The 115343-nt window shown below is 62.5% G+C and carries 100 protein-coding genes and 2 pseudogenes (1 of these 102 running past the window's edge); 32 read left to right on the top strand and 70 right to left on the bottom strand.

Going from position 1 to position 115343, the window contains the following annotated elements:
* Positions 1–790, top strand: the 3' portion of a protein-coding gene (locus tag QQL87_RS10180) for a hypothetical protein (RefSeq protein ID WP_284417378.1). The gene continues 38 nt to the left of window position 1, outside the view; the window shows 790 of its 828 coding nt (coding positions 39–828); its start codon lies off the left edge, out of view; its stop codon occupies positions 788–790.
* Between the two features lie 33 nt (positions 791–823).
* Positions 824–1075 carry a hypothetical protein gene (locus QQL87_RS10175; RefSeq protein ID WP_284417377.1) on the top strand — a complete coding sequence of 84 codons (252 nt, stop codon included), beginning with the start codon at positions 824–826 and terminating at the stop codon, positions 1073–1075.
* A gap of 1072 nt (positions 1076–2147) precedes the next feature.
* On the opposite strand, the gene QQL87_RS10170 is transcribed toward QQL87_RS10175, so the two are convergent.
* The 4 genes from QQL87_RS10170 to QQL87_RS10155 are packed head-to-tail and all read right to left on the bottom strand — an operon-like array spanning position 2148 to position 7473.
* Positions 2148–3860 (bottom strand): FAD-binding oxidoreductase, encoded by a 1713-nt coding sequence (locus tag QQL87_RS10170; protein WP_284417376.1) that lies wholly within the window; start codon positions 3858–3860, stop codon positions 2148–2150.
* Positions 3857–4168, bottom strand: a complete 312-nt coding sequence (locus QQL87_RS10165) for an EthD family reductase (RefSeq protein ID WP_284417375.1) — start codon at positions 4166–4168, stop codon at positions 3857–3859. The genes QQL87_RS10170 and QQL87_RS10165 overlap by 4 nt, the downstream gene beginning before the upstream one ends.
* Positions 4165–5868, bottom strand: a complete 1704-nt coding sequence (locus QQL87_RS10160; RefSeq protein ID WP_284417374.1) for an AMP-binding protein — start codon at positions 5866–5868, stop codon at positions 4165–4167. The genes QQL87_RS10165 and QQL87_RS10160 overlap by 4 nt, the downstream gene beginning before the upstream one ends.
* Before the next feature lie 3 nt (positions 5869–5871).
* Positions 5872–7473: a phytoene desaturase family protein gene (locus QQL87_RS10155; protein WP_284417373.1), complete on the bottom strand. Its 1602-nt coding sequence runs from the start codon at positions 7471–7473 to the stop codon at positions 5872–5874.
* Between the two features lie 150 nt (positions 7474–7623).
* Here QQL87_RS10155 and QQL87_RS10150 point away from each other — a divergent pair, with 150 nt between their 5' ends.
* Positions 7624–8625 (top strand): AraC family transcriptional regulator, encoded by a 1002-nt coding sequence (locus QQL87_RS10150; RefSeq protein ID WP_284417372.1) that lies wholly within the window; start codon positions 7624–7626, stop codon positions 8623–8625.
* A gap of 46 nt (positions 8626–8671) precedes the next feature.
* On the opposite strand, the gene QQL87_RS10145 is transcribed toward QQL87_RS10150, so the two are convergent.
* Positions 8672–9661 (bottom strand): AraC-like ligand-binding domain-containing protein, encoded by a 990-nt coding sequence (locus tag QQL87_RS10145; RefSeq protein WP_284417371.1) that lies wholly within the window; start codon positions 9659–9661, stop codon positions 8672–8674.
* A gap of 217 nt (positions 9662–9878) precedes the next feature.
* Here QQL87_RS10145 and QQL87_RS10140 point away from each other — a divergent pair, with 217 nt between their 5' ends.
* From QQL87_RS10140 to QQL87_RS10115, 6 genes are read left to right on the top strand one after another with little or no spacing between them, the layout of a single operon-like run.
* Positions 9879–11183: an ABC transporter substrate-binding protein gene (locus QQL87_RS10140; protein ID WP_284417370.1), complete on the top strand. Its 1305-nt coding sequence runs from the start codon at positions 9879–9881 to the stop codon at positions 11181–11183.
* Positions 11184–11200: 17 nt separating this feature from the next.
* Complete coding sequence (locus tag QQL87_RS10135; RefSeq protein WP_284417369.1) at positions 11201–11944, top strand: ABC transporter ATP-binding protein; 744 nt, start codon at positions 11201–11203, stop codon at positions 11942–11944.
* A complete protein-coding gene (locus tag QQL87_RS10130; RefSeq protein WP_284417368.1) occupies positions 11931–12623 on the top strand; it encodes an ABC transporter ATP-binding protein in 693 nt (230 codons plus the stop codon). Before QQL87_RS10135 ends, QQL87_RS10130 begins: the two co-directional genes overlap by 14 nt.
* A gap of 1 nt (position 12624) precedes the next feature.
* Positions 12625–13491: a branched-chain amino acid ABC transporter permease gene (locus QQL87_RS10125; RefSeq protein WP_284417367.1), complete on the top strand. Its 867-nt coding sequence runs from the start codon at positions 12625–12627 to the stop codon at positions 13489–13491.
* Positions 13488–14492: a branched-chain amino acid ABC transporter permease gene (locus QQL87_RS10120; RefSeq protein WP_284417366.1), complete on the top strand. Its 1005-nt coding sequence runs from the start codon at positions 13488–13490 to the stop codon at positions 14490–14492. The genes QQL87_RS10125 and QQL87_RS10120 overlap by 4 nt, the downstream gene beginning before the upstream one ends.
* A gap of 42 nt (positions 14493–14534) precedes the next feature.
* Positions 14535–15551 (top strand): nitrilase, encoded by a 1017-nt coding sequence (locus QQL87_RS10115; protein WP_284417365.1) that lies wholly within the window; start codon positions 14535–14537, stop codon positions 15549–15551.
* Between the two features lie 267 nt (positions 15552–15818).
* Here the strand turns inward: QQL87_RS10115 and QQL87_RS10110 are convergent, their stop codons facing one another.
* From QQL87_RS10110 to mdlC, 3 genes are read right to left on the bottom strand one after another with little or no spacing between them, the layout of a single operon-like run.
* Positions 15819–16778: a ketopantoate reductase family protein gene (locus QQL87_RS10110; RefSeq protein ID WP_284417364.1), complete on the bottom strand. Its 960-nt coding sequence runs from the start codon at positions 16776–16778 to the stop codon at positions 15819–15821.
* 24 nt (positions 16779–16802) lie between these two features.
* Complete coding sequence (locus tag QQL87_RS10105; protein WP_284417363.1) at positions 16803–18254, bottom strand: aldehyde dehydrogenase; 1452 nt, start codon at positions 18252–18254, stop codon at positions 16803–16805.
* 36 nt (positions 18255–18290) lie between these two features.
* A complete protein-coding gene (gene mdlC / locus QQL87_RS10100; protein ID WP_284417362.1) occupies positions 18291–19886 on the bottom strand; it encodes a benzoylformate decarboxylase in 1596 nt (531 codons plus the stop codon).
* 115 nt (positions 19887–20001) lie between these two features.
* Here mdlC and QQL87_RS10095 point away from each other — a divergent pair, with 115 nt between their 5' ends.
* Positions 20002–20928 (top strand): LysR family transcriptional regulator, encoded by a 927-nt coding sequence (locus QQL87_RS10095; protein ID WP_284417361.1) that lies wholly within the window; start codon positions 20002–20004, stop codon positions 20926–20928.
* Positions 20929–21019: 91 nt separating this feature from the next.
* Here the strand turns inward: QQL87_RS10095 and QQL87_RS10090 are convergent, their stop codons facing one another.
* The 8 genes from QQL87_RS10090 to QQL87_RS10055 are packed head-to-tail and all read right to left on the bottom strand — an operon-like array spanning position 21020 to position 27914.
* Positions 21020–22312, bottom strand: a complete 1293-nt coding sequence (locus QQL87_RS10090; RefSeq protein WP_284417360.1) for an MSMEG_0569 family flavin-dependent oxidoreductase — start codon at positions 22310–22312, stop codon at positions 21020–21022.
* Positions 22313–22327: 15 nt separating this feature from the next.
* Positions 22328–22615 (bottom strand): MSMEG_0570 family nitrogen starvation response protein, encoded by a 288-nt coding sequence (locus QQL87_RS10085; protein ID WP_284417359.1) that lies wholly within the window; start codon positions 22613–22615, stop codon positions 22328–22330.
* Positions 22608–23765, bottom strand: a complete 1158-nt coding sequence (locus QQL87_RS10080) for an MSMEG_0565 family glycosyltransferase (protein ID WP_284417358.1) — start codon at positions 23763–23765, stop codon at positions 22608–22610. Before QQL87_RS10080 ends, QQL87_RS10085 begins: the two co-directional genes overlap by 8 nt.
* Positions 23762–24751 carry a sll0787 family AIR synthase-like protein gene (locus QQL87_RS10075; RefSeq protein WP_502871151.1) on the bottom strand — a complete coding sequence of 330 codons (990 nt, stop codon included), beginning with the start codon at positions 24749–24751 and terminating at the stop codon, positions 23762–23764. The genes QQL87_RS10080 and QQL87_RS10075 overlap by 4 nt, the downstream gene beginning before the upstream one ends.
* Position 24752: 1 nt before the next feature.
* The gene (locus QQL87_RS10070) at positions 24753–25301 is read right to left on the bottom strand and encodes an MSMEG_0567/Sll0786 family nitrogen starvation N-acetyltransferase (RefSeq protein ID WP_284417356.1); all 549 of its coding nucleotides are present in this window, start codon (positions 25299–25301) and stop codon (positions 24753–24755) included.
* Complete coding sequence (locus QQL87_RS10065) at positions 25298–26401, bottom strand: MSMEG_0568 family radical SAM protein (RefSeq protein WP_284417606.1); 1104 nt, start codon at positions 26399–26401, stop codon at positions 25298–25300. The genes QQL87_RS10070 and QQL87_RS10065 overlap by 4 nt, the downstream gene beginning before the upstream one ends.
* On the bottom strand, positions 26343–27401 hold the full coding sequence (locus QQL87_RS10060) for a Nit6803 family nitrilase (protein ID WP_284417354.1): 1059 nt from the start codon (positions 27399–27401) through the stop codon (positions 26343–26345). Before QQL87_RS10060 ends, QQL87_RS10065 begins: the two co-directional genes overlap by 59 nt.
* A 30-nt stretch (positions 27402–27431) precedes the next feature.
* Complete coding sequence (locus tag QQL87_RS10055; protein WP_250171422.1) at positions 27432–27914, bottom strand: MSMEG_0572/Sll0783 family nitrogen starvation response protein; 483 nt, start codon at positions 27912–27914, stop codon at positions 27432–27434.
* Positions 27915–28225: 311 nt separating this feature from the next.
* Between QQL87_RS10055 and QQL87_RS10050 the strand changes: the two genes are divergently transcribed.
* Entirely contained in the window at positions 28226–29614 is a 1389-nt protein-coding gene (locus QQL87_RS10050) for an aminotransferase-like domain-containing protein (protein WP_284417353.1), read from the top strand.
* 43 nt (positions 29615–29657) lie between these two features.
* Here QQL87_RS10050 and QQL87_RS10045 read toward each other — a convergent pair whose 3' ends face one another.
* The 28 genes and pseudogenes from QQL87_RS10045 to QQL87_RS09915 all read right to left on the bottom strand — a co-directional run bounded on the left by QQL87_RS10045 (position 29658) and on the right by QQL87_RS09915 (position 66264).
* The gene (locus QQL87_RS10045) at positions 29658–29876 is read right to left on the bottom strand and encodes a DUF2274 domain-containing protein (RefSeq protein WP_284417352.1); all 219 of its coding nucleotides are present in this window, start codon (positions 29874–29876) and stop codon (positions 29658–29660) included.
* Between the two features lie 6 nt (positions 29877–29882).
* Positions 29883–31088 (bottom strand): TraB/TrbI/VirB10 family type IV secretion system protein, encoded by a 1206-nt coding sequence (locus QQL87_RS10040; RefSeq protein WP_502871150.1) that lies wholly within the window; start codon positions 31086–31088, stop codon positions 29883–29885.
* Positions 31085–32032 (bottom strand): P-type conjugative transfer protein TrbG, encoded by a 948-nt coding sequence (gene trbG, locus QQL87_RS10035; protein ID WP_502871154.1) that lies wholly within the window; start codon positions 32030–32032, stop codon positions 31085–31087. Before trbG ends, QQL87_RS10040 begins: the two co-directional genes overlap by 4 nt.
* 17 nt (positions 32033–32049) lie before the next feature.
* Complete coding sequence (gene trbF / locus QQL87_RS10030; RefSeq protein ID WP_284417350.1) at positions 32050–32733, bottom strand: conjugal transfer protein TrbF; 684 nt, start codon at positions 32731–32733, stop codon at positions 32050–32052.
* A 1-nt stretch (position 32734) separates the two neighbouring features.
* Complete coding sequence (gene trbL, locus QQL87_RS10025) at positions 32735–33955, bottom strand: P-type conjugative transfer protein TrbL (RefSeq protein WP_284417349.1); 1221 nt, start codon at positions 33953–33955, stop codon at positions 32735–32737.
* A gap of 73 nt (positions 33956–34028) precedes the next feature.
* Positions 34029–34757: a P-type conjugative transfer protein TrbJ gene (gene trbJ, locus QQL87_RS10020; protein WP_284417348.1), complete on the bottom strand. Its 729-nt coding sequence runs from the start codon at positions 34755–34757 to the stop codon at positions 34029–34031.
* Positions 34754–37195 (bottom strand): conjugal transfer protein TrbE, encoded by a 2442-nt coding sequence (gene trbE / locus QQL87_RS10015; protein ID WP_284417346.1) that lies wholly within the window; start codon positions 37193–37195, stop codon positions 34754–34756. The genes trbJ and trbE overlap by 4 nt, the downstream gene beginning before the upstream one ends.
* Before the next feature lie 8 nt (positions 37196–37203).
* Positions 37204–37467, bottom strand: coding sequence for a VirB3 family type IV secretion system protein (locus tag QQL87_RS10010; RefSeq protein WP_284417345.1), 264 nt, complete (start codon positions 37465–37467; stop codon positions 37204–37206).
* Positions 37467–37790, bottom strand: a complete 324-nt coding sequence (locus tag QQL87_RS10005; protein WP_284417603.1) for a TrbC/VirB2 family type IV secretion system protein — start codon at positions 37788–37790, stop codon at positions 37467–37469. Before QQL87_RS10005 ends, QQL87_RS10010 begins: the two co-directional genes overlap by 1 nt.
* Positions 37790–38707, bottom strand: coding sequence for a P-type conjugative transfer ATPase TrbB (gene trbB, locus QQL87_RS10000; protein ID WP_502871153.1), 918 nt, complete (start codon positions 38705–38707; stop codon positions 37790–37792). Before trbB ends, QQL87_RS10005 begins: the two co-directional genes overlap by 1 nt.
* Positions 38708–39432: 725 nt before the next feature.
* The gene (locus QQL87_RS09995; RefSeq protein ID WP_284417343.1) at positions 39433–40827 is read right to left on the bottom strand and encodes a tetratricopeptide repeat-containing glycosyltransferase family protein; all 1395 of its coding nucleotides are present in this window, start codon (positions 40825–40827) and stop codon (positions 39433–39435) included.
* A gap of 62 nt (positions 40828–40889) precedes the next feature.
* The gene (locus tag QQL87_RS09990) at positions 40890–48365 is read right to left on the bottom strand and encodes a calcium-binding protein (RefSeq protein ID WP_284417342.1); all 7476 of its coding nucleotides are present in this window, start codon (positions 48363–48365) and stop codon (positions 40890–40892) included.
* A gap of 9 nt (positions 48366–48374) precedes the next feature.
* Complete coding sequence (locus tag QQL87_RS09985; protein WP_284417340.1) at positions 48375–49202, bottom strand: hypothetical protein; 828 nt, start codon at positions 49200–49202, stop codon at positions 48375–48377.
* Between the two features lie 71 nt (positions 49203–49273).
* Positions 49274–50728 carry an HlyD family type I secretion periplasmic adaptor subunit gene (locus tag QQL87_RS09980; RefSeq protein WP_284417339.1) on the bottom strand — a complete coding sequence of 485 codons (1455 nt, stop codon included), beginning with the start codon at positions 50726–50728 and terminating at the stop codon, positions 49274–49276.
* Positions 50715–52841, bottom strand: coding sequence for a type I secretion system permease/ATPase (locus QQL87_RS09975; RefSeq protein WP_284417338.1), 2127 nt, complete (start codon positions 52839–52841; stop codon positions 50715–50717). Before QQL87_RS09975 ends, QQL87_RS09980 begins: the two co-directional genes overlap by 14 nt.
* Before the next feature lie 233 nt (positions 52842–53074).
* A complete protein-coding gene (locus QQL87_RS09970) occupies positions 53075–54433 on the bottom strand; it encodes an MFS transporter (protein WP_284417337.1) in 1359 nt (452 codons plus the stop codon).
* Between the two features lie 43 nt (positions 54434–54476).
* On the bottom strand, positions 54477–55001 hold the full coding sequence (locus QQL87_RS09965) for a ribbon-helix-helix domain-containing protein (protein ID WP_284417336.1): 525 nt from the start codon (positions 54999–55001) through the stop codon (positions 54477–54479).
* 249 nt (positions 55002–55250) lie between these two features.
* Positions 55251–57227, bottom strand: a complete 1977-nt coding sequence (locus QQL87_RS09960; protein WP_284417335.1) for a cache domain-containing protein — start codon at positions 57225–57227, stop codon at positions 55251–55253.
* 191 nt (positions 57228–57418) lie between these two features.
* Positions 57419–57847 (bottom strand): annotated as a pseudogene (locus tag QQL87_RS09955) (ribbon-helix-helix domain-containing protein).
* An 11-nt stretch (positions 57848–57858) separates the two neighbouring features.
* Positions 57859–59847: a conjugal transfer protein TraG gene (locus QQL87_RS09950; protein ID WP_284417334.1), complete on the bottom strand. Its 1989-nt coding sequence runs from the start codon at positions 59845–59847 to the stop codon at positions 57859–57861.
* 18 nt (positions 59848–59865) lie between these two features.
* A complete protein-coding gene (locus QQL87_RS09945; RefSeq protein WP_284417333.1) occupies positions 59866–61626 on the bottom strand; it encodes a relaxase/mobilization nuclease domain-containing protein in 1761 nt (586 codons plus the stop codon).
* An 835-nt stretch (positions 61627–62461) separates the two neighbouring features.
* Positions 62462–62974 carry a S26 family signal peptidase gene (locus tag QQL87_RS09940; RefSeq protein WP_284417332.1) on the bottom strand — a complete coding sequence of 171 codons (513 nt, stop codon included), beginning with the start codon at positions 62972–62974 and terminating at the stop codon, positions 62462–62464.
* Complete coding sequence (locus tag QQL87_RS09935) at positions 62971–63435, bottom strand: DUF2840 domain-containing protein (protein ID WP_284417331.1); 465 nt, start codon at positions 63433–63435, stop codon at positions 62971–62973. The genes QQL87_RS09940 and QQL87_RS09935 overlap by 4 nt, the downstream gene beginning before the upstream one ends.
* 289 nt (positions 63436–63724) lie before the next feature.
* Complete coding sequence (locus tag QQL87_RS09930; protein WP_284417330.1) at positions 63725–64606, bottom strand: replication initiator protein A; 882 nt, start codon at positions 64604–64606, stop codon at positions 63725–63727.
* A gap of 2 nt (positions 64607–64608) precedes the next feature.
* Entirely contained in the window at positions 64609–64911 is a 303-nt protein-coding gene (locus tag QQL87_RS09925; protein WP_284417329.1) for a helix-turn-helix transcriptional regulator, read from the bottom strand.
* 136 nt (positions 64912–65047) lie between these two features.
* Complete coding sequence (locus QQL87_RS09920) at positions 65048–65569, bottom strand: DUF2285 domain-containing protein (RefSeq protein WP_284417601.1); 522 nt, start codon at positions 65567–65569, stop codon at positions 65048–65050.
* 58 nt (positions 65570–65627) lie between these two features.
* Positions 65628–65816, bottom strand: coding sequence for a transcriptional regulator domain-containing protein (locus tag QQL87_RS37245; protein ID WP_502871149.1), 189 nt, complete (start codon positions 65814–65816; stop codon positions 65628–65630).
* Positions 65817–65985: 169 nt separating this feature from the next.
* Complete coding sequence (locus tag QQL87_RS09915) at positions 65986–66264, bottom strand: DNA -binding domain-containing protein (protein ID WP_284417328.1); 279 nt, start codon at positions 66262–66264, stop codon at positions 65986–65988.
* Positions 66265–66442: 178 nt separating this feature from the next.
* Here QQL87_RS09915 and QQL87_RS09910 point away from each other — a divergent pair, with 178 nt between their 5' ends.
* Both QQL87_RS09910 and QQL87_RS09905 read left to right on the top strand, forming a co-directional pair.
* Entirely contained in the window at positions 66443–66700 is a 258-nt protein-coding gene (locus QQL87_RS09910; RefSeq protein WP_284417599.1) for a helix-turn-helix domain-containing protein, read from the top strand.
* 737 nt (positions 66701–67437) lie between these two features.
* Positions 67438–69588: a methyl-accepting chemotaxis protein gene (locus tag QQL87_RS09905; RefSeq protein ID WP_284417327.1), complete on the top strand. Its 2151-nt coding sequence runs from the start codon at positions 67438–67440 to the stop codon at positions 69586–69588.
* A gap of 282 nt (positions 69589–69870) precedes the next feature.
* Here the strand turns inward: QQL87_RS09905 and QQL87_RS09900 are convergent, their stop codons facing one another.
* From QQL87_RS09900 to QQL87_RS09860, 9 genes are all read right to left on the bottom strand, one after another.
* A complete protein-coding gene (locus tag QQL87_RS09900; protein ID WP_006611602.1) occupies positions 69871–70191 on the bottom strand; it encodes a DUF736 domain-containing protein in 321 nt (106 codons plus the stop codon).
* A gap of 473 nt (positions 70192–70664) precedes the next feature.
* On the bottom strand, positions 70665–71684 hold the full coding sequence (locus tag QQL87_RS09895; protein WP_284417326.1) for an FAD-binding oxidoreductase: 1020 nt from the start codon (positions 71682–71684) through the stop codon (positions 70665–70667).
* A 27-nt stretch (positions 71685–71711) separates the two neighbouring features.
* On the bottom strand, positions 71712–72851 hold the full coding sequence (locus QQL87_RS09890) for an ABC transporter substrate-binding protein (RefSeq protein WP_284417325.1): 1140 nt from the start codon (positions 72849–72851) through the stop codon (positions 71712–71714).
* A gap of 2 nt (positions 72852–72853) precedes the next feature.
* A complete protein-coding gene (locus QQL87_RS09885) occupies positions 72854–74071 on the bottom strand; it encodes a YlbE family protein (protein ID WP_284417324.1) in 1218 nt (405 codons plus the stop codon).
* 1 nt (position 74072) lies between these two features.
* Positions 74073–75689 carry an ATP-binding cassette domain-containing protein gene (locus QQL87_RS09880; RefSeq protein ID WP_284417323.1) on the bottom strand — a complete coding sequence of 539 codons (1617 nt, stop codon included), beginning with the start codon at positions 75687–75689 and terminating at the stop codon, positions 74073–74075.
* On the bottom strand, positions 75686–76636 hold the full coding sequence (locus QQL87_RS09875; protein ID WP_284417322.1) for a branched-chain amino acid ABC transporter permease: 951 nt from the start codon (positions 76634–76636) through the stop codon (positions 75686–75688). The genes QQL87_RS09880 and QQL87_RS09875 overlap by 4 nt, the downstream gene beginning before the upstream one ends.
* The gene (locus QQL87_RS09870; protein ID WP_284417321.1) at positions 76633–77502 is read right to left on the bottom strand and encodes a branched-chain amino acid ABC transporter permease; all 870 of its coding nucleotides are present in this window, start codon (positions 77500–77502) and stop codon (positions 76633–76635) included. The genes QQL87_RS09875 and QQL87_RS09870 overlap by 4 nt, the downstream gene beginning before the upstream one ends.
* Before the next feature lie 17 nt (positions 77503–77519).
* Positions 77520–78134, bottom strand: coding sequence for a hypothetical protein (locus QQL87_RS09865; protein WP_284417320.1), 615 nt, complete (start codon positions 78132–78134; stop codon positions 77520–77522).
* A gap of 26 nt (positions 78135–78160) precedes the next feature.
* The gene (locus QQL87_RS09860) at positions 78161–79525 is read right to left on the bottom strand and encodes an aromatic ring-hydroxylating dioxygenase subunit alpha (RefSeq protein ID WP_284417318.1); all 1365 of its coding nucleotides are present in this window, start codon (positions 79523–79525) and stop codon (positions 78161–78163) included.
* Positions 79526–79722: 197 nt separating this feature from the next.
* Between QQL87_RS09860 and QQL87_RS09855 the strand changes: the two genes are divergently transcribed.
* Positions 79723–80679 (top strand): LysR substrate-binding domain-containing protein, encoded by a 957-nt coding sequence (locus QQL87_RS09855; RefSeq protein WP_284417317.1) that lies wholly within the window; start codon positions 79723–79725, stop codon positions 80677–80679.
* Here QQL87_RS09855 and QQL87_RS37310 read toward each other — a convergent pair.
* The 7 genes and pseudogenes from QQL87_RS37310 to QQL87_RS09825 all read right to left on the bottom strand — a co-directional run.
* Entirely contained in the window at positions 80669–80992 is a 324-nt protein-coding gene (locus tag QQL87_RS37310; protein ID WP_502871148.1) for a phage integrase central domain-containing protein, read from the bottom strand. The genes QQL87_RS09855 and QQL87_RS37310 overlap by 11 nt on opposite strands.
* Positions 80895–81359, bottom strand: coding sequence for a hypothetical protein (locus QQL87_RS09850; RefSeq protein ID WP_284417316.1), 465 nt, complete (start codon positions 81357–81359; stop codon positions 80895–80897). Before QQL87_RS09850 ends, QQL87_RS37310 begins: the two co-directional genes overlap by 98 nt.
* Before the next feature lie 170 nt (positions 81360–81529).
* Positions 81530–82465 (bottom strand): DUF2493 domain-containing protein, encoded by a 936-nt coding sequence (locus QQL87_RS09845; RefSeq protein WP_284417598.1) that lies wholly within the window; start codon positions 82463–82465, stop codon positions 81530–81532.
* Between the two features lie 338 nt (positions 82466–82803).
* Complete coding sequence (locus tag QQL87_RS09840) at positions 82804–83856, bottom strand: DUF7146 domain-containing protein (protein ID WP_284417315.1); 1053 nt, start codon at positions 83854–83856, stop codon at positions 82804–82806.
* Complete coding sequence (locus QQL87_RS09835; protein WP_284417314.1) at positions 83856–88169, bottom strand: strawberry notch family protein; 4314 nt, start codon at positions 88167–88169, stop codon at positions 83856–83858. Before QQL87_RS09835 ends, QQL87_RS09840 begins: the two co-directional genes overlap by 1 nt.
* Before the next feature lie 206 nt (positions 88170–88375).
* Positions 88376–90502, bottom strand: a complete 2127-nt coding sequence (locus tag QQL87_RS09830; protein WP_284417313.1) for a ParB/RepB/Spo0J family partition protein — start codon at positions 90500–90502, stop codon at positions 88376–88378.
* 110 nt (positions 90503–90612) lie between these two features.
* Positions 90613–91152: pseudogene (locus QQL87_RS09825) on the bottom strand (ArdC family protein); the annotation flags it as partial.
* Between QQL87_RS09825 and ku the strand changes: the two are divergent.
* The 3 genes from ku to QQL87_RS09810 are packed head-to-tail and all read left to right on the top strand — an operon-like array spanning position 91141 to position 92981.
* The gene (gene ku / locus QQL87_RS09820; RefSeq protein WP_284417597.1) at positions 91141–92085 is read left to right on the top strand and encodes a non-homologous end joining protein Ku; all 945 of its coding nucleotides are present in this window, start codon (positions 91141–91143) and stop codon (positions 92083–92085) included. The pseudogene QQL87_RS09825 and the gene ku sit on opposite strands and share 12 nt — an antisense overlap.
* Entirely contained in the window at positions 92082–92408 is a 327-nt protein-coding gene (locus QQL87_RS09815; RefSeq protein ID WP_284417312.1) for a hypothetical protein, read from the top strand. The genes ku and QQL87_RS09815 overlap by 4 nt, the downstream gene beginning before the upstream one ends.
* 6 nt (positions 92409–92414) lie before the next feature.
* Positions 92415–92981, top strand: a complete 567-nt coding sequence (locus tag QQL87_RS09810) for a cell envelope biogenesis protein TolA (RefSeq protein ID WP_284417311.1) — start codon at positions 92415–92417, stop codon at positions 92979–92981.
* Between the two features lie 15 nt (positions 92982–92996).
* Here the strand turns inward: QQL87_RS09810 and QQL87_RS09805 are convergent, their stop codons facing one another.
* A complete protein-coding gene (locus tag QQL87_RS09805) occupies positions 92997–93248 on the bottom strand; it encodes a hypothetical protein (protein ID WP_284417596.1) in 252 nt (83 codons plus the stop codon).
* Positions 93249–93547: 299 nt separating this feature from the next.
* Here QQL87_RS09805 and QQL87_RS09800 point away from each other — a divergent pair, with 299 nt between their 5' ends.
* Complete coding sequence (locus QQL87_RS09800) at positions 93548–94339, top strand: GIY-YIG nuclease family protein (RefSeq protein WP_284417310.1); 792 nt, start codon at positions 93548–93550, stop codon at positions 94337–94339.
* Between the two features lie 142 nt (positions 94340–94481).
* On the opposite strand, the gene QQL87_RS09795 is transcribed toward QQL87_RS09800, so the two are convergent.
* Entirely contained in the window at positions 94482–96944 is a 2463-nt protein-coding gene (locus QQL87_RS09795; RefSeq protein ID WP_284417308.1) for an ATP-binding protein, read from the bottom strand.
* A 2-nt stretch (positions 96945–96946) separates the two neighbouring features.
* The gene (locus tag QQL87_RS09790) at positions 96947–97135 is read right to left on the bottom strand and encodes a hypothetical protein (protein WP_284417305.1); all 189 of its coding nucleotides are present in this window, start codon (positions 97133–97135) and stop codon (positions 96947–96949) included.
* Between the two features lie 373 nt (positions 97136–97508).
* On the opposite strand from QQL87_RS09790, the gene QQL87_RS09785 reads away from it, so the two are divergent.
* Entirely contained in the window at positions 97509–98210 is a 702-nt protein-coding gene (locus QQL87_RS09785) for a hypothetical protein (protein ID WP_284417302.1), read from the top strand.
* Between the two features lie 26 nt (positions 98211–98236).
* Here QQL87_RS09785 and QQL87_RS09780 read toward each other — a convergent pair whose 3' ends face one another.
* Genes QQL87_RS09780 through QQL87_RS09765 form a run of 4 tightly spaced genes read right to left on the bottom strand, consistent with a single transcriptional unit; the run spans position 98237 to position 100710 of the window.
* Positions 98237–98461 carry a hypothetical protein gene (locus QQL87_RS09780; RefSeq protein ID WP_284417300.1) on the bottom strand — a complete coding sequence of 75 codons (225 nt, stop codon included), beginning with the start codon at positions 98459–98461 and terminating at the stop codon, positions 98237–98239.
* Between the two features lie 12 nt (positions 98462–98473).
* Positions 98474–99598, bottom strand: a complete 1125-nt coding sequence (locus QQL87_RS09775) for an anti-phage END nuclease (RefSeq protein WP_284417298.1) — start codon at positions 99596–99598, stop codon at positions 98474–98476.
* A gap of 21 nt (positions 99599–99619) precedes the next feature.
* Positions 99620–100183 (bottom strand): hypothetical protein, encoded by a 564-nt coding sequence (locus QQL87_RS09770; RefSeq protein ID WP_284417296.1) that lies wholly within the window; start codon positions 100181–100183, stop codon positions 99620–99622.
* Positions 100180–100710 (bottom strand): DUF6998 domain-containing protein, encoded by a 531-nt coding sequence (locus tag QQL87_RS09765; protein ID WP_284417294.1) that lies wholly within the window; start codon positions 100708–100710, stop codon positions 100180–100182. The genes QQL87_RS09770 and QQL87_RS09765 overlap by 4 nt, the downstream gene beginning before the upstream one ends.
* A gap of 625 nt (positions 100711–101335) precedes the next feature.
* On the opposite strand from QQL87_RS09765, the gene QQL87_RS09760 reads away from it, so the two are divergent.
* From QQL87_RS09760 to QQL87_RS09725, 8 genes are all read left to right on the top strand, one after another.
* Positions 101336–102727: a hypothetical protein gene (locus QQL87_RS09760; protein ID WP_284424108.1), complete on the top strand. Its 1392-nt coding sequence runs from the start codon at positions 101336–101338 to the stop codon at positions 102725–102727.
* Between the two features lie 783 nt (positions 102728–103510).
* Positions 103511–103990 carry a DUF4407 domain-containing protein gene (locus QQL87_RS09755; RefSeq protein WP_284417594.1) on the top strand — a complete coding sequence of 160 codons (480 nt, stop codon included), beginning with the start codon at positions 103511–103513 and terminating at the stop codon, positions 103988–103990.
* 297 nt (positions 103991–104287) lie between these two features.
* Positions 104288–104743 carry a hypothetical protein gene (locus tag QQL87_RS09750; protein WP_284417291.1) on the top strand — a complete coding sequence of 152 codons (456 nt, stop codon included), beginning with the start codon at positions 104288–104290 and terminating at the stop codon, positions 104741–104743.
* Positions 104744–104812: 69 nt separating this feature from the next.
* Positions 104813–105127, top strand: coding sequence for a hypothetical protein (locus tag QQL87_RS09745; protein WP_284417289.1), 315 nt, complete (start codon positions 104813–104815; stop codon positions 105125–105127).
* A gap of 325 nt (positions 105128–105452) precedes the next feature.
* Positions 105453–105737 carry a hypothetical protein gene (locus QQL87_RS09740; RefSeq protein WP_284417286.1) on the top strand — a complete coding sequence of 95 codons (285 nt, stop codon included), beginning with the start codon at positions 105453–105455 and terminating at the stop codon, positions 105735–105737.
* A 210-nt stretch (positions 105738–105947) separates the two neighbouring features.
* The gene (locus tag QQL87_RS09735) at positions 105948–106541 is read left to right on the top strand and encodes a DUF6088 family protein (RefSeq protein ID WP_284417284.1); all 594 of its coding nucleotides are present in this window, start codon (positions 105948–105950) and stop codon (positions 106539–106541) included.
* Positions 106531–107481, top strand: coding sequence for a nucleotidyl transferase AbiEii/AbiGii toxin family protein (locus tag QQL87_RS09730; RefSeq protein ID WP_284417281.1), 951 nt, complete (start codon positions 106531–106533; stop codon positions 107479–107481). The genes QQL87_RS09735 and QQL87_RS09730 overlap by 11 nt, the downstream gene beginning before the upstream one ends.
* 208 nt (positions 107482–107689) lie before the next feature.
* Positions 107690–108703: a hypothetical protein gene (locus tag QQL87_RS09725; RefSeq protein ID WP_284417279.1), complete on the top strand. Its 1014-nt coding sequence runs from the start codon at positions 107690–107692 to the stop codon at positions 108701–108703.
* A 12-nt stretch (positions 108704–108715) separates the two neighbouring features.
* Here QQL87_RS09725 and QQL87_RS09720 read toward each other — a convergent pair whose 3' ends face one another.
* The 3 genes from QQL87_RS09720 to QQL87_RS09710 form a co-directional block, all read right to left on the bottom strand.
* Positions 108716–109375, bottom strand: coding sequence for an SOS response-associated peptidase (locus QQL87_RS09720; protein WP_284417277.1), 660 nt, complete (start codon positions 109373–109375; stop codon positions 108716–108718).
* 88 nt (positions 109376–109463) lie between these two features.
* The gene (locus QQL87_RS09715) at positions 109464–110069 is read right to left on the bottom strand and encodes an RES domain-containing protein (RefSeq protein WP_284417274.1); all 606 of its coding nucleotides are present in this window, start codon (positions 110067–110069) and stop codon (positions 109464–109466) included.
* 35 nt (positions 110070–110104) lie between these two features.
* Positions 110105–110329, bottom strand: coding sequence for a hypothetical protein (locus QQL87_RS09710; protein ID WP_284417271.1), 225 nt, complete (start codon positions 110327–110329; stop codon positions 110105–110107).
* Between the two features lie 570 nt (positions 110330–110899).
* Here QQL87_RS09710 and tnpA point away from each other — a divergent pair.
* The 5 genes from tnpA to QQL87_RS09685 form a co-directional block, all read left to right on the top strand.
* Positions 110900–111373, top strand: a complete 474-nt coding sequence (gene tnpA / locus QQL87_RS09705) for an IS66-like element accessory protein TnpA (RefSeq protein ID WP_284417270.1) — start codon at positions 110900–110902, stop codon at positions 111371–111373.
* Positions 111370–111723, top strand: coding sequence for an IS66 family insertion sequence element accessory protein TnpB (tnpB, locus tag QQL87_RS09700; protein ID WP_284417267.1), 354 nt, complete (start codon positions 111370–111372; stop codon positions 111721–111723). The genes tnpA and tnpB overlap by 4 nt, the downstream gene beginning before the upstream one ends.
* 50 nt (positions 111724–111773) lie before the next feature.
* Positions 111774–113333, top strand: a complete 1560-nt coding sequence (tnpC, locus tag QQL87_RS09695) for an IS66 family transposase (protein WP_284417265.1) — start codon at positions 111774–111776, stop codon at positions 113331–113333.
* Entirely contained in the window at positions 113330–113962 is a 633-nt protein-coding gene (locus QQL87_RS09690) for a YecA/YgfB family protein (RefSeq protein WP_284417263.1), read from the top strand. The genes tnpC and QQL87_RS09690 overlap by 4 nt, the downstream gene beginning before the upstream one ends.
* 545 nt (positions 113963–114507) lie before the next feature.
* Positions 114508–115343, top strand: an 836-nt coding sequence (locus tag QQL87_RS09685) for a site-specific integrase (protein ID WP_284417261.1), incomplete at its 3' end; no start/stop codon positions are given.

Below are 115343 nucleotides of genomic sequence, written 5' to 3'. Positions count from 1 at the left end.
GGGCATTGCGTTAGCATTCTCGGGCTGCGGTCTTCGCACCCCGGAAGTTGTACTAGGAAGCGACCCGAACGCAGCCTCATTCTTCGTGAATGCCGTCGTCAATCACGTCAGATGCGAGCTCCGGTACGCGATCCGCTACGCTGTCTGGTACGACACGGAAAACGCGCGCATCCAGAGGGATCATCTGCGTCGCATTCCCTGGATCGAAAAGTGGGGAGCCAAGCTTGCCCTCAAGTTGCTGGTCAAGGAGAACGGCTCCGTCAACCCGACCGTTTCGCTCATCTCTCCTCTGCCGCTTGACCAGAGCTACACCACGGTCTTGGGGGGATCGGCATCTTCGCAGGCGACGAGAACCGTCAATTTGGAATTCTACTTCGACTTTGCCAGCGAATTCCTCGGAGCTGATTTTGATCGCAGACAGCCACCGGAAAAGTGCGTTCCGCTCGGGACTTTCCAAATTGAAGGCGATTTAAAAATCGCCCAATTCATCGACATGGCGACGTTCCCGTTCTTCCTACCCGGCAACATCAGCGCGAAGAAACCCGAAGCGACATCGCAAGAAATCGAATTCGTCACATCCGTCGACGGCAACATCTCACCAACGTGGAAGCTCATACGCGTCGGCGCTGGCGGCAGCTCGCCCGGGATGTTGGACGGCGCGCGTAGCAATACCAACGACATCATCGTCAGCATCGGTCCCACCTTCGGAGGCGAGCCCTCCGAGGAGCTCGACAAGACGCACTTCCTGGCAAGGCAACAATCGAACTTGTTCTCTTCCTCTCGACGCTAATTATGGACTCAGTTGATTTTCCGGAGTACCCGCATGCCAAAAAATAGGCATATTCCAAAGACTGCAAGCGAAGCCCGACGACGGCGGTTCAAGGTGGTCGACACGGTCGACGTGAAGGCGATCGAACGCGGCCTCATGATCAAGCACGACACCGAAGCGACAGACCCGTTAGTTTGGTGCGGCCCGTGCGAGCCCAACGGCTATCGCCGCTGCTGCTACAAGGACCCCCAGGGCAACTGGATCTGCCATAGCGTGCCATGCGGGCTTTCGCTCGCCACCGACTGAGCTCCCTACATGACGGCGCCTACGCTGCCGCTACAGGGCGACTTCGGGACTGGCGATGTCGGGTTCTGTCGAGACGATTTCTCACCTGAATGGGCGCGGAGGAAATCCCCGCGACCTGCAGGAGGTTCGGCAAATGTGAGTGATCGAACGAACTTTTTCGTCGCAAAATGCGGCCCGTAGTGGCAGGAAGACACCATGTGAGTGCTCCACCGGGGTGCTCCACCGTAAAAGGTCGGCGGTTCTGGAAGCGGCTGATTTTGAAGGACTTTTCCGCTGCTGAAGATCGGTGGCGGAGAGAGTGTCCGGCACAACGAGATAACTAAGCTAAGGATATCCTTAGGTAAAGCTTCATAGCCAGTCCAAAAGATACCCGTCTTTCTACCCGGCGCCAAAGAGCTGTCGGCGCCTCGCGTACCAGCTCTCATGATGGAACCGATTGAGCGGACTTGGCAGGAAAACCCGATCCGAAATGACGCCGGGGCACCCAGTTAGCAACCCCAACTTCAGCCTCCTTCAGCGAAGCAGGTCGATTATGGACTGAATACGCTCGTATTCCGCGCGATTGGCGATGGGGCGATTGCCGGCTCGATCCGGGCTGGCGGGCTTGTGGCCCAGGCTGCGGCCCCATCCCCCGGCAAACGAGCTGCCCAAGAGCACGGCGGCAGGTTCCCAATGTCGTCCGACCGGATGCTGTAGATGAGTGACGCCAAAAAAGGCGGAGCTCTTCGCCGCGCCCCTTCATCCGCCGCCACAAAATATACAGCCGCGATCGCTGATCAGGCTGCCCGCACAGTGTCGAGGAAGCGATCCACTTCCATCTCAAGAAGATTGCTGTCGCCGGACAGCATCTGCTGCCGTCGAGAGCACCGGCACTAAGGCATCCATACTTACGTACTCTTGAGACAAAATATGGCTTTCGCCATCGCGCTCCCAGCGCGCAATAGCCAAGCACCAGCGAGATTCGGGCCCCTCGCCAAATCGCTCCAAGACGTTCGACGCCGAGCCCTCATCGCTTCTCCGGTACGATGCGAGTTGCTGCTCCGCTTCGGTCTGCACCTTGATCTGGAACCGCTCATGTAGCCAATGGCGAACCAATTCCAGCGCGCGTCGCGCCGGTGATGCCGACGGTCCTCCCTTGGGGATCGATGAGCACGCCTGGATTCATGATGCCGCTCGGATCGAGGACGCTCTTGGCCCCGGCGAACGCCTGTCGGACCAGGTCCGGCACCTCTTTCTCGTAACCGCTCCGATGATCCCGCCCAACAGCGTGATGGTGCGTGCTGGTGCCGCCATGCCGGATGACCGCTTCGTTACAGGCTGCCTTGATGTCGCGCCAGCGCGCCAACGCATTCCCGATCTTTCCGTCACTGTCGCCCTGCGCCATGAAGGTGAAATAGGGAGCTGGGCCGTCGGGGTAGACATGGGTGAAGCGGCAGGACAGGCTGGTCCTCGCGCCCGTCACCCGTTCGATGGCATCGGCGACGTCGGTGCGAACGCCGTCGTAGAACGCGTCGAAACCGCTCCAGGTCACGGCGCTCTCGAATGTGTCCAGGATGGCGCCAAGCCTGGTCGTCTCGTCACGCCAATACGGCATGCGCAGAAAGGCGTTGCGCCATTCGCCGGCCGAACCTTCCCGCTGGGCGCTGCTGCCGTCATCGGCGCGCAGCGAGCGCTCCAGCTCGGCCGCATCCCATGCACCGTCGTGATCGGCGGCAAGCTCCAGCGCCCTGGCGATCCAGGCGTCGAGCGGATGATCCGAGGATTCGAACCCAAGAATGAGGGTCGGCGTCTTGCCGTCCCCGACCCTCGCAAACGCGACTTCCGCGGCGTCGAGCAGCCGGCAGTTGGTCGGCTGCAATCCGGACTGCGACAGCGCGCGGATGCAGGACACCGCCTTGGCGACCGTCGCGAACCGCACCGACGCCGACGCTCGGAAACGCGGCCGGTCCTGCAGGCGCATCCAGGCTTCGGTGATCACGCCGAAGATGCCTTCCGAACCGATCAGCAGCCGATCGGGAGCCGGACCTGCGCCGGAGCCCGGCAGGCGCCTCGTCTCGAATACACCGGCGGGCGTTATGACCCGGGTGTTCTCCACGAAGTCGTCGATATGGGTGTACAGGGTCGCGAAATGGCCGCCGGCTCTGGTCGCGATCCAGCCGCCCACCGTGCTGAACTGGAAGCTCTGCGGAAAATGCCTGAGCGTCAGGCCGTGCGGGCGCAGCGCCGCCTCCAGCGCCGGGCCGAGCATGCCAGCGCCGATGCGCGCGGCGCGGCTCGTGCGGTCGATCTCCCGGATATCGTTGAAGCGCTCCATGTCGAGCGACACGGTGGCATCGTAGCTGGCGCCGACGTCCGGCTCGACGCCGCCGACGACACTGGTTCCGCCGCCGAACGGAACGACGGCGACGTTGGCGCCCGCGGCCCATTCGAGAATGCGCGCGATGTCCTCCTCGCTGCGGGGATAGGCAACCCAATCTGGCGCGTGCGGGGCGTGCCGCATCCACATCCGGGCGACGTCCGCAAAGCTCTTGCCGTAGGCATGCGTCAGGCGGTCGTAAGGCGTCGCCGAGAGAATGTCCCGCAAAGCTTCGGGAGCCGGCTTGCGCGGCGCGCGCAGCGCGAACTCCTCGAGCCGCGGGGCCACGAGATCGGGACCCGGCCGGCCGAACGCCTGGACCAGCCGCCGCGCGGCGACGGTTTCGGCGGCGGTGAGACCGTCGTCGAGATAGCCCCAGCCCCAGAAGCGCTTCTCGGGCAACAATGACAGCGTCGCAGGCCTCGTCATCGCACGACCTCACTGATCAGCACCACCGGGGTGATATCCGTATAGCGCGCAACGTCCGCCATGATGTCCTTGCCATGGACAGCCATTCCGGCCTGAAAGCTTTCGAGGCTATCGAACACCATATGCGCCGCGGCCACCACAGGCGGCGACCCGCCGGCGCCGTCCGACAGACATCTGTCGATCTCGACATAGGCCAGCCCATGCGCCTTCAGGCGCTCGCGCAGCAGCGCCCGATGCGTGTCTTGATAGTAGCCATGATCGAAGCGGGCGTTCGCCTTCGCAGGATAAGTGACCGTGACGCGGATCATTGGGAGGTCTCCTCTAGAGTTGCTGCAGCCATGTCCCGAAGCTTTACCTTGTCGATCTTGCCGACGGCGGTCAGCGGAAGCGCGCCGACGATCCGCAGATCGACCGGCGCGGAAATCGGATCGTTGACGATGCGGCGGCACTCGGCCAGCAACGTCGGCTGATCGCTCGCGGCGTTGTCCCGCAGTGTGACGAACGCGAAGGGCACCTCGCCCGCGCGCGGGTCCGGCCGCGCAACGACGGCCGCGGCTGCAACGGCGGGATGGCCGAGCAGGCTCTCTTCCACGGCCCTGGGATCCACGCTGTGGCCGCTGCGCTTGATGAGATCCTTGCTGCGGCCGGAAATCCAGAAGAAGCCCTCGGCGTCGACATGGCCGAGATCGCCGGTGGCGAGCCAGCCCGGAGCCGCAAACGCTTTTTGCGTCAGATCAGGATCGGTGTAGCCCCTGAAGACGTTCGGCCCGCTGATCAGGATTTCGCCTGATTCTCCACCGGCGCAATCGCGCAGCCATCGACCCTCGTCGTCGAGCCGCGCGACCTTCATCTGCTGGTAGGGCAAGCGGAGACCGATCGAGCCGATGCGGCGCGGACCGCGCACCGGGTTGAGGCTGCTCACGCAGGTGCCCTCGGTCAGGCCATAGCCTTCGAGAATTGTGAGGCCCGACCGTGCTTCGAAATCGCGCACGAGTCGCTGGGACAGTGGCGCGGAGCCGCAAATGGCGAAACGGAGCGAACTGGTGTCCGCGCCCGCAGGATCGACCGCCAGCAGCGCGGCGTAGACCGTGGGCACGGCGCTGAAGGCGGTGGCGCGGAAGCGCTCGACGATGCGCCAGAAGCCGCCGATGACGTCCGGATGGCGGAAGCCTTGGGCACCCAGCAGCACCAGTTGCGCGCCCTGCAACAGCGGCGCCAGGCTCAGCGGGATCACCGCATGGACGTGAAACAGCGGCAGGCCGACCAGGACGACGTCAGAGGGATTGAAGCCGACGAGATGCGCGACGACCCACGCTTCGTACAGCTGATTACCGTGGCTATGGGTGGCGATCTTGGGCGCCCCGGTGGTGCCGCCGGTGTGAAAGCGCGCAGCCGGACTCGCGTGGGTCAGGTGGGCGCCGAGCGCGGATGGCGCCGATGCCGCCGCGACCACGGCCTCCTGCAGGGTCGTCACCGCAACCCCGTCCGGCATTCCCTCGCCGCCCTCGCCGATGACCAGGACATGGCGCAGGCCAGGACTTACGGCCGCCACGCCGCACGCGGTCTGCCACACAGCAGGATTGCGCGACGGGCCTTCGACCACCAGGGCCCGACAATCCGCTCCCCGGACGATCGCAGCCGCGACGTGCTGGGGAAGTGCGGGGTTGATCGGGCACGGGATCCCGGCGATCTGGCCGCCGAGATAGGCACAGTAGAATTCGGGAACGTTGCCCAGCAACAGTCCGATCGACCGCTCGCCATCGGCAACCGATAGCAGCCATTGCGCGACGGCTTCCGCCTGCCGGTGCAATTCATCGAAGGTCCACGCGTCGATCCTGCCGTCATGGCGGTCCTCGACCAGGACGCTTAGCGCGACCTTGTCGGCATGCCGCCGTGCCGCGGCCTCGAACGCCTGCCAGATGCTGGCATGCTGCAGGCGCGCAGCGAGGGGAGCCTCCTGCTCGATTGCCTCGATCCCTGCGAGATCGGCGACACCTGGATGCTTCATGGCTCACCCCCGCAACGCCTGGAACAGGTCCTTGCCGAGCACCGCCGAGGCGGCGATGAGCCCGCCGACCATGGCGCCGCTGACGCCAGCACCCGCCACATCCTGTCCGCTGAAAAAGAGCCCGCGAACCGGACCCGGCCCGCGCATCCAGCCTTGTGCGAAGCGCTCCGGCGTTTGCGCGTAGGACATGAAGTCGCCATGGCGGCGGCCGAGGAAATGATTGAAGCTCAGCGGCGTCGCCAGCTCCGCATGCACGACCTTGCCGCGCGTCTGCGGATAGAAGCGGTCGATTTCGGCCAGCATCTCTGCGCTAAGCCGCGCCTTCAGCTCCTCATAGTCGGTGCTGCGCCGCTTCCACGCGCTGTCCGCAAATGGCGCAAACAGGTCCCAATGGGTCAGGCTGCAGATGTCGATGGTCGAGCGCCCCGGGTAGCGCTGCGGCCAGCTCGGATCCTTTGCCGACGGCTGCGAGATGAAATGCAGAGGCATCGGCCGGCTCGCCGGCGCTTCCGCAAAGCGCTCCCAGTTCGCGACGAGATCGACACCGGGATGCGCCCACACATTCGCCGGGTCCATGCCGAGTTCGTCGTTCGGCGCCGAAAGGCCGATGTTCAGCATCACGTAGCATTGCGACGGCCGCAGCACCTGCGACTTGGCCTTCAGCCCGGCGAGGCCCGGTGCATCGACGTCGGCAAGCATGCCGAGCGTCTGGTCGATGCCTGCGGCGCTGATGATCGCGGGCGCCTCGATGACCTCGCCGTCGGCCATCTCCACCCCGACCGCCACGTCGTTGCGCACGACGATCCGGCGGACCTCGGCCGCGACGAGAACGCGCCCGCCACCGTCGCGGATCGTCTCCGACATCGTCGCCGCAATTCGCCCCGATCCGCCGACGGGATAGCTCGCGCCCTCGATGTAGTGCTTGATCACCATGGCATGCACCGCAAACGACGCCTTGCTCGGCAGCAGCGCATAGTCGCCGTAATGTCCGCAGAGGACCGCGATGAGCTCATGGTCCGACGTCAGTTCCTTCAAGACCTCGAGCACCGTCCGCCGCGAATAGTCGAGGAATGCGGCGCCTGCGCTCGCGCGCTCGGCACTGATCAGGTCCGGCGGCAGAGCGCGGTTGGCGAAATGCGCCCGGGCCGCACGGTTGGCGCCGACGATCAGGTCGACATAGGCATCGATGGCGCCCGCCTCGCGCGGAAAATAGTCTTTCATGCGCTCCTTGAAGCGCCCCGTGCCGGACACGTAGTCGTAGGAGCGGTCGCCGATGACGATGCGGTTGTAGACATCGGGCATCGGCGCCCAGGCCAGTCGCCCGCCCGTGACACGATCGAACAGCCGCGCCAAACCGCTCGAGGCGCGATGCACCTCGCCCATGTAATGGAGGCCAGCATCCCATTCGAAGCCATTGCGCTTGAACACCTGCGTGCAGCCGCCCGCCACCGCATGCCGTTCGAGCACCAGCGTCCGCTTGCCTTCGGTCGCCAGAAGGGCGGCAGTGGTCAGGCCGCCGGCTCCCGAGCCGATCACGATCGCATCGTAGGCGCCATCGAGCGCGCCGCCGGCGCGTTGACGCTTGTAGCTCGTGTCGGCCGTCATGGTCCCCTCCCGCCTTTTCTTATGGTCGACAACGATGCCGCATGCGGCCGGCACTGGACATGAGACAACGCGCCAATCACTATCGATGACACGCCAACTGCCGCCCCGGACCGCCACATGCAGACCGTCATTTCGTCCTGGATTTCGACGATGCTGCAGGAGCTCAGGCATCAGGGACTCGGCCCGCGGGAACTGGCACCATGGCTCGCCCAGGTCGATCGCACCGCGCCGACCAGGCAGCTGCAGCAGGTGATGGTGCGCCGCATCTGGCGCCACGCCATGATGGTGAGCAAAGATCCGCTGCTCGGCCTCAAGGTTGGAGCAGCCCTACCGCTGCAGGCGATGAACATCCTAGGCCTGATCATCATCCACAGCGCCTCGCTGAGGAAGGCGCTTGCGGCGACGGTCAGATACCAGAGTCTGATCAGCAATTCCGGCCAGTTCTCACTGACCGTTTCAAAACGGACTGCGCAACTGAGCTACACGGTCAACGATGGCCCCGTTTCCATGCATCCTGCTCAGATGGATTCCGTCTTCGCGGGCTATCTCGATGTGCTCTACCGGTCCGCACCGCGCCTGCGCCCGGAGAGTATCGCGCTTCCTGGCGCCGACAAGCGTGCGCAGAAGAGCTACGAGCAGCACTTCGAGTGCCGCGTGATTCTGGGAGCGGGCCAGCCCCGCATCTGCTTCAGGACGCAGGATCTGGACCAGCCGTGGATCGGTGCGGATCAGGACCTGCTGCGAACGCTCGTCAGCCGTGCCGACCTTGCGCTGCAGACACGCGGGCGGGCCGACACGCTGGTCGATCATGTCGTCGCCAACGTCACCGCGAAGGGATTTGACCGGGTCACTTGCGCAGACGTCGCGCGATCGATGGGCTTGAGCACGCGGACGCTGCAACGGCGGCTCACCGACGTCAACACGAGTTTTCGCAAGCTGGTCGAGGCGGCGCGCATGGACGAGGCCCTGCGGCTGATGAATGATCGCGACTTGTCGCTCTCGGAAATCTCGAGGCGCCTCGGCTATTCCGAGCCCAGCGCATTCTCGTTCGCGATCAGGACCCACTTCGGGGCGACACCGCGCGCCTTGCGCGACCAGATTGCGGGGCCGAGCGGCACGAACCATGTTGCCCATACGCTCCTCCCGAAATAGGAGGTGCAACCAGCGCCATGTGCTCGACCAACTCACAACGCAGCCTTCAGCGGCTTCCCTTTGCTCTGGCGCGATAATCTCTTGCAGAGATCCCGAAGCGATCGCGGAACGCGTGGCTGAAATGGCTGAGATCATTGAACCCGTGCCGCATCGCAATGTCGGACACCGTCTCGCCCTTCAAGTGAGGATCGCCGAGCGACGTTGCCGCGCGTTCGATGCGCCGCCGCCAGATGTACCGCGACAGAGAGAGACCTTCGGCCTCCAACAGCTTATTGATGTACCTTGAAGATAAATTCAGTGCGATCGCGACCTGCGACGCGTCGAGCTGGTGATCGTCGGCATGCCGTTCGACGTAGTCCTTGACGCGCAACAGCGCCGCAGCTCGATACTCCGAGAGCGGCAAGGGGACGCCGAGCACGGCTTCGTCGAGGGCCGCGCGAAGCAGATCGCTGAAGTTCTGAAACACCTTCTCCGATGAAGACGCGCCGAGGAGCGAAGCCGTCTCGCTGAAGCTCACGGCGTAGGCAAATAACATCGGACAGAGCTGACTGATCTTCGCAAGACTCAGTGCAGTGACACGATGAATTCGCGTTGCGCTCTGGGCAAAGGTCGAACGGGGGATTCTAATCGACGCTACGTCGAAGGGCTCTTCGAAGCGGATTCCATAGGGGCGTTCTGCGTCGCAGACGGCGCCATCGCCAGCACGCAGATGAACGGTACGTCCATCCTGCTCGACCAGCGCCTCGCCCCGAACAACGAAGTTGAAGATGAGCGTCTCGTCCCCGGAACGGGCGATTGCGGCGGGCAGACGCGCAACGCGGTGAGCCGAAGCGCGAATGCGCGAGATCGCCAAACGGTCCGTGATGACGCTGTTCAGCGACGCATCGAAACGGACACGCCCCACGGGCTGCGGATCGAGATCGACGATCGCCTTGCAGACGACGCCGTGCCAATAATCGAACCTGTCGCGCTCGCACAGTCCTGCAGTCGTCGCGTGGATGACTTCTGGGGCCCGACACTCTTGCTTTGGTTGCATGGCCTGCCAACGCCTATCTGCCTGTGAGCCTGGGTACTCCACCGTCAGGGACAGCTACTCAGCTTAGGCAAGATCCATGCCCGCTTCTAGCGCCATTCGGCCTGCCGGGGACCGATTCAGCCAAGTTTTCAAGCCGAACCAGCCAAGTGAGGCTTCAAGGACCGCTCCATACTGCGCCACCGCCGGGCCTACCGGCCAAAGCATGACGGAGAATCTCATGACAAGGCACACCCAAGGACCTGACGTCGGCTCGCAACCGCTTCCCGACCAGAGCAAGCGTGGGTTCATGAAGGTCGCGGCGGCCGCGGGGGCCATGGCGGCGCTCGGCCGCAACAGCCTCGCCTGGGCGGCGAACAAAGATACCATTCGAATTGGCTACATCAGCCCGAAGACCGGTCCATTCTCTCCGTTTGCAGAAGCCGACGACTTCATCCTGGCCCAGGTCCGCAAGTCGCTGTCGGATGGACTTACCATTGGCGGCAGGACATACGCGGTCGAGATTTTGGCGCGCGACGACCAGAGCAACCCCGATCGACAGTCCAACCTCGCTGCAGAACTGATCAACAAGGACAACGTCGATCTGATGCTGGCGCAAGTCGCCATCGGTCCGAACGCGTCGCAGCAATGCGAGCTCAACGGCGTGCCGTGCATCTCCACGGTCGGCCCCTGGCAGGCCTGGCTATTTCCGCTCAAGGGCGACCCGTCCAAAGGCTTCAAGAACGTCTTCCATTTCTTCTGGGGCCTCGAGGACATCGTCGCCGTGTACCAGGATATTTGGAAGGACGTTCCGACCAACAAGGTGGTCGGCTCGTTGTTCACCAACGACGTCCCGGGCAATTCCATGGGCGACGCCAAGATGGGGATGCCCGCTGCGTTTGCCGCCGCTGGCTACAAGATCGTCGACATCGGCCGCTTTCCAGTCGGCGCGGACGATTTTTCCACCTTCATCCAGGCGTTCAAGAAGGAGAACGTCGAGATCGTGACGGGTCTGTTCAATCCGCCGGAATGGGCGTCCTTCGTCAAGCAATCCGCGCAGATGGGCTTCAAGCCGAAGGTTGCCACGATCGCCAAGGCCCTGCTGTTTCCCGGAGCCGTTGAAGCTCTCGGTCCGAGCGCAAACGGGATGTCGACGGAAATCTGGTGGACGCCGGCCTACCCTTTCAAATCGAGCCTCACCGGCCTGACCGCGCGGCAACTGGCCGATAGCTACGAGGCGGCGACGAAGCGCACCTGGACGCAGCCGATCGGCGTCGTCCACGCGCTGTTCGAAGCGGGCATTCAAGCGCTCAAGGACAGCGGAAATCCGAAGGATCCGACCAAGGTCGCCGATGCAACACGGGCGATGAAGCTCGACACGATCATCGGGCGGCTGGACTTCACTGCCAGCGGCATCAAGAACGTGTCCAAGATCCGCATCGTGGGCGGCCAGTGGCGGGTCGAGAACGGCAAGACCGACATCTACATCACCAACAATGCGACCGCGCCGGAAATCCCGGTTCAGCGAAAGTTCGAGATCCTCTGACATTCGAAGGCGGTCCGATGCTGCTCGAACTTCGTCACGTGAGCAAACGATACGGCGCCATGATGGTGGTGCCGGATCTGAGTCTCTCCGTCGCGGAGGGAGATTTCGTCGGCGTGATCGGGCCCAATGGCGCCGGAAAGACGACGGTGTTCGGGCTCATCTCGGGAGGGCTTCGCTGCGACGCCGGCGCGGTTGTCCTGGGAGGGCTCGACGTCACCGCGCTGGGGGCCGACGAGCGGTGCCGCGCAGGGATCGGGCGCACCTTTCAGATACCCCATCCGTTCCAGGGGATGACGGCCTACGAGAACGCGCTCGTGGCCGCGACTTTCGGCGCCGGGCTGCGCGGGCGCCAGGCGCAAGCCCTGGCGCGCGACGCGATCGAACGCTGCGGCCTCGAAGCCGCAGCCGATATACTCGCGGCAAGGCTGACGCTGTTGCAGAGAAAGCGGCTGGAGCTTGCACGGGCCATTGCTACACGGCCGCGGCTGCTTCTGCTCGACGAAGTCGCCGGCGGGCTCACCGATGGAGAGATGAACCAGCTGCTGCAGCTCGTCGTCTCCATTCATCGGAGCGGAGTCACCGTGCTGTGGATTGAGCACCTCGTCCACGCCCTGGTTTCGGCAGCCGGCAGATTGGTCGTTCTTGCCGACGGCAGGCTTCTGAGTGACGGAGATCCCGGCTCCGTCATGCAGGACCGCGCCGTGCGCGAGACCTATCTCGGCTCTGATATCGACGAGGAGCTGACGCATGCTGAGCATTGAGAGCGTCGACGCCTATTACGGACTCTTCCAGGCGCTGTTCGGTCTGAGCTTCTCGATCTCTCCCGGCGAGACAGTGGCGCTCATCGGCTCCAACGGCGCCGGCAAGTCGACTTTGCTCAAGACGATCGTCGGCGCAGTGCGCGTGCGTCGCGATGGCGTGCGTCTCGACGGTCGCGATGTCGGCGGCGACACCGAGCCGCAGCAACTCGCACGCGGCATCGCCTTGGTCCCGGAGGGCCGCCGTCTCTTCGGAAGCCTGACTGTGCTGGAAAACCTGCAACTCGCCGCGCGAAACGGACGCGCCGGTCCTTGGACGATACCGCGGCTGATGCAGGAATTCCCGGTTATGAAGGAATTCCAGCACCGGCCATCGACAGCGCTGTCAGGCGGTCAACAGCAGCTCGTCGCGATCTCGCGGGCACTGGTCTGCAACCCCAACTATCTGCTTTGCGACGAAATCTCGCTGGGCCTCTCGCCGCTGGCGGTCAACGACGTCTACGGACTTCTGTCCCGGGCACGCGGCGATGGTCTTGCGGTCGTGCTCGTCGAGCAGAACGTGACGCGGGCACTGGCCGAGTCCGGCCGCTTCTACTGCATCCAGAAAGGTCGCGTCGCGCTCTCCGGCAAATCCGCCGATGCCGACCATGCCGCCGTCGCTCAAGCCTACTTTGGAATGTGAGATGCTGATCGCGCTCGAAACACTCATCGGCGGCCTGATGCTCGGCGCGCTCTATGCGCTGTTCGGGCTTGGTCTGAGCCTGAGCCTCGGCGTCATGCGGATGATCAACATTGCGCATGGCGACCTGATCGTCCTTGGCGCGTATCTCTGCAGCGTCGTGATGCAAATGTTTGGAATCGGTCCTTTCCTGTCGCTCATGCTCGTCGTTCCATTGATGTTCGTCATCGGCATGCTGCTTCAAAGCCTCCTCCTCAATCGCGTCGTCGGCCAGGGGACGCTATCTCCACTGCTCCTGACGTTCGGCCTCTCAATCGTGTTGCAAAACTTTCTGCAAGAGACGTTCTCGGCCGACACGCGAAGCCTTCAGGCCGGCGACATCGCTCTCAGGGGATTCGATCTCGGCGGCGTGTCGATCGGGCTGCTGCCCCTGCTCTCGACGGTCGTGAGCGTGATCATATTTGCCGGGACGAGTTGGCTCATCAACGGATCGCATCTCGGGCGGCAGGCCCGCGCCGTGGCGGACGATCCGGCGACGGCAAGGCTGGTCGGGGTCGATGACAGGAATTTCTATGCGCTGATCACGGGCTTCATTCTCGCCGTGATCGCGATGGCCGCGGTGCTCTACGGGATACGCACCCCCTTTGCCCCCACCTCAGGTCCCGAGCGGCTGCTGTATTCCTTCGAGGCCGTCGTGCTCGGGGGCCTCGGCAACATCTGGGGCACCTTCATTGGGGGAGTTGTGATCGGGGTCGCCCAATTGTTCGGCGCCAAGATCTCCTCGGGACTCGGTCCGTTCTTCGGCCATTTGGTGTTTCTCGTGGCCCTGCTGGCGCGTCCGGAAGGCTTGTTTCGGAGGATTCAGCGTTGAGCGATACCCCCACGATCATGCCCGCGGCCCCGAACGTGCTTCGGACTGCGATGCTTCCGCTCACCATGGCTCTGATCGGTTGCGCCGTCCTCGTTGCGCTGCCCTGGTACGCGAGCTTCGCCACCCAGCGTCTCCTCGTAGAAGGCTTCACGGTGTTCGCAATCGCGATGGCCTGGAATCTGCTCGCCGGATACGGCGGCCTGGTCGTGGTCGGACACCAGATGTTCGTCGGCGTCGGCGCCTACGCACTGTTTGCCTCGTCGAACTGGCTCGGCCTCAATCCGTGGCTCTGCCTGCCGGTCGCAGCGCTCGTCTCGGCGCTGTTCTCGCTGATCAGCTCGGTGCCCATGTTCCGCCTCAGCGGCGCGCACTTCGCCGTCGGGACCTGGGTCCTGGCAGAGATGCTCCACATCCTGACACTCAATACGAGTTGGCTGGGCGCCGGAGCCGGAATGCCGCTCGAGGCCCTCGGTGACTTCGACCGCTGGACACGCAACGCCGGCGTCTACTGGGCGGCTCTTGCTGTCGGTCTCGGCGCGCTGGCGATTGCCACGACCGTTCTGCACGGGCCGCTCGGTCTGGCGCTGATGAGCGTGCGGGACAACGAGGCCGCCGCCTTGGCGTCCGGCGTGTCCGTGCGCAGGGCAAAGCTGAGCCTATGGCTGATATCCGGGACCATGACCGGGCTCGCCGGCGCCGTGTCCTACATGAACACCCTGCAGGTGACGCCCGATGCGACCTTTTCGCTCAACTGGACGGCGATCGCGATCTTCACCGCGGTTCTCGGCGGCATCGGCACGCTGGAGGGACCGCTCGTCGGAACAGTGTTGTACTTCCTGTTGCGAGAGGTCTTCGCCGACTACGGCGCCTGGTATCTGATCGGCCTGGGGATGCTGGCGATTGCGACCATGGTCGTGGCGCCCGGCGGTGCCTGGAGCCTCATCGCGCGACGGTGGCCGATCGACCTCCTCGGAGTAAGGCGCAGCATGCCGCCCCTCTGAAGCTCACCTCTGAAACTGAACATTCGATCGAAAGGAAGACCAATGTCTCAGACGGCTTTCAAGGTTGGCGTCGTCCAGGCGGCGCCGGTGTTCATGAATGCGAAGGCAAGCGTCGAGAAGGCAATCGGCTTCATTGAGCAGGCTGGCGCAACCGGAGCCAAGCTCCTCGCTTTCCCCGAAGTCTGGATCCCCGGCTATCCCTGGTGGCTGTGGCTGGGGACGCCAGCGTGGGGCATGCAGTTCGTTCCCCGCTATCACGCGAACTCGCTCAAGGCCGACGGTCCCGAACTCGTCGCGCTGGCCGCGGCTGCGGCCAAGGCGAACATCAACGTCGTCATGGGATTTTCGGAGATCGACGGGGGATCGCTCTACCTCAGCCAGGCCCTCATCAGCGACACCGGTCAAATTCTGTTCAAGCGTCGCAAGCTGAAGCCGACTCATGTCGAGCGGACGCTGTTTGGCGAGGGCGACGGCTCGGATTTCCAGGTCGTCGAGACCAGCATCGGACGGTTGGGCGCGCTCTGCTGCGCCGAGCACATTCAACCGCTGTCGAAATATGCGATGTATTCGATGCACGAACAGATCCACGTCGCATCCTGGCCGTCCTTCACGCTGTACCGCGGCACAGCCTATGCCCTGGGACACGAAGTGAACCTCGCCGCGAGCCAGATCTATGCGCTCGAAGGCGGATGCTTCGTCCTGCATGCGAGCGCCATCACGGGCCAGGACATGTTCGACATGCTGTGCGACACTCCGGAGAAAACGGCATTGCTGAACGCGGACGGCGGAAAACCCGGCGGCGGATATTCGATGATCTTCGGACCGGACGGACAACCCTTGGTCGCGCATCTGCCGCAGGATCAGGAGGGAATTCTCTATGCCGACATCGACCTGTCGATGATCTCGATCGCGAAGGCCGCCTATGATCCGTCCGGTCACTATTCCCGCGGCGACGTCGTTCGCCTCATGGTCAATCGCAATCCGCGCCACACCACCGTCAAGTTCACCGAGGATCCCAAGGAGCGAAGTGCAGAGACGAAGGCGATCGATCTCGCCTGATCGGCTGGACTCTGCCGGCGAAGTCAAGGCGGTGATGCTCGGATGTGCGCTGCCCTACGGATTGGTAGCCACGGATGAAGTGGGCCTTGGCAACGGCATCGACATTGGCAAGCTCAACATCGACCGAAGCCCGGCGCTCATCGGGTGTTGCGACATCGGCAAGCTGGACTCCGGCCATGTCGACATGCAGCATCGTCGACGCCAGACAACCGCTGACGCCGCCCGCAACAATTCTCTCCGGGCATGTTCCGGTTTCGGCTGTCGTGCTCAGGCCGCCGTCGCCTGCGGCCGTTCTACGATGCGAACCAGCTTCAGCAAGGTTTCTGTCACGGGCGCCTGCATCCCAAGCCGAACCGCCTCGGCGACAACAGCCCCATTGATCGACCCGATCTCCGTCGCCCGCCCCGCCAGGACGTCCTGCAGCATCGACGGCTTGTGATGGCGATGGTGATCCAGCGCATGCGCCGTGGAATGATGAATGACCTGGATATCGACGTCGATACCGCCGGCGTGCGCGACGGCGGCCACCTCCTCCACGACCTCGCGAACCAAGGCCCGCCCCTCCGGACTGGCGCCGACCTCGCCGACCGTTCGTCCGGTGGTCGCGCAGATGCTGTTGATCGCCGCGTTGAACGCCACCTTTTCCCAGATCGAGATCATGACGCGGGGGTCCACAGCCGCATCGACGCCCCCCGCCGTGAAAGCGGCCTGCAGTCGTTGAAGCAGCGGATGCCGCTTCCCGTCCGCGGACATGAACCGCACTTTCCCTGGGCCGTGCGAGCCCACGTCACCAGGACCGTGGAAGTCGGCGGGATAGGTGGTCATGCCGACGATCACGCGCTCCGCAGGTGCGAACTCGGTGAGAATGTCCAGATTGCCAAGCCCGTTCTGCATGCTGACCAGGGTCGCTCCCCCCATGATCAGGTTTTGCGAAGCGCTCAGGGCAGCCCTGGTGTGCATGGTCTTGGTGAAAACGAGAACCACGTCGGGGGACCCGAGATTGTCTCCCGGTCGCCCGACGCGAAGACGGACCCGGCGCTCTCCATGGTCCGTCGCAAGCCGCAGGCCATCGCGATGCACCGCATCGAGATGCGCTTGGTTGATATCGACCAGACACACATCGGAGCCGCCTTCGGCCAGCAGGGCGCCGAACAGTGATCCCATCGCGCCGGCCCCGAGAACGGCCACTTTGAGCGCGGGCGAGGTGTTGGTTTGTTGATCTGTCATCGTCGCGCTCCAAGCGTCGGCAGGTCAGAACGGATAGTGCCGAGGGGATGTCTGCATCGTCACCCAGCGCAGATCGGTGAACTCGGCGATGCCAGCTTTGCCGCCGAAGCGTCCGAATCCGCTATCCTTGACACCGCCGAAGGGCATCTGCGCCTCGTCGTGCACGGTAGGGCCGTTGATATGGCAGATGCCTGACTGGATGAGAGCAGCCACCCGCAGCCCGCGCGCGCTGTCACGGGTAAAGACCGCCGAAGACAAGCCATAGGCATTGTCGTTGGCGCAGGCGATGGCGGCTTCCTCGCCGCTCACGCGAACAATCGGCTTCACCGGTCCAAACGATTCCTCGTTGTAGATGGCCATATCTTTGGTGACGAAGTCGAGAAGCGTGGCCGGCATCAGCGTCGTCTCTGCCTTGCCGCCGCAGACGAGCTTGGCGCCTTTGGCGAGGGCATCATCGATCAGGGCATTGCAACGCGTCACCGTGGCCATGTCGACGACGGAGCCGAGAACGACCGGGCCTTTCCGGGGATCGCCGAGCGGAAGCCCGGACACCTTGGACACGAGCTTCTCGACAAAGACGTCGGCGATCGCCTGGTCGACGATGATCCGCTCGGTCGACATGCAGATCTGCCCCGAATTGGCGAACGCGCCAAAGGCTGTGCCGTGCACGGCCGCGTCGAGATCGGCGTCGTCGAGCACGAGCACAGGCGCCTTGCCGCCGAGTTCGAGCACGACGGGCTTGAGATATCTGGCGCAGACAGCGGCGATGATCTTGCCCACACGCGTAGAGCCCGTGAAGTTGACTCGGCGCACCGCCGGATGCGCGATCATCGCTTCGACCACCTCACCGGCGTCGCTCGGCGCGTTGGTGACGTAGTTCACGACGCCATCCGGAAAGCCAGCCTCCTGCAGCGCCTGCGCGATGAGTCCATGCGTTGCCGGACAGAGCTCGGACCCTTTCAGCACGACCGTGTTGCCGCAGGCCAGCGGCGCCGCGACCGCGCGCACGCCGAGAATGACCGGAGCATTCCACGGCGCCATGCCGAGCACGACGCCCGCAGGCTGCCGCACCGCCATCGCCAGCGAGCCGGGCACATCGGAGGGAATGATCTCCCCACTAACCTGCGTCGTCATCGCCGCCGCTTCGATCAGCATTCCCGCGGCCAGATGCACGTTGAAGCCTGCCCACAGGCCCGAGCCGCCCGTTTCGGCCGCGATGGCCGCAGCAAAAGCGGGTGCCTTGGCCTCCAGCGCATGCGCGGCCTTCAGCAGCAGCTCGCGCCGCCGTGACGGGCCGGTCGCCGACCAGGCCGGGAACGCCCGCGCAGCGGCATCGACCGCTGCGATTGCATCGGCAGGGCTCGCTGCAGGCGCTCGCGTGGCGACCGATCCATCGAGCGGATTGCGCCGCTCGAACGTGTGGCCGTCGTGCGCGGGGACGCTTGCGCCGTCGATCAGCATGGATATCGTGTTCATCTGTTCCTCCTTTTTTTGATTTGAATTGTGCAGCGGTCAGGCAACCAGCACCTCGACCAGAGTGGGCGAGCGCGCCGAAAGCGCTCGCGCCAGCACCGCAGGCAACTCGTCGGCCTCGGTCACGCGCACGGCGTCGCAGCCCATGCCGCGCGCGATGGAGACGAAGTCGAGATCCGGCAGATCAGTGCCCTGAACCGCCTCACCCTCGGCGAAGCCGAACACCGGCGCGAACTCCTGCAGAGCGGCGTAGCGCTTGTTGTTGAGGATCACATAGGTGATGGGCAGCTTGAGCTGGGCGGCGCTCCACAGCGCCTGGATCGAATACATGCTGGAGCCGTCGCCGATCAGGCCGATCACGCGGACACCAGGCCGGCCGAGAGCAATGCCGACGGCAGCGGGCATGGAATAGCCGAGGCCGCCACTGTCCATGGTGTAGAAGCCCTCCGCACGCATGATGGGCAGATGGGCCTGCATGACGGGACGTGCGCTCGGCGCCTCCTCCACCACGACGTCACCGGGGTCGCGAACCTCCGCCAGCGTCTGCAGGGCGAAAGCGGCGGACATCGGCGATGAGGGCTCGGCGCGTGGGCTCAGGGCCCGCGGCGGCGGGTTGAGGTGCCGCTCGTGCGACGGGCGGGCGAGCAAATCGGCGACGCCGAGCCGGATGCTTCCGACAACGCTGGTGCCGACCGGGCTCCAGGCCGCCGTATCGGGATCGTCGATCAGCTGGCAGAGCGACGCGCCATCGGGAACATGCCGCCCCGCCCCCTCGACATGGTAGGCGAAGGCCGGTGCTCCGATGACGAAGATCACGTCGTGGCCGGTCAGACGTTCGACAATCCGCTCTCGAACGGCAGGAAGGAAGCCCGCGAACAGCGGATGATCCTCGGGAAAGGCGCAGCGCCCGGTCATCGGCGCGGTCCAGACCCGCGCCTTGAAACGTTCGGCGAGCCGGACGACGTCGCCCCAGGCGCCGTCGCGATCGACCGCGCCGCCAATCACGAAAGCGGGCCGCAGGCTGTTGTCGAGCATCTCGCCGATCTGCCCGAGGACGTCGGGATCGGGGCGGATGTCGCGGCTGACGACCCGGTGCGGCACGAATTCGGCGGGCACGTCCCAGTCGTCGACGGGGATCGAGACGAAGACCGGTCCGCGCGGCGGGGTCATGGCGATGTAGTAGGCCCGGGCGATGGCCTGCGGCACATCCGCGGCCCGCGCCGGCTCCACGCTCCACTTTACGTAAGGCTTCGGCAGCTCGACGGCGTCTCGCGCCGACAGAAACGGCTCGAACGGCAGGATCGAACGCGCCTGCTGGCCGGCCGTCACGACCATTGGCGTACGGTTCTTGAAGGCCGTGAAGATGTTGCCCATCGCATTGCCGACGCCGGCGGCCGAATGCAGATTGACGAAGGCGGCGTTTCGGGTGGCCTGCGCGAAGCCGTCCGCCATGCCGACGACGACAGCCTCTTGCAGACCCAGGACGTAACGGAAATCGTCAGGGAAATGCCGGAACAGCGGCAGTTCGGTCGAGCCGGGATTGGCGAAAATCGACGTCATCCCGAAGCGCCGCAGGAGATCAATGACCAACTCCCGCACCGTCGGTTTTGCCCCGGTCGCACCGTCCCCACCCATGCCCGCCTCCTCGAAAAACCCCGCGCGAAGCGTCGTCGCGCCTGTGGAGCCGTTGATAGGGACGCCGGCGCCTGTCCAAAATTGCCAAACTCGGAAATAGTCATTACATTTTGGCATGACTTTCGACATTCAGCAGCTCGAGGCGTTTACTGCGGTCGTTCGGCACGGCAGCCTCGGACGCGCCGCGGCGGTGCTCAACGTCACGCAGCCTGCGCTGAGCCGCATGATCAGGCGCCTCGAGGACAACGCCGGGGCGCCACTGTTCGAGCGCCATTCCAAGGGCATGAAGCTTACCGACGTCGGCGAGGCGCTGTTGCCTCACGCCACGCTCGTCGAGCGCGAAAGCCGGCAGGCCCGCGAGGACATCGAGGCCCTGCGGGGCCTCGCCAAGGGCACGATCCGCGTCGGCGCCGTCGCCAGCGTCGCCTGCTTCGTGTTGCCGATGGCGATCGGCGGCGTGCTGAAGGCGTGGCCTGGTCTGCGCATCGAAGTTCTTGAGGGCGTATGGGACCGCCTCGCGGAGGCGCTGACGAACTACGACATCGACCTCGCGCTCGGCGTCGATGCGTCCGACACCGACCAGATCGTCGCCATCCGGGATTGCCAATGGCAAGACGACAGCTACGTCGTCGCGTCAGCCGATCACCCGCTGCGCAGGCGGCCAGAGCTTCGCCTGGAGGACACGTCTGCCGAAAAATGGGCGAGCCTGCCCAGAGGCACAGCTCCGCATGCGCATCTCGAACAGGTCTTTGCCGATCACGGATTGGGGCTCCCGAACATCGTCGTCGAGACACGCTCCATCACGGTGCTGAAGAGCCTGGTCACAGACTCCGGTTTCCTGAGCTGGATGGCCGCGCCAATGTATCTCGCCGAGCGACGCGCCGGCCTCGTCGACGCACTCCCGATCCCTGGCGTCAAAGCCATGCGGCGCCTGACGGCATTCCGCCGCCGGCGCGGGATTCTGCCGGGGCCTGCGGCAAAGCTGATCGAGGAGTTGCGCAGGATGGTAAGAGCCGAAGTGCAGATCTCGGCCCTTCGTTAGCTCAATCGCGACAGCGGCGAGCCGCCTGACCGGTCGGACACGGCGGCATCTGCTGCGCGACCGTTCCGATCAGTTCGCCCCGATTTTTCTCCTAGGCGGTCTCCGACTCCGGCTGGCGTGTTTCCACGGGCTTCGCCGAACGGTCCGATAACCGGGCGTTGATTTCAGTCGCAATGAACCGGGCATCGGCATCCACGCCGGAGAAACGGCCTGATCCCCACGTATGCAGCCACGGCAGGCCGAGAAAATACAGGCCGCTCTGGGACGTCACGCCGCGCCGGTGCGACGGCTGGCCGGCCCCGTTGAAGACCGGCGCGTTGAGCCAGCGGAAATCGGGCCGGAAGCCGATGCACCAGATGATGGACGAGATTCCGGCAGCCTTGAGATCGAGCGCAGCAGGCTCCTCCGGCGGTTGCCACAGTGGCTGATAGACGGTCGCCGGCGGGGCATCGATGCCTTTCTCGGCGATGTATTTGTCGATCGACGCATTGATACCGTTATAGACGCGATCGGCCTCGTCGAGCGCTGCCTTCAAGGTCGGCCGGAAGGTCACGCGCTTCGCGTCGACACCGTCGAGCAGACCATAGAGCTGCATGCCTTCCAGCGCGAATTTGCGCAGGTCGATGTCACGGCCGCCGTCGCGGCCGGTCAGATAGTGATTGGTGTTGTCACGGACGCCCTCGCGCAGTGGATGCCTGTCCACCGGCATGTCGTAATAGCCCATGTCGCAGAGCCAGGTCACGACGTCGCGGCCGCGATAGAACCGGGCGCAGCGGGGCGCGTCGCCGACTGCGAGATGCACCTTGCGGCCGGCCAGATGCAGGTCTTCGGCGATCTGCGCCCCGGACTGTCCGGAGCCGACCACCAGCACCGCGCCCTCCGGCAGCGCCCGGGAACTGCGATACTGCTCGGAATGCATCTGCACGATATCAGCCGGCAGCTTCGCCGCGCCATCGGGAATGATCGGAACGCTGTAGCCGCCGGAGGCGACCACGACCTGGTCTGCGGTGTAGTTGCCGTCTGTCGTCGCGACGGCGAAGACGCCATCTGCACGCGCCGACACGCCGGTGACGGCAGTGTTCTCGCGCAGGGGCGGGTCGACCTTGCTGCGGAATTCGGCGAGATAGGCCAGGATCTCGTCCTTCTTCATGAAGCCGTGGGGGTCGCTGCCGCTGTAGGGATGTCCCGGCAGCTGGCACTGCCAATTCGGCGTCACCAGACAGAAATTGTCCCAGCGCTGGTCCCGCCAGGCATGCATGGCCTCGTTCTTCTCGAACACCAGATGCGCAATGTCGCTGCGCTTGAGATAGTAGCTGATCGACAGGCCGGCCTGTCCGCCACCTATGACGAGAACCGGATAATGGGAAACGGCGAAATCGGTCATGCTTGGCTCCTTGTCTCATTCCTCGAATGCAATGATCGCGACGCGCGCCTCCGGCGCCGTCTCGAAGCGGGCGGCCGTGGCCTCGATCTGCGCGAGCTGCCCCATCGCGCGTGAGCAGGCGAAGCCGAACTTCTCGCGCACCCGCTCGCTGGCCAGCGTCAGCGCGGTGCGGCTGCGCGCCAGGAAATCCGGCAGCGCATATCTCTCGCCTTCAGCGAAATGCTCCTTGATCACCAGCGATGGCGAATAGCAGGCCTCTTCGGTGCCGTCGGGCCAACGCACATGGAAGATCATCTCAGGCAAGGTGAGGCTCCCGCATGTCGTTGTAGACCGGCAGGTGGCGGTGCGCGGTGGCGAGCCAGCCATGGCAGCGCGCAACCTTCTGTCCGCTGGCGATCAGGCGCGAGCGGACCGGCTCGCTGATGACGGTTGCCATCGCATTGGCGATCGAGCCCACATTGAGCGGATCGCACCAGACCACGTCGTCCTGTCCGAGATATTCGGTGAAGGGCGCAATATGCGCGGCGACCACCGGGCAGCCGCAGGCCATCGCCTCGAGCACGACGAGACCAAAGCCTTCACGCTGCGACGGGAAGATCAGCGCATCCGCGATCCGGTACAGCGCCGGTATCTCCCGGTCCTGCATCACGCCCGCGATCACCAGCGCATCCGGCGGCAGGCCGGCCTCGTCGCACTGCACCTTGAACCGTTGCTGATAGGCGCCGTGGTCGAGCACAGAGGCGCCGCCGGCGATCACCAGTTGCACATCGGGATGGATCTGGCGCAACTGGCAGAAGGCGGCGAGGATCCGCAGCGAATTCTTGCGCTCCTCAATGCCGCCGACGCTGAGCAGGATCGGTCCGTTGCCGAGATTGAGACGCCGGCGCAACGCCTCGTCCTCTGCGGCGCCTCGCACATTGAAGCGGTCGAGGTCGACCCCGTTGCCGACCTGCGTAGTCGGGCGACCGAACTCATGCGCAATCCGCTCGCTCCACATTCGGCTGACGGTCAGAATGCGGTCCGCATGCGCGATCGAACGATGCTGCAACTCCTGCAGCCGCGGGTCGGCGAAGTCATCCATGTGATGGACGGTGCGGATGAAGCCGCGGATCAGGCCGCACGCCTTCAACACCGCGAGCGCATTCCCGGAGATGCCGTCCTGGGCGTGATAGACGTCGAAACTGCGATGGTCGCTCCGTTCGAAATGCGCGACATAGTCGCGGATGCGCTGCTCGACCATTTCGGTCACGCCGCCTGGCGCGGGCCCGGCTGCGACGGAGACGGTCGGACCGAGGCATCGGCGAAAGAAACCTCTTCCGTCTGGATCCGGCGCATGCACCACCGCGTCATGGCCGAGCCGGTTCAGCGCGCCGGCGAGCTCGAGCGGGTGCACCACGCCGCCGCGCGCATTGACCGAGTGAGTGAGGATCGCAATGCGATGGCGTGGCGTCATCCGGAGGCTCCTGCCATCACGGGCCTGCTGCAGCCGAGCAACGCTCGCTCCGCGAAATCCCAGATCACCTCGCTCGTGCCGCCGTCGGTGATGGAGACCACCGGCCGCTCGACGACGTCGCCGATCACGGCGGCCGCGATGTCGCGACAATGAAAGCGGGCCAGGATGTCTGGCACGTGCGCAGGCGGGGCCGCGAGCAGATAGCCGAAGCTCGGGAAAGTCTGCAGCCAGCGTTCCAGCTCGACACCCGCCGGCTTCGGGATCGCGGCGAGATCGATGGTGATGCCGACCCCGGAGCATTCGGCGAGCATCACCGCAGTGCCGACGATGCCGCCCTGGCTGATGTCCTTGGCCGCCTTGGCGAGCCCCGCTTCGGCGATATCAGGCAGGATCTCGAGGTCGCCGCGCAGCCGCGCGGGCGGCGCATCGGTGGCCGCTTCCCAGTTCGCGAACGGCGCGCGATAGCGGCCGCGCAGATCGATCGCGGCGATCAGCCGGTCGCCGGGGCACGCGTCGAAGCTGGTCAGCAACCGCTTGGCGCGGCCGAGGATCGCGACCGCGAGTTGGCTCTGGTTGCTGCGCACATTGGTGTGGCCACCGACCAGCGGCACCCCGTAGGCCTGCGTAGCCGCCTTCAAGCCCTGCATGACCGGCGCAGCCTGGTCGAAGCCATCGGACCAGATCGCATTGACCACCGCAGTCGGACGCCCGCCCATCGCGACGATGTCAGAGATGTTGACCATCACGCCGCACCAGCCGGCGAACCATGGATCGGCGGCGACGAACTCGTTCATGAAGCCTTCAATCGCGAACAGGCTGTAGCCGTCGCCCTCCGGGATCGCGGCGCAATCGTCACCGACCGGCACGGCCCCCTCCCCGTTGACGCCGAGCGCCGCCGCCACCGCGGCGATGTCGCCCTTGGCGGCGAGCCCGCGTCCCTGCCGCAACCGCTGCGCAAGCTCGGACAATACGACCCCTCCGCTCATGTCAGGCCGCCAGCTTCGGTAACGAGAGGAAGCCGATCTCCGGCGTCCTGCACGGCGGGTAGTGGGCGAGGTCAGCTTCCATGTAGTGGTGCGGCCGGCCGTGGAATTCGACCTCGCCAAGGGAGCGCCAATGCATGCGCTGGAACAGCAGCACGTTCTGGCTCTGCACATGGGCGACGAAGCGGCGGCAGCCCAGGGCGTGAGCCGAGGACACCGCGAGTTGGATGAGGCCGACGCCGACGGCGCCGAGCCGGCGGTAGGTCGGAGCAACGGCCAGGCGCGATCCCCACCACGTGTCGCTCTCAGTCGTGTCCCGATGGATGCGAACCGTACCGACCACGTCTTCCGCGGCGACGCCCATCATCGCCAGCGCCACCAGCGGAACCGCTGATGCGTCGATGCCGTCGCGGTCGTCGCCCTGGAAGATGCCCTGCTCGGTACAGAACACGCTGCGGCGGAGCCTGGCTGCGCCTTGCTGCTCCCACGCCTCGGTCGCACGCTTCACCTGGAATTCGGCGGAGAGATAGGGTTTGAACGGCTCGAAGATCATGCGTTCGTCCTCCGCTCATAGGTCGACAGCGCCGAGCACGCGCCGCATTTGCCGCAGCCGGCCTTGATGTCGGTTGCCCTGAGATCGCCCGCGCGCAGCATCTGCGACAACGGCCCGAGGATACCGTGCATGAACTCCGGCGATGGCGTCGGGTGGCTCTCCAGCGGCGTGCCGGCAATCGGCACGAACGGCACCACGAAGGGATAGACGCCGATCGCAATCAGCTCGCGGCAGACGGCGAGGATGTCGTCGCTTCTGTCGCCGAGGCCGGCGAGGATGTAGGTCGAGACCTGACCACGCCCGAACACCGGCACGGCGGCGCGGAACGCGGCCATGTAGCGCTCGAGCGGCACCTGCGCCTTGCCCGGCATGATCGCGGCACGCACCTCGGGTGTCACCGCCTCCAGATGCATGCCGAGCGTATCGATGCCGGCGTCCTTCATGCGTTGAAACCAGACGTCGTCGTCCGGCGGCTCGCATTGCCCCTGGATCGGCAGGTCGACCGCGGCCTTGATCGCGCGCGCGCTCTCGATGAGTATCGCGGCACCCCGATCATCGCCGGGCGGCGTGCCGGTCGTCAGCACCATGTGCTTGACGCCGTCGAGCGCGACGGCGGCCTTGGCGACTTCAGCGAGTTGCTCCGGTGTCTTGCGCTCGATGGTGCGCCCGGCCGCGAGCGACTGACCGATCGCGCAGAACTGGCAGGTCTTGGTGCGGCTCTGGTAGCGGATGCAGCTCTGCAGCACCGTGGTGGCGAGCACGTCGCGCCCATGCAGCGTCGCGATCTTGGAATAGGCGATGCCGTCGGCCGTCGACAGCTCGTAGAATTTCGGCCGCAGCGGAAACGAGACGTCGCCGAGCACGACTCCGTCGCGCGTGATGCGGCTGTGGCCGGCCGCATCCGGCTTCTCTACCAGATAGGGACTCTCGAACGCCGGCGCGTTGTGCACCGGGATCATCACCGTTGAGCCTTCGATCGTCAGCGGCGTGTGGTCCGAGGGGCCGGCCCCGCCGCGCCGGCTCAGGCCTGGCGCCTTGGGATCAACGAGCCGGACCCCGAACGACTGCAATTCGTTGATCAACTGCTCGGTCGGAAGCATCTGCGGCCTTTCGTGCGAGCTCAGCGGTTTCATCGGGCGTGTCTCCGGGAGTGGATGTGAAATCGGCGGCGCTGGTGTGCATCGTGGCGGTTGGAGTGTCGTTGATCAGCAGCGACAGCAATTCGGGGCGCGCATAGTGACCGACCGAGTCCATCATGCGCTTGCGCTTCACGATCAGGGACATGTCGAGATCGGCGATCAGCAGGCCCTCGCCCTGGGTCAGCGGCGGCACCAGATGGTTGCCTTCGGGCGAGACGATCGCCGTCATGCAGCCGCCACGCAGGCCCTTGCGCAGCCCCTCGTCAGGTGAAATCTGCGCGATCTGCTCTTCGGTGAGCCAGCCCGTGGCGTTGACGACGAAGCAGCCGCTTTCCAGAGCGTGATGCCGGATCGTGACCTCGATCTGATCAGCAAATATCTGCCCGACCAGGGAGCCCGGAAACTGCGCCGCATGGATCTCCTCATGCTGGGCCATCAGGGCAAAGCGCGCGAGCGGATTGTAGTGCTCCCAGCAGGCCAGCGCGCCGACGCGGCCGACCGCGGTCTCCACCACCTTCAGGCCGGCGCCATCGCCCTGCCCCCAGATCATCCGCTCGTGGAAGGTCGGCGTGAGCTTGCGCCGCTTCAACAGGATGCGGCCGTCGGCATCGAAGATGAGTTGTGCGTTGTAGAGTGAGCCGTGATCGCGCTCGTTGATACCGAGTACGACCACCATGCCGTGACGCTTGGCGAGGCGCGCAACCTCTTGCGTCACCGGCCCCGGCACGGTCACCGCATGTTGATAGAGCCGCATGTGGTCCGCGCCACTGAGCACGGGCGGACGGACGAAGGAGAAATAGGGATACCAGGGGACGAACGTTTCCGGGAACACCAGAAACTGAACGCCCTTGCCGGCCGCTTCGGTCATCGCCGCGAGTACGCGATCCAGCGTTCCCGTCGCGGACTCGAGATCAGGTGCGATCTGAACCGCCGCCGCTCGCACGACCTTATTGTCAGGCATTCATTCCTCCTTCGTCCGCACGCCGCACGATCACACCGTCCAGGTATGGATCACGAAGGCATCGTCGCGCCGATGCAGCAGCATCAGGTCGAGCACGTCGAGCGGGTTGATCGGACGAATGCCGGGGATCAGGGACGGCTCGCCATGGCCGTAGAGCGCCTGCAGCGCAAACCGGCAGGCATAGACCTTGCCGCCCTCATCCATGAACTTGGCGAGTTGATTGTTGAAGTTCTGCGCGCCCGGAAACGCCTCGTCGCCGATTTTTGGAAAGCCACGCTGAATGCCGAGGGTGACACCCGGGCCGTAGAGCAGGACGGATGTCTCGAATCCCTTGCGCTGCAGGCGCAGCGCCTGAAGGATATTGACGAGACCGATGGAGCCCTCAAACGCCACTGTGTGGAACGTCACCAGCGCCTTCTCGCCAGGCTTCGCCTTGACGTCCTCAAACACCTTTTCTTCGTAGTCGACGAGAAAATCACCCTTCTGTCGCGCGGGCATCGTCACTGCGGGCATCATCAACTCCATGCTGTGCTCCGGCCTTTCCGGATCGAGCATGAGTTTGCAACGCGTGTGCCAATTGATGCTTTGCCTAGCAGATCATCAGAACAGTCAATATGCATTCAATACTACATTCAATCTTGAATGGAGAATTGACGGACTTTGCTGGCGCCGGCAAATGTGCATGAAATTGGCTGCTTTCTTCTGCTAGGCAATTGCATCCGCTTTGGGCATTGGCCCTCGACGGCCACATTCAATCCTCTTGCGCTCGAACAGATAATGCAACACGATGCAGTCAATTCTGGATTTGATGGGATTGAATGCATATGGCCGACTGGCGCCCCGACCTCTCGCAAAGCGACAAGCCCAGATATCTCGCGATTGCGGACGCGATCGCCGACGACATCAGCGCGGGCAAACTTCTGATCGGCGACCGCCTGCCGCCGCAGCGCAAGCTTGCGAAGCGCCTGTCAATCGATTTCACCACCGTCGCGCGGGGCTATGTGGAGGCGCGCAAACGCGGTCTCGTCGAGTCCAAGGTCGGGCAAGGGACCTTCGTCAGCGACAAGCCGCGGCCGCGACGGTCCGAATCAACCTACCCGGTCCGCCCGGCGGATCTGTCGATGAACCTGCCGCCGGAGCCCGACGATCCGGAACTGATCGCACGCATGCAGGCCGGCGCAGACTACGTGACGCGCGATATCGTGCCACTGCTGCGCTATCAGAGTTTTGGCGGAACCCAGGCCGACAAGGATGCCGCATCGAGCTGGCTCGGCCGGCGCGCACTGGTCCCGGTCCAGGAGCGCATCTTCGTCTCGCCCGGCGCTCACGCAGCCCTGCTCGGAATCGTCTCGATCTTGGCGAAACCCGGCGAGAACCTGGTTTGCGAAGCGGTCACCTATCCCGGTATTCGTTCGATCGCGGCCCAATTGGGCGTCAACCTCATCGGCCTGCCGATGGACGATCAGGGGATCGAGGTCCAGCCCCTGCTCGATGCATGCAAGAAGGCTAAGCCGAAGGCCATCTATCTCAATCCCACCTTGCAAAACCCGACCACGTTGACGGTTCCGGATCCGCGCAGACGCGAGATCGCAGCCGTCGCGCGCCGCTACAACATTCCGATCATCGAGGACGACGCCTATGGCTTCATCCCCGAGCATGGGCACGGACACTCACCGTTTGCGGCCATTGCGCCCGACCTGACCTGGCACGTCGCCGGCCTCGCGAAATGCATCGGCGCCGGCCTGCGGGCTGCCTACGTCATCGTTCCCGACACCCGCTCGACATGGCCGTTCTCCGCGGCCCTGCGCGCCGCCACGGTGATGGCTTCGCCCTTGACCGTCGCCCTCGTGACCCGATGGATCGAGGATGGAACGGCGGACTCGCTGTTGCGCTTCATTCGCGCCGAGACCAGGGCGCGGCAGAAACTGGTCAGCGATATCCTGCCGAAGGATTCCTATCGCCATGATCCACTCAGCTTCAACGTCTGGGTCTCGATTCCGAAGACTTGGACCCGAGCGGCGTTCGTCGATCACATGAAGCCAACCGGCCTCGGCGTCGTGGCGAGCGACGCATTCGTTGCCGGCGGCAAGATACCCGAGGCGGTGCGACTGTGCATCGGCGGCCCCAAGACGCGGATCCAGATCAAGAACGATCTGGAATATCTCGCTCACGCCTTGCTCAAGACACCTGCAATGGCATCGGCCTTCCTATAGTTGCCCGAGTCCTACGACTGATCTTTGACACATCGACTGGCGGTCAGCGGCTTCGCTTCCACTTTACGAATGCCCGATCTGTCAACATGAACCTCGCTACCATGGCCCCAACCAGTCTTGCGATATCAGGCGCTGTTTGGCCAGCCTCCTTCGACAAGATCTGTGCGTAGGACTGAAGATCACGATGAACATTTTCCGGAAACTCTACCGTGAGCTTGACGGGCTTGTCATCAGGCAGTGAGGAAATTTTGAGTTTCGCCATTCTGCGCTATCCTCGATACGGCTCGAGCAGAAGATCGCGGTTAACAATGACTCGAACCGGAAATCCCGGCCGGATCGTCAAGGTCGGCTGGACATTCATCTGCTGACGCACGAGCTGCTGACCGGTCTGGCTCACGGCATTGCCGAAGCCCTGCCGCAGGGCCTGGATGATCGCAGCGTTGTTGGTATTCGGATTGGCACCGGCATTTACCTCGCTGCCGACCGAGAGCAGCGTTGACAACAGGGCTGCGCCTGCAATCTGTTTCCAATGATTGTCGACCTCATCCGATAGCCCAGAATAGCCGCTGGCATCGGCGCCCGGCTGCCGTTCGAGCACGATCGAGCGGCCATTGGGCATGATCAGACGGGTCCAGACCAGAAGCACACGGGACTGCCCGGTTGTCACCTGGCTATCGTAGGTCCCGATCAGCCGTGCGCCCTGAGGCACCAGCAGAAAGCGCCCCGAAGGCGTATCGAAGACATTCTCGGTCACTTGCGCCGTGATTTGCCCCGGCAGGTCGGAGTGAATCCCGGTGATCAGAGCGCCCGGAATCACCGTCCCTGCCTGAACCACATAAGGCGAGGCCGGCCGCGTGATCCGGTCGGGACTCGTGGTGCGACGATCGACCGGCGCATTCACGAATGCGAGCTTTCGGTCTTGCCCGTTCTGCGTGAATGAATCGTCGGCACTGACCGGCAAGCTCCCGCGGTCGCCAGCCTGAACTGTACTCGCGGAGGGCTGCGTCTCGCGCACGTTGGTCGTCGCGAACAGCCGACTGACGCGCGCCGCCTCGCTCTCTTGCTCGCGGCGCTGCTGGTCCTGATCCGGCATGTTCGACGGCGTTTGCCCCTGGGCTGCCATAATAGGTCGGCCAAGATCGCCAGGCAGCGGCGGCCCGAGTGCCTGCACGTCCTTCGGCAGGCTGGCATAGTCGCGGGGCAGCGCAGAAACGCCATCGGCGACGTCGTGGCGGCCCGTGTTGTAGAGCTCATCCGTGCCGGCCTTCCGTGGCTTGGCAGACTGCAGTGCCCAGATGAAGGTCCCACCAATCACCAGGAGCGCCAGGGCACTGCCACCGGCCAGGACCTTGCGCGACAGCCGCGTGATCGGCGGCAAATCACCCTTAAGCCGCATATCCTTCGAACGCTGACCCACTGTGTCCTCAGCCGAGGCCTTTCCAAGGGCCGACGCCTTATCATCGACGCTGGTCACGATGGCGCTCCATCGGTCCTGACGATCCTGACCTTCTGCTGCTGCTCGCCTCCGAGACGCAATTCAGCAGCGGCGAACAACCGGTCGACGATGATCACGTTGCGGAAGGTGCGGTAGTTGACGATCTCCGGAGAGCCGTCCGGACCGACGACGAACAACGGCGGCAGCTCGCCCTGCACGATGCCGCGGGCGAACTCGATGTAGACCTTGCGACCGTCATCGTAAGCCTTCACCGGCCGCCACGGCGGATCGTCGCCTTCGATGCGATACCGGAAGCGACGCTGTGCCGAATCTGGCAGTTCCGGCGTCAAGGCCGCCTGTCGGGCACGGATCTCGGCATTCTGCGGATAATACCAGGCGACAGCCAGCATATACGGCTTCTCGCGCGACCGCAGCTCGATCAGATAGGTCCGCCGATCCGTGTTGACAACGAGATTGGTCTCGATCGCAGGCCGCGTCGGCTTGACCAGGATGTGGACGCGTCGGGCGTCGCCGGAACCGCTCTCGGTGTCGCCGACGACCCAGCGCACGGTGTCACCGGCCGAGACCGGGCCGGATCCCGTGAGTTGCTCTCCCTCCTCGAGCATGATGTCGGTGATCTGCCCGGGCGCGGCATAGACCTGATAGAGCGCGCCCGGACTGTAGGCATAGATCTGCGCCGCGTTAAAATACCCCCGCTTTCGCGGCTCGACACGGGCGGCGCTATTCGCCATCTCCACACGATCGAGCGGCTCCGCCTCCTCCTTCGCACCCGCCTTGCCGCCGAGCGAGACTTTCCACGGCGGCGGCAAATGTAGTGGCCGCGGCTTGTCATCGACAACAGCGGGCGGTGCCGGTAGCGGCGGCACATCGCTGTCGTAGCTGATCTTCGGCGGTGTCGTCGTCGCGCAGCCACCAAGAGAAGCTGCGATTGCAACCGCGGTCATCCAGCGGGCGCGCAACATTCCGGCAATCGGCTTGGTCATTGCGACAGCTCCTTGGACCAGTTGATGGCATGGACGTAGACGCCGAGCGGGTTCTTGCGCAGCCGGTCGGCATTGTCGGGCATCGCGAGCACGATGGTCAGGATCGCGCTCCAGCGCTCGGTGGTGCTCAGCGCGCCGTTCTCGTAGCGTCGCTCCACCCAGGCGATACGAAAGCTGTCGGGCGAGGCACGGATGACGCTGGAGACCTCGACCGAGACCTGGATCTTGCCGAGCCGCGTGAAGGGATCGTTAGACCTGGCGTAGTCATTGAGAGCAGCAGCCCCACGATCGGTCGTGAAATCGTAGGCGCGGAGCCAGTTCTGGCGCAGCACGATGCCGTCGGCCGGTAAGCCGCGGACGTCCTCGATAAAGCGGGCGAGATGGAAGGCCACCTGCGGATCAGTCGGCGTGTAATCGGCAATCGCCGGCGCCACGCGCTGGACTTCGCCGAGATGACCGACCTCGACCACCCAGGGCGTCACCGTCCCGCGCGTCGACTGCCAGATCAGAGCCGACGCAAGACCTGCGGCGAGCCCGAGACACCCGAAGGCCATCAATCGCCAGTTCTTGGCCTGGACACGCGCCGATCCGATGCGCTCGTCCCAGACTTGGGCTGCCTTTTGATACGGCGTGACCGGCTCGGGCGTACGGCCATAATGGACAGATGGACGCTTGAACATGTCAGAACTTCCCCTCGGAAAGATCGACCGCACCGCCCTGCCCGCATTGCTCGGCATTGCGCACGGCCTGCGTGGTCGTGGACGCGCCGCGGTGAATGGCTTGCACCGCCTTCACGCGCTGCGCCCAACCCGGTGATGCGGCCGAACCACCGCCCTCGGCTTGGCCTGGCCCCTCAGCGCCGCCGCCCTGGGCTACTGCCCTCTGGCGCAACGGGCTCGCGACGGAGGCTGCGTCCTCCGCGGAGCTCCCGCCGCCGCGCAAGACGCCGGACACACCAGATCGAAACGAGGCTGCGGCGCGCGTGGAGCGAGAGATGGCGCCACCAGCGAGGCCAGCACCTCCGGCAGCAAGCCCAGCGCCGGCCACGACCAGACCGCCAGCTGCCAGTGACGCGCCTGCAGCGCTTCCTGCACCAAGCTGAGGTCCGCCTGAGACGAGGCCATTGGCAATGCCGGGCCCGAATAATCCAAGACCGAGCAGGGACAACGACGCCAGCACCAGGGCCATCGCACTCTCGATCGTCGGCGGGTCACCGACTGAGGCTTGCGTCATCTGCGCGAACAGCGTCGAGCCAATCCCGGAGATCACCGCGAGAACCAGGACCTTGATGCCTGACGAGATCACGTTGCCGAGCACACGTTCTGCGGCAAAGGCTGTCTTGCCGAACAGGCCGAACGGGATCAGCACAAAGCCTGCAAGCGTCGTCAGCTTGAACTCGATCAGCGTCACGAACAGCTGGACCGCCAGAATGAAGAAGGCGAGCAGCACCACGATCCAAGCAAACAGGAGGACTGTGATCTGGACGAAATTCTCGAAAAAGCTGACATAGCCCATCAGACTCGAGATCGCATGCAACAGCGGCCGTCCGGCATCGAGGCCGACCTGCGCGATCCTGCCGGGCCGCAGGAATTCGCCGGTCGACAGCGCAGATCCGGACGCCTTCAAACCGAGACCTGCAAAGCTCTCGAAGACGATCCGGGCGAGGCTGTTCCAATTGCCGATGAGATAGGCGAACACCCCGACGAACAGTGTCTTCTTGACGAGGCGGGCGATGACGTCGTCCTCGCCGCCCCAGACCCAGAACAGCGCCGCCAAGGTGATATCGATCGCGACTAGTGTCGACGCGATATAGCTGACCTCGCCACCAAGCAGGCCGAAGCCGCTATCAATCGACCGGGTGAAGGTCTCGAGGAATTGGTCGATAATCCCCGTTCCCGTCATTGGGCAAGCTCCTCAGCCGACATCCGAGCAGCCCACCGCTGGGATGGACCCGGTTGCGATCGGACGTTCATCCTCAGTGAAACATCTGCACGTTCGAGGGCTGGTACCCCTGCCCCGGCGCCAGGAAGCGCCGCAGCTGTTCGCGGCCCTGATCCTGGGCCGCGGCCCGCTGCGCTGTGTCCAGGCTCTGCGCCCGCCCCTGAGCGGCAACGGCAGCGGTAAGGTCCGCCAGTTGCTGCGCCTGGAGCGCCAGGATCTGGTTGCCGGCCTGGGTCACCTGCAGCGCGCCGGTGGCGCCTTGGCTTGCCGCAACCAGCGCAGTCGACTGGCTCCTGACGGTGTCGAGATTGCCGACGACGCCGGCCTCGACCTTCAGAGCATCTTGGAGCGCCGCGACCGCGGTCTGCCAGCGCGACTGGGCATTGTTGACGAGATCCTGGGCCGTCGCATTGCTGCTCGCCGGCGCATAGGTCGTCGCAAAGGCCCGATCGATCTGCTGGACATCGTAAGCCAGTCGCTGCGCCTGTTTGAGCAGATCCTGCGTACGCTGGATCGACTGCTGCAGCTGCACCAGTGAGGAATATGGCAGGCTCGCCAAGTTCTTCGCCTGGTTGAGCAGCATCTGCGCCTGGTTCTGCAGTGACAGGATCTGATTGTTGATCTGCTGTAGCTCGCGTGCCGCGGTCAGCACGTTTTGAGCATAATTGTTCGGGTCGAACACAACGAGTTGCGCCCGTAGCGGCGCGGCCGAGACGAGGAGCATCACCGCGGCGGACGCCGCCCATCTGACGGGTCGGATCATGAGCGGGTTTCCAGATTGTCGAGGCTCGGAATGAGGTCGGCTGCCCAGCCAGCATTGCGGTGCCGGAGCCAGGCGGCCGCAAACTCCTCCTTCCCGGCCGTGGCGCAGACCTCCGAAATGGCCGCCTGATCGGCCTTGGCCGACGCAGCCGCGAAGGCGAGCGCGACCTCGCCAAGGCCCAGTTCGAACATGCGGTTGCCGCGGCGTGATTGGCAGTAGTAGTCGCGCTTCGGTACTGCGCGGCTAACGAGCTCGATCTGGCGATCGTTCAGGCCGAAGCGACGATAGATCGCAGTGATCTGCGGCTCTATCGCCCGCTCATTCGGCAACATGATTCGTGTCGGGCAGCTCTCGATGATCGCGGGCGCGATCGGCGAGCCATTGATGTCGGAGAGCGACTGGGTGGCGAAGACGACGGAGGCGTTCTTCTTGCGCAGGGTCTTCAGCCATTCCCGCAACTGCCCGGCGAAGTCGGCATCGTCCAGCGCCAGCCACCCTTCATCGACTATCAAAAGCGTAGGACGGCCATCGAGCCGCTGCGCAATCCGGTGGAACAAATAAGCGAGCACGGCGGGGGCCGCTGCGGTCCCGATCAGCCCCTCGGTCTCAAAGACCTGTACCGATCCGTTACCGAGCGCCTCGTGATCGGCATCCAGCAGGCGCCCATGGGCGCCATCGAGACAATACGGCTTAAGCGCCCGCTTCAGACTGTTCGACTGCAGCAGGACCGACAGACCGGTCAAGGTCCGCTCCATCGCCGGCGCTGACGCCAGCGAGGTCAGAGCAGACCACAGATGCTCCTTCGCTTCCGGCGTGACCACGATCTTCTCGCGCACCAATAGGCTCGCAATCCAGTCGGCCGCCCAGGCGCGCTCTCCAACATCCTCGATGACGGCCAGAGGCTGAAGCGCAACCGAGCTCTCGCCCTCCGCCGACACGGCGCCACCGAGGTCATGCCAATCACCGCCCATGGCGAGCGCAGCAACCCGCATGGAGCCACCGAAATCGAAAGCGAAGATCTGCGCGCTCGGATAGCGACGGAACTGCAGGGCCATCACCGCTAGCAGCACTGACTTGCCGGCGCCAGTCGGCCCGACCACTAGCGTATGGCCGACATCGCCGACATGCAGCGAGAAGCGGAACGGGGTCGCCCCCTCTGTTCGGCCAAACAGCAGCGGTGGTGCTTTCAGATGATGGTCGCGCGTCTCGCCGGCCCAGACCGCCGACAGCGGGATCATATGCGCAAGATTCAGGGTCGAGAGCGGCGGCTGCCGGACATTGGCATAGACATGCCCCGGCAGACCGCCGAGCCACGCTTCGACGGCATTTACGCTCTCCGCCATGCAGGTGAAGTCGCGGCCCTGGATGACCTTCTCGACCAGGCGCAGCTTCTCATCAGATCTTGCCGGGTCGGCGTCCCAGACCGTCAACGTCGCCGTGACGTAGGCCTGACCAATCCCATCCGAGCCGAGGTCCTGTAGCGCCGCATCGGCATCTATGGCCTTGTTGTGGGCGTCAGTATCCACGAGACTTGCAGTCTCGTTGGTCATGACCTCCTTCAGGATCGCGGCCAGCGACTTGCGCTTGGCAAACCATTGCCGGCGGATCCGCGTCACCAGCCTCACCGCATCCTGCTTGTCCAGCATGATGGCGCGGGTCGACCAGCGGTAGGCGACGGCGAGCCGATTCAGATCATCCAGGATTCCCGGCGTGGTCGCGGAGGGAAACCCGATGATCGTCAGCACGCGCAGATGGACCGATCCCAGCATCGGCTCCAGGCCGCAGGTGAGCGGCTGGTCGGCGAGTAGCCCATCCAGATGCATCGGGATTTCGGGGACGCGGACGCGCTGGCGCTGGGTCGAGATGGTCGAATGCAGATAGCTCAGCACGGCCTCGTCGCCGAGCCAGGCGCATTCCGGCATGAAGCCGGCAATCAGCTGCAGGATACGATCGGTCCGATCAAGAAAGCTGCGCAGAATCTCCCGGCCATTGACGCCATCCGATTGCGGCCGTCCTTCGTAGAGCACACGTTCGGAACGGGCGACGTCCTCACGCGGCGGCAGATACAGAAACGTCAGAAAATAGCTCGACTCGTAGTGAGCGCCCTCCTCCTCGAACTGCGCCTTGCGCTCGGCATCGACCAGAGCAGATGCGGCATCCGGGAACACGCAAGGCAGATAAGCTCCCGCCGAATGTCGCTGCGCCTCGAAGAAGATGGCCCAGCCCGATCCCAGCCGACGAAGCGCGTTGTTGAGACGAGCGGCAACGGCCACGAGCTCGGACTCGACCGAGCTTTCCAGATCTGGCCCACGAAACCGCGCCGTCCGCTGCAGCGAACCGTCCTTGTTCAGGACGACGCCCTCATCGACCAACGCCGCCCACGGCAGGAAGTCTGCAAGGCGGATGTTGGTGCGGCTGTATTCGGCAAGATTGAACATGGCGGGCCTCACTGACCGAGATGACCGGGAATGCGCAGGTGACGGCGCACCACTTCGACAAAGGACGGATCGCGCTTGGTCGCCCACACAGCGATCATGTGGCCGACGAACCAGAGCAGCAGGCCGAAGAGCCAGAGCCGCAGACCAAGGCCGAGCGCGGCCGACAGCGTGCCGTTGACGATCGCAACAGAGCGCGGCGCACCACCGAGCAGGATCGGCTCCGTCAGGGAGCGATGGACGGGAGTTGCGAAGCCTTTCACCTCTTCATCCATCAGATCACCACCCCGCCGCCGAAGGAGAAGAACGACAGGAAGAAGCTCGAGGCGGCAAACGCGATCGAGAGCCCGAACACGATCTGGATCAGCCGCCGGAATCCCCCTGACGTTTCACCGAATGCCAACGACAGTCCCGTCGTGATGATGATGATCACAGCAACGATCTTGGCGACCGGCCCCTCAACCGACAGCAGAATCTGGTTGAGCGGCTGCTCCCAGGGCATATTCGATCCCGCCGCACGTGCGGGAGCGCCCATCAGCAGCGTGAGCGCCGCCGCTACAGTCCAACCCGCAGGTCGTCGTCTCATTTGCATCGTCATCAATGATCTCCCAGAGGTGCGAGAATGTAGTCTCCAGATTCCGAGAGCCCCTCGACACGCACGAACTCGCTCAGCCGCCGCACCGGACCGCGGCCTGTCAGCACAGCGACGACATCGATGGTCTCCGCGATCAGAGCACGCGGCACAGTCACCACGGCCTCCTGGATCAATTGCTCCAGCCGCCGGAGCGCGCCAAGCGCAGAGCCTGCGTGAATGGTCCCGATGCCACCGGGATGCCCGGTGCCCCAGGCCTTCAGCAGGTCGAGGGCCTCAGGACCGCGCACCTCGCCTATCGGAATGCGATCAGGGCGCAGGCGCAGCGAAGAACGGACCAGATCGGACAGCGACGCCACGCCGTCCTTGGTCCGAAGCGCAACTAGATTAGGCGCGCGGCACTGGAGCTCACGTGTATCCTCGATCAGCACCACGCGATCGCAGGTTTCGGCAACGACCGCCAGCAGCGCATTCGTCAACGTCGTCTTGCCGGTCGACGTACCACCGGCGACCAGGATGTTGCGGCGGTCGAGAACGGCGTTCCGCAGGCCACGAGCCTGCACCGGGCTGATGATCCCGTCGGCGACGTAATGACCGAGCGTAAAGACCGCGACGGCCGGCTTGCGGATCGCAAATGTCGGGGCGGTGACGACCGGCGGGAGCAGCCCCTCGAATCGTTCGCCCGTCTCTGGCAGTTCCGCAGACAGGCGCGGCGACCCGGCATGGATCTCGAGCCCGACATGGTGAGCCACAAGACGGATGATCCGTTCACCATCGGCAGCAGAAACCGTCTCGCCGGTGTCAGCCAAGCCCGTCGCGAGACGATCGATCCACAGCCGGCCATCCGGATTGAGCATCACCTCGACAACCGACGCATCATCAAGCAGGAGCTCGATTGCAGAGCCCAAGGCTGTCCGCAGCATGCGTGCACTACGGGAGGCCAACTGCGTTAGATTGATCCCGGTCACCCCTGATCTCCGACCAGCCAGCGCGAACGCCGATGCCGCGCGAACAGGATGATCAAAGAATGCAGAAGCTCTGATCGAGCAACGCCACGCCCGTCCTCTGCGCGCTCTGGCGAATAAAAGCGTAGGCGCCTAAGCTGGCTCGCTCCTGGCAGCCCGCCAAGTGATCGGCAGAGCGTCAGGAGACCTCTGCAAGGACAGCCGGTCGCATATCGTCATCAGCGATTAGATCTAAGCTTCAGTGGCGGCTCAACTTGACGAAGGCTAAGGTAGAATTGACAACGTCGGAGCCACCACCGCTGCATCGGTATCAGGCGGAGAAAGCGCGCATCTCGGCGACCGCGCAGCAGAAGGTAGCAGCAATCCTCTTGGCAACGCACGTTCTGGGTGCATTCACTCGATGTGCTTACCAGCGGCTGTGAGGGAAGGGAGCTGGAGTTCCCGTGTTTGTGGCGCTACAATTAATACCGATCCGCAGACGTCAAGGCTCTCCCAAGAGAGCAGATCGAGCCCGAAGCTCGGGATCAAACACCGGTTCGGTACGGCAGCACCACCGCGAGCTTACCTTCCGTCCGCGCCTGCAAAAGCGTTCTTCGGCCTTCCATAAATCTTGCCGAAGAAGTCACAGGTAGAGTAACCAGCAGATTGCGGAACTGTAACTGCCCCGCTGGTCCCAACGAAGGCTACGCTAGTCTCGAGAGCGCCATCAGTTCAAACGAGGCAGAGTCGAAGACATAGTCCCAATCCCCCTCCCCGCGCGGGCGAAACAAGCGCATTGACGGATACCACGGGCAGTCGCTGCGATCCAGCAGCCACAGCCAGTGCGCCCAATGGCCAAGCAGCAACCAAACGGGCTTACCCATGGCCCCGGCAAGATGCGCGACTGCACTGTCTGTCATTATTACCAGATCAAGCTGATCGATTGCGGCCGCGGTGTCGGCAAAGTCGTCGATCAGTGGAGCAAGATCCACGATTGGGCCACCGCGTGGCAACGCGTGTAGCTCCTGTTCGCGCGGGCCTTTCTGTAGTGAGTAAAGCTGCACACCCGGAAGGGCGAACCCCTGAAAGAACCGCAAGAGCGGTTGAGCCCGCTCGTTGTTGCGCTTGAACGTGACGCTTCCCGACCACACGATTCCAACCTTAAGGCGTCCGCGCGCCTCCTCAAAAAGCGGCCTGAATTTCGCGACGCGTTCTCGCGGCGGCTCGAACACTGCCGCGGTCGGAATCGTGGCAAAGTCGATGGTGAACAGCCCTGGCAGGCTACATAGATAGCAATGATAGTCGGCCTCCGGCAATGGTTGATCGCGCGGGATCAGGCGATCGACCACTCCCATTGTGGCGATCAGTGGGATCAGTTCCTTCTGGCATTCCATCACCAGCTCGCCGCCGAGCGCCTTTACCCTCGGCAAATACCGGGCGACCCATAGCGTATCGCCAAACCCTTGCTCGACCACGAGGAGAAGACGTTTGCCAGCGTAAGGCTGCCCTGCCCATGCTTCACCTGGAAGCGTCTTCGGTGGGAGCTGTCCGGTGAAGCGGCGGACCTCGTAGTCGGGCCATGCCTGACGGTAGTTGCCGAGATAAAGATAACTACGCCCGCGATCCCACCGCACGGTCTTGCGACAAGGGTCGAGTTCGAGGGCGCGGGAAAACGCGATCACCGCTTCGCCGTGCTGACCGGCTTCGGCAAGCGCCGAGCCAAGGTTCTGATAAAACAGTGGCTCTTTACCATTCGACAAAGCCAGCGCCCGGCGATGGCACGCGACGGCACTTTTAAGATGCTTAAGCTTGGTTAGCGCGTTGCCGAGATTGGTCCAGATGCCAGCACCGGTCGGGTTACACGCAATGGCGTCGCGATAGCACCATACTGCGTCGAGATCGCGGTCCATCGCAGCGAACATCACACCGCGCGCATTGCGCAGATCCGCGTTGTTCGGATCACGCGAGATGCCATCGCGCAACAGGGCCTCTGCATCGCCATACTTCCCTAAGCGATGAAGCGCCGTTGCTTCGTCGAACACGATCTGGGAAGCGGAACGAGATTTGGCTGGACCGTCTCCGTCACTCGCGGCCGACATCAATCCACTCCGAATGCGCGTTTCTGGAAGATCGACCGCTGTTCCGCCACGGCAAGTTCATCTCAGGCATGCCACGCCGCCGCGATCGCATTCTGTACACCTGCGTCGTTCGGAGCAACTTGCAGAGCAGGACTGGTCGCATCGAAACCAGGGGTACTGGCTGAAAACGTCGCCATAGCCTGCACCAGCTGTGAAACCTGATTATCGATTTTCAGACCCCCGGCAGTGATTTCTTGAAGCTGGCTTTCTCCATCTGAACACCAGTCTTTAATCGTCACACTGGTGCTGGAACCGAGAAGGTCAATTTCTAGGTCATTGCCCGATTGGACAAACCAAAGGTTCTCATTAGTAATTCCGTCGGTGAAATCTAATTCACTATTCGATCCCGGTGCGTCGTTGGCTATAACAGTCGCGTGACCTGTACTCGCGGACGCGACGAACGTGTCCGCTCCTGAACCGGCGATGTAGGTATTGTCTCCACGGTTCATCATCAGCGTATCGGAGCCGGAGCCGGCGATAACCACATCGTTGCTGCCACTCGCACTCAAGGTATTGGTACCTGCATTACCAATCAAGGTATCACCGATCCCAGATACCGTTGCGATGTTGATTCCAACCAGCGTGTCGGCCACGCTAGAACCGACGATCGCGGCTAGACCTTCCGCTAAGTTGACGGTCGCATTATCGACCGCATATGCGGCGATCGTACCAACGCCGTTGCTGCCGTCCAGCGTGCTTCCGAGTGCGTTGCCTATCAGAGTATCGCCAAACCCGAGCGAGACAAGCGAACCAGCGCCACCGCCCGCGATCAGAGTATTCCCGAAGCCGTTCGATAGCAGAAACTCGCCTCCGCTCGCTCCAACTACGATGTCATCGGAACCATAAACCGCAACACTTGAAATTCCGATCAAAGCGTCGCCCGTAGTCGAGCCGTCGACCGTCGCGGACTGGCTAGCGAGATCGACCGTCACGCCGTCCAGCGTATATGCGACGGTCGTTTGTCCGGCTCCCGCTTGCAGCGTGTTTCCGTTGCAGTCGCTAAATAGCGTTGCCGCTTCCGCCCCGCCAATTAGCGTGTCATTAGCACCACCCGCAAAGGCCGTCGTGATTCCGAGCAATATATCCGAGACACCTGAACCGTTGACGGCTGCGGTACCGGACGAAAGATCGACTGTCACGTTATTGATTGCATACTCCGCAACCGCACCAAAGCCACCACGTCCATCTAGCGTGCTTCCAAGTGCGTTGCCGACTAAAACGTCCCCATATCCACTCGACGACAACGTATCAATCGCGCCACCCGCGACAAGCGTGTTGCCTTGTCCACTTGAGGACAAGGTCTCCGGACCGCTACCACCGAGAAGCGTATCGCCAATTCCGCTCGACGTTAGCAATGGCGTTCCTGCTCCCGCGACTAGAGTGTTAAACGATCCTGTTGACGACAACGATACCGCATCCATGCCTCCGATGATCGTATCACCGCTCCCCGATGCCACAATGTTGCTGATTCCAATCAGTACATCGCTCGTGTTCGATCCATCGTTAGCGGCGGCTGTCAGATCGACCATGACGTTATCCAGCTTGTAGACAACAGTTGCCCTCCCGGCGCCTGCAATGAGAGTATTGGCAGCGCCATTGCTGTAGAACGTCGTAGCATTCGTTCCGCCGATCAGGGCGTCATGGCCACCCAACAGCAAGACGGAATTTATTCCAACGAGCGTGTCCGACACAGCCGAACCAGCGACTGTCGCGCGTCCCGTCGTGAGATCGACCGTAACGTTGTTCACCGCGTACGCGGCAACCACGTCAACGCCGCTGGAGCCGTCGAGCGTGCTTCCAAGACCGTTACCGAGCAGCGTGTCTCCGGTCCCGACCGATGATAGCGTATCGACGCCACTCCCAGCGATCAATGTGTTTCCCGTTCCACTCGACCAAATCGTATCCGAACCGCTTCCTCCTAACAGCACATCGCTGGTACCGCTGGAAAACAGAACATCTGTTCCGCTCCCGGCAACCAGAATGTTTTGTGCACCGCTAGAAGATAGAATGTTGTCACCGCCCCCCGCAATCAAGGTGTCACCGTTGCCCGAGGTTGAAAGCGTATCGGCGCCATCTCCGCCTATCAGAGAATTATTGAATCCACTAGACGACAGCACACTCGCACTACTTCCAGCGACAATCGTATCGTGCGCACCCAAGACCACGACATTGGCAATTTCGGTCAACGTGTCGACTATTGCAGAGCCGTTGACGCCAGCTCTACCCGTCTGAAGATCAACCTTGACGTTGTCGATTGCATAGACGGCGACGACACCGCTACCGCCAGTCCCGTTCAGGGTGCTTCCGAGACCGTTCCCCACAAGAGAATCGCCAATGCCAGTTGAGGTCAGCAGATCCGCCGCACCGCCTGCAATCAGCGTATTGCCACCCCCCTGCGAAGCGAGGGACTGCGTGCCACTGCCGGCTACCAGGATGTCCCTGTACCCGCTGGACGACAGAGTGCTAGAACCACTCCCTCCTACCAAGGAGTTGAACGATCCAGTTGAGATTAGAGTATCAGCGCTGGTTCCAGCCAGCAGGGTACCGTATGAGCCTGCAAGTGCAACGGCAGTAAGCCCAATCAACGTATCGCTCGCGCTGCTGAGCGGGCTGGAGGCCACACCGAGGCCGAGGTCGACGGTGACTTCATCAAAGCTGTAGAGCGCCACAGTTCCTGTCGCAGATTGCGCCGCTCGAAGAGTGCTTCCGGCAAGATTTCCGACCAGAGTGTCATGGCTACCGGCAGCAGTCATCTTGACGGCGGCCATCCCACCCGTGATCAAATCATCGGCGCCGAAAACCTCGACATTCCTGATCCCGACCAGTGTGTCCTGGACCGACGCCCCGACTATGCCGGCTGTTCCGGCTCTAAGATCGACCGAGACGTTATCGGCTGCGTAGATGACGAGGTCTGATGCATTTCCGGTGGTCAGGGTATCGCCACTTCCGTCGCCAATTAGCGTGTCATTGACACCCGTAACCGTAGCCGCCCTGACACCGACTAACGTGTCCGACGAACTTGCACCACCAACCGATACAGTTCCTTCAGTCAGGTCCACCGTGACACCATCGAGCTCATAAAGCGCCGTGACATCACTCGCTTGCGCGATAAGCGTGTTGCCGGCGGCATTGCTGATGAGGGTTGAGCCTGACGAGCCGATCAAGGTGTCGTTGCTGCCGAATGCTCCGACTGTATTGATCGCAACCAGAAGATCGCCAACGCCTGCACCGTTGCGCTTCGCCGTTTGCGCAGACAGATCAATGGTTATGTCGTTCGCGGAATAGGCAGCGACCGCACCCTGATGATTGCTATTCTGCGAATAGCTACCCAGCAACGTGCTGCCAAGCAGGTTCCCAACCAGAACATCGCCCGTTCCGGTCGACAGCAGTGTATCTATTCCGGTGCCGGCAACTAGCGTATTTGATGAACCGCTGGAATATAGCAGGTTGTCCCCACTGCCTCCTAACAGAGTTCCGTTCGATCCAGCAAGGATACCGGCCTTGATGCCGATCAGCGTGTCCCTCGCCACGGATCCATTCAAGGAGGCGGTTCCAGCTCCAAGGTCGACTGTCACGTGATCGCCAGCATATGACGCCACAGTTTGACCCGCACCGCCAACCAACGTGTTTCCTGCAGCGCTGCTACAAAGCGTCGAACCGTTGCTGCCGTCGTATAGCGTATCGTTAGTTCCGAGCGCCGCAATCGTCGTGAACCCCAGAAGTGTATCGCTGACGCCAGACCCGCTAACGGTCGCAGTGCCCGCAGCCACGTCAATGGCCACGTTATCCAACAAGTAGGCCGCGACAGCCGAGCGACCAGCACTAGCATCCAGAGTACTTCCTGCACCGTTACCGAATAACGTATCGTTGGAGCCCCGCGTCGAGAGCGAATTGACTCCTGCTCCGGCGATGAGGGTATTTTTTGCCCCTAGGGAGATCAGAGTATTTCCGCTGGCCGCACCTATCAGTGTATCGAAAGACCCTCCAGTCTCCAGAAGGTTAGCGCCAGTTCCTGCGACGAGCGTGTTCCGGGTTGTCCAGGAGAAAAGAGTGTCAGCGCCGTCTCCACCGATCAGGACATCGGCTATCCCGATGGCAGAAAGCGTGTCAGGTCCGACGCCAGCGCGGGCCGTACTATGATTGCCGGAAAGGACCACATTTGTGATGCCTATCAGCGTATCGACGCCATTGGTCGCAGCAGCAGTCCCGGACGCAAGATCGACGGTCACACCGTCCATGGCGTAGAGAGCGACGGTCGAACCGTCGGATCCCAAGAGAGTGTTTGAATGCCCGTTACTGATCAGCGTCGTCGCACCCGTTCCACCAGCCAAAACGTCTGCGCTGCCGAGAGCCGACAATGTCGTAGTGGTCGCTCCACCGAGCAGCGTATCGCCGTTACCATATGCAGAAACAGCGGAAACACCGATAAGTGTATCTCCGCTTACCGAGCCGCCGATGATAGCCGTTCCAGCCTGAAGGTTAACCGTGACCTGGTCACGAATGTATCCAACTGTCGTCAAAGACCCGCTGCTCGTATCGAGGCGGCTCCCGCCCCCATTGCCAATAAGGGTATCGGCGTATCCCGCCGCGATCAGCGTCTCATGCTCGCCACCAGCAATCAGCGTATCGTAGGCGCCAAGCGCGTCGGCTATCGAGATCCCGACGAGAATATCTGTTCCTGAACCGCCGACTTGGGCTAGTCCAGCGGCCAAATCAACGACGACGTTTGCAAGATTGTACGCTGCAACAGTCGTTACGCCGCCACTACCATCCAACGTACTGCCCGCTCCGTTACCGAAGAGCGTGTCGTTCGTCCCAGCCGACACAAGCGTATCGGCTCCGAGCCCGGCCAAAAGGCTATTGAAGGATCCAACCGACTGCAGAGTCTGAATTCCGGTCCCGCCAATCAAAGTGTCGTTGCTGCCAACGGCCACGGCCGCATTGATGGAGACTAGCGTATCACTAGTGTTTGACGAGAGAAGCGTCGCCACGTCCGTGACGCTGGTTGCGCTGAGAGAGACCACTTCACCTGAAGCATTGGCTACAGCGGAGCTACCTCCAGCTGCCTCCACAAAGAGACTTGCCGCCCCGATCGGCGAACTCTGGTACTGTCGCAAGTCGATCTGCGGCGAGGAGGCAACTGAAAAGAACGCTGGTTGAATCGCCTGATAGTCGGAGCTGGGCCAAGGGTACGAGGTCATAAAGGGCCCGTCGCCAGAAATGGTGACGCCAAGGTCACCATTGACGAAACCAATCAAGTTCGCCGAATCGTAACCTGCCTGGGTACCAACGTAGATTTCGTTTTGAAGCTGTGGTGCATACGCGTCGAATGATGGGTAGTAGTTGAGCCCGCCGTTTCGATAGCCGTAGAGCGTATACCCATTGGCGACATCCCCAGCGCTCTGTGGCTGGTAGTTATAGGTATATATTGGAGCGTAACTTGCACCGCCACCCAACACGCCGCCAACATTCAAATGGCCGTTCTTCAACGGGCTGATGATTATCGTAACCGCACTGCCGGGATCAGCACTGATACCCTCCTTTGTCGACACAGCCGACGCAAGTGCGTTAACATCCAAATTCTCGACACTCTGCAGTGTCGCATTCGGATCATCCACCATAAAGACGTAGTTATGTCCCCTGAAGTTGTATGTATCATTGCCGCCATTGGCCCATATGACAGTGACTGCATTTGGATTTTTTTCTGCGTCGATATTGAACGTGGTATCGACTCCGTCGCTGATCATGATGCTGTTGGCTGAACCAGCAACAAGTGTGTTAGAGCCACCTCCCGAGCCATGGTTAGCAACGAGTACACGTGTCCGTGATGAATTTGTTGCTGACTGATCAATCGTATCGCCAGCGCCAACTGCCACCACCATGCCGTCAAAGCTCGACGGAGAATAGTTCTGATTGTCGCCGACCACGAGCAGAGCTTTGTCTCCCGGGGCCGGCTGTGTTCGCATATATCGCCCGGCCGACAGGGAGGTTCCGTTTAGGTTGAGCGTGTCATTGGCATTCGGATTGATAATGATGGTAGCGGATTCTCCGAGAGCTCCCGGAGCAAACCCGGTCAGAGTCGCGAAGAAATTTGAGAAGGCACCTGGGCTGGACGCGTACTGCTGGACGCTTTGGAGGCTTGGGCCAGAAATGTTCACAAGGTAGACAAGATTGTTGCCAACGAAATTGTAGGTATCGAGACCAATGCTATCGCCCCAGATGATATTGTAGCCTTGCGGAAACCGATTCGCGTCAACAGAGAACGTTGCCTCGTTGTCATCTCCGATCAAGACATTAGAGCCGATACCCGCATAGAGCATATCATGCCCAGTTCGTTGCGCCGTAGGTGCTGTCGGATCAAACGCTCCGCCGACTAGCGTGCCAACTTGACCTCCATTGGCTACAACGTTCGCGATAAGGGTGTCATTGCCGCCTCCGCCATAGAGGACATCGTGCCCCTGGCCGGCAGTCAGGGTATCGTTGCCATCCAGACCTATCATAAGATTGTTGGTCGGCCTGCCGACAGGACCACCTAACGCCTGCGAAAGCTGCCGCGCGGTCAGAACACCATCAACACCAGCTCTTCCCACCTCGACATAATCAACTACTTGATTAAGTGTCAGCTCCTGTTGCAATCGCTGGATCAGGGGCTGCATTGCAGCCTGCAGCGGCACCCCGGCTCTTTGCCCAGTTATAGGGCGATCTAGGCCGTTGGCCTTTATGTAGTCGTAGTTCACCGGATCATACACAACTCCAGCGATTTTCTCGATGTCCACCAGACTGGCATTGTCTCCGGCAACGCCAAATTCCGCGGCCTCGATCGCTCGACGATACTGATTCGGAGCATTCAATGTGTAGTATTCAAGGAAAAGCCAAGCCTGAGCTCGTGCTATAGCTGGATCTGCATTTGACAAAGCGGCTGGTAGTGTTGGTCCGTGCGTTGGATTACGAAAGAGTCCTACATACAGTGCATCCAGGAGAGCAACCCGCTCCTTTGACTGAGCAATGTCGCCACCAGCCTTATTCGTTAGGACTCTAGTGAGAGTTGCCTCAAACCCCGAAAATCCTCCAAAACCATCAAGAGTGTCATCCAGAAGAGTTGTGGCTTGACTCTGGGTGAGGGTAAGGCTTTGCACCGCAGTTATCTGAGCCGCCGTGCCGAACGTACCCTGAACCATCTGCATAAAATCGACGGTGGTGAAGAGACCGCTCTTCCACTGTCTGATTATGTCTAAGCCCGCCACTTGGTCGGCAGTCAAGGCCTGCTGCCCGCCGAGCGCGTGTGTCAGATAGGTGCTAATCTCATTGAAGTTATGCTGAGTGAGATCGTAGCCATACCCGATTGTCGGCAACGGCCGCAAAGCCGTGCCTCCGCCGTTGTGAATACCGGCGTTCGTTCCGCGATTGAACAGTGGTGGGTTTTCTTGTCGGGCAATAAATTGGTCACGTTCGGCCACATACTGCTGCCCTGACAGCACGTGCAATTTATCGATCGGCATGACTGAGTCCTATTTGCTGCGAAAATGACATACTGTGCGAACTTGGTCTTCGGAAGCCAGTCGCAGCACGAAAAGATCGACGACTCCTTCGAGGGTCCTCTGTACCGCCGTACCCGCCTGAATCGCGTCCACGACTAAGAGATAGAGATCGCCTCTCACGGACACGACGTTGAAGAGATTTGAGCCGGCTGGCGCCTCACCGAACTTCAGTAATATGTCCGGCCCATCGTCCATGCTCTTCAGCACCTTGGCGTCTAACTGAGCCTCACTCGCGCCAGCGAGCGGCACTTCATCCACCGCAAGCGGACGATCTGACGGCAAGGATAGTCGCAATGCGGAAGAGAGCCACAACCTGCTGATCTCTAACCTCGCCCCCACCTCGGGGACAAATTTCGTAAACCCTCTTCTGATCATGCTCAACGTCCGAGACCCCAAGTGAACCTGCGCGAAGTCCAAAGAAGTCAGATCGTCGCCCCCTCCATCGGGTTGTTGGACCAACTTTCGCTCCCACGGAATCTGAATGTCAGATGAGAGGAGGAGATCTGCTTCCACGCTTGCGCGCGGGTTGGTGTCGAGCGTCTCGTCTTTGATGCGGTATTCTTTGTTTAGCGAGGCCAAAATCGACTCGCATGCAGGGGTATCATGAGCCGAAACAACTGAGTAGAAGTCTGGCGGACGATCGTTGGCCGAATAGGCTTCAATTAGCTTCGTGCCACCCTGCGCGGCGACGCTACCATTCCCAAGCATCGTCCAAGCAACTGCCAACATCGCCGCCGTCCCGATCACGGCTGGTCGCTTCACACAATGGCGGCTTGTGGCGTGATCGATGGTCCGCATTTGGAGGCGGGTCCTGGTGACCCAATGAACTCCAACCGCTCTTGCAGAGAATTTATTTGGGATTTTCAACATCATCTCTCCCTCAAACTTTCCTGCCGATATCGCAACAGCGGCGACATCACGTATTCGATGATCCGCCGCGTGCCGGTCTTGATCTCCACCGTCACCGCCATGCCGGGCGCCAGCGCGACCATCTTGTCCTCGACCTGCATCTGCTTCTCATCGAGCGACACCCGCGCCGAGTAGATGAACTCCTGGCCCGCGGGCTCGCTGGTCTCCGACGGCGCCCCGGCCGTCTTGCCACCATTCTGTTTGTCCGCGGGTTTCTCGCGGACGATGGAATCCTGCGAGACGCTGAGCACCTTGCCGTGGACGAGGCCGTAGCGGGTGAAGTTGAAGGTGTCGATCTTGATCTCGGCTGATTGCCCGACATTGACGAAGCCGATGTCGCGATTGGAGATCATGGCTTCGGCCTCGAGCTGGCTGTCGGCGGGCACGATGAGCATCAGCTGTTGCGCCGGCGTGACGACGCCGCCGACGGTGTGCAGCGCGAGCTGCTGCACGGTGCCGTCGATCGGCGCGCGCAGCACCTGCTCGGCGATCTTGCGTTCGGCCTTGACGAGGTCCTGCGTCAGCTCCTCGGCCTTCTTCTCGGCGTCGGTGAGATCGGCCAGCACCTGGCGCTCGAAGCCGGAGCGGGTCTGCGCGAGCTGTTGCTCTAGCGCCAGCCGCGCGGCCTCGATCTCGACGAGGCGCCGCGTCTGCACGATGCGCTCGCTCTGCTGGTCGATCAGCCGTGACTGCGCGTCGATGAAGGCGATCTGGTTGCCGTACTGGATCTCCTTGGCGTTGCGGCGGATGTCGGCGGTCTCTTGCAGGAACGGCAGCGTCGCGTCGATCTTGGCGATCGCGGCCTCGATCGACTGCGCCTCGGCGCGCTTCTGCGCGATCTGCTGCAGATTGGAGGCGAGCTTCGACTGCTGCTCGGCGGCCTGGGCCTGCAGCGCGGCCCGGGTGCGCGCCACATCGGTCGGCGACGCGCCCTCGGGCACCGCGAGCGGCCGCAGCTCGGCAAGATCAGCAAAGCTGGCGCGAAGCACGCTGAGCCTGGCAACATCGAGCTTCGCCTGCATCAGGCCCTGGGCGACGCGGCGGCGTTCGGCTGCGGTCACCGTGTGGTCGAGCTCGACCAGCAGGTCGCCGTTACGAACCTTGTCGCCGTCCTGGACGTGGATGGCGGCGACCACGCCAGCCTCCAGCGGCTGGATCGTCTTTGTCCGCCCGGTCGGCACGATCTTGCCTTGCGCCGCGGCGATGATGTCGACGTGACCGACGATCGACCAGCCGATTACGATGACGAAGAACAGCATGATGGTGCCGGCGATCGCGCGCCCCGCGCGCGAGGCCGGCGTCTCCACGATCTCCAATGCCGCCGGCAGGAACTCGCGCGCATCGTTGCGGCGACCGCGTCGCGCGTCGAGCGAGATCGGCGCGTTGTCCTGGCGCTTGGCCTCAGCCGACGACATGGAGCCCCGCCTGGATCTGGTGCAGCGACGCATAGCGCCCGGCCCGCTTGATCAGTTCGTCATGGGTGCCGTCCTCGACGAGGCGGCCATTCTCGATGGTGAGGATGCGGTCGGCATTGCGCACCGCTGACAGCCGGTGCGCGATGATGAACACGGTGCGCCCGGCGCAGATCTTGCGCATGTTGCGCTGGATGATGTTCTCGCTCTCATAGTCGAGCGCCGAGGTCGCCTCGTCGAAGATCAGAATGCGCGGATTGGTGACCAGCGCGCGCGCGATCGCGATGCGCTGGCGCTGGCCGCCGGACAGGCTGGCGCCGCGCTCGCCGACCATGGTGTCATAGCCGTCCGGCAGGCCGAGGATGAACTCATGGGCGCCGGCGAGCTCGGCAGCCTGAATCACCCGCTCCATCGCCATGCCGGGATCGGCAAGCGCGATGTTGTCGCGGATCGAGCGGTTGAACAGCACGTTCTCCTGCAGCACCGCGCCGATCTGCCGCCGCAGCCAGGTGACGTCGGCCACCGTGAGATCGACGCCGTCGATCAGGATGCGGCCGCCCTCCGGCACATAGAGCCGCTGGATCAGTTTTGTAAGTGTCGACTTCCCCGACCCCGACGGCCCGACGATGCCGACCACCTGCCCCACCGGCACCTTCAGGCTGACATCGTGCAGCGCCAGCGGCCCGTCGACGCGGTAGCGGAAATGGACGTGATCGAACACGACCTCGCCGCGCACCGGCGGCAGCGCGGCACGGCCGGGATTGAAGGCCGGCTCCGGCGTGGTGTTGAGGATGTCGCCGAGCCGCGCCACCGACAGCCGCGCCTGATGAAAATCCTGCCACAGCTGCGCCAGCCGCAGCACCGGCTGCGCGACGCGCCCCGCGAGCATGTTGAAGGCGATGAGCTCGCCGACCGTGAGGCTGCCCTCGATCACCAGATGCGCCCCGAAATACAATGTCAGCGCGGTGACGATCTTGCTGATGAACTGCACCGACTGGCTGGCCCAATTGCCGAGCGACAGCACGTCGAAGCTGGCGCCGACGTAACCGGCGAGCTGTTCCTCCCAGCGCCGCTGCATCTGCGGCTCGATCGCCATCGCCTTCAGGGTCTGGATCGCGGTGACGGTCTCGACCAGGAAGGCCTGATTCTCGGCGCCGCGGTCGAACTTGACGTCGAGCCGCTTCTTGAAGATGGGCGTCACGCCAGCTGACAGCGCAATGTAGAACGGGAACGAGCCGACCACGATCCAGGAGAGGAACGGCGAGTAGTAAAACATCACCCCGAGGAAGACGAAGGTGAAGGCGAGATCGATCACCAGCGTGAGCGCCGAGCTAGTGATGAAGTTCCGGATGTTCTCGAGCTCGCGTACACGCGCCACAGAATCGCCGGCGCGCCGCGCCTCGAAATAGGCGATCGGCAACGCGATCAGATGCCGGAACAGGCGTGCGCCGAGCTCGACATCGATGCGGTTGGTGGTGTGGGAGAAGACGTAGGTGCGCAAGCCGCCGAGCACGGTCTCGAAGATGGTGACGGTGACGAGACCGAACACCAGCACGTCCAGCGTGGTGTAGCCGCGATGCGTCAGCACCTTGTCGGTGACGACCTGGAAGAACAGCGGCGTCACCAGCCCGAACAGCTGCAGGAAGAACGACGCCAGCAGCACCTCGCCGAGCAGCCGGCGATATTTGTGCATCGCCTGCAGGAACCAGGTGATGTCGAAGCGCCGCGCGAGATCCGTGAGCGAGGCACGGCGCGCCATCAGCACCACCGTGCCGGTCCAGTTGGCTTCGAACTCGGCGCGCTTGAGGCTCTGCGGCCGGTTCACCTGCGGATCCTGGATCAGCGCTGCATCGGCGGCGACCTGACCGAGGATGACGAACGTGCCATCAGCCCGCGCGGCGATGGCCGGCAGCGGCAGCTTGGCGAGGCCATGCCATGTCTGCCTGACCGCGCGCGCCTTCAGCTTCAACTGCTTGGCGCAGCGAAGCATCGCAGTCACATCGACCGGCTCGCCCGCAAGCTGGTGGGCAATCTGCGCCGGATCGACGGCGACCTGATGGAACCGCAGCAGCAATGTCAGGCAGTCGAGCCCCGTGTTCTTTCGCGCTGCGTGCATTATCCACAAAACTACTTATAGTTGTGCGGCAATATGATGCATATTGAGCTATTGACTGACAACGTCCAGCCTCGGGCTCTTTTCCGTAATTTTACGGATGTTTCAATTCAGCAACAATTTTGCGTGCCTGTGATTGCAACAGAGCACGGAAATATCCGAACGCGCGCACCAGCAGTCGGGCCTCAGCTTTCGAGGCCGCCCGTTCGATCAATGATAAAATGGTCCGCACGGTGTCACCAATCGTGACGAACGTGATGAAAGGCAATCTCGACAACGGGCTCTGCAGTGCACGTCGTCCGCTGTTCTTGTCTCATGCCCCTGCCTGACAGCGATGAGGCAATCTCAGCTTGGTGCGGTTTACCGAAAGCGGACCAAATTAATGCGAGTAACTGAAGAGCCACGTTCACGCCGAATACGACTTGATACGCGATGACCGGATAGTGGCCGTCATGCTGAGCCCATTGGGCAAGCAAAAGCCCTGTCCCGTATTGAGCGAGGAAACCCCACCCGAAATGCACGACGTTCAAAACGCCGTTGGCTCGCCCAGCCATCTCCTTCGGAAAATAGTCGGCGATGATCGCGAAGCTCAGCACAGTCGCGGAGCCAACGATCGCGATCATCATCCAGGGACCAATCGACGGCAGAGGTAGTCGGAACACCAGCATCAGTTGGGCCAAGATGAAGAGGACTGCTACGCATGCAAGCAATGTCTCCGGCCTGATGCCCTTCCGGCGCGTCCAACTCGCGACCATGCCAAGCAGCCAGGCCCCGAGACTCAACACGACCGCCGTCGCACAGAGCGCCGTCACCACCTCCGACCGCGTCATGCCCTCCACGTCCTTCAGCCAGGCAGGCGCCCAGAGACCCTGCATCGACCACGCAGATCCGATGCAAGCGCCCGATAGCGGCGCGATCTTCCAGAACCGCCTGTCGGTCAGAATATCTCGTAGACCACCTGTAGCTGTTGCTGACGGACCTTCGGGGCTGCGCTCCGGCACCAGGAAGAAGATCAGGATTGCCGTGCCCGCTGTGGTCACGGCCAGGATATCGAACAGGTCCCGCCATCCAGTCTTGCCCAGTACCGCTTCCGCCGGCAGCGTGGCGGCCACGGCGCCGAGCGCACCGAGCATGACCATGTGTCCGTTTACAAGCGCTACACGCTCACGCGGAAACCAGAGAACGATCGCCTTCAGACCTGCCGTGAGAGCCGCCGCGACCCCCAACCCGATCACGGCGCGGGACATCAGCAGCGACAGTGGTCCGGTCGACCGCGCGAAAGCGGCTGCGCCTAACGCTGCGACCAGAAGCAACGTGCTCTGAACCCGCCGGGGACCGTAGCGATCGAGCATCACTCCGACCGGAATTTGGGCAGCCGCAAGCACCAGGAAGTAGACCGCGGTGACCAGACCGAGGTCGGCCGCATTAAGCCCAAGCTCGGAGGCGAGGCGCTCGGAGACCACGCCATTGATCGTCCGGAACAGGTACGACAGGAAATAGCCCGCCGCGAACGGCATGAACACCAGAGCCACAATAGCCCAGCCGGGGATTGCGGCACCACCGAGCTTGGCGTCAACGCCCCTCCTGCCGAACATGTAGTCCGGCTCAGACTCCCGGGCTCCTCTTCCGTACGACTGCTCAGCGCAATCCCGGCGCAAGGCGAAAGGGGTCCTCGCCGCCCTCCCCGGCGGCAGGCACACCCCAGGACACCTCGGCGATCGGCGCGGTGGTCCGAGCGTAGCTTGCGCGACTGGTCGGAGCCCCGAACGGCAAGTCCTCGTCTTCCTGCTGGAAGGAATGACCAACCGTTACAGGCTGGCGAACCTCGACCTCACCGAGCCGGGTATGACGTGCATCGCCAACACGATCCGCCGAAACCTGGGCAGGTCCGTCGCGCGCCGGCGACGTCAATGCCAGGTGATAGCGGGCGTGAAGCGCGACCGTGTCATTGAGCGCTCTCAGATCGCGCTGAATTTCCTCGAGCTGCTGTTCGAGGCCGGCAACTCGGTCCTGCGGCGGCGCTCCGCCATCCATCGGCTCAGCGAGGAAGCGATCCAGCGCCTTCTCCACGAGGATCGCGCGGTTCACACATCGCTCGCTGGCGGCGCCTTTGAGACGTTCGAGAACGTCGTCGGAGAGCTGCAGAGTGATCTTTTTCTTCATCGTTCGGACCCCGTTTGGTCCGTCGATAGGTCGTCGCTCGCCTCTTCGCACGAACGAGCTTTGAACGCTCGCAGTTCTGCGTAGGAAAAGAAACTCTAGCGTAGATCTGCCTCTCCAAGCCCACCTAACACAGCTCGGCCGAACGAACGGTCAATCAGATCCTTCAGCTATGTCGAGCAAAGAACTGGTCAGAGTGATCAGCGGGGATCCGGATTCCACCATTGCTGACCCGTAGGGAACCCGACCGCGCTATGCTGCCCGCCTAGCCATGAGGTTCTCGACGGTCTTCTTCTGATCGCCAGTCAGCTTCCAGAGGATCACGGCTGATTGACCGTTCGTCCGCGCAACGGCCCCTGTGAGATGGGCACCGATTCCGTCGATCGCGAGATCAAGCTGCCGATCGATGGGCGGAAACGCGGCATCTACCTGCTCGACCATGGCGCCGCCGAGCGAGAGGTCGCGGACCATGACATTGATATTTCTGCCATCGGCAGTAATCACGCCTGGCCTGCCAATATCTGCACGGGTTGAGCGCCTCCTGTCGACGTCGCCCGTCGACGTGCGGATGACCCGAACGAGCGTTTCACGCAGTTCGTCGACCTTCTTGGCGATGTCGAGTGATCCATCCCTTATGGTTGAGGCACGACGCCCAGTCTCCGTTGCCTCTTGCGAGACCGAGGCGATTTGTGTGGCCACCTCACGTGCGGCGTGTGACGTTTCCTCGACGGTGCGTGAGATTTCCAGGGTCACGCCATTCTGTGCTTGAATTGCGCTGGCGATCGTCGAAGAGACAGCTTCGACGCTACGAATGACTTCACCAATTGCCCCGATCGACGCCACCGACGCCTGGGTCGAGTTCTGGATTTCGCTGATCTGCTGCGCAATCTCGCTCGTTGCGCGTGCGGTCTGCTCAGCGAGTGACTTGACCTCGGAGGCAACAACCGCAAAACCACGCCCTGCGTCTCCAGCGCGAGCGGCCTCAATTGTTGCGTTCAGAGCGAGTAGATTGGTCTGACCTGCGATCTCGTTGATCAAGCTGGTGACCGCCCCGACCTTGCTCGCCGCCTCTGAGAGTTTCGCCACGGTCGATTGAGCCTCTGCAGACGCCGATACGGCGCGGGCCGTCAATTCCCGCGATGAATTGACCTGAGCGGAGATTTCCGAGATTGACGCCGCCAGCTGAGCCGATGCCCGCGCAACGGTTTGGGTGTTCGCAAGCGCCTGCTCGGCGGCGGCAGCGACACTGCTGCTATTCTTGCCGAGCGTCAGCGCGCTTTCGGTCATCGATGATGCATTGCTCGCCATCTCGTCAGTTCCACCGGCGACCTCGCCAACGGCCTTGTTGGTTTCGCGTTCAACCGTCTCGGCCATGTCTCGCAAGGCATTTGCCTTCATCCGATCCATGGATTGAAGCCGCTCGCTTTCCTCGCGGGCCATCTCGCTCGCTCTCTCGATTGACTTGAGCTTGAACTGCTCGATCGATCGAGCCATGTCTCCAAGTTCATCGCGCCGGGCAACCCCTGGCAATTCGATCTCGAAATCGCCGTTCCCCAGACGGTTGAGGGCCGCGGTCATGCTCGCCAGCGCTTTCGAAGTCCGACGGGCGATCATCAGCGTGATGCTACCGATGAGGACGATCACCGCCAAGGCGGTCCAGATGACTTCGCGAACGCTTTCCCAGAGCTGCGCCTGCATATCATCGATGTAGACCCCGGTGCCGATGACCCACCCCCAGGGCTCAAAACCGGCCACATAGGATAGCTTCGGTTGCGGCGTATCCTTACCAGGCTTCGGCCATTGGTAGTCGACCACGCCGGCGCCTCGCTTCATCACCGTCTCTGCAAACTCCACGAACAGACGCTTGCCGGTCGGATCCTTATTTTCGCTGAGGTCCTGACCATTGAGCTCTGGCTTGAGCGGATGCATGATCATGCGCGGCGCCAGATCATTGATCCAGAAATAATCACCATTGCCATATCGCAGCTTTGCGAGACGCGCAGCTGCGAGCTTTTGGGCGTCAGCGGCGCTCGTCTTCTCACGCTCAGACTTCTCGTACTCCTCACGGACGATGCTGAGCGCATTCTGGACTAGGTGTTCCAGCTCATTCTGCCGCTGTAGCCGAAGTGAGGTCGAGAGATTGACCGCTTGAAAGATCGCGAGGCCTATAAGGCCACAGAAACTCAAACCAATAATCGCGTAGATTCGAACGGACAGGCTGATCCGCATACGCGCACCACAGAGTTGGGGGGGAGTGATATGACGGCGCCGGTGCAGTCATCCTGATCAACTTGATGCGAATAACTTGCACAAACATTAAATAAGACAACTGTTGAATTACGGGCATCATCTTTTCGTCCACCGTTCCCACGCAGCATCAGCCCCGACCCAAAGAATGTTTTCCGCAGTCATCTGGATGATCAGACACCAGTCTCCTCCGGCGACTTCCTGACGAAATCTTCCGGTATCTCCCGCAAAAAGCTCTGCCCCTTCTGCAAACGCCGGCCGAGTGCCTCCACGAAGCCTTCGAAGCGCTCACGGCCCTTGAGCTGCGCCGCGGACTGCGCCTCGTTCGGCAGCGGCGGCGTCACGGTCAGCCAGAACCGGACGAACAGTGCGAGCGTCTCGGCGAGGATGCCGACATCGCGCTCGAGGCGCTGCATCTACCGCGAAAGACGGTCGAGCCTGCGGGTGTACGCCGCCTCGCGCCGGTCAGCCCCGTCGGGCGACAGGAACGACAGCACAGCTGCCTCCACGATCGCCGAGCGCGACAGCTTCTTGCGATCGGCGAGCTCCGTGATCTGCTTCAGAAGCTCGGGCGGGAAGTAGACATTCATGCGATCGCGCATTGGATTTTCCCTTAGATACCGAGATCGTCGCCAGGATCGAGCGCCGCCTGCCGCGCGACCCGCACCATGGTCGGATCATGTCCACCGCTAGAAAGCGCGACCTGGTCATCGTCATCGAGCACTACCGAGAACTCGTCGACCGGATCCAAGACGGTAGTTTCACTCACGATCGCGACGTGCTCCGGCAACTCCGGCTCCCGGCGCAATCCACCATTGGCCTGATCCTCGCCGACGGCAGATCTCTCCTCGGACTTGGACAGCGCCGGCGCGATCGGCGCCAGAGCCGACCAGTCGTCACCCCGCCGCAACGTCCGGGATCCGGCAATGTCCGGCGGCGGCAGGATGCGCGAGACCAGCCGCTGGTCCTCGAAGTAGCGGACCTTCCTCGCCCGGATCGGCGGAGCGCCGGCGACCATCACGATCTCATCCGCGGGCGGCAGCTGCATCACCTCTCCCGGCGTCAGAAGCGCCCGTGGAGTTTCCTGGCGCGAGACCATGAGGTGGCCGAGCCACGGCGCCAGGCGATGACCGGCATAGTTCTTCATCGCCCGCATTTCGGTGGCGGTGCCGAGCGCATCCGAAACTCGCTTTGCCGTCCGCTCGTCGTTGGTAGCGAAGCTGACGCGGACGTGGCAATTGTCCAGGATCGCGTTGTTCGGCCCATAGGCCTTCTCGATCTGATTGAGCGACTGCGCGATCAGGAAGCTCTTGATCCCATAGCCCGCCATGAACGCCAGCGCAGACTCGAAGAAGTCGAGCCGCCCGAGCGCTGGAAACTCATCCAGCATCATCAGCACGCGATGGCGGCGCTCCCGCGCCTGCAGATCCTCCGTCAGCCTGCGACCGATCTGGTTCAACACCAGACGAATGAGCGGCTTGGTGCGGGAGATGTCCGATGGCGGGACCACCAGATACAGCGTGGCCGGATCTTCGCCAGCGATCAGGTCCGCGATACGCCAGTCGCTGCGGCCGGTGACCTCGGCCACCACAGGATCGCGGTAGAGTCCAAGGAACGACATCGCGGTCGACAGCACGCCTGATCGCTCGTTCTCGGATTTGTTCAGGAGTTCGCGCGCGGTCGACGCGATGACGGGATGAGGTCCCGCCTCGCCCAGATGGGGCGTCGCCATCATGGCCATCAGCGTCGCCTCGATCGGACGCTTCGGATCGGACAGGAAGGCTGCAACGCCAGCCAATGTCTTGTCGGGCTCGGCGTAGAGCACATGGAGGATGGCTCCGACCAGGAGCGAGTGGCTGGTCTTTTCCCAATGGTTGCGCTTGTCGAGCGAACCTTCCGGATCGACCAGCACGTCGGCGACGTTCTGGACGTCGCGCACCTCGAAGGCGCCGCGCCGGACCTCGAGCAGCGGATTGTAGGCCGAGGCATTCGGGTTGGTCGGGCCAAACAGCAGGACACGGCCATGCCGCGCGCGGAAGCCGGCCGTGAGCTGCCAGTTCTCGCCCTTGATGTCGTGCACGATGGCCGATCCTGACCACGTCAGCAGCGAGGGCACCACGAGTCCCACACCCTTGCCGGAGCGCGTCGGCGCAAAGCACAGCACATGCTCCGGTCCGTCATGACGCAGATAGCGCGGCCCCAGCCGTCCCAGCACGACCCCGTCCTCACCGAGGAGCCCCGCTGTCTCCACCTCCCCTGGCTCGGCCCAGCGCGCCGAGCCGTAGGTCGCAACGATCCGCGCCTCCCGCGCCCGCCACAGCGACATGCCGATCGCGGCAGCAACTGCCATGAGGCTGCCGAGAGCGGCGATGGCAGCGCCCTCGGTGAACACACCGGGGGCGTAAGCGTCATAGACGAACCACCACCAGAAGAACGCCGACGGCCAATAGACCGGCCATCCAGCAAGGATGAACCAGGGCGGTCCCAATCGCGGCTGGAACGCGAGCCGCCACGCCGTCCATTCGGTCGCGCCCCAGATCGCGACGAGAACGATCAACGCGACGGCAAGGACTTGGCCCCACAGGATCCTGGTCGCAGGCATGTATTCCTCCCGATTGGGCTAGAGACCGAGGTCGCGCTTGCGACCGAGCTGCCACTCGATGCCGCCAGCCTTGGCGAGGCCCGTGACGGACTTGCCGAGCCGATGATCGATCTCGCGCGACCACGGCACGAGGTAGAAGCCGAGACCATTGTCGATCATGGCAAATCGCCCGGAGGCGAGCACGAGCCGCTGGCGGTAGGTCCCGGCGATCGGCGCACCGGCCGCGACCGACAGATGCGGGACCTTGAGCTCGGCCGACAATTTGGCGCCGACAGTGTCGAGCTCCCGCTGCCGCAACGTCTTCAAGAGATCCCGTTGAACGACGATCCGCTGACCTTGTCGCCGGGCCAGACCTTGGTCTGCGAGATGCTCGGCCCTGGCCCGGAGCGCGTCCCTCGTCTCGGCCCCGAAGCCACCAAGGGCCAGCGGCATGGGCTCCCGCTCGACCAGCCGATGATCGAGCCAGGTCGCCCCCTCGGCCGTGACCTGGTCGGCCAGGCTGAGATCGGATCGCGTCGCCAGCACCAAAGTGGGCCGTCCCTCATCCGGTCCACCGAAGCGGCGGACCTCAACAATGCCTCCGACCGCCGGCGCCTGCGCAAAGGCTTCAATCCCACGAAAGCGGACATGGTGCGCCCGGCCATCCACGCCATCGATCACGGCATAGGCTTCACCCGTGAGCTCGTCATGCAGCCCACGGTCGACCAGCCGGCCCACGATCGGCGATCGGTCATCAAAGCCGTCAATCGCGTAATCCGCCACAGCGCGCTCCTCGCCGCGGACAGCGAACGCCCGATGCATGGTCTTGATGATGTCCCCGCGCGTGCTCAGCTCCCGGAGCTTCCGCTCGGCCCCGAGTTCGACCAGCCACTCGTTCGGGCCGGCCGCAGTCGCGAGCCCCAGGCGCTCGAGATATTGCAGACGTCCGCGCATCAGTCCGACGACTTGCCGATCCGGAAGACCGGGCACGACTTGACGGAGATCGATGGCACCGACCTCGTCGGCCACCATCCGTATCTCGCGATCGAGCCGCGTCCAGCGATCGGCTGTGATCTCCTTCTCCAGCGCGTTGCGGATCTCGTGCTCCGGCTTCGGCCCGAGCTCGAGCGCAACCAGTTCCTCGGCGCGAGAGCGTAGGCCGCGGCTGATATAGTCCCGGGAGATGACGAGATCCGCGCCCGTCTCGTCAACGCCGCGGACGAGCACATGGATGTGCGGGTTATCCGTGTTCCAATGATCGACCGCGACCCACTCCAGCCGGGTCGAGAGATCGGCCTCCATCTGCCGCATCAGGTCGCGGGTGAAGGCCCTGAGGTCCACCATGTCAGCCGCGTCCTCGGGCGAGACGATGAACCGGAAATGATGCCGGTCGCCCCTGCCCCGCGCCGAGAATGCAGCCTCGTCCGCTTGATCGCCTCTCGCATCGAACATTCGTGCCGGCTCACCACTGCGGGTGACCCCGTCCCGCTTGAGGTAGGCCAGATGCGTCGCCAGCGGCGCTGACCTAAACGCACGGCCCATGTGCCTTGCGATGCGCGCCTTGACCGTGACGCGGCGCGCCGGGGCGAGCAGGCGCTCACGACTGAAGCTGAGCCGGCCCCGGCCGAAAGTCGAATGAGCCCGCACCGCATGGCGTCCATTGATCACCGACAAGGGAGCGACATGGCCTGAGGCATTGGCGGCGCGCAGCACGCGGTTGATGAAGCTCTTCGCCTTCGTGCTACGCCCCTGACGAATGCGCCCTGGGCGGATGCGGAACTCGCGCTCGCTCGTGCTCATGCGCGCTGCCTCGCGGCTAAGACTTCGGCTACGGTGCCGAAAACAACATTGATCTCGCTACTGAAAACACAGAGCGTGGCACGCGCTCCGACCGACCGGCACGGTTGAACGCAAGCCATGTCAATGGCTTGCCGTTCAACCGGCGAGCCGTTTTTATCTTGCCCTGAAACGTCGACCGCTTCCGCCCGGCTTCCTTGGCCCCTATTAGTTCGCAGGTTCGCGCTTTTTGTCGTAGTCCCGGATAGTCCGTAGAAGCAACAGCGGCCATGAAACAAGTCGCGAACGTTCGTTGCCACCGATATGTGAAGCGACCAGCCGTTTCGTTGGCACACCGTGACGTTGGAAGCCCATAGATCCGTCAGCTGTCGCGAATCGGGGATATCGCGGCGCTGCTCAACATTGCGCGGACGGTTGACGGGAGAACGACGTCCAACCGTGCAGAAAACATGCAGAAATCGGCGCAAACGAAGAGCCGGAACGAGAAGGCTACCCCGTAGAAACGGTGCTGTCCCAGCGTCACCCGCGAGACCGCCGTACCGCGCCACTCGGTCATCTCCATCGTGCGGGGAACGACCAACTTTGCAGGCGGACCCGGCGCCAAACGCGCACGCGAGATGCACTGCGGCAGCGCTCCGAGTTCTCGATCGCCTGATCAACTCGTCGAGCGACAGCCGGCATATAGGCGCATCAACTCCGTCGGATACGATGCCGGAACGGGCGATAGCAGGATTGCTAACACTGGTGCTAGCACCGCTGCTAGGAGCCCGCGCACCGTGGTGCCAATGCTCCAGATCAGGCAGTTCCTCTGCAAGCCGAGCGCAGACCGAGTGCATCATCATGGCTCCCTGGTCCACACGGGAACTGCACGTCCGATGACGTCCGACGTTGCGGTCAGACCAAAATATCGGCCGTCCAACGAGCTATCGGACTGCCAGTTCATGAGAAAGACCTGGCCATCGCTAATGATCAGGCAGCCGTGCCAATCCGGCAGCGGACGGCCACGGCTGTCGCTCTCTCGCGCGACGCCGACCTCGACATCGTCGACGATGATTACATGTTCGCGGCGGCAGACGGTCTGGCCGGGAAGAGCGAGAATTCGCTTCAACATCGGCACGCCTTTCGGCAGGTATCCGCCATCAGCGAGCCATTCCGCCAGCGCGCCTTGCGGCAGCACCACGACGAGTTCGGTGACGTACCATTGGCGAACCGGCTGCACCGCATAGAGCCCGATGGGAACGCTCTCGGAGACGTTCCAGATGAACAGCGGACGCGATCGCAACTGCCCGGCACCTGCCATCAGCGATACACCGGCAAACACGGCGATGACGATCGGGAGCCGCCTCGTCATGGCATCACGCTCCGGCGGTGGAGCCAGGCGCGATGCCGCAGCGGCGTGTACGGACGCGGCGGCTCGTTGCTCGCCAGGCGGTTCTGAACGTGCCGCCAATGATCTGGTGCAGCGTCAGCCGGATCGATGCCGAGCGCCTCGATCGCGTCGATATGCTGCAGCACCCGCTCGACCTTCGGCCAGCCGAAAGCCTGCAGCAGAATGGCGGCCCCAGGACCGACGAATGGGACGGTCGCGCATGCCTCGCCAACCTGCACGGCCTGCAGAATGTCGATCCGCGACAGCACCGTGCCGTAGTCATTCGACGACCAGCGGACGAACGCAAAGACGCTGCCAGGTGTGAACGAGACAACCCGGCGATAGTGATCGAGCCGTAGCTCCTGCACGGTCCGCCCGAAACGGATGCGGTTCTCGATCTTCCCCTGCAGCCACAGCAATTGGACGCACGTCAGCTGGCTCATCGGCTCATCCTTTTCGATGGGATCTGGATGGCGGTGAGCGCCCGGCACGTGCCCGCAAGGCTGGCCTCGGAGGTCACCGAGGGCCGCCGGCGCCAGGCTCTTGAGCGCCCACAGGCGGGCCGCGGACGGGGTCCGTTAGACAAAATCCGAAGGATTTTGCAGTTAGGTAAGTTAGAGGGCCGAAAAGACACGCCGCGGCAATGGCTTAAGACCGATTTCGGTCCCTGATAGCACGAGGATCCGGTCCCCGATGGCACGAGTCTTCCGGTCCCCGATAGCACGAGACTATTCACAGCTTGTCCACCGCAGGGCTCGAGCGATGATGCTTGGCGAAGCGGCGCACGACGGGGTCTGCGACGGTGGTCGCGAAGTTCAGCCGCTCGGTTCCGTTGGGATCGCGCGTGAGCACGAGCTCGTAGCCGGGCAATGTCTGGCGGCGGACGATTTCGCGCAGGTCATAGGCGAAATGCTTGAGCGGTGAGAGGCTCCCGGACTTGGCGTGGAGATAGCCGAGATCGAAGCTCCAACCGCCGTCCTGGTGACCGCCATGCTTGCGCACGAGACGATAAAGCCAGCGCTCCAAACCGCCCGTCAGTGCGAAATATTGGCGGTCGATCGTCAGCACGAGCGCATCATCGATGACGCCTGAATAGAACCAATCGGGCAGGATCAGCTGCAGCCCGGATGGCTTTCCATGGGCGTCCGCGGTCTCCTTCCACTCGTTGATCCAGGAGAAGCGGTGCCGCCGCCGTTCTGTCGTCTGACGGATCGACGTGAGCACGGTGGTCGACTGCAGACGGTCGAGTCCTGCCTTCAGACGATCGTAATCGCGCACGCCGGTGCCGCGGCCGACGAACGACAGAATCTCGTATGGCGTGGCCGCCATCAGGCGCGACGTCTTCAGTCCGGCATCACGCGCTTCGACGATCTGCGAGGCCGCCCAGATCAGAACGTCGGCGTCCCAGATGGTCGCCATCCCGTGCTCCGCCACGGCCTCGACGCGGATCGCGACGGATCCGGCGCGGAAATCGATCGGCACCACGCGCTTGCTCTTTGCCAGCGAGAAGAACGGATAGGCCATCAGATCCTGCGCATCACGCGGCGCCAGGTCGCCGGGCAGCGCGCGAAACAGATCGAGCTGGGCGCGCTCGGATTTACGCAAACCTCGCACGTTCAAGCCCGCCCTGCCCGCGACGCACGACGCTCCTGCCCGGCATAGGGAATGAGACCCGGATGCCTCTTGGCCGGCAGCACGGTCCCTTGGCCGGGGTCGGCGGTCGACGTCTTGGTGCCCCGGTCGGCCCAGGCTTTCAGGTCATCGATCGCGTAGACGACGCGGCCGCCGATCTTGCGATAGGCCGGCCCCGTGCCGTAGGTCCGATGCTTCTCCAGCGTGCGGCCGGACAGACCGAGATAGCGGGCAGCCTCGGGTGTGCGAAGAAAGCGCGGCGGAAGACCGGCCAAGGAATCGGACATCTGGCAACCTCCAGGACAGACCTGCGCGCTTGCGAGTAGTTCAGCGCGTCGACGGTCAGGATGGAGGCGTAGGCCAGCGAACAGGGATGCCGCAGATCGAGGGTGCCATTTCCGGCACCCCTCGATCGTAGACGATCTATTCTTCCTTGCGCGGTGGACGCAGCAGCTGCTGATAGCCACCGCGGATCAGCGCCAGACCATTCTTCACCAATCGAATGGTCTGGCTACGCACCTCATGCGTCTTCCATGCGCGCGCCGAGATGCGCGCCGCGCCGAACAGTACTTCCGCGATCGTCCGATAGCTGTTGCCCTGCTGCCAGCCATCGAGCGCGCGCAACGTCAGCACGAGGCGCGTTCGGCGCTGCTCAGACAAGCCATCCGAGACAGGACCAGGCGGTCTCGCCCGAAGCGCACGCCAGAGCCGGTCCGCGGCCTCGTTGCGCACTTTGAAGTCGCGATCGTACGGCAGCAGTACAGCATAGGACACCGTCGTCAGCGGCTTCCTCTGCAGCCAGACGCGATGCTCATTTGCACCGAGACGCAAGACGACATGCCAGCCGTCCGGCGCGCGCCGGAGCTGATCCGGCGCAAACGACGGAAGCTTCACCGTCGGCGTGACGACCGGCATGCGCTTGTCGAGTTCAGTAAGCGCCAGCACGGTCGACAACCGCTCGGGCGCCCAGAAGACGATCTGAGCGTCGAAGGAGAGCGCGGGATCAGCTGCGAAATATCAACCCCCAGTGCTTTCGAAATCTGGCTGAGGAATTGTGGTCAGGATGAACGATTGCCGAAAACTGCGTACGATAGTTCGGTGATCGGCGAACGTATTCCCAAGCGAAACCTGGACGGTCCGCGCGATACATGTTCGCGTAGGCCCTGGGTGCACGCCAATCAAATTCCGACATCGTTCAGTCCTCATCAGTTTAAGGACTGCAACGCAATATCCTAATGATGGCACCATTTGTGATTGCAGTGCAGATTCTTGACTCGTATCGGTAAAGTAGTGCGGACTATCGATTGAATCTAACTACACGATTGCTTGAAACGACTGAGTTCCGCAATGGTTGCACAACGTCAGGTCTCAGGAGGTCCGCGTAGCAAGTGATTGTACCCCTCCTCTGACATCCACTTCGCCCGGGCCAGATGGGTGTCATACGCGCGGCGCGCACGCTCGGGTTCCCGGCTCGGATCGATATGTAAAACGACCTGGGCAACCTCCTCCCAGTCCGCATTGTCCGCCTCTGCGTCGAGGAGGCGCAGATACGTGACGAGGTGCTCCTCGTCGTAGGGCGTCAGAATGGGATCGGTCGGCGCCGTGTCGGCGACATCGGGATCGAGCGGGGGAAAGGGCATCGGTCAGAAACCTATTAAGGCAAAACACAACGATCGTTCTTGGCCGAGCGGAGAAGCGAGACGAGCCCTGCCCGAGATCCAAGCCGGGCACCATTAGCCAACATATTCAAGCATTTGGTCTCACTTTGTAGAAAATACTCCGTGGTTAAATACTCGACAAGCCTGTGCTGCCTTGGAGATGAATATCCGAGACGTCCTGGCCGCCAACTTGAAGCGCCTGCGCCAAAGCAAAGGCGTTTCGCAGGAAGAACTCGCCCATCGCGCCGATATCGATCGGACCTATATCAGCATGATTGAAAGAAGCCGCAATGCCGTCTCGATCGACGTGCTCGCCGCTCTCGCGGGTGGCCTCGGCGTCGAGCCGGCAGACCTGTTGAAGCCGGCCCCGCCTACTGTTGATTCCAAGAAGAAGGCGCGCCGTATTCAGAACCGGTAATGCCAAAGCGTGCCCAAAATTTGGCGTCGCAATCCTGCGTAAACATCACCATCGCACGAGGTACGGCCGGGTTCCGGGTCGATCTCAAACAAGCACTTGGGTGCCAGGCTGACGCTCATCACATACATAGCGGCTTCCGGCGACGGCTCGCCGTCGCCCCCGGTGACGAGGCGATAGATAGCTCAGCCGCCATCCCAATTTGGTGAATTTCGGTACCATGCGCCGTCCCGGAACGGAGCCCTCGAAATCATGAGCACCCACCGCAATTGTCTTGCGGCTGTATCGGCCCCTCAGAGTCCCGAGCCGCCCTTTGACTACTTGTTCACATCGTAGACTGTTTCCGCGAACGAGCGCACACGCATCAGGATGTTTCAAGCTTCGCCCAGCGTGACATAACTATCTGCGACAGATCGCGACTGCCAATGACGCGACTAACGAAGGCTTCCTCTCTTGGAACAAGCGTGTTGGCTACAGACATGGAGGGCACTATGACGTAGAGCTTCCGCTAGAACTGCCTGAAGGACTATATCAGTATTTGCGAATGCGGCGGCCGCGCATATGTCTTAGGTGCAATGGATGAATCATAGTCGGCTCCGCCCTGCAAACGTCTGCCACTGCGGGCTACGTAGAAATACGGCAATCATACTTCATTCTTAATTTAGCTAACCGACGTATTCTCAATTTGAATTCGAAATCTTCATCCGGACCGCGTGTTCCGGGCCTGATGGGGTTTAATTATGCGCAAGAACCTGCCCGTCACCAACACCGAATACCCGATCACCGACGAGACGCTGATCGTCTCGCGCACCGACCTCAAGGGCAGGCTGACCTATTTCAACGACCAGTTCGTCGATGCCGCCGGCTTCACGCCCGACGAGCTGATGGGCCAGCCGCACAACATCATCCGCCATCCCGACATGCCGGAGGCGGCGTTCGCCAACCTCTGGGACACGCTGAAGCAAGGCAAGCCGTGGGCCGGCGCGGTCAAGAACCGCCGCAAGAACGGTGACTACTATTGGGTGCTGGCGACCGCCTCCGCCATCCGCGAGAATGGCGAGATCACCGGCTACACCTCGATCCGCACCAAGCTGCCGGCCGACCAGCGCGCCGAGGCCGAGCGGGTCTACTCCCTCCTGCATCAGGGTAAGGGGCAGGACTACGCGATCAGCGCCGGCATCATCCGCCGCCGCTCGGTGTTCGACCATCTGTCACTCTTCACCGGGACCGTGAAGGCACGCTTGACGACGCTCGCCGTTGTGCTGGGCATCTTCATGCTCATGATCGGCGCAGCCGGCCTGCTGTCGACCCGCGCCACCAACATCAGCATGAAGTCGCTGTACGAGGATCGCACGATACCGCTTTCGCAGCTGTTCGAGATCAACGACCGCACGCTGCATAACATGTCGTCGCAACAGTCCGCAGCGGCAAACGGCAAGGCCGGAAAGTCGATCGACGGCATCAGGACGCTCGTGGATGGAAACAGCGCCAGGATTTCCAAGGTCTGGGCCGACTACATGGCGAGCTACCTGACGCCGGAAGAGAAGGCGGTGGCCGATTCCTATGCGGTCAAGCGCAAGGCCTATCTCGAGGAAGGCATCAGGCCAGGACTGGCCCTGCTCGAGCAGGGCAAGTTCGACGAGGCGAGCCAGCATATCGCCACCAAGGCACATGATCTGTTCGAGGCCGCGAAGAAAGATCTCGACAAGCTCGTCGACATCCAGATCAAGGAAGGCAAGTCGCTCTACGAGGAAACAGAGAGCCGTTACCTCGGCTTGCTCGCGCTGGTCACGGCGATGATGCTGGCCGGCCTTGGGCTCGGCGCCGTCTTGAGCCTGCAGAGCATCCGCGCGGTGCTGCGGCCGATGAAGGCGCTCAATGAGGCGATGCAGAACATCGTCCAGAACAAGCTCGACAACCGCATTCCGGTGGAGCGCGACGACGAGATCGGCGAGGCGCTCCGCAACCTGCAGACCGTGCAATCCATCGTCCGCTTCAACAGCGAGGAGGTGAAGGCGGTGCAGCGCTCCGCCGAGGTCACGCGCAAGGCCGGGATGAACAAGCTCGCCAGCGAGTTCGAAAGCGCGATCGGCGGCATCGTGCAGACGGTGTCCACGGCCTCGTCCCAGCTCGAGACGTCCGCCGGCACGCTGTCATCGACCGCGACCCGCTCCCAGGAGCTGGCCACCACCGTCGCCGCGGCGTCCGAGCAAGCCTCGACGAACGTGCAGTCGGTCGCCTCTGCCACCGAGGAGCTGACCTCGTCGGTGACCGAGATCAGCCGGCAGGTGCAGGAATCGGCGCGGATCGCCACCGGCGCCGTCGACCAGGCCCGCCACACCAATGACCGCGTCAACGAGCTGTCGAAGGCCGCTGCACGGATCGGCGACGTCGTCGAGCTCATCAACACCATCGCCGGCCAAACCAATCTGCTGGCCCTCAACGCCACGATCGAGGCGGCGCGCGCCGGCGATGCCGGCCGCGGCTTCGCCGTGGTGGCCTCCGAGGTCAAGGCGCTCGCCGAGCAGACCTCGAAGGCGACCGGAGAGATCGCCCAGCAGATCTCGGGCATCCAGTCGGCCACCCAGGAGTCGGTGTCGGCGATCAAGGGGATCAGCACCACCATCGAGCGGCTGTCGGAAATCTCGTCGACCATCGCCGCCGCCGTCGAGCAGCAGGGCGCGGCGACGCAGGAAATCTCGCGCAACATCCAGGAGGCGTCCCGCGGCACCTCCGAGGTGAACAGCACCATCGTCGACGTGCAGCGCGGTGCCGCGCAGACTGGATCGGCCTCTGGCGGTGTGCTGTCGGCGGCGCAATCGCTGTCGCAGGAGAGCGACCGGCTGCGGCAGGAGGTCGGCCGATTCCTCAGCAACGTACGGCGCGCCTGAGCAGCGGCTAGCAGCACTCCCCGCAGCATGGATCGGGTGTTGCTTTATTGTGAAGGCGCACTGATTGGCAACTATGCCGACGGCAGCTTACGCTCGATGACGACTCGACAAACCCAATCAGGTTACAGTCGCCCTTTTTGCCTTATAGACCGGCGTCAGCCGCTCGGCAGCGGCAAAACGCGATATCTGACGCCAACCCTGGCGCCACTTCACCAATAGCTCGTCTAGTGATCTTTCCTCTTTTGCTCCGCCCGGGTTACCCGGACGGAGCAATCTGTGGACTCACTCCGCCGTCTTGCGCGGCCGCGACCAGAGGAGCGTGTAGCCCTCGCCGCCCTCGTCGTCGAAGAGGTTGGCGTAGATCGGAGCGTTGAAGGAGGGGTCGTCGAGCTTGAGCGAGAGATAGTCGCGTCCCTCCTCGGAGCGGCGCGCCCAGGCGGCACCGATTTCAACCCGGCCTGCGTAGACGCGGTGGCTGGGCGCGTTTTCGCTGGAGCGGTTGGCTTCGGGGACGATGCGCACGCCCTTGGCCTTGAGGCTCAGGGTGATGATCTCGCCCTGGAAATCGTCGCCGACCTTCTTGAAGGAACCGATGGAAGCCATGTTGTCTCTCCTTGGCTGGTTCGGGCCGCGACCACCGCGGCCTCGATGGCGCATCTCGGGCGAACGGCGATCGACGGCGCACCCGAAGGGCCGGAGCGGCAGCGGAGGACGACGCCGGACAACTTTCTTGCCCCGCGAGGAATGGGCGGCTCCGCCCAGGGGAAGAAAGTTGGCCGGCGGCGTTGCGCTCAGGCGATCGAGGCGCAGCCGGTCTTCGGCCAGATCAAGCCATCACGAGGCAAGGTGCGTCGCCGTCCCGATCAGCTTCCAGGAGAGACATGGTGAGCTGCGGCCGCACAAGACGGCGGACGAGCCAGGCGTACGATCAGAAACCGCCGACAAGAAAAGCGCGTGACGGTTTCCGCCCTGTTTCCAGAGACATGCCTCACGCCTATCAGCCAATGCCTTGGGCTGGAAAAGTTCGTTCCGCGGTGGGTCGCAAGCTCCAGAAGGACGTGGCTCGTCCTCGATAGTTAGGCTGCTCGCTTTGGGACACCAGCTGCCACGAACCGCTCGGCAATGATGCTGTCGGGAGCAGCCCCCAGCTCGATTGCGACGCGGCGCGCACCGTCGGTCATTGCTGGCGGGCCGCATAGATAGACATCGTATCCATCCAAAGATCGTGGCCCGATCAAGTCGGGCGCCACCCCCTGGCTGATGTCGGCTGGGCACGGCCCCGTAGCAACCGAGATTCGCAAATCCAATTTGGAGATGGCACGCGCGATCTCGCGCAGCTCGTCAAGGAAAAACAGATCACCGGCGGTATTGACGCCGAAGCACAGCGTGACCTCGCGGTTTTCGCCGGTCGCCTTCATCTGCCGCAGCATTGACACCATGGGCGCCACGCCCGTGCCTCCGGCCACCATCAGTACCGGCCGATCGCTGGACCTCAGATAGAAAACACCTTGCGGGCCACGGCATTGAACAACATCGCCAGGTGCGGCCCGCTCGGTCAGATAGCGCGACATTGCACCGTCGTCGATCAGACGGACCAGAAACTCCAAGCCACGATCGTCGCCAGGCGAGTTCGCCATCGAGTAGGAGCGCCATTCCGCCGTCCCCGGCACTTGCAGATTGACGTATTGGCCCGGTAGGAACCTGATCGGCGACAGTCCGAGCGTCCGATAGACGACCCGGACCACCGACGCGCTCAGCCGTTCGACGCTTTCGATCTTCGCCAAAAACGGCTTCGCCGGGATCAGCTTGGCGCGCTCATAGGGCAACTGGATCTGCACGTCGCTGCGGGCGAGCGCAACACAGGGCAGCATCTCGCCGGCGTCAATCTCGTCCTGCGACAGCGACACCGAGGTTCCTTCCTCGTAGTCCAGAGCGCCGCCCAGGCACGTCGCCCGGCAGGTTTGACAGTCGCCGATTTCGCAGTCTGAACTGAGCGCGATTCCACCGCGGCGCGCGGCGGCGAGAATGGTCTCGCCGGGCTTCGCCTCGACGCGAGCGCAGTCGCCATCCACAAAGATGAGAGAAACGGTGGGCATCGGTTCACTCCTGTCGGCTGCACGCGCTCACTGTGCGAGCGAGAACTTTCCGTCCTTCACCGTCAGCATCACGACGCTGTCGGCCTTGGCGCCGAAATGGTCGTCCGGACCGTAAGAATACACCGCAGTCACACCGACAAAGTCCTTCAGGCCTTCGATGGCATCGCGGATCTTGCCGCGGTCCGCGCCCGCCTTGCCGATCGCGGCGGCAATCATGTTGACAGCATCATAGGCGTTGCCCGCAAAGGTCGCCGGCGGCTTGCCATACTTCTTCTGGTAATCGGTCACGAAGCTCTGCAGCGCGGCCTTCTGCGGATCAGAGTCCTTGAGCGACTCGATCACGTAGATCTTCGACGACGGGATCAGCACGTCGTCGGCCGATCCGCCGGCGAGCCTGAGGAAATTAAAGTCATTGGCCGCGTGAGACATATACAGCGGAGCGGTGAGACCAAGCTGGCGGTAGTTCTTCGCCGCTATCGCCTGCCCCGGACCGGTCGCCCAGATCACCACCGCATCCGGCTGCGCGCTGCGGATCTTGGTGAGCTGCGGCGTCATATCCTTATCGGCATTGGCGTAGGATTCTTGCGCGACGATCGTCAGGCCGAATGATTCCGCATTCTTGACGAGTTGGTCGCGACCGCTGGTGCCGAACGGCGAGTCGGCGTGCAGCAGCGCGATCTTCCTGGCTCCGCGCTTCTGCATGTCCGTCATCATGACGCTCTGCACCAACACGTCGGTGAGCGGCGACAGGAACAGCCATTTCTTGTCCTGCGCCGGCATGACGATGCCGCGGGAGCCGCCGTTGGAGATCATCGGTGTCGACGCGTTCTGCACGGTGTCGCTGATCGCGTAGGACGAGCCGCTGTTCATCGGACCGACCAGAGCGACCACGCCGCTCTGTTCCAGCAGCCGCTTGGCGGCGGTGACCGACTTGGTGTTGTCGCCCTCCGTGTTGACGTTGTCGAGTTCGAGTTTCTTGCCGGCGATGCCGCCTCTGGCGTTGATCTGCTCGATGGCAAGCATTGCGCCTTCGAGTCCGGGCTGGCCGAGCGAGGCGAGCGGCCCGGAGGTCTCGAGCAGGCCACCGATCTTGATGGTGTCGTCCGCGCGGGTGGCGGTGGCGGCCGTGATGAGCATCAGCGCAGCCAGCATGGCTTTGGTATTCATCGTCAGATCCCCTGGGCTGGTAAGGTCGTGGGTGCGAGCGAAGCGACCGCGGCGGTGAACGGATGCAGCGGCGGCCGGTAGATTCCGCCGCCGATGCGGCCGTTGTGTCCGTTGCGATCGAGAATGCCGAGCACGATATCAAGCGGTGTGCCGCCTCTCACGAGGGCGCGGGCGACCGTTCCGACCTTGATCCCGCTGCGCTCGAATCCGCGATGAACCGCGGGCAGCACGTCCGCGCGGTCGCTCGCGGGGCCGCGGGCTTGCGGGAGCGATACTGCGGTCATGGCGCCGAAGCCCGTGGCATCGACCAACGCGCTGTCGCCGATCGCACCGAGGCGATCGCTGCTCTGAAATCCTGGCAGCAGATTGCCTTCGGGTGGCTCAGCCGGTGCGACGAACCAGCGCCCGCCGCTGCCGCCGAGCTTGATGCCGCAATCGACACCGTTGCCGCCGAGCGCAGTGATGATGCTGCTGCCCTCGCCCACCCCGGCGTTGGCGATGCATTTCACCGCGGCCATCCAGAGATTGAGGAAGAACGCAGAAGCCCTGTCCAGAAATCGGCGCTCCGGCGTGTCGCCGCCGAGCCGCGGCGCGATCCGCTCGATCAGCCGGCGCGTCGCCGCCGCCGTGCGCGAATGGCAGTCGTCGCCCTCCATCAGCGCACGGTCGGCGATCTCGATCAGCGAGATGTCGTCGTCGGCAACGATCTCCAGCGTCGCGGCGAGATTGCCGTTCATCCAGCGCAGATGCGTCAGCACCTCTCGACTGCAGAGCCCCAGCCGCTGCGCCAGCGCCATGCCGCCGTTGAGCGGACTATACGTGGTGTTCGCCGCATCGGCGGCATCGGCCACGATCTGCACCGCCATGTTGGGCGACAGCGCCGCCGCGAGCGGCACCATTGCGCCGACATCCTGCGCCGGCGCCAGTTGCACCTCGCCGTGCGTCAGCATCGCGCGGGCCGCCGTCTCGTCCTTGGCCCAACCTTCGAACAGGATCGCCATCACGGTGCTGTTGAGGATCGGCGCCGCGATCGCACCAGAGCGCACCGGCGGTCCGGCATGAAGAATCGTCCGGTCCGGAAACGCGATGAGGTCCCTGGCAGATGCGACGCCGCGCCAGACCGGTCGTACCGCGTGCATCCGCGCCAGCGCGGCGCGGTCCGCAGGATGAAGGCTGGTCTCGGCTGGGCGTGCGATCGCAGCCGGGTCATGCTCGGACAAATCAGCCTCCGTTGATCGCGACGGCGTTGCGGCCCGCGTGCGCGCCGTCCGGTTCGACCTCGCTCGAGCCGAGATAGGCCTCGGAGAGGTGGTGGTCCTGCAGCAGCGTACGGCCAGGCCCCTCCGCGACGACTCGTCCGTTGGCGAGCACGTAGCCGCGATCCGCGATCGACAGCGCGGCGGTCACGTTCTGCTCCACCAGCAGGATCGTCAGCCCCTGGTTGCGCAGCCGCTCGACACAGCGCAGGATCTCGGTGAGGACCTGCGGCGCGAGCCCGAGTGACGGCTCGTCGAGCATCAGCAGTTTGGGCTCGCCCATCAAAGCGCGCCCGATCGCCACCATCTGCTGCTGGCCTCCACTGAGCGTTCCAGCGAGTTGATCGGCACGCTCCTTCAGCACCGGAAACAGCTGGTACACGGTTTCCAGCCGTTGCTCGAAGCCGTGCCGCTCGGCAGCGCTGCGCCAGATCACATGATGAAAGCCCCGTGTCCGGCGCAGCGCGTAGCGGCCGGCGGCGAGGTTCTGCAGCACCGTGAGCGAGCCGAACAGCGCGCGCCCCTCCGGCACCAGGTTGATGCCGCCCGCGACACGCCGGTCCGCAGCGACGCCGCGCAGGTCGACCTGGTCGAACGTCATCCTGTCGGCGGTGCAGGGCTCCACGCCGGCGACCGCCCGCAGCAGGCTGCTCTTGCCTGCGCCGTTGGCGCCGACCAGCGCAACGATCTCTCCGCGGCCGACGCCGAGCGAGACGCGATCCAGCGCTCGCAGGCCGCCATAATTGACGTCGAGGCTGCCGATCTCGAGCAGCGGCGGTGCGACGGCGCGGATCACCTTCGGCGCCTCCGGCGCGGTGTCACGGCGGCCGAGATACGCCTCGAGCACCTGCGGATTTCGACGCACAGCTGCCGGCTCGCCGTCGGCGATGATGCGGCCCTGGTCGAGCACCAGGATGCGCCGCGCCAGCCGGCTCACCAGCGGCATGTCGTGATCGATGAACAGAATGGTCTTGCCGGCACGCGAGAGCGACAGGATGATGTCGCCGAGCGCGCGCTTCTCCAGATCGTTCAGGCCGGCACCGGGCTCGTCGAGCACCAGCATGCGCGCGCCCGAGGCGAGCACCCGCGCTATGCCGAGCAGCCGGCGCTGCCCGGCGGTCAGGATCGACGCGGACTGGTCGGCGAGCTCGTACAGCCCGACCGCGGCGAGATGCGCATCGGCCTCGCGCCGCAGTTTGCCATGGCTGAGCAGCTCCGCGCCGCGGCCGATCATCGACGGCAGCAGCCCGAGACGATGACGCGGGACACCGCCCACCATGACATTCTCGCGCACCGAGAGCCGCTGGAACGGTTCGGCAGCCTGGAAGGTGCGTGCCAGTCCCCGCGCGACGATATCGTGCGGTGCTTCGCCGGTGATCGTTTCGCCGTCGAACCGCACCGAGCCGGTCTGCGGGATGATCTCACCGGAGAGGACATTGAGCAGCGTGGTCTTGCCGGCGCCGTTGGGGCCGATCAGCGCGACCAATTCGCCGGCGCCAACGTCGAAGCTGACGTCGGTGAGCGCCCGGAAGGCACCGAACTGCACAGATGCGGCCTGGATCGAGAGAAGCGGCCCGCTCATCGCATGCTCCCCGCCGCGCCCGTCCGCCGAGCGCGCGATGCCAACGTCGCGATGCCGCGCGGCAATCCGTCGGGACAATAGATCACGCTGACGACGAGCAACGCGCCATAGGCCACGATGTCGTACGCGCCGAGCGGCTTCAGCAGCTCGCCAATCAAGGTGATGAAGATGACGCCGATCAGCACGCCCCAGACATCGGCGAAACCGCCGATCGCCACCATCAGCAGGAGCTTGATCGAGAAGCCGACGTCGAACGGACCTGGACTGAGATAGCCGATGTAGTGAGCGTAGAGTCCGCCGCCGAGTGCGCAGAACAGGCCGCTGACCATCATGATCAAGCGCTTGGTCGACTGCACGTCGTTACCGAGCGAACGCGCCGTGGCTTCGTTTTCCGAGATCGCCCGCATCGCGAGGCCGGTCGGCGACGCCACGAGATTCTGCGCGCCGAGGATCGCGGCGATCGTCGCCAGCCACACGACCGGCAGCATGGCGAAATCGTTGCCGAGGGTGAACCCGAACAGGCGGAGCGGCGGGATGCCGGTCAGCCCATCCGGACCTCCGGTGACCCCGTGCATTTCGACGAAGCAGATTTGGACGATGATACCGAACGCCAGCGTCGCCATCGCCAGATAGTGACCTTTGAGACGGAACACGAGCCAGCCGATCGCCCAGGCCAGCAGGGCCACCACGGCGGTCGATAGCAGGATATCGAGCCAAGCGGGAATGCCGAGCCATTTGCCGATCAGCGCAGCGCCATAGGCTCCGAGTCCGTAGAAGGCGGCGTGGCCGAGCGAAATCTGGCCCGTGAAGCCGGCGATCAGCGCGAGCCCGATGGCGGGCAGCGCCTGCAGGCCGATCACCACCAGCAGGCTGACCAGGTAGCCGTTGCCGGTCGCAGCGCAGGCCAGGAGAGCGATGATCAGAGCGGGGATGCGCCACCACGTCATGCGCGCACCCGATCATAGTCGCCGAGCAGGCCGCCGGGACGGAACAGCAGGAAGCCGAGCAGCAGTGCGAACGCGATCGCGTTCTTGTAGCCCGAGCTGACGTAGCCTGCGGAGAACGCCTCGAGCACGCCGAGCACGAGGCCGCCGACGGCGGCGCCGATCGGGCCGCCGAAGCCGCCGACGATGCAGGCGACGAAGCCCTTGATGCCGAGTTGCAGGCCAGTGTCATACTGGGTCAACGCGATCGGCGCGATCACGATTCCGGCGATCGCACCGAGCGCTCCCGACATGACGAAGCCGACCAGGCTCATGGTCTCGACTTTCATGCCGACCAGTCGCGCCGCGAACGGATTCATCGCGCAGGCCCGGAACATCTGGCCGAGGTAGGTGCGGCGAAACAGCAGATCGAGGCCGCCCATCGCCACGATGCCGATGCCGATCACCCACAGCGACTGCGGCATCACCGTTGCGCCCAGCAGGTGGATCAGCTTCTCGCCGGAGAACGCCGGCATCGGCTGCGCGTCGGTGCCCCAGATAATCGCGGCGATGCCTTGCAGCACGACCCCGACCCCGATAGTGACGATGATACCGCGCATCACATCGCCCCGGACGGGCTGGATCGCGATGCGCTCGATCAGCACCGCAACCGCGCAGGTGATCACGATAGCGAGCAGGATGGCCAGCCACAGCGGCGCGCCGGCGACGTTCAGCGCGATCGCGCTCATCGCGCCCACCATCGCAAAATCGCCCTGCGCGAAATTGACGATGCCGGTTACGTTGTAGATGCAGGTGAAACCGACGCCGATCAGCCCATAGATGCTGCCGACCACCAGTCCACTGATGAGAAACTGCAAGGCGTCGGACATCGGTCCTCCTTCGCGCGCTAGACCTGCATCCAGGATTCGGAAAACGCGAGGAACGCGGTGCTCTTGCGCGTTCCGGCGAAATCGCGCTGCATCACCTTGCCGGCCAGCGGGCGGCCGTTGATGGTCACCGAGCCCTCGCCCGCGTCGAGGAACAGGCTGTACATCTGGTGGATCTTGGTCGAGCCATTTTCCGCCGGCATATCGACCGCATAGGGGGCGCTGAGCTTCGACCAGGTCGCGACCACTTCGACGTCGGCGCTGCGCACGATCTCCGAATAGGTCGACAGCGTGCTGCCTTCGCGGCGGCACGCGATCATCGGCAGGTGCGTCACCGCGCCGATACCAGGCGACACCCGGAAAGCCGCAAATTTCGAGAAGAACTCGGCGATCAGATATTTGGCGAGCGGTTCGTTGTCGCTGATGCAGAAATTGTCGACTTCGGGACGGCCCTTGGCGACGCCCGGCTGATCCAGCACGACGATGCCGCTACCCATGCCGTACGCGGAGTAGAAGATGCGGAAGAAGCACATCAACCCGGTCCACGGGCCGTCCTGCGTGTCCTTCAGATAGATACCGGGGTTTTCACCAGTCCAGGCCACGGCGCCGGGATGAATAGGACTTTTGCTCGACACGTTCGAAATCTCCTTGCCGCTGAAGATCAGGCCGCGGCCTGCGATGCGACGGTGTTTTCGTACTCGTTCAGAAGCCTGCGCACGGTTTCATGACGATCGTCGGCGACGTGATGATCGCCCTCGGTCACGATCTCGGTGACACGGCGCCCGATCTCTTCCTGTAGCTCGAGATCGTCGACACCGGCGATTGGCGGGATCGCCAGCACGGTGTCGTGGCAGTAGGTCGGGATCAGCCCGCCGGAGCGGAGCGCGGAGCGCGGCGGCTCCTCGCCGGCAGCGACCTTGCGGATGTCGCGGCGCAGCAGCTTGCGCAGCATGACCACGCCCTTGTCGCAGTAAGTCAGGTGCTCGAGCGCATGGAGCGCGATCGGACGCTGGGTGACGATCGCGTCGTAGTCGCCGGGCAGACGCTGCCGCTCCTCGAATGAGCCGCCGGCGCCCTGGCCGTAGAAATCTACCTTCTCCAGGCCGCAATCCTCCTCCTTGCCGATGCCGCGTGGATTGACCTCAGGGTGGAAGTGCCGCCACCCGATCACCTTGCAGGCCGTGTTGTCGATCGGCGTCGTCCAGCGGGTGATGCCGACGCGGCCGAACGGCTTGGCGTCCTGGCCATCCTCCCAGATGTGGCCGACCTGCGCGAGGTTCGGCATGATGATATCGTTGGATCGGACCCAGACCTTGTCCTTCCAGCGCCGGGTGGTGACATAGATCATGCCGGTCGGCGTCTCGACGAAGTCCATCACCGGCAATTCGCCCCAGGTGTCGGAGAAGTGCGAGAAGGTGACGCGGGTGTGCAAGAACACGGCGTGCGCCGGGTCCATGACGTTCTCCTGCACCTGCAGCCAATTGCACGGATAGGTGACGCAATACGGCACCAGCTTGTCGCCCGGATAGTCGTAGCTGTCGAAGATGGGAAACTCCGGAATGCTGTCGGGCGGCCCGAAGTAGCCGAAGATCAGGCCCTTGTACTCCCTGCAGGGGTAGGCACCGTGGAACAGCCGGTCTTTGAGCGCGCTCCCGGGCGGATCACCGGGCGTTTCCAGCACCTGCCCGTTCACGCCGAACAGCCAGCCGTGATAGCAGCAGCGCAGTCCGTTCTCGGTCGGCAGGCCGAATTCGAGCGACGTGCCGCGATGGCTGCAGTGCCTGTCGAGAATGCCGTACTCGCCCTTGGTGGTGCGGAATACCACCAGGTCTTCGCCGAACATGCGGAAGCCGAGCGGGACATCACCGAGCTCGGACGTCAACGCGATCGGCTGCCAATAGCGGCGCAGCAGTTCGCCGGCCGGGGCTCCCCGCTCCACATGAGTGAGTTCGACGTTCTCGCCAGGCGTTTCCTGCTTGAGATAGCCGCCATAGGCCGTCGTGAGAAACTGTTTCTGTGCAACCATCGCTGCCTCGTGCCGCTCGCGCGGGTCATTGGAATTTCCGCGTTCGAGTATTGTGCCGGGCGCTGGTTCTGCCAATAATAGTTACATGCACGATGAGTTTGGAAATCTTGAACTGCCCAAGCTTGCAGCGGAAAAGCGCAAGAAAATAGCAAGGGTTGCTCGAAACCAAGCCTTTGAGGAGACGGAGGCCGATTTTGGTGAGCGGTAAATACAAGGACCAGATCGAGGTCGGAGAGGCCGTCCCCCAACTTTCGCTGCGACAGCTCACTTATTTTCTCGCAACAGCGAACCACGAAAGCGTGTTGCGCGCCTCGGAAACGCTGAACGTGTCGTCGGCTTCGATCTCGACTGCGATCTCCCAAATCGAGGAGTTCCTGCAGACGCAGCTCTTCATCCGGCGTCACGCGCGCGGCCTGGTGCTGACCTCGGCCGGACAGGATCTTGCCGCCCACGCCCGAAACATTCTCCTCCATGCCCGCGAGATCGAATCCGTCGCTCAGCGGGGACCGTTTCGAGCCGCGGGCCGCATCAGCGTTGGATGCCTCGCGACCATCGCACCGTATCTGATCCCGCTGGTGCTGCGCGACCTGCAGGAGAAGCATCCGGAGATCGAAATGCGCTGGCGCGCTGACAAGCACGAAGCGCTGCTCGACGGATTGCATAACGGAAGTTTCGACCTGATCATCGTCTACGATTACGATATTCCGACGACGCTGCACCCCTCGCCACTACGATCGATGCCGATACAGGTGGTGCTACCGAGCGACCATCCGCTCGCGTCGAGCCAGAGTTGCTCCCTGTCGGATCTGGTCGGCTTGCCGATGGTGCTACTCGATCAGCCACGGACTCGGGACTATTTCCTATCGTTATTCGGAAACCGCGGACTCAGTCCGAGTGTCGCGCACCGTGTCGATTCTTTCGAGATGGTACGCAGCTTGGTTGCGAATGGCTTCGGGTTTTCACTTCTCAATTTCGTGCCACCCTACAACGTCCACGGTCACGGGACACTGACATCGCGGCCGCTCGCGGATGTCGACCGGCCCCAAAACCTGGTCCTGGCCCGATTGTATCGGTTTCGAGCTCCGCGTTTGGTTGATGAACTATTCAAGAGCGTCAGCTCTGCCGCCCAGCAGCTTACTATTTCTACCCTTTAGTAGCCGATCCGAAGGCGCTGCTAACGATCAAAGCCCTTCTGTCTTCAAACAGGAAGACGTCTACAGCAGCAGTGGGATCGTTCTCGGCGTAGGGCGACGCGCTGGCGTGAACGAAGACCGCAGACATGCGCGGACGGATGCGCCCCGCGGTCTCGACCGCTGGGCAATCCTCGATCTGACGCAGAACAGCGGTCGGCCTGGCTGCGCCGTCAGGCTCATAGCCGCGATGAACGGTGAGGCTGATCGCCAACCTGCTCGGACCGAAACCGGCGAGGCAGATCGGGTCCAAGCAACTGGCGCAAGGCGCCCGCACCGACGAGGAGTGCCCCTGACCATCCGATGATCTCGCCCAGAACCTCTGAAGGCCCGGCAAGCAAAGCAAGTCCCTTGGCCGCATGATGGCCGGCGACAACGGCCGGAACGAGAAAAACAGCCGCAACGATCCCGCGCATCAGCATGGATCGCGAGGCGGCGAACAAAAATTGACCGACAGCCAACGTGAGAACTGCCGCAATGAGGCCGGCCCCAAATGCCCACCCGATTCCGATGCCGGCATTCAGGGCCGCCAAGCCGACGCTGACTGCGACGAAGAACGGGAGTGCGTGAACCGCGAGCTCAAACAGCGCGCGGCACAATAGTCCGACGCTGACCAGTCCAAGGATGAGAGCAATCGCAAGCATGGCGGTGGCCTCCGTGCAAAGCTATGACGGGATGCGCCTTCCACCACCACCGCGGCGCGATCCGAACAAGATGCATCGTGATTTGGACAAAGTTGCGGAGAGTCGTGCCGGCGCTGGAGCAGCGTCCGACGCGTTGTGAGATCGGCGGAACCTCGAGGAGTTGACGGCGCTCACGCGCCGCCTTTCCCGAACGTCCAGACCGGAATGCCCAGGCGACGGGCCTTGTCGGCGAGGTTGCCCTGAATCCCCGAGCCGGGGAAGACCATCACGCCGATCGGGAGCGTCTCCAGCATGGCGTCGTTACGCTTGAAGGGTGCGGCCTTGTTGTGCCTCGTCCAGTCCGGCTTGAAGGCGATCTGCGACACCTTCCGGTTCGCGGCCCATTTGGAGGCGATCAGTTCGGCGCCTTTTGGCGAGCCGCCGTGCAAGAGGACCATATCGGGATGCTTGGCGTGAACCTTGTCGAGCCGGTCCCACACCAGCGCGACGTCATTGAAGTCAGCCCCGCCGGTGAGTGCGATCTTCGGCCCCTGCGGCAGCATGATCTCGGTCTCGGCGCGTCGCTTGGCGGCGAGGAAGTCGCGGGAGTCGATCATGGCATCCGTCAGCGTGCGATGGTTGACCTGCGAGCCCGAGCTCGGGCGCCAGGGCGATCGCGTATGCAGCTCGAAGGCCTCGGCGGCGATATCACGGAACAGCTCCATGACGTTGCGGCGCTCGACCAGCGACAGCCCTTCCGACGTCAGCCGCTCGAGCTCAACGGAGCGGACCTCCGAGCCATTCTGCTCACGCTGACTTGCGCGCTGCGCTTGCTCGTTGTCGTCGAGCTCGCGCTCGATGCGCATGGTGGCGCGGTGGAACAGGTTGACCGTCGACCACAACAGATCCTTGAGCTCAGGCTCGAGGCGGGTGTCGGAGAGAGTCGCCACCAGGGCGTCGAAGATGTCGGCGACCGCACCGGTGATGGCCCTGCCCTCTGGCAGAGGCCGCGGATCAGGCTCGTCGTCGAAGCGCCGGTAGCCGTACAGTTGGAGTTCGGCGAAGGCGTCCACGGTGCTCGATTGGGTGTCGTGCGGCTCACGCATCTCGTCGTGGTGGTCGGACATGGGGATCTCGTCTGCGATCTCTGACCGCGCCGATCGCGGCCTTCCATAGCGATCTCCAAGACGGCGGGCGGACCGGACCAGAACCCGCTGATCCCTTCGAGCAGCGGGCCGGAGCGACAGCGGAGGATGGCGGTTCGCGGCTATTTTGCTTCGCGATGCAAAGGCCCGCGCGCGGGCCGGCGGAAAATAGCCGCGAACCGCCATTGCCGGACCGGACCGCCCGCCGTCCGATCGCCTCTGAAGAAGGCCCCGCCGCGGCTCTCAAGGCTCAGATGAGATCCTCTCGCCCGCCCACAAGTAGCGAGCGCAGAGCGGTACCCCCGACGTAGGACCGACGTCTAGGCCGAGATCACGTCCAGGAAGCGCGCGGCGTCCTCCGGCAACAGCTGTTGGCGCAGCATGTCCAGGAGCTGGGCTTTCCCGAAGGCGCGCAGATCATCGTTGAAATCCCCAAGGCGCGGACTCAAGGCGATCGCCTCGATGCCGGCGTCGAGCGCTTGTGCCGTCAACGCCTTGGCCGCATTAATCCCAGCAGTGTCAGCGTCGACAGCGACATAGAGACGGCGCAGCGTGACCGGCCAGAGCAGCGTGGCGAGATGATTGGCGGAGAGCGCGGCGGCAACCGGCAGGGATGGCAACACCGTCCGCAACGACAGCATGGTCTCGATGCCCTCGCCGGCCGCGAGCACGTCGTCAGCAATCCCGAAGCGAACGGCGTGCCCAAGCAGGTCGCCCATCGCCCGCCGGGGCGTCTCGATCGGCGCCTTGCCGAGCCCGCGATCGTCAAAGCCGTCAGGATCGAGCCAGGTGCGATGAACACCGGTGATCCGTCCATCGAGATTCGTCACAGCGGCAATCAGGGCCGGCCAGGTCTCGACCGTCGTCGCGTCCTCCGGGCGATAGAAGCATTGCGGATGGAACCTGAGTGCCAAAGTGTTGGCAGGCGGATCGATGCCTCGATTGCCCAAATAGGTCTCGCCGAGCGTCCCCGTCAGCGGCTGAGACATCGCAAAAAGTCGGCGAGCGGCCTTGATCGGGTCGCGCGAACGCCCGGCGGCCTTGGGCTCGATCGGCGGATCACGATGCCAGCGTGGCAGCTTCAGGAATCGCCGCGCCTCCTCGGCAATCTCGCTGAAGCTGCGCAGCACGCATGTTGCCCCGATAAGGTCGAGCAGATCGCCATGCTCGCCGGTCGCGGCATCGGTCCATTTGCCGGCCGGTCCCTTCGACGAAGCATGCAGCCGCACGAACAGCGAGCGGCCGGGCGTGTTGTTGATATCCCCCACCAGCCAATAGCGCCCCTCCCGCCTGCCGTTGGAGAGATAGTGACGGCAGACCGCCTCGGCCTCACGCGCGAGTCGGCGCGCCAATTCGGACGCGTCGCCTGCCATCACCGTCGCTCCCGCCCACGGACTTCCGCAATCGGAAACCGCTCCAGAACCTTGGCGAGGATCGCTGCGCCACCCGCATCGGTCGGCACGAACATCCGGAGCTTCCAGGAGATGATCTCGCCGAACAGCCCATAGGCCCTGAGACAATCTCGGAGCCCCTCGGAGAAGCCCGACAGCTCCATGCGATCGACACCCATGACACGGGCACGCCGCAGCTGCAGGCCTTCAGCGAGATCGAGCACAGAGCCGTCGCGCAGCAGTGCCGCGAACGCGTCTTCAGCTGCGAGCGCCGGTCCCTCGGCTGACATTGCCGTGACCCAACTGAGCGGGACCTTCCGGCCGATGATCCGCTCGCCTGCATCGGTCTGGAGGCGATAGACCCGCGTGGACTCCTGAGGGAGGCGCTTCCAGATCGGCAGCAGGAGCCCGGTGACGAGGTAGATCGTGCTGGTCGTGAACTCTGGGATGGATGCGAGCTCCGCGCTCCAGCCGGCCTTGAACTGCTCGCGATCGGCCTCGACCCAACCATGCTCGGCAAGCTTGGCCAGCGGCAGAGTGCGGCGTCCCATCGGTCCCATCAGATGAACCCGTGGCTCGATCTCGCCATCGTCGAGCAGCCAGCTCGGCGCCGGCACCTGGATCGCCGCTCGTCCCGAGCGAACGTTGCGCAGCGGAACGGCGCGGCGTTGCAGCAGCCGCTCTAAGGCCTCGTTCAGCGACATGGGCCGATTGCGGTCGCGCTGGGTGATCGTGACGAGATGGGTCTCGGCGCCCGTTACCGGATGGCTGTAGATCGTGCGCCGCTCGGTGACGACGAAGCTCTCGGCACGTAGCGTCTCCAGGCCAGCATCGTAAGTCCCGGACGCGATGGCACCCTCGATCCGGGCTGCCAGCAGCTGCTCGAACACCGTGAACAGGATGTTCTGCAGCTCGATCGTCAGCGCCAGCAGCCGGTTCAGGAACGTCGTGATCGGCGGCAGCTCGTCACGCAAGCCGTTGTCGTCCGTCAGCTTCAATCCCGTCGCCTGCTCGAAGCGCTGCAGCGAGCAACTCCCCACTTGGCCACGAACCAGAAGCCCGTAGAGCTGACGCAGGGCATCGCGGGCATGCGGGCTTTCGAGATTATCCTCGGGGCGGAACAGTCCCTGCCCGCCGGTCTGGCGCTGCCCGCGGGTGATGGCGCCCAGCGTGTCGAGGCGGCGCGCGATCGTCGAGAGGAAGCGCTTCTCTGCTTTCACGTCGGTGGCGATCGGGCGAAACAGCGGCGGCTGTGCCTGATTGGTGCGGTTGGTCCGCCCAAGCCCCTGGATCGCGGCATCCGCCTTCCAGCCTGGCTCCAGCAGATAGTGCACGCGCAGCCGCTTGTTCTTGGCCGAGAGTTCGGCGTGGTAGCTGCGGCCCGTGCCGCCGGCGTCGGAGAACACCAGGATGCGCTTCTGGTCATCCATGAACGCGGCGACTTCAGCGAGATTGGCAGAGGCCGCCCTGGTCTCGACCGCGAGGCAATCGCGGATTCGGACAATCCGTCGCGACCGTCCCGTGACCTCGGCGACCAAATCGGTGCCGAACCGCTGGACGATCTGGTCGAGTGCACCGGGCACCGGAGCAAGCGAGGCGAGATGCTCGATCATCTGGTCGCGGCGCGCGACCGCCTCGCGGCTCTCGACCGGCTGGCCGTCTCGATAGACCGGCCGCGACAACAAGTTGCCCTCGCCATCCGTGAATGGCTCATAGAGTTGGACCGGGAAAGAATGGGCGAGGTAGTCGAGAACATACTCGCGGGGCGTGATGTCGACCTGGACGTCGCCCCAGTCCTCGGTCGGGATCTCGGCCAGCCGGCGCTCCATCAGGGCTTCGCCGGTCGAGACGATCTGGATGACTGCGGCATGGCCGGCTTCGAGATCACGCTTGATCGCGTTGATCAGCGTTAGCGTCTTCATCGAGGTCAGGAGATGCCCGAAGAAACGCTGCTTGGCGGATTCGAAGGCCGAGCGCGCCGCCGACTTGGCTTGGGCATTGAGCGTGCCGGTTGCGCCGGTGATGTTGGCGGCGCGCATCGCAGCCTCGAGATTGTTGTGAATCACCGCAAATGCCTCGGCATAGGCGTCGTAGATCTTGACCTGCTCGTCCGTCAGCCGGTGCTCGAGCAGTTCGTATTCGATCCCCTCGAAGGACAGCGACCGTGCAGCGTACAGCCCGAGCGCCTTGAGATCCCTGGCCATCACCTCCATGGCCGCGACTCCGCCCTCCTCGATCGCCGCCACGAAATCCGCCCGCGTCGCAAACGGGAAATCCGCGCCGCCCCACAGTCCGAGCCGCTGCGCATAAGCCAGATTGTGGACGGTGGTCGCCCCCGTCGCCGAGACATAGACGATGCGGGCATTGGGCAGCGCGTGCTGCAATCTCAACCCGGCGCGACCCTGCTGTGAGGCCGCCAGCTCGCCCCGATCGCCCTTGTTGCCCGCGGCGTTCTGCATCGCATGGCTCTCGTCGAAGATGATCACGCCATCGAAATCCGGCCCCACCCAGTCGACGATCTGGCGGACGCGGGAAAGCTTGTCAGCCTTCTCGTCGGTTCGTAGCGTGGCGTAGGTCGTAAAAAGGATGGCTTGATCGAGCCGGATCGGCGTGCCCTGGCGGAAGCGCGACAGCGGCGTGACCAGCAACCGCTCCATGCCGAGCGCCGCCCAGTCGCGCTGGGCGTCCTCGATCAGCTTGTCGGACTTGCTGACCCAGATCGCCCGGCGCCGGCCCTTCAGCCAATTGTCGAGCAGGATGCCTGCGACCTGGCGCCCCTTCCCCGCACCGGTGCCGTCGCCCAGGAACCAGCCGCGCCGGAAGCGTACCGCGCCGTCGGCGTCCTCGCTGGCCGCACGGACCTGGTCGAATGTCTCTTCGACCGTCCAGAAGCCCGCGAGGAACCCGCTATGCGCCTCGCCGGCATAGATGATGCTCTCGAGTTGTGCGTCCGACAGCACGCCATCGGTTACGAGCCGGGGCAACACATGCGGCCGATACGCCGGCTTGGGCGGAGCGACCGACGCCATGGCGGCGGATTGCACGAGCTTCGTCGGATGCGGCTGTGCTCCCTGGATTCGGATCGACAGCAGCTGATGCGCCTCGTACAGCGCTTCAGTCAGGCGGGGTCCTTCCGCGGGCACATCATCCACCACTTCGTAAGCGAGCTCACAGCCCGCGGGCTCGGGCGTGGTCGACGGGGGAGAGGAGCAGCTAGAGGCCAATGCGCGCTGGTCTCTCGGCCGCCGACCCGCACGCACGCCCACCTGCGCAACACAGCGGCCCGCTATGGGCAGCCGCGGCGGCACGAGCGTCGTGATCCAACCCAGTAAGGCCCTCGCGTCGGGCGCCATCCCGGCCGACTGCGGAAAGGCACGAGAATCTCGCGCCGGCTGCTTGTCGATCACGAGCAGCCGTGTGGCCGTCGTCGTCCCCTGCCGCGCATATACGGCGCCATCGATCGCAGCAGAGAACACGAGGCGGCCTCGCTCCTGTAGACGTACGAAGGCGTCCGTCGAGGTCGGATTCTCCGGCGCAAAACTGGCGGCCGTGATGGCGACCAGTCGTCCCCCATCTCCGAGCCGTGCGAGCGCCGAAGAGACATGGCGCAACGTCGTATCGGCGAGAGTGCGATCCACGTTCGCGGTCGCCGAGAACGGCGGATTCATCAGGACAACGCTTGGGACAAGAGCGGCATCGAGATGATCATCGATCTGCGCTGCATCGAAACGCATCACGCTCACGCCCGGAAACACCAGATTGAGCAAGGCGGCGCGGCTTGCGGCGAGCTCATTGAGCAGGAGCGCGCCGCCGGCGAGCTCCGCGAAGATCGCCAGACTTCCCGTCCCTGCCGAGGGCTCGAGCACGCGATCGGCCGATGTCACTTGCGCCGCCGCGGCCACGGCGAGCGCCAGCGGCAACGGCGTCGAGAACTGCTGGAAACTCTGGCTCTCTAGTGAGCGCTTGGTATGGCTGGGCAGAAGCGCCGCGATCTTGGCGACCATCGGCAGCATGCCTGAGAGCATGTCATGGCTGGCCTTGATCATCGCCGGACCGTACTTGGCCAGGAACAGAACAGAAGCGACCTCGCAGGCCTCGTACGCCGTCTTCCAATCCCAGCTCCCGTCGGCATCACTGGCGCCAAACGCGGTCTGCATGACCAGGCGCAGGCACCTTGCATCGATGCGCTCGCCACGGGTAAGGATCGGCAGCAGCAGCTCAGCCGCACGAAGAACGGCCTTGGCGCGCGCCAGCGGCGCGAAGGATGCTGTGTGGCAGTTCGTCTCGGTGATCATGTCGAGAAACCTCGGAGGAGAGCGGGATGCGGAAGAGCACCGCCAGACGCTCTCTCTTGTCCGGCGGCCTCACCCGCCCTGCTCCGCCTCTCTTCCTCTCGACCCGCTCGAGGAGACGGTGACCTCAACGAAAAAAGCCCGGCCGATTTGGCCGGGCTTCCATCAACGGTTTCTCCGGGCCCGAGGCGATCCTCCCCCGGCGAGGGTCATTCCGCGGCAACGATCTCCTCGACTTCGTCTGCGCCTTCCGTTGCCTCCTCATCCTCGTTGAGGAACGCCGGCAGGCTGTCGGCATCGGCGCCTTCGACTGCCGGCGTGATGTCCTCCTCGGCGCCACGCAGCGGCTCCGGCAACCAGCGGCTGCCCTCGAGCAGCCGTTCGGCTTCGCGCGCCATGTCCGGCTTCTTGAGATGCGCGATGAGCTGTACCGAAGCTTCGCCCTTCGCTTCGCGCACCACCTGCAGGATGCGATGCTTGGTGACGCGGCCGAGGTAATTGTCCACGCTCGGCCTCCAGCCGGCACTCACCATATCGAGCCCGACGGCACGCGACAGACGGTCAGCCTGTTCGAGGCGGCCGCGGACGCCATGGGCCGACAGGCGGCCTTGATGTACCCGGTTGGCCGGCTCAAAGATCGCGTTCACCGCCTGTGACGCGCAATGGGCGAACAGCTCGGCCTGGGCTGTTCCGTCCATCGCCGTCAACGCGGCCCAGACGTCCTTGTCGCTGGCCGGCAGCTTCGTCTTCCAGGATGCGTGACGGGCGCCGATCGCCTTGGCCGGAGCGCTGTCCTGCAGGCCAGCCGGCTGCGCCGGGAAGGTCGGCGTACGCAGGGAGATCTCCAGGCAATTGAGCGTCGAACCGAACGGATAGAATGTCGCCAGCACGAAGCTGTGTAGCACCGCCTGGAACGCGATCGAGGGCTCCTGGCCGAGCGCATCGCGAAGGGCGAGCGTGCGATAGGCTGAGAGCTCGCTGATCAACCGGTCTGGCAAGGGGCGTTCGACATCCTCCCCGTCCTCATCAGACCCATCCTGCTCGCCGTTACCGATGACGATCGTCGGCGCCGGTCCCCAGCCCGCCACGTCAGGAACGCCGGTCCCGTAATCGCCTTCGGCACCAGCGTCGGCATCTGGCTCGTCGCTGGTCGCCGCGACCTCATCCTCTGGACGGACGAAGCCACGGGCGACACGGAGGCTACCCTCGGAGTCGATGCTGACGAACGCGCCGGCCCGCGCCATCTCGGCTGCATCGTAGATCATCGGCCGATCGTCGAACGACTGCAGCGCAGCCTCGATCTCACCGAGACGCCGATCGACGTTCTCAGGCAACTCGTCGGCCTGGCCATAGTCAGCCTCGAGTTTGGCCTGCTCGCTCCGCAGCGCTTCGATGGCCGCCCGCTCATCGGCGGTGAGTTCGGCCGGCTCTCCGTTACACTCGCGCAGGCTATGCGTATGTCCGAACGGGAAATCGACGGCGGCTGCGATCCACTTCCAGCCCTCGGCGCCGATCCGCTCCGCTTCCGTCTGCAGCTTCTCAGCAACGAGCCGATCGAGCAGCGCGACATCCTGCAGCCAGCCACCGTCATCGGCCTCGAACAGATCCCGCAGCACCAACCCGCCCGCGGCCTCGTAGGCGGAAAGTCCGACGAACTGCGCCCTGCGGTCGGACGCCCGCGCCGTCTGCTCCGTGAGCTGACGACGGATCTGGTAGGGTGCATCGCAACCGGAACGGCTGACCTTGTCCCAGACCTCCTGCTGACGCACATGATCCGTCGTCACCGTGAACGCCATCAGCTGCTCGAGCGTCATACCGTCGGCGGCGTAGACATCGAGCAGCGCTGGCGAGACGGCAGCCAGCCGTAAGCGTTGCTTGACGACCGCAACCGTCACAAAATGCCGCGCAGCGATCTCCTCCTCGCCCATGCCACTGTCGCGCAGCGCCTGAAACGCACGGAACTGATCGAGGGGATGCAGACCGACACGCTGGTCATTTTCGGCGAGCGAGTCGTCCAGGCCCGAGCCCTGATCCCGCACTACACAGGGCACAGCTTGCGTCTTCGCCATCCGCTTCTGCTTCACCAGAAGCTCAAGCGCTCTGTAGCGGCGGCCGCCTGCTGGCACCTCGAACATGCCCGTCTCTTTGCCCTCACCATCGAGGACGGCTCGCACGTTCAGGCTTTGCAGCAGCGTCCGCTCGGCAATGCTCTCCGCCAGTTGCTCGATCGAAACGCCGCCCTTGATCCGGCGCACGTTAGACTGGCTCAGCACCAGCTTGTTGAAAGGAATGTCACGCGACGGCGACAGCGTGATCTTCTGGACAGCCTTGGTCATGTCTTGGTTCTCCACGACGGGCGGCCCAGAGCCTCTCTCTCAGGCCTTCACCCCGTCGCAGAGCACCTCTCGCCCTCTTCCTCTCCTCTGCTCGCATGGGAGCGACGCCCTTAGGCGGCGGCGCAATCCGGTCCGATCGCCTGAGCGAGGCCAGCCACATCCGGTGCAAAGCCGAGGAGATAATCGGCCACGCGGCTCGCCTGGCTCGCCGCCCGCACGATGGCGCGATTGTCCTCGCGCAGGACATCGAGCCAGAAGCCGATATAGTCCGCATGGCGCACGGTCGGCACGATGCCGAGCGCGGCGCAGCTGAAGGCGGACGCGATTTCCGCGATCAGCTCCTCGAAGGCGTATTTGCGGCTGCCGAATCCGCCTGACAGATCGCGGTTCAGCCGGGACTCGTGACCGCTCGCATGTGCGAGCTCATGCAAGGCCGTCCGATGCCAATTGATCGGCTCGAAGAAGGCCGCCGGCGGCGGGACCTGCACGAAGTCCTCGACGGGAGCATAGAATGCTCGGTTGCCGCCGATCCGGAAATCGACACCACTGTTCGCAATAAGCGCCTCCACCGACGGCTCGATTGCACCAGGCGGCGGAGGCGGCACTGCGGTCGCGATGTCTTCCGGCAAGGCCTCACATTGGTCGGTGTTAATGGCCCCCGCGCCAACTGGAAAGGCTTCCTGCGTCTGTCGCTCGTCACGTGCCCGGTAGCCCTCTACCCGGCCACCTCCGAGTCCGAGAAGATCTCATTCAACCAGCTGAACAGGCAGGTGGGCCATCGTATCAGGTACGTCAAGGTCGACGCCGACACGGGTGAGGAGGTCTCGAACGAGGACATCGTCAGGGGCTATGAGCTCGAGAAGGGCCAATACATCGAGGTCTCGAAGAAGGAGCTCGAGGAGATCGCCCTCGAGTCCACGCGCACGATCGAGATCGACGAGTTCGTGGACAAGGCCGACATCGACCCGCGCTATCTGATCCGCCCGTATTACCTGCGTCCCGACGGCAAGGTCGGCCACGATGCATTCGCCGTGATCCGCGAGACCATCCGGGAGATGAACAAGGTCGCGATCGGCCGGATCGTGCTCACCAACCGCGAGCACATCATCGCTCTCGAACCGATGGACAAAGGCTTGGTCGGCACGCTGCTGCGCTACCCCTACGAAGTGCGATCAGAGCAGGAGTATTTCGACGAAATCCAGGAGGTGAAGATCACGAAGGACATGCTGGATCTCGCGCGGCACATTGTAGAGCAGAAGGCAGGCACCTTCGCGCCGGAGAAGTTTGAGGATCATTATGAGACCGCGCTGATCGAACTGATCAATCAGAAGCGTGCGGGTAAGACGATTCGCCCCAAGGATCGGCCGAAGGGCGAGAATGTCGTCGATCTGATGGTGGCGCTACGGCGGTCGGTCGGGCAGAAAGCACCACCGACTGAGGCGGCCGCCAAGCCGGCGAAGAAGCCGAAGAAAGCTGCCGCCGGCCAGAAGGAGATGCTGATGCCGATCGCAGGCAAGAAGACCACCGGCAAGGAGGCGTCGGCGAAGAAGCAGCCGTCCGGTCGGCAGCGGAAGTCGGCTTGAAGTATCCTGTGACTCCGGACGGACGCTACTTCGTCGTCCGCGGCCGTCTCTGGCGCATGACTGATCCTGCCATCAGCGAGGACGAAAGAGCTAAGCTGACCACGCAGCTCATGTCGGCAAGGCGTGCAGTTCGGGCCGCCAAAGCGACGAAACATCCGCATGCCGAAGCCGCAGCCCACCGCGCCGTGGATCAAGCCAAGAGAGCGCTGGGCGAGCGGGGGCCGGTCTGGTGGAGCGACGGCTCGCCCGATCTGAACCGTCACATGGCACGGAACACTCCCTACGCCGCGTGGTATGCTGCAGTCTCACGGTCGCGCAGGTAAGCTCCGGTGCCGCGTAAGCTGAAGACCTATCAGACCTCACTTGGCTTCTACGATCTCGGCGCGGGTAGTAATCTATTCCACCAGGGAGCCGCGACGGAGACCGAAGATCCGGAGGTCGTTGCCGCCACCATGGCGAGGCCGGGCGTGGTCCTGAAGCGTCCTGCTGGGTCGACAGGACGATTTGCTGAGCAGTCCGAATTGCCCGATCTGGATCATGAGCCACGTGCTCCGAAAAAGAAGGCCAACCGTCCAGAGGCAAAGCGGCGTGCGGCCCCGAAGGCCAGCGTTGAAGATTCGCGGAAGGCCGCCGCGCAGTTCGAGCGCGAACAGCGGCGTCGAGACGTCCAGCGCCGCAAAGAGGAGGCGGCCCGGGAAAAGGAGCGGGCCAGACGCGAGAAGATGGTCGCAAAGGCACAGGCGTCGCTGGATACCGCGCAGCAGGCGCACGATGAGCGGTCTGGGACTCTCGAAGCCGCGCGGCGCGATCTCGAGAAGCGGATTGAAGCCGAGGACCGACGCTGGGAAGCCGAGGGGGCGAAGCTCAGAGACGCACTACGTCGCGCCCGCGATTAGAACCGTGCGCCGATGTTACCCCGGCGGACACTCCGGGCAGGTATCGCCTATCGAATCCAGCACGTGGCGAACTTCCGCGACCGCATCTTCGCGAGAGACGCCGGTCGGCGGATTCTGCGTCGCGATCCCAAAGGCTTGCTCGCGCGCGTGCGGGTCAGCCCTCTCCTTCGCCCAGCCATGCGCTTCGCATTCCTGGATTGCTCCCGCGTCCTGCAGCACGCAGATCGCCCAACCGCGCAGGCTACGGATTGCCGCTGATCGCGGCAGCCAACCGCGTTTCCATGTCAACTTCTTCGGTCAAAGTCCCACCCGCCCGTTGTGGCGCTAGACTATCCGCCTCAAGGTTTTCCCCTCAAGTATTATTCGACCTTGGCCGACGGCTGATCAGAGGGCCTCCCCCCGGAACATGAGCAAGCCCGGTCGGCTTTCCAAAGTCGAATCAGGGCTCGCCAGGAACTTGATTATCCCCAACCTAAAGAGCTCAGGCTGATGACACGATTCGCAGTTTTGACGAGTATCCAAGCAACCGTGGCCGTGTCGCGTATTTGCCGGAATGGAGGCTAGGAGTGCCAGAGCCAAGCGAGGCCGTCGAAGCCCTGTCTGAGACGTTGGAGCGTCTTGGTGCTCCCGATTCTCTGCCAGAAGATTGGATCCTCTTGTGCGACACTGATGACCTTCGCGATTTGCCACGGGCGGCGGCGAAGAAGCTGCTCGCAAAGGCCAAGAAGGAAACGGCACGTCGGTGGCTTTGGAACCGGTTTGATCCGGCCGAGATGGAGCAAGAGCTATCGGACAATGAGATTGATGATACCGAGATCGACGACCGGCTGGTCAAGCAGCACGCGATCAGGTCGATCGACGACGTCGTTTCGATGGTCCAGTCGCTACGGGAACGTCACGCAAACATTCCAGCGGCATCTTCACAGTCCAGCGCGCACACGAAAACCGTCGCAGCACGTCTCCAGTACGGTTATCCGGCGGAGCGACCGGCTCGCAGCGACTGTTTTGATGACGATGTGCGCCGTCAGTGCCGGCGCTCGATCAACGAGATCTACAGAATTGGAAAAGTACCGTCCGCGCCACTCGTGTATCTGATCAGCACGGACAATCCTGAATTCGTAAAGATTGGCTTCACCTCCTGCCTTGAACGGAGATTGAGCTCCCTGCGGACGGCATCGCATGTCGAGCCCACCGTCCATCTGACGATTCCGGGACCGCCGTCCCTCGAGCGTAAGCTTCATGCTCGCTTCGCGGCCTCCCGCCATCACCGCGAGTGGTTTCGACTTACGGACGACATCAGGACCTTTATCGCGTCGCAGGGAAGCGGCGAGGCCGCGCCTTATTCAAAGCACGCTTGATGAAAATCATTCGGGCTGCCACTGAAACAGAGAGCTCGACTGCCCCCGGCGAGGCCGCTCCATAGACCCTTGCGCGAAGGATCGCTACCCGCGGGGCAAACCAGCGTCTATCGAGAGCCCGGTCCGCATGACGGACGCGCCATCATCTCTTGCTCAACGACCGATAGAACACAAGCTTTCCGCTACCAGGAGGATTTTCGTACATGAAGCATTCGGCGTACTTGTCGATTGCCTGCATGACCCCAAGCAAGGACGCACTCGAAAAGGCATTCGTCGATCCTGTGGCGTAGTGCGCGACAAAATTCCCAGTGATGCTTGCCATATGCGTAACCAAGCCTGCCTCCTGGGCGGCAGTCAACACGAGCGTACCCGCTGCCTTGTGTAATTTGACGGCGGCCTCAATAGCTCCCGCGGCGTTTCCGACCTGCTTGTTGTTATCGTCCAAAGCGAAATCAATCGGGACGGGTATGCGTACTTTTTGGATGATGTCCAGCAGGCGGTATTCGAGATACTGCCGCAATCTCGGGGCCGCGTCGTCCAGTTGCCCCGCCTGAAGGAAGCGTATGGTCGCGTCGCGCACCCGATTAGCCGCGTCAGACTGCGGGAGGACGGCGGTTCGCGCCGTGCCTTCCAGCCGCTGATGCTTCCAACCCTGGCCGTTGTGACGGTTGAACAGCTTCTCAAGTAAGGTGTCGTGACTGAGAAAGATTACCTGCGGGCCATCGGCCTTCACGGGACGCGCGAATTGCGTACGGATGAGCTCCATCAGATGAAACTGATGTCCCGCATCGAAGCTTGAAGTCACATCGTCGAGGACGACGAAGCGTGGCTCGCCTCCGTAGAGGGTCGCTGCGGCCAAATAGACGGAGACCGCAAACGCATTGCGGAAGCTTTCGGACAGAAGAGCCTGAGCCGATACGTCCTGAAGCGTAAAGAACTGGGATAGGCCGATCGAAAGTGCCTCGGCGCCATCGGCTTTAGCGAGCGAGGGCTTCACCGGCTCATACATGATTGCCTTGAAAAAATTCTGGCAGAGCGGCTCGACGGCTGCCAACCGTCGCCTGGAAATGTCCGACTCAGCACGCGCAAACGTCTCGCTTGCTACGTCGAGGAACGTTTTGATGCGTGAGATTCGGCCAAGCTGTTCCACAATTCCGGTCAGTTTCGTTTCTGCTTCCGCGATTTCCTTCCATGCCTTCTGCAGCCGTCTGGCCTCTTCAACTGCTGTGGTAACGACAACCAGAGACGCCGGTAGCTCCTTTTCTAGCGCTTTGCGCTTTTCTTTCGTGTCGGCGAGTGCTGCGGTCGCGCGGTGCACCAGAATAGTGCGCCAGGTCCAAAGCTCCTCGACTTTCGCGGCGGTCAGTGAACCTTCGCTCCCATACGGCACTTCAGCAAAGCTCCGGGCTTCGCCGGTCTTGGCGTATGCGTCTTCAATCTTCCGAAGTCCGCTCCAGCCTTTTGCCTTCCATTCTGTCTCGGTCCGTACGGCGCAATCCTCGAGTTCCTGAAAAGCTGCAAGCTTCGTCTCGAGACTCGGCAGGAGGGGTTCCGAGCCTTCATGATCACATGTCGGGCACACGTTTTTCCTTGGCCAGGCCTTATCGCGCAGCACCGCACAACTCGCCGCGTAGAGTTTTCTCAGAAGCGGTCCGGCTGTTTTCTCCAACGCTTCATCGTGTTGTACGGCAAGCGCATGCAGTTTGCCATAATCATCCTCGGCAGGACTTGACGAGATCTGTGTCGCAAGCGTTTGTTCAGCTCGCTGAAGCGCCGCGAGGCGAGCGGGACCATCGCCTCCCTCAGCCTTCTTGATAGACTCGACGCACTCGTCAAGCGGAATTTCACCGAACGGCTTTCCGGCGCAGTGCGGCTGGAGAACGACAATTTGATGCAATGCGCTATGTGCCCTCGCTCCTGCTGTCGCCAGATCTTTCTGTTCAAGCAGCGCGGTTTGGGTCAGAGCTTGAAAGGCGCTGACAGCCTCAGTCCGCAATTTGCTCAAGGACGTTTTCAACGACGCCTCCTGCGTCGTCAGCGATTTGACATCGAAGTGATTATTGAACGCGCGCGTATTGCTGAGGCCTTGTAGCTCCTGGCGGGTCTTGGAATAGGAAGCCAACCCTAGCAATCCGGCAAACGCTCGTCCTCGATCGAGGGCCTTGTCGTCAATAAATGATTGTAGTGTCTTATGATCCAGTAGGAAAAAGTCCCGGTTGAGCGACTCAAGCAATGCATCTGCATCGACACCGGCGGGTGCCGTAACCTTTCTCGTTCCCGCAGCGTCGCGCGTAATCTCAAGCGTGATGGGTGCTCCCGCTCCGTCCGGCCGAACCGTCAACCTGACCATCCCCGTCTTCTTGGAATGGAAGCAGTTCAAATAGTAAGCCCTTCCATTCTCAGAAGCGGGAAGTTCTTCGAGCTTCGGAATTTTCTTGCGCAGCGCGTAAGTGAGAGCATCGAAGATCGAACTCTTGCCCACCCCGTTCGGTGCGGAAACCGAGTTAACGGCGTCATGCGCGAATTGAAGAACGAGCGGATCGCCCTCATTGTTGATGCCGCGTATTCCTTCGATTTCGAGCTTTTCGAGAAACCAGCCCGCCATGGCTATTCCTCGACATTGCTTAGAGCAAACAGAAGTTCTTCCAGAATGACGGAAGCATCGACTCCATCGACACACTCTTGGAGGCGATCAGCTAGTACCGGCCCCAAAACTGGGTGAAGATGCTCGAGTTCTGCGGCATACGCTGCCAAGTTGTCGGCCAAGGCAGCCTTATCATCAAATACAAACGGCATGAGGCCCTCCGAGCGACATTGTCGCCAAAGCTAACACAACCTTCAATAGACGCGCCGAAATATTCCCGCCCATCACAAAGTGGGGCTGTAGGCGCGACAGGCGGGGCGCGCCACGAATTTTTCTTGGAACACACCTTGCGATTGCCGAGGCAAGTTTGAAAATGCATGGCATTGGAAGCGCATGGGACTGACACGGCTCCCTCTCTCTCAAACGACGATTTTCCAGAGATTCCGGCATATTGCGGGGAAGATTATGGATTTGAAGTTCGATCTAAACGGCTTCTTCAAAGGCATTTTCACTTAAAATTCCGCGAGGCTGGCATTCGCGGCATTAATCATCGATCTTTTTCTGGCGGCGGCAACCGTCGCCGTCATGGTCGGAACGTCCTACAAAGATCACTGGCTTACCCCGATCGAAGCGGGCGTTGTGGTGGTCGGTTCCCTCGTCGGCTTCGCGGTCATCTGGTTCATCCTCTATATCCAGACCAGGGATGACTTGACGGACATCTATTCCATCGTGCGAAAGCAGATTGCGGGTACATGGCAGGTCAAATACGCAACCTCGCCGAACTACGGCGACGTGAAGGACCGCATTGTTAATTGTGACATACAGGAAGACACGGTCCGAAAGCTGGAGATGAGATTTTCGATCGTTCAGAACCCTCTCTTTTCACCGCAGGGGCCGAACGTGGTGAAGGATATTGCGCTTCGCATGACCAAGACCGGATATAAGATGTTCTACTATTTCGAGACGGAGCGGGTCCTGGCGGACGATATCGTCACTCTTTTGCCCGTGGATGACCCCAACCGTCGCGGCATCCAGATTGAAACGCTTGGTATGGTCGAATTCGACCGCCCGTTGAAGAAAACTGATAAGGTTCAGCTCATGACGGGCAAGTGGTATTACCTCAACGGCAACATGATGAGGCTAATGAAGTTGTTGGAGCTAGCGGATCATGCAAAGCTCTTGAACCAGCCTTTCACCCCGATCGCATTCAATGACGTCCCTGTCAGCCAGATTCATTTTGACGCCGATATGGGCTCGATTACCTTTGCCTATCAGGGTCAGAAGTGAGCTCCTAGCTTAATGGGCGGTGTCAATCACTCAATTTCCGACAAACGAAACGTTATAGCCGAGCGCGTAGAGTGCCTGCGATTGTTTCTTGGCGGGAAGAGATCCGGCAAGGCCCAACCAACCAGTTCCCCCAGGGCGCTGATGCCGAGATGCTCGATCTTCCAGGCGTCAGTGGAGATCGCCTCCCATAGGCGCTCTGGCACCTGATCGGCGGCGCCGCCATACAGCACGTGATGCAGCATCTCAAGCACAGACGATCCGTTTTAGGCTTGCCGCGAAAAGAGAAATTCTGCCAGCGCTGTGGTCTTGGTATCCATGTCGTGTCGAGCGCCACCGGGTAAAACAACCGTCGCATTCGAGACGCGGCGCGCATGATCCTGTATCGACCAGACCCGGTGGCATACCTGATTGAACTCAGCGCGAGTAAGCCTCAGAATTCGGTCCTCTGATAACAAGTCCTTCAAAAACGGCGCCCAATCAACGAGCACTTCCCCTACATTTGGCGGGGGCGCTTCTGGAATATCACACCACCATGCTATTGCTGCGGCGAGTGCACGGCCGACGTTCGCCGCATTTTGCTCGTGGAGCCTTGCATAATAGCTGCGACCATCGTCGCCGATGACCTGGCTGTAATAGTACGCGGCGAGGAATTGATCAGCCTGAGCGCCAGCAGGCACCGTCGGCGGAACCCAGCCCGGACGGTTCTCATCCTTTGTAGCCGTTGCGGCGATGTTCCGCAGTATCTGAAGCGTTTCAAACCACTCATCGAGGAATGCTCGCTTCTGCCGCTCTCTCGCTTCCCGCGCAGGGACCGTGACAAGTCCCGGCCATTGCTTGACGCCGGTCGTCGCCAGGAGACGCTGCGCTTGATCTTTGTCTTGCGCCGCCTGCCGGTTCAATTCCCGCGCTCTTGCTTCGAGTGCCTGAAGAAGTTCGTCGGACAGTGGGGATGATTTCTGATCGACAGTCGAGAAGAAGCTCCGCAGCTGAAGGTCCATGCCTGAGGCGACCATTTCCCCTTCCTCAAAGAAGCAGCCGGCCTCGATATTCTTGTGCCGGGCCGCATCGGTGAAATTGGCTGACCCGACATAGGCGCCGACCCCATGCCACCAAATGACCTTCGCGTGGAAATGCGTCACAAGCTTGCATACGAAGTTTGGCGAACGCCGGCTTTGAAATAGGCGCAGAATGTCGAGACGCACGGGAACGGTCTCGTCGAACCGGCCCCAGAATGTCAGCGGTATGTCATTGTCCAGGCACCACCGGACGAGAAGCCGGTCGTCGGTCGCATAAGCGACGGCGGCTTGGACGGATTCGGTTCGGGTGCGCCAGTTATCAGGGATTTCGCGCAGGTAGCGACCATTGATCCCATTGAGTATCAGATGCATGTGTGGTTCCGGCCGGCTCCTCTAGCCTTTGATCGCATCATGGATCTTCTGCACCTCGTGTTCGCAATTGGCGATTATCTGATCGAGGAGCTGAAGGTGCGCCTGCAACTGGACGAGAGCCCCTCCCCATTGTTCGGCGTTCATGGTGGCGACGAGAACGGCCATGCGGGCAACAATGTCGTTGTACTGCATAATCAGCCGCACGAGATGCAGACAACTCGGTCCCGCGAGATCCCCGAGCAGGAAAAGCTTATCGATATTTCTTTCGAGCATCGGTGGGATAGAAATTGCTGTCCTGTTCTGCAGCTCGGCAGCAATCGACTGACCCACAAGATTGCCGTAGCGGGCCTTCAGGTCGGTGATGCTATCCCGGATTTGCTGGATGATTGCCTTAAGCATCAGGATTTCAGGAAACACTGCAACAGCAAGCCCGCGCGATTCAAGCCGATCGCGTCGCCGTGAGGCTGCCGTCGTCCAGAATACGGCCCAAGTACTGACTCCAAGGGCGATAATCGCAGCCAGTGCTTGCAGCCAGCCAGAAATAAGCTCGGGCTTCAGCACCCATTTATCAAGGAATTCGGTCATTGGTGTCCTGATGTTGGCGGCCAAACCCGGCTGGCGCCGCGCAAACACTTAAAATCACTCACGCTGAGCGCGCCGCGTTCATTCCGGGCCCGCGAGCCTGGCTCGGCTAGCCGCGTGGTAACCGAGCTGAACGGGGCTTCCCACATCTCTTTTGGCTCAAGCGTGGCAGCGTCCAGCAGCACCAAGAGAACCGTGTCGCACGCGGAATCGAGCTTTATGCGCCCGATCCGCTGGCTCCGGCTGGCGCCGTCCGTTAGAGCGCGCCCTTTGATCTGGATGCGAACGGGACCGCTCGCGCTCTGACGTACAGCGTCATATCCCGCTGTGCGCGCGACGGTCAGCTCGAGCCCCAGGCACTCTGCGGCGGCGAACTCCGCAATCTCTCCGGTGACGCCAAGCGGTTTGCCAGTGAGAGCATAATATTCGGCTGCGAGCGGACGGACGGCGGCCAGAATTGCCCGCACGCGCGAGCTAGCGTCACCATCGCTCGACGACACATGAGCAAGAGAACGACCTGCGGATGTCATCTCGCCATCCTGCAAGAAGATCCGGCGGGCGCAAAGGAAATTCCGGCAGTCCGCGTGCAGCGTAAATTCTGCTTCGGTCCACGCCGACGCGGCCTCTCCCCCGGCTTGATCGCGCCGGTTCGCCTCGCCGGGCCGTCGGCTCCGATGCAAACGCTCCTGGCCGGGCGTTCCTTCACTGCTTTGCGGTCGGCAGCGATGCATCCGCCTCCACCGGCGCAAGCGCCTCCGTCCAAGGCCGCAACCGGCACGGCCGCACGTTGGAGACGATCATGCGACTTTGGACAATCGAGGAATTGATGCTGCTGACCCGCGACGAACTCTGCGGGCCAGCGGAAGAGCTTGAGCAAAGGCTCGGTAGTCTTGAGACCGGGACGGCACCGCGGCTCAAAGTCCTCAATTGTCTGATATCTGGCGAGCCAGGCCGCTCCGCGGACTACGCTGTCTGACCTCGTTGAAAGTTCACGATGACCGAACGCGAAGATGCAGTAGCAGACACCCAGCACTCAGGTCCTTGCCGAGAAATCGACGCGCTCATAAAAAGTGTTCTCGGGTCATTTTTTTGGGTTGCGTCATTTTGTCATATCAACTTTAATTTGAGGCGGGGAAGTGAGCTTGGGGGACCGTCATGCGCGCAGCGTGCAACGGAGTGCGGGCACTTGTCTTGAGTTCGATTGGGGCATGGCTCACGGGTTGCGCATCGTTCGAGGTCATTCACGACCCGCGATTTGGCGCCGTCAGCAAGGAGCATCTCCCAACGCTGATCAAGTCGGTGAAATGTGAGCTTCAGACATTCTACACTGCGAACAACGCTCTTCGTGATGAGCTTCGCGCTGAACGGATCGAGCGCGCTAAGCATGGGGAGACTACGATCCCATTATCCAGGATCTACGACCTTCGTCACTTCGATCTCGATGACGAGGCCTACGGCGCGTTCAGTCTTGACATCAAGGTGCAAGATTCCTTCGCGCTACCCGGCACACCATCTTCCTTCGTGAACGTTCTGAGTCCGACAACTGGTCACACCAAGACTTTGGGGATCGGGCCGAGCGTTCAGGCCCAAGGCACCTATGACAATGTTCTGTGGTTCTCGGTGCCGCAGAATGCCTCCGTCGCCGTCAAGCCCTACGTTTCGGACGCGCAGGCAAGGGCAGTTGCATTCCGGCAACCACCCGTTTCGACAGAGGAGGATAATCTTTGTTACCGTCGCGTCGTTCCGGATCACTACTATCAGGCCCTAGCCGCCGGCGAATATCCCGGACTGGAATTGTTCGACCGCATCAAGGTGAATGGCGTTCAGCCGCTGGCCGCCTGGCTGCAGGAGAACGGCGACACGATGGGGATTTCCCGGAATGTGTTGTTGGATGCGCATGCCGAGGCCGAAAAGCGAAAGCCGATCCCGGTTGAACCACCTTACGGCAGTCAGGCGATTGATGGTGGTCAGCTTTCCTATATATTCACTGTTCAATATACCGGCGGTCTCGATGTAAAGTTCTCGCTGGTATCCTCGCGCTGGAATCCGGCCTTGTCCGACGTCTCAGGGGGAATTCAGCAAACCGGAACCCTGTCGATCTATGTCAACGGCTATCAGGCCGCAGCGGCGATAGGTGCAAAGTCGGCGTTGACAGCGATTGCACCGAAATCTGAGCCGATGAAGGTTATCATTGTCGAGGGTAATGCGAAGTCTAAAACCGGCAATGAAGCAACAAAGAACGCGGTGAAGAATCAACTTGAGAAAGCGCTGCCGGAAAGCACGACGGCCGGCACTGCGAACAATATGAAACTCAATGAATTCTTGGGCGAATTCTCGAAGGATCAGACTGACCCGACGCAGAAGGCACAGACGCTGTCAAAGCTTCGCGAGCTCAATCTGCCACTGAAGACCGAGAAGAATGTGGCGGGCACTGTCAACGAGCTAAGTAAGCCGAGCACGCGTGTTATAACGGTACCGGCTGGTCCACCAACAACCAACAACGGCCGCGGTGTATTCCGCTATCCGCCTTCGTTCCCATCGCCGTAGCGGCATGCACCGGCTGGCGAGGACGACCGCGCCTTGGCGGAACACGACCAGCAGCCGAGGTCGCCTGGCGCGGCATCCGTCACCGCGGGCGATAAGTCATTAATTTGTTTAGAAAATCTTCACTTAGGTTAGCGGGCCGACGAATTGAATGTCTTTGCGGGTCCATGGGCCACGGAGGACATCGATTTTGACCGTAGCAAGACTCTCGGACGTGTAACGTCTGCCAGATAGGAAAAACAAGACATTGATCCATAGAATTCTTTTTGGCTGATCACCTTTACGTCTTCTATCTCACGATGCTTTCGTTAGCTAAGCTCTAGGCTTGGGCATCACACTTACAGTCGCCTGAATCGATCGATCTATTGTATTCCCCGTCTCGACACTCACGGCGTCCAGCAGGCAATTTTTGCGCGTGAAGCGCCAACCGCATTGCAGCATCGTCCGCGCCTCGGCCTTTGTCCGGCGTTATCGCGCCGGTTCGCCTGCGGGCAGTCCGTCGGCTCCGATGCAAGCGCCCCATAGGGCGCTCCTTCACTCCGTTGCGGTCGCCAGCGATGCATCCAGCCTCCGCCGGCGCAAGCGTCTCCGTTCACGGCCGCGATTGGCGCGGCCGCACGATGGAGGCAAACATGCGACTTTGGACAATCGACGACTTGATGCTGCTGACCCGCGAAGAGCTCGGCCGGCTGGCGGAAGAACTTGAGCAGGGGCTCGCTAGGCTCGAACCTGGGACAGCTCTCAGGATGACACGCCGCTTAAGCGGCGAAGCTCGTCGATGCCGGTATTGCGCGCTCGAAGCAGGCTCTCGCGGTGGAAGACAGCGAGCTTGATAATCTGAGCCGGACACTGCAGGCGCGCCGGTCGAACGAGGCGAAGCGGGCCATCGGTCGCAAGAACGGAGCTACGATTGGTCCGGCGGATACGCAGGTCGCGCCCCTTGAGCAGCGGCTCGCCGAAGAGATGGGTAAGCGCGACACCTTGGCGACCGCCCTTGCCGCGCAAGAAGCTGGTCGTAACGCGGCGATCGAGAAGGCAATTGAGGACTCGCCGAACGCCGTCCGCAAACGGGCCGGACTCGCGGCCAAGATCGAGGCGATGAGCGCGCTGGCAAATGGGAATCTCGAGCTGCTGGCCGTCATTCTGGCCGTTGAGTTCCTGTCTCTCTGTCTTGAGCTCGGCCCGCTTTGGGCGGCTTCCATGAAGCTTCCGAGCTCCCTCGCGGCCGCATTGCGCTTGATCACAACATCGAAACGACGGAGATGATGACGGACGCCGCCGGAAAGCTCGGTGCGAAGCCGATCGATGAGTCCCAGAACCCAAATTCTCCCCACGCCTCCCCGGCAGGAGCGCCAGCGCTACAGCCTGAGCAGGGGCCACTGCAGGGGCCTGGCATCGCGTCTCCGGGTCAGCCGCCGGTCACACCGCCGCCGTCGGATTTGTTGGCGGCGGCCAGCGCTGCAATGGCCAGCACGAATCCGGCGGGCCTGAACGGGATCAAGCGACGCGGCCCCGGCCGCCCGCGGAATTCGGAGCGCAACCTGAACGGCACGGAGAACGGCAATGAATAGACAGGATACGATCGCCCGGCCTCCGGTCGTCCACCAGGACGAGAGCCTCTTTTTCCTGCTGGAAAGGCTGTTCCGTGCGCGAGATTTACAGCGTGGAGCTGCTCAGATCGCGACTTTCTTCCACGATAAGGTCGATGATCGGGCGATAAGGGCCACGTTTCACTTGCTGGAGAAGCATCGCCTTCCGGCTGCAAAGTTGGGATCGATGTGGTGCGCCCGCCGGTCGGTGATCTCAGCGTGGTTATGGTCCCAAGAGATACGTGTTCTGGACGGGGAAGCAGAAGAACGCCTCGTCCGCATTCACATGCTCCTGACGGCGCTCATCAAGCTGATCCCCTCCGACCGGTCCGCTCTCGCGGAGCTGAGCTACGACCAAGCGCAATTCGTGGGACTGCTGGTTGAGACCGCCGCCACGATCCGTCGAGTGGTCCACTTGGATAGCCTGTGATGCGCCCCTCTAGCCGAACGCCGTCCCTCGCGGCGTTCGGCGTTCGTCTTGACACTGATGGAGATACTGATGCGGACTGTGTATCGCAGCGCGCAACGCTACGTGACAGCCATCCGTTTTGTGATGGCGGGCTATTATCTCGCACTCTCCGCTGGGCTGCTCGCGCTCGCTCTATGGCTTGCCTGGCCGTTCGATGGCGGCTGGCTTTGGACTGTTCTGGTTGTCGCTATTGGCGGCTGGGGCGCGGCAGCTGGCTTTAAAGGAGCCGAGCTGCTGCTGAGCACACGGCCAGCGGGCCCGCAAACGCCACTCCGGCCTTACTCGATCGAGACCCGCAAAGAGCAGGATCAGCGGCGCGAGCAGAGGGCTCGGCTTGGCCGCTAGCGCGACACTCGATGCAATCGCTCATTCAGCAATGCGGGCGCGGATACGGAGGGAGCGGTACGCAGACAGATGCGCGACCAGGCCGCGGGACCAGCTTCGCACCGCGCAACGCCCTCTTGTAGATGCAAAGGCAATCCTCGATCTCGTAGGGCTTGAGGCGTGAGAACGCCTTTGTCAACAGTCGGGGATCGAGGGTCCTGCCGGTGAAGCCAAGCGCTCGGGCTCCCTCTCGCGTTCCCCGATGGAGATAGACGGTTGCCGGTGTGAGCCCAAGGTATGCTCCGATCCGGTGCGTCATGTCATAGACGGCGAGAGGGCCAATCTTATGAATGCTCCGAATTTGGTGCTGGACCTCTTCGTGGAGAGCCTCGAAGGTTTTGGCGCGGGCAAGACGGTCCCGGGCGGTTTGGAGCTTTCGTTCGGCGGTGAGCAGGGCCGCTGCAGGTATGCGGTACTGATGTGGATGACGCTTTTCGGACGGCAGCCAGTGACACAGGCTGGCGTGGTGGATGGTGTCCTTCAGCGTGCGCAGCTGGCGGAATTCGGCGAGTTCGCCGCGCGCTCGCGACCGATGCTCGCGGATATAGTCATCTACGATGGTCTCGAATGACATCTGCCATCATCCCTCAGGGTCACCGAGTGCATCGTAGCAGGTGACGTCGGCAGGCTGACCACTTTCCGCCTCCCCGCCTTTCGAAGTCACGCAGGCCATCTTACATAGGCTAATGATTCAGTACAATCAGACACTTGCGCTATAATTTGCATGAGTTCTCAATGAAACTACTTGCAAAATGGCCGAAATGGACCTATATTGGCAGGCATGAGCAAGCTCGACGAACTCAAGCGCCACCTGAGGCCTGGTCAGGCCTACCGGCGTGCCGACCTGGCGCGGTGGTCGTCGTCTGTTGACCGGCACCTGAAGGAATTGGTGGAGAGCGGGACGCTCAGGAAGCTTTCCGGCGGGCTGTACGTCTATCCGAAGGAAACCGCGTTCGGTCCGGCGCCTCCCTCCGACAAGGAAGTCGTGACCGCTTTTCTGAAAGACAAGACGTTCCTGTTGGCTTCGCCCAATGCCTACAATAGTCTCGGTGTGGGGACGACGCAGCTCTATGACAAGACGGTCGTTTACAATCATAAGCGCCACGGCGAGTTTCAGCTGGGCAATCGCAAGTTTGCGTTTCGGGTGAAGCTACGCTTTCCCAAGTCGCTCACGCGGGAATTTCTCCTGGTCGATCTGGTCAACAATGTCGATCAGCTTGCCGAGGCGAAGGAAGAAGTACTCAAGCGTGTTGCGGAGCACGCTGCAAAGGCCGACCCGAAGCTGCTTAGCCGCGCAGTTCGCGAGTATGGGAATGAACGGGCCAAGAAGTTCTTCGACCGTGCGCTAGCGCCGAGGGAATTGCATGCCGCATGACTTCCTCCACAATCATCCGCAATTTGCGGATCTGATACGTATCGTGGCGGAAGAGAAGGGCATTGATCCGGCGCTGGTCGAGAAAGACTACTGGATCATGCATTGCCTATATGGGCTGCAGCAGCAACCGTTCACGTTCCAGCTCAAGGGCGGCACCTCGCTCTCGAAGGGACACAAGATTATCGGCCGGTTTTCAGAAGACATCGATATTCTGATCGAGCCGCCGAAGGACCGGGACGTGAAGACCGGGAAGAATCAGGATAAGCCTGCGCACATCCAATCGCGAAAGGACTTCTACGATTGGCTGGCGAAGACGATCAAGGTCGATGGCGTCACGTCAGTCGAGCGTGATACCGAGTTTGATGACGTTCCCAAATATCGAAGCGCCGGCATCAAGCTGAATTACACAACAACTGTCGAAGCACTAGAAGGCTTGCGCGACGGGGTACTGCTGGAAGTCGGCTTTGATACCGTAGCTCCCAATTCGCCGAAGGACATCAGCTCGTGGGTGTATGACTATGCGGCGGAGCGCAAGGTCGATGTAATAGACAACCGCGCGAAGGCGGTCCCTTGCTATGATCCCGGCTATACGTTTGTCGAAAAGCTACAGACCGTCTCGACGAAATTCCGCAAACAGCAAGCGGATGGCAGTGATCCGGTCGAGTTCATGCGCCACTATTACGACATCTATGAATTGCTGCGGCAGCCTGACGTCCATAAATTCATCGGCTCGGACGCTTACAAGCAGCACAAGCAGGCGCGGTTTCGACAGGAAGACAACCAGACGATTTCGGAGAATGAAGCGTTCCTGCTGAGCGATGCCAAGACGCGGGCTCTTTACGCAAACGCCTATGAGCGCAGCAGCGCGCTGTATTATGCGGGCAAGCCAAGCTTTGATGAGATACTGGCTGAGATCGACAAGTGGAGCGAGAAGCTCTGAGCGGCACTTAGCTGGCAATTCAGCTCGCAGCCGCCCTATCCTGTTGTCTGCGGGCGCTTCGAGCAACTACGGCGGGACTCTCGCAAGATGCTGGCTGGCGTGATATTTTCAGCTTTGTCATGCTACGGTAGCCGAGCGAGTGCGGCAAGCTGCAGTTGCCGAGTTGCGCTTCGGGTTTGGTTTTCAGAGAGCTGCATGGAGGAGCTTTATGGACCTCTTTACACCTGTCGTAGAGCCGGCGCTCCAGCATCCGTACTTCCGCTCGATCCTGGCTCGACCCAATGGGTACAACTGCGATGTTCTCAACGACTGGGCTCGCGACTTTGTTGATCGGGATGGCAAATTTGTCGACGAATTTCAGCGGACTTTCGACACATGCTTTTGGGAGCTCTATCTGTTTGCCGTGCTCAAGAAGTACGGCCTGCACGTTGACTTTTCCCACGAAGCGCCTGACTTTCACGTCACCGAGCATGGCGGGTTTAACATCGAGGCTACGGTCGCTCTCCATGCCAAAAACAGCACTCCCGAATACGAGAAGGCGGGTCAGAAGGTCCCGCCAGATCTGAACGAATTCAATCGGCGGGTGATCATTCGTATCACCAACAGCATCTCTACGAAGCAGAAGAAGTACAGTCAGTCATACGCAAAGCTTGCGCATGTCCAGCATCGCCCTTTTGTTTTGGCCCTTACTGCTGTCGACAATCCGCACGCGCGGCTTGCGTGCCAACGCGCCATCGAAGCTGTTTTGCACGGCTACTACGTCGATGAAGAGAAATTCCTGCGCGAAGGCGGTGAGCTGAAAGGGCAGCAGCAAGAGAGTGTTTTGAAAGACAACGGAAGTCCGGTTGAGCTCGGAATCTTCAACAAGCCGGAGTTTAGCTGGTTGAGCGCAGTGATGTTCAGTTCATGCGCAACATGGGGCAAAGTCCGCGCTTTATCATCTGATCCGAACCCGAATGTCTTTTTTGATACCGTGAGATACAATCCGAATGGAACGACTCCGGCTGCGGCCCGCACGCGACGATCTCAATACACGGAAGGATTGCTCGAGGGTCTTCGCATCTATCATAACCAAAACGCGGACCGGCCATTGGACCCGAAGGTGTTTCGGCATCGTGACGTATTCCAAGCTTACTCACGCGAAACTGACGAAGACTGGGTCTATGAATTTCGTGAAGGCCTCTTGCTCTTTCGGCAAGTTTGTACAGTTTTGCAGGAGTAACAGCCTATAACTTCAGGCGGCCGTATCTTCCTTGTCGGGTCCCCGCATAACGATCTTCAGTGCGTCGTCCGCCAATGGCCTCTGCAGCGCCTTAGCTTCGGCCCATGGCGCGCGCAGCCAAACTTCCCGCTCCTCGGCGTTCGTCAAGATCACCGGCATCGCCTTGGGGTGAATGGGCGCCACGACCGCATTCGGCTCGGTGGTCAAGAATCCATAGACCAGATGCGGTCCGGGGATAGGCTTGGACTTGGTACCACGTTCGCCTTTGAATTCGGTCCAGATACCGGCGAAGGCGAACAGGGGCCGGCTATCGTCGAGCGCGAACCAAACCACGTCCTTCTTCTTGGTGACGGGATTTGGCTCAGGCGCGTACTCCGAAAAGCTTGAAACGGGAACCAGGCACCGGTTCTCGGGCTTCAGCCAGCCGCGCCAATGCGGCGATGACGTGTTGCGGATATTGGTGACGGGCGGCCCACCGAATTTCGGCGGTGGCGGCATGCCCCAGCGCATCTTGATGAGCTCCCGGCCGCTCTCATGGCTCCGAACGACGGGCGCTTCACAATCCGGGAAGACACCGGGCATGCTGGGCAGGTTGCCGGAACTGTCGAAGGTGACGCCGAGCAGGCGGCGGATCGCGTCCTGGCTTTTCGTAATGCTGTAGAGATTGCACATTCAGAAAGAATAACACGTCGATTCGCACGCATGCAAAAGAGCTAGCGGCCACGCGTGCCAGCTCTGAATGGAACATAGAAGGCAAACACTATGGAAATGAATGAATGAGCTTCGCACCTTCATAGTATTTTATCGAGCTTCCCATTGCCAGATTGTCAGGGAAGACAACAAGTATCTTATGCCAAGGAATCTTCGCTGAGGTGGTCATGAACCCTTCAATTCCGGTTCTGTATAGAGCAATCCCGAGGTGCTGGGTCTCGCTCATTCCGGTCGGAGCCGCAACGGAAGTATGCGGCGTCCTATAATCATAACCCTTCCAGTCACCGGTCAGCTCTTGAACATTCGAGCCTAGCAAAACTTGGCTGCTCAGATCGCTGATGTCAGCCACGCGCTGCAGTGACACCTGGATGGTTAGCTGAGCAAAGCTCTTTGTACGGTTCGGCAAGTGATTGCCAGGAGTCGGGAAGCCGAGCTGCTGTCCGACCTCATACTGCGCGCAGGTCGGATCATCTACAAGGTACAAGCAAGCGTATCTATCGGGCTTCTTTAGCTTCCGTCCCGCATTGAAGCGGGTGATTGATATCTTCATTCGATTATGAATGAAGTGCGCTTTCACGTACCGCGCCTCAACGGCCCGATACCATGTCCCCTTTTCAGATGAGGTCGGCAGCGACGAGCATGCAGAAAGGTTCACGATCTACACTATCGTTTGAAGAATGGAGGGAAAATTTAGGAAAGGGCAGCGACTACGTACTGACGGAGAATATCACGAAGCCGGATTTCTTCTTTAGTTCCGATTAGTTCTTCCGGAGCTCTATTCGCGAAAAGAATGTTCTTGGTTGTGAGCCATTCTTCGCCGAGCGTCTCAATGATCTCGGCGCGTATGTCTTGGTTCTCACCTTCGATGAGATCCACATCAGGCTCTGAAAGCTCGTAGGATTGACGTTCATCCATTCGAGTACCGCATGCTTGAGGTTGCCAGAAGCCTTGCGCTCAAATTGAGCGGCGCAGTGTCATGCCCGAGTCATGATTGCGCCGTTAAGAAGGCTATTCAAGTTCCGCGGGCCCGTCATCGATCAAAGTTGATTGCGGTAAACCCGGTCTGCGGTTTTCATGCCGTAGTTGCATTTTTGCACTCCGTCGGCCTGAACGCGCAGCATTCTCATAACCGCCAGCATGACGGTACCGTTCCACGCCGCCGGCGGAGCGCCACACCCCCCTGATTTTGCGGGCGATTTCATTCCCGTTCTCAGACGCTTGACTCTTGCAGTCAGCTTGATGTTCTTTCTTTGTTCTCATTGAGATCATCGGCCCGACAGCATGCATTCCGTTCCCCGCTCCTCACCCGTCATCCGCGCGCTTCGTCAGAAGCTCGACCGGATGGCACTGGGGGCGGCGGCTGAGCGGAAGACGCTCGCCTTCGGCATCGAGGCGATCGATCGTAACCGGCAAGAGCGCCCCACCTGTGCGTCGCGCGACTGAGCTGCGATGATCCTGGCATGAACTGTTTCTTAGAGGTGGGTGATGGCAGATGCCATGCATGAAGCCATGCTTGATGCCAGGCATGAAGGCGGCTCGTATCGCCGGGTCGAGGTGATCACGGGGCAGCGTCGGCGGCGGCAGTGGACGGGGGAGGAGAAGGCACGGATCGTGGCGGAGAGCTTCGAGGAAGGCGCCAATATCTCTGAGGTTGCTCGGCGCCATGGTGTTGTCCGCGGCCTGCTCACGGCTTGGCGACACAAGTTTGCGGCAGCCGCGGACGCTCGGGCGCCTGGCTTCGTGCCGGTCCGGGTCGCATCCGAGGGCAGTCCGGCGACGGCTGATGAGCCGAGGCGGCTGGCGTCTGCGCATGAAGTGGTACGGCAGATGTCGTCGCCTCCAGGCATGGCCGACGGGGTGATCGAGATCGAGGTGACGGGGGCGCGCATCCGGGTCGCGGCCGGTGTCGAACTGGCAACGCTTTCGATGGTGCTGTCAGCGCTTCGGAGCGTCGGTTGATTGCATTACGGTCTGACCTCAAGGTGGTTCTGGCGACCCAGCCAGTCGACTTTCGCAAGTCGGTGCACACGCTGTCGGCGCTGGTGAGCGAAGCGCTGCGCGCGAACCCATACTGCGGTGACGTCTTCGTGTTCCGTAGCAAACGCGCTGACAGAGTGAAGCTCTTGGCATGGGATGGCAGCGGCATGGTTCTGGTGACGAAGTGGCTGCACCAGGGACGCTTCACCTGGCCTCCGATCTGCGACGGCGTCGTGCATCTGAGCGCCACGCAACTCGCCATGCTGCTCGACGGACTGGAGTGGACGCGTGTGTCGCCCAAGCCTGTGAAGCAGCCGGCCGTTGTCGGCTGAGAAGCGGAGATTTTGCTGGAGCGCATGATGCGTGGATCTATCGTTGGATCATGGCGATTCACCCCGAAGCTCTCCCAGCCGACGCTGCGGCTCTGACCGAGATGGTGCTCGCGCTCGACGCCGAGAACGAGAAGTTGCGGGTGGCGATGCAGGCGCTCAAGGAGATGATCTTCGGCAAGCGCTCGGAGCGACTGGCGGCGATCGTGGGCGAGCAGCTTGCACTCGCGCTCGATGATCTCGCGACCGGCGTCACCCCGGCTGTGCCGGCCAACGACGATTGCGCGACGCCGAAGCCGGCTTGGAAGCCGCGCAGGAAGGCAAGGCGCAACATCGGCGCGCTGCCCAAGCATCTGCCGCGCTGCGAGCAGGTGCTCGAGCCGGAGGTGACGGCGTGTCCGTGCTGCCAGGGCGTTCTGCACCGGATCGGCGAGGACGTCAGCGAGGTGCTGGACGTGATCCCGGCGATCCTGCGCGTCCTGCGCACGATCCGTCCCAAATACGGCTGCCGCGGCTGCACCGACGGCGTGGTCCAGGCGAAGGCGCTGCCGCGCCTGATCGAAGGCGGCATGGTCTCGACGGCGCTGGTCACCCATGTGGTGGTGTCGAAGTTCGCCTGGTATCTGCCGCTGTACCGCCAGGTGCAGATCCTGGCCGGCCAGGGCATTCATCTCGATCGCGCGACGCTCGCCGGCTGGGTCAAGCGTGCGGCCTGGTGGCTCAGGAGCCTCTATGAGTTTCAGCTCGGGACGATCCAGGCTTCGCCGCGACTGTTCTGCGACGAGACGCCGATGCCGGTGCTCGATCCCGGACGACATCGCACCCGCATCTGCCAGTTCTGGGCGCATGCGATGGATGATCGGCCATGGGGCGGCCCATCGCCGCCGGCGGTCGCCTATGTGTTCGCCGATGGACGCGGCACCAAAGAGATCGCCGGGCAGCTGACCGGCTTCTCGGGCATTCTGCAGGTGGATGGCTATGCGGCCTACAAGGCGCTCGCCCGCGATCATGGCGGCGCGATCCAACTGGCTTTCTGCCTTGCCCATGCCCGACGCAAATTCGTCGAGGTGTACAAGACCATGCAGTCGCCGTTCGCTCACGAGGTGATCGAGCGCCTTCAGGCGGTCTACGCCATCGAGGCCGAGATCCGCGGCTCGGGCGCCGAACAGCGGCTTGCCGCCCGCTGCGCCAGGACCGCGCCGCTGATGGAGGCGCTGAAGGCGCGGCTGACCGCGATGCGCGACCAGCTGTTCTCCCAGTCGAAGCTGACGGAAGCGATCAACTATACGCTCAATCACTGGGACGGACTGACGCTGTTTCTTCGTGACGGCCGCGTCGAGGTCGATTCGAACTCCGTCGAGCGTTCGATGCGCCCGATTGCAATGGGACGGCGCAACTCGTTGTTCAGCGGCAGCGAGGGGGGCGCCGAGAGCTGGGCCATCCTTGCGTCCCTGGTCAATACGGCAAAGCTCCACGAGCTAGATCCGCAGACCTATCTGGTCGATGTGCTGGAGCGCATCGTTTCCGGTCGGACCAGGAGCCACCAGCTGCACGAGCTCCTGGCCTGGAACTGGAAGGCGGCCCGCGGGCTCAGCGCACCGGTGGCGGCATGAACCGGCGGCGCCGCTCGTCATCCTCCTCATCACCGGCGATGACGGCCGCTGCGATGCCGCTCGACGAGCTCGATCGCTGGCTGCAAACTCGCGCCGAACTGCATCCCACCGCCACCAGTCTTGCCATGCTCGACGGCTATGTCGCCGCGATCGTGGCCGGGCCGGTGTCGATCAGCCCGCCCGACTGGATCTGTCCGCTCCTCGCCATCGACATCGACGCCTTCAACCATGGTGGAACGCCGGAGTTCGCCGCGATCTCGGCCGTCGCGCTGCGCCATAACGAGATCAGCAATACCCTGTCGACCGTCCCAGACCGGTTCAAGCCGATGCATCGGCGGGAAGCCGGTGGCGCTATCGATGCGCGGTCCTGGTGCCAGGGGTTCTACGCCGCAATGCAGCTCAGACCCGCGGCGTGGGCGCCGCTGCTCGACCCCGGACATCTCCATCACGGTCTGCTGCGGCCCATCCTGATGCATTGTCGCGACGATCAGGACTGGCCGCTGTCCGGAGCGAAGTCGCCGACGAATGGCATGTCGGACAACCCATCCGATACACACCTCGGCATCCCAGCAGCCGTCGAAGCGCTCCGCCAATACTGGATGCCGATCCGCTACAAACGCGCCCGCTGATCACTCCTGACGTGGACGCTCATGCCGGTTACGTCGAAGACCCTCTTCGTTTAGCAACGTTGAGACGCTGGAGCGGAAGCCCGGCGCGCAGTGGTCCTCACCGGGCCGGTGTCGTAGCTCGTGATACCACCCACTCATCGAACCACTTAGGTTACTGCGAGGATTCGAAGTTTGGCTCGACTGCTAGGCCAAGCAGAGCACACGACTTCGACTGGAACCGACGCTATCCAATAGTACGCCACTGCGGCCAAATGCTCGTCGCGGGTTAGACTCATCTTCCAGAGGTAGCCGGCAGAAATTACTCAAGATCACGGAGCGAGATCGAGATAGCACTGCGCGACCCAGCGGCATTGTCGATCTCCCCTCTTAACTGAGTGGCAGCGCACTGCACATGATTGAACCTCGAGTCATGACGAAAGAAGAAGCGGCCTCTTACGTAGGGTGCAAATCGCCTTCAGCCTTCAGTGACTGGGTTCGCCGCGGCATTATTCCCGGCCCGATCCCAGGGACACACAAATGGGATAGAAAAGCCATCGACGCAGCTCTTGACCGCCTATCCGGTTTCCAGACTAGAATCGAGCCTCAGCTATCTCCCTACGATGAATGGAAGGCGTCACAAAATGCGAGTGCGGCTGAAGGGGATTAACTGGTCAATCAAAAAGCTCGCCGATGGAACGTCTAAGACTTATTGGTATGCCTGGAAGGGTGGGCCGCGCATTGATGCTGAACCAGGCACGCCTGAATTCATGCAGCGCTACAATGAGGCTGTTGCATCCTACAAGAAAAAGAGCTCCTCCACATTCAGTTCGCTGATCGACTACTTCAAGGACTCCAGCGAGTACAAAAGTCTCGGCGAGAAAAGCAAACGCGCCTACGACAGCTATCTCAAACTCATAGAAGCCAAATTCGGCTCAATGCCGATCGCCGCCTTGGAAGACAAACGCGCTCGGGGTGACTTCAAAGATTTTCGCGACTCCTTTTCCGAGACACCGCGCAAGGCCGACTACATTTGGGTCACGATCAGTCGCGTTCTGTCTGTTGCGAAGGATCGCGGTAAGATTGCTGTCAACGTTTGCGAACGCGGGGGTCGGCTTTACGAGGCCGACCGATCGGAAATCATCTGGACTGCCGAGGACATCCGCACCTTTTGCGGTGTCGCGTCCGTCGAGCTGCAAGCAGCGCTTCTGATGGCGCTCTGGACGGGTCAGCGTCAAGGAGATCTGCTTCGGCTGACCTGGAACGACTATGACGGGTCCTACATTCGGATGCGGCAGTCCAAGGGAAATCGCCGCAAGGGCGGACGCCGGGTCACCATTCCCGTGGGACCGCCCCTTGTGTCCGCAAAATCTGCCAGAATGTGCGAACGGGCGGTTCTCGCAAA

The organism is Bradyrhizobium sp. SSBR45G (genome assembly GCF_030159255.1).
In the GTDB taxonomy this organism is placed as follows: Bacteria; Pseudomonadota; Alphaproteobacteria; order Rhizobiales; family Xanthobacteraceae; genus Bradyrhizobium.
Note: the sequence above shows the minus strand (reverse complement) of the source record. Positions and strands in the feature narration are given on the sequence as shown.

Coding starts and splice junctions, on each gene's coding strand:
- QQL87_RS09710 (WP_284417271.1), bottom strand. CDS start 110,329: ATGGATGAACGTCAATCCTACGAGCTTTCAGAGCCTGATGTGGATCTC.
- QQL87_RS09900 (WP_006611602.1), bottom strand. CDS start 70,191: ATGGCTTCCATCGGTTCCTTCAAGAAGGTCGGCGACGATTTCCAGGGC.
- QQL87_RS09845 (WP_284417598.1), bottom strand. CDS start 82,465: ATGTCCGACCACCACGACGAGATGCGTGAGCCGCACGACACCCAATCG.
- trbG (WP_502871154.1), bottom strand. CDS start 32,032: ATGTTGCGCGCCCGCTGGATGACCGCGGTTGCAATCGCAGCTTCTCTT.
- QQL87_RS09895 (WP_284417326.1), bottom strand. CDS start 71,684: ATGCCCACCGTTTCTCTCATCTTTGTGGATGGCGACTGCGCTCGCGTC.
- QQL87_RS09735 (WP_284417284.1), top strand. CDS start 105,948: ATGAGCAAGCTCGACGAACTCAAGCGCCACCTGAGGCCTGGTCAGGCC.
- QQL87_RS10065 (WP_284417606.1), bottom strand. CDS start 26,401: ATGCTTCCGACCGAGCAGTTGATCAACGAATTGCAGTCGTTCGGGGTC.
- QQL87_RS10005 (WP_284417603.1), bottom strand. CDS start 37,790: ATGACGATGCAAATGAGACGACGACCTGCGGGTTGGACTGTAGCGGCG.
- QQL87_RS37245 (WP_502871149.1), bottom strand. CDS start 65,816: ATGTCGGAATTTGATTGGCGTGCACCCAGGGCCTACGCGAACATGTAT.
- QQL87_RS09970 (WP_284417337.1), bottom strand. CDS start 54,433: ATGTTCGGCAGGAGGGGCGTTGACGCCAAGCTCGGTGGTGCCGCAATC.
- QQL87_RS10140 (WP_284417370.1), top strand. CDS start 9,879: ATGACAAGGCACACCCAAGGACCTGACGTCGGCTCGCAACCGCTTCCC.
- QQL87_RS09730 (WP_284417281.1), top strand. CDS start 106,531: ATGCCGCATGACTTCCTCCACAATCATCCGCAATTTGCGGATCTGATA.
- QQL87_RS09905 (WP_284417327.1), top strand. CDS start 67,438: ATGCGCAAGAACCTGCCCGTCACCAACACCGAATACCCGATCACCGAC.
- trbL (WP_284417349.1), bottom strand. CDS start 33,955: ATGACGGGAACGGGGATTATCGACCAATTCCTCGAGACCTTCACCCGG.
- tnpC (WP_284417265.1), top strand. CDS start 111,774: ATGGCGATTCACCCCGAAGCTCTCCCAGCCGACGCTGCGGCTCTGACC.
- QQL87_RS10115 (WP_284417365.1), top strand. CDS start 14,535: ATGTCTCAGACGGCTTTCAAGGTTGGCGTCGTCCAGGCGGCGCCGGTG.
- mdlC (WP_284417362.1), bottom strand. CDS start 19,886: ATGGGTGGGGACGGTGCGACCGGGGCAAAACCGACGGTGCGGGAGTTG.
- QQL87_RS09935 (WP_284417331.1), bottom strand. CDS start 63,435: ATGAGCCAGCTGACGTGCGTCCAATTGCTGTGGCTGCAGGGGAAGATC.
- QQL87_RS09785 (WP_284417302.1), top strand. CDS start 97,509: ATGGTCGGAACGTCCTACAAAGATCACTGGCTTACCCCGATCGAAGCG.
- QQL87_RS09840 (WP_284417315.1), bottom strand. CDS start 83,856: ATGGCAGGCGACGCGTCCGAATTGGCGCGCCGACTCGCGCGTGAGGCC.
- QQL87_RS09795 (WP_284417308.1), bottom strand. CDS start 96,944: ATGGCGGGCTGGTTTCTCGAAAAGCTCGAAATCGAAGGAATACGCGGC.
- QQL87_RS10010 (WP_284417345.1), bottom strand. CDS start 37,467: ATGGATGAAGAGGTGAAAGGCTTCGCAACTCCCGTCCATCGCTCCCTG.
- QQL87_RS09980 (WP_284417339.1), bottom strand. CDS start 50,728: ATGTCGTCGGCTGAGGCCAAGCGCCAGGACAACGCGCCGATCTCGCTC.
- QQL87_RS10075 (WP_502871151.1), bottom strand. CDS start 24,751: ATGAGCGGAGGGGTCGTATTGTCCGAGCTTGCGCAGCGGTTGCGGCAG.
- QQL87_RS09750 (WP_284417291.1), top strand. CDS start 104,288: ATGAATAGACAGGATACGATCGCCCGGCCTCCGGTCGTCCACCAGGAC.
- QQL87_RS09975 (WP_284417338.1), bottom strand. CDS start 52,841: ATGCACGCAGCGCGAAAGAACACGGGGCTCGACTGCCTGACATTGCTG.
- QQL87_RS09740 (WP_284417286.1), top strand. CDS start 105,453: ATGAATGCTCCGAATTTGGTGCTGGACCTCTTCGTGGAGAGCCTCGAA.
- QQL87_RS10145 (WP_284417371.1), bottom strand. CDS start 9,661: ATGCAACCAAAGCAAGAGTGTCGGGCCCCAGAAGTCATCCACGCGACG.
- QQL87_RS10095 (WP_284417361.1), top strand. CDS start 20,002: ATGACTTTCGACATTCAGCAGCTCGAGGCGTTTACTGCGGTCGTTCGG.
- QQL87_RS10130 (WP_284417368.1), top strand. CDS start 11,931: ATGCTGAGCATTGAGAGCGTCGACGCCTATTACGGACTCTTCCAGGCG.
- QQL87_RS09950 (WP_284417334.1), bottom strand. CDS start 59,847: ATGCCTGCGACCAGGATCCTGTGGGGCCAAGTCCTTGCCGTCGCGTTG.
- QQL87_RS09925 (WP_284417329.1), bottom strand. CDS start 64,911: ATGTCCGATTCCTTGGCCGGTCTTCCGCCGCGCTTTCTTCGCACACCC.
- QQL87_RS09770 (WP_284417296.1), bottom strand. CDS start 100,183: ATGACCGAATTCCTTGATAAATGGGTGCTGAAGCCCGAGCTTATTTCT.
- QQL87_RS10045 (WP_284417352.1), bottom strand. CDS start 29,876: ATGGCGAAACTCAAAATTTCCTCACTGCCTGATGACAAGCCCGTCAAG.
- QQL87_RS09990 (WP_284417342.1), bottom strand. CDS start 48,365: ATGCCGATCGATAAATTGCACGTGCTGTCAGGGCAGCAGTATGTGGCC.
- QQL87_RS10150 (WP_284417372.1), top strand. CDS start 7,624: ATGCTGCAGGAGCTCAGGCATCAGGGACTCGGCCCGCGGGAACTGGCA.
- QQL87_RS10160 (WP_284417374.1), bottom strand. CDS start 5,868: ATGAAGCATCCAGGTGTCGCCGATCTCGCAGGGATCGAGGCAATCGAG.
- QQL87_RS09945 (WP_284417333.1), bottom strand. CDS start 61,626: ATGAGCACGAGCGAGCGCGAGTTCCGCATCCGCCCAGGGCGCATTCGT.
- QQL87_RS09960 (WP_284417335.1), bottom strand. CDS start 57,227: ATGCGGATCAGCCTGTCCGTTCGAATCTACGCGATTATTGGTTTGAGT.
- QQL87_RS10060 (WP_284417354.1), bottom strand. CDS start 27,401: ATGCCTGACAATAAGGTCGTGCGAGCGGCGGCGGTTCAGATCGCACCT.
- QQL87_RS10070 (WP_284417356.1), bottom strand. CDS start 25,301: ATGATCTTCGAGCCGTTCAAACCCTATCTCTCCGCCGAATTCCAGGTG.
- QQL87_RS10110 (WP_284417364.1), bottom strand. CDS start 16,778: ATGACAGATCAACAAACCAACACCTCGCCCGCGCTCAAAGTGGCCGTT.
- QQL87_RS09985 (WP_284417340.1), bottom strand. CDS start 49,202: ATGCGGACCATCGATCACGCCACAAGCCGCCATTGTGTGAAGCGACCA.
- QQL87_RS09870 (WP_284417321.1), bottom strand. CDS start 77,502: ATGTCCGACGCCTTGCAGTTTCTCATCAGTGGACTGGTGGTCGGCAGC.
- QQL87_RS09725 (WP_284417279.1), top strand. CDS start 107,690: ATGGACCTCTTTACACCTGTCGTAGAGCCGGCGCTCCAGCATCCGTAC.
- QQL87_RS09875 (WP_284417322.1), bottom strand. CDS start 76,636: ATGACGTGGTGGCGCATCCCCGCTCTGATCATCGCTCTCCTGGCCTGC.
- QQL87_RS10170 (WP_284417376.1), bottom strand. CDS start 3,860: ATGACGAGGCCTGCGACGCTGTCATTGTTGCCCGAGAAGCGCTTCTGG.
- QQL87_RS10090 (WP_284417360.1), bottom strand. CDS start 22,312: ATGACCGATTTCGCCGTTTCCCATTATCCGGTTCTCGTCATAGGTGGC.
- tnpA (WP_284417270.1), top strand. CDS start 110,900: ATGGCAGATGCCATGCATGAAGCCATGCTTGATGCCAGGCATGAAGGC.
- QQL87_RS09965 (WP_284417336.1), bottom strand. CDS start 55,001: ATGAAGAAAAAGATCACTCTGCAGCTCTCCGACGACGTTCTCGAACGT.
- QQL87_RS10165 (WP_284417375.1), bottom strand. CDS start 4,168: ATGATCCGCGTCACGGTCACTTATCCTGCGAAGGCGAACGCCCGCTTC.
- trbB (WP_502871153.1), bottom strand. CDS start 38,707: ATGCTGCGGACAGCCTTGGGCTCTGCAATCGAGCTCCTGCTTGATGAT.
- QQL87_RS09910 (WP_284417599.1), top strand. CDS start 66,443: ATGAATATCCGAGACGTCCTGGCCGCCAACTTGAAGCGCCTGCGCCAA.
- QQL87_RS09835 (WP_284417314.1), bottom strand. CDS start 88,169: ATGATCACCGAGACGAACTGCCACACAGCATCCTTCGCGCCGCTGGCG.
- QQL87_RS10135 (WP_284417369.1), top strand. CDS start 11,201: ATGCTGCTCGAACTTCGTCACGTGAGCAAACGATACGGCGCCATGATG.
- QQL87_RS09880 (WP_284417323.1), bottom strand. CDS start 75,689: ATGAGCGGGCCGCTTCTCTCGATCCAGGCCGCATCTGTGCAGTTCGGT.
- QQL87_RS10155 (WP_284417373.1), bottom strand. CDS start 7,473: ATGACGGCCGACACGAGCTACAAGCGTCAACGCGCCGGCGGCGCGCTC.
- QQL87_RS10080 (WP_284417358.1), bottom strand. CDS start 23,765: ATGACGCCACGCCATCGCATTGCGATCCTCACTCACTCGGTCAATGCG.
- QQL87_RS09690 (WP_284417263.1), top strand. CDS start 113,330: ATGAACCGGCGGCGCCGCTCGTCATCCTCCTCATCACCGGCGATGACG.
- QQL87_RS09995 (WP_284417343.1), bottom strand. CDS start 40,827: ATGTCGGCCGCGAGTGACGGAGACGGTCCAGCCAAATCTCGTTCCGCT.
- QQL87_RS10175 (WP_284417377.1), top strand. CDS start 824: ATGCCAAAAAATAGGCATATTCCAAAGACTGCAAGCGAAGCCCGACGA.
- QQL87_RS09765 (WP_284417294.1), bottom strand. CDS start 100,710: ATGACATCCGCAGGTCGTTCTCTTGCTCATGTGTCGTCGAGCGATGGT.
- QQL87_RS10055 (WP_250171422.1), bottom strand. CDS start 27,914: ATGCCCGCAGTGACGATGCCCGCGCGACAGAAGGGTGATTTTCTCGTC.
- QQL87_RS10105 (WP_284417363.1), bottom strand. CDS start 18,254: ATGAACACGATATCCATGCTGATCGACGGCGCAAGCGTCCCCGCGCAC.
- trbF (WP_284417350.1), bottom strand. CDS start 32,733: ATGTTCAAGCGTCCATCTGTCCATTATGGCCGTACGCCCGAGCCGGTC.
- QQL87_RS09890 (WP_284417325.1), bottom strand. CDS start 72,851: ATGAATACCAAAGCCATGCTGGCTGCGCTGATGCTCATCACGGCCGCC.
- QQL87_RS10050 (WP_284417353.1), top strand. CDS start 28,226: ATGGCCGACTGGCGCCCCGACCTCTCGCAAAGCGACAAGCCCAGATAT.
- QQL87_RS09760 (WP_284424108.1), top strand. CDS start 101,336: ATGCGCGCAGCGTGCAACGGAGTGCGGGCACTTGTCTTGAGTTCGATT.
- QQL87_RS09860 (WP_284417318.1), bottom strand. CDS start 79,525: ATGGTTGCACAGAAACAGTTTCTCACGACGGCCTATGGCGGCTATCTC.
- QQL87_RS10125 (WP_284417367.1), top strand. CDS start 12,625: ATGCTGATCGCGCTCGAAACACTCATCGGCGGCCTGATGCTCGGCGCG.
- QQL87_RS09940 (WP_284417332.1), bottom strand. CDS start 62,974: ATGACGAGGCGGCTCCCGATCGTCATCGCCGTGTTTGCCGGTGTATCG.
- QQL87_RS09850 (WP_284417316.1), bottom strand. CDS start 81,359: ATGCTTGCGATTGCTCTCATCCTTGGACTGGTCAGCGTCGGACTATTG.
- QQL87_RS09720 (WP_284417277.1), bottom strand. CDS start 109,375: ATGTGCAATCTCTACAGCATTACGAAAAGCCAGGACGCGATCCGCCGC.
- QQL87_RS09745 (WP_284417289.1), top strand. CDS start 104,813: ATGCGGACTGTGTATCGCAGCGCGCAACGCTACGTGACAGCCATCCGT.
- QQL87_RS09915 (WP_284417328.1), bottom strand. CDS start 66,264: ATGCCCTTTCCCCCGCTCGATCCCGATGTCGCCGACACGGCGCCGACC.
- trbE (WP_284417346.1), bottom strand. CDS start 37,195: ATGTTCAATCTTGCCGAATACAGCCGCACCAACATCCGCCTTGCAGAC.
- trbJ (WP_284417348.1), bottom strand. CDS start 34,757: ATGATCCGACCCGTCAGATGGGCGGCGTCCGCCGCGGTGATGCTCCTC.
- QQL87_RS09830 (WP_284417313.1), bottom strand. CDS start 90,502: ATGACCAAGGCTGTCCAGAAGATCACGCTGTCGCCGTCGCGTGACATT.
- QQL87_RS09775 (WP_284417298.1), bottom strand. CDS start 99,598: ATGCATCTGATACTCAATGGGATCAATGGTCGCTACCTGCGCGAAATC.
- QQL87_RS09790 (WP_284417305.1), bottom strand. CDS start 97,135: ATGCCGTTTGTATTTGATGATAAGGCTGCCTTGGCCGACAACTTGGCA.